Below are 115,343 nucleotides of genomic sequence, written 5' to 3'. Positions count from 1 at the left end.
GGACCGCTGAGGATATCAAAATCGCCATCGGTACGGTTCATCCGTCGGGGGCGGTAGCCGAGCTGGACATTCGCGGAAGGGACATGGTATCCGGGCTTCCCCTTACGGTTACGATTACCTCGAAGGAGGTTCAGGAAGCGCTGTCGGATCCTGTCGCTTCGATCGTCACTGCGGCAAAATCGGTATTGGAGCGGACACCGCCGGAGCTGTCAGCGGATATTATCGACCGGGGCGTTATTTTGACCGGAGGAGGCGCTCTCCTGAATGGATTGGACGAGCTGCTGTCCGAGGAGCTGCGGGTGCCGGTGCTTATCGCGGAGGACCCGATGCATTGCGTCGTTAAAGGCACGGGCATGATGCTTGATAATTTGGATAAAGTCATTAAGAAAAAGTTCTGATCAGCCGATATATAAATGAGAAGCGTCCTTTCGGATTTTGTACAGAAGATTCGTATATAGGATTCGATATCTAAAGTTATTCAAGTTTGGAGGTTGTCCCGATGCTAAGAGGACTCTACACCGCAGCTTCCGGTATGATTACGGAGCAAAGACGCCATGATACGGTAACGCAGAACATAGCAAATATCAATACGCCGGGTTACAAGCAGGTGAATAGCGTGTCGCGGGCATTTCCCGAAATGCTTGTATCACTAGTTGGCGACAGCACAGCAGGTACACGGCGGATCGGAAAACTGAATACCGGTGTTTTTGTGGAGGAGAGCCTGCCGTCTTATGCGCAGGGAGACTTGATGGAGACGGGAAAGAATTCGGACTTCGCCCTCGTTTCCAATATCGAGGTGGAGGATCCTGCAACGGGGCAGCCGATTGCTTTTGATGGCTATGGAAAACATGTGACCGAGGATGGCGAGGTCATTTACCGGCCTGCGGCATTTTTTTCCGTCATGGACACAAATGGCAATGTTCGTTATACTCGTGACGGAAGTTTTTATGTGAATCCCGAAGGCGAGCTGCGGACCATGCAAGGCTATCAGGTGCTTGATTCGGAGGGGAATGCAATCATTCTTGGCCCGGATCAGCCGATAGATTCCCTAGCCGTGGATCCGCAGGGCAATCTGCAGAGCAATGGCGAGGAGATCGATATCCAGTTGGGCATATCGGTTGTTACGCGGCCTCAGGCGCTCATTCGTGAGGGAAATGGCGTGTATCTCGTCCAGGATGAGGAAGCGGCGGGGATTCGGGCTCTTCAGGAGAACGAGCAGGTTCAGGTGCAGCAAGGCTACATAGAGGGCTCCAACGTGAGCATTGCCCAGTCGATGGTGGACTTGATGGCTGCGCAGCGTGCTTATGAATCCAATCAGAAAATGATTCAGTTCTACGATAGAAGTTTGGATAAAGCGGTTAATGAAATCGGCCGTGTATAAATAGGAGGGCCACATGAATAACTCTATGATCAGTGCCATGGTATCCATGAACGGCATCCAGCAGCGACTGGATTTGCTCGCTGATAATATGGCTAATGTCAATACCGTTGGATATAAGAGGAAAGAAGCGGCGTTCCAGGATACGCTGAACAGCGTCATGCAGCAGTCTTCCGATTTTCAACTGGCCGGCCGCGCTACCCCTCTTGGCATAGGGATGGGATTCGGCTCCCGCATGTCGGAGCTGGCTGTCAATTTTAAGCAGGGAACGATGAAGGAAACCGGCAATATGACCGATCTTGCCATTGAAGGCAATGCTATGTTCCAGGTGTTGACGCAAGATGGGGAAGTCGGCTATACGAGAGCGGGGAATTTTAACATCCAGATTAACCCTGAAGATCCACAGACGGGATATCTCGTGACGAATCTCGGACACCCGCTGCTCGATATTGATGGTGAACTGATTGAAGTACCTGCCGGCTCGAAGCTGCATATAGACGGGGCAGGCAACATCATAGCCATGGATGGAGAGGTAGAAGCTGAGGTCGGCCGCATTGGGCTGGTGACTCCGCTTCGTTCCGATGCGCTGATCCAGAGGGACAGCAATTTATTTGTACTGCCTCCAGGCGAGCGGGAAGGCGTTATTATGGCTACCTCGGATCTCGCTGAAGAGGAACAGGCTACGATTCGGCAGGGCGTCCTTGAGAACTCCAATGTCGATTTAGCAAACGAAATGGCTGAAATGCTGAAAGTGCAACGGGCTTATCAGCTTGCTGCACGCGCGCTAACTTCCAGTGATACGATGATGAACTTAGCCAACAATTTGCGCGGATAGGTGGAGAAATTCATGACGCAAGACAAGAAACCGGTTAAGAAACGCTCCGGCTGGATCGTACTCCTGCGGATCGTTCTCATCCTGCTGTTCCTTGGCCTGGCCTTGTTTGGAGGAGCAGTCGTAGGTTATGTCGTACTCGGAAAGCAGGATATCAGCGGTGTCCTGGAATGGAGTACGTGGAGACATGTGTTTGATTTAGTTTTTGCTCCGTAACAGGTGCTGAGCCTTGAACAAAATGCAAAAAATGACGAAATACTCCCGGAAATCGGGAGTTTTCTTTTTTAAAGCGGAAAATGTATAATGATGGGGGTGCTGTATCCAGAGGAAAAATTCAAAAGGGCTTGATCGCATCGGCGGCATTACGCCTTCCGCTGCGGATCAGCCCCTTATCTTAACCCTCGCTTCTGCAGAGGCGAAGGATAATTACAGTTTGGCCGTTCCCAGCCGTTTTTATACGGAAGGGTGAGTGAAAAATAGAATAGTGAAAGGAGCAGTACATATGTTAGACTCAAAGCAAATTCAGGAAATCATTCCGCATCGTCCGCCATTCCTGTTGGTGGACCGCATTATCGAAATGGAGGACGGCAAGCGGGCCGTCGGCATCAAGAACGTGACGGTGAATGAGCCGTTCTTCGCGGGGCATTTCCCGGAATACCCGGTAATGCCAGGAGTGCTTATTACGGAAGCACTTGCGCAGGTTGGAGCAGCAGCTATCCTTAACGTGGAGAGCAATCGGGGGAAAATCGGCTTTCTTGCCGGCCTGGATGGGTTCCGTTTTCGCGGACAGGTTGTCCCGGGCGATACCTTGCGGCTTGAGGTAGAGATCACTCGGCTTAAAGGCTCCATCGGTAAGGGCCGGGCCGTCGCTTCTGTAGAAGGCAAGGTCGTGGCCGAAGGCGAAATCATGTTTGCGCTGTCCTGATGGGCTTGGTTTAATTCCCACCAACAAGTGGTTTTATACACCTATAGAGATAAAGATTAAGGAGGAGCGTGTAACCATGGCTGAATTGAGTCATACCATCGAAGAGAAAGTGAATAGCTGGCTTCAGGATCCATCGATTGACGAAGCTACGAAAGAGGAATTGAAAGCATTAGCCGACCAACCTGCGGAGCTCGAGGATCGTTTCTACCGGGATCTGGAGTTCGGGACGGGCGGGCTGCGCGGCGTCATCGGAGCAGGAAGCAATCGGATGAACCGCTATACCGTTGGACGCGCGACGCAAGGCTTGGCCCAATATTTACTGAAAGCGCATGGCAATCGGGAAGGACGTCCGTCGGTCGTCATTGCGCACGACAGCCGTCATTTTTCTTCAGAGTTTGCGCTGGAAGCTGCATTGGTGCTGGCCGGGAACGGGATTGAAGCCAAGCTCTTCCCGTCGCTTCGCCCGACGCCCCAGCTATCCTTTACGGTTCGCCACCTCGGGGCGACTGGAGGCATTGTCATTACGGCAAGCCATAATCCGCCGGAGTACAACGGCTATAAAGTATACAATTCCAACGGCGGTCAGCTTGTTCCGCATGAAGCGGAGCAGGTCATAGCTAATATTAAGGAGCTTACTTCCTTCGAGCAGGTACGGCGTTTGACAAGGGAGGAGGCTGAAGCCCAGGGCTTGCTCGTTTGGCTCGGCGAGGCGGAGGACGAGGCGTTCTTCGATGCGGTCGCCGGAGCCAGCTTGAACCCTGATCTGCTGGCTGCCGGGGCTGGCAAAGATGTCGTCGTTGTATTCACCCCGCTTCATGGAACAGGAAATATACCTGTGCGCCGTGTACTGGATAAGCTCGGTTTCACGCAGGTTCATATCGTTAAGGAGCAGGAACTGCCGGACGCGGAATTCTCTACGGTGAAATCGCCGAATCCGGAGGAGCGTGAAGCCTTTGAGCTGGCCATTGAGCTCGGCGAGGAGGTAGGGGCGGATATTCTGATCGGTACAGATCCAGATGCGGACCGGATGGGTGCAGTTGTTAAAAACGCCGCCGGCAAGTATGAGGTTCTGACAGGCAATCAATCGGGGGCAATCCTCGTTCATTATATCCTTAGCCAAATGAAGGATGCCGGTAAGCTGCCGAGCAATGGCGCGGTCGTCAAGACGATCGTTACCAGCGAATTCGGCGCTGAAATTGCCCGCCATTACGGGGCAGAGGTGTTCAATACACTGACTGGATTCAAATACATCGGTGAGAAGATGGATCAATTTGAAGAGTCCGGGAATTACACATATTTGTTTGGCTATGAGGAAAGCTACGGGTACCTGGCTGGAAATTATGCCCGCGATAAGGATGCCATCGTCGCTTCGACACTGATCTGCGAAGCTGCGGCCTATTACAAGCAGCAAGGCAAATCGCTTGTCGATGTTCTAGAGGAGTTATATGCGAAATTTGGCTATTATCGCGAATCATTGGTATCGCGGACGCTGAAGGGCAAGGATGGACTGGAGCAAATCGTTGCATTGATGGAGAAGTTCCGGAACGAGCCGCCGCAAAGCGTGGGAGATATCCCGGTAACCAAGATAGAGGACTTTTCTGTTGGCCTTTACGGGCTGCCGAAGGAGAATGTCTTGAAGTTCACTCTTGAGGATGGCTCCTGGTTCTGCCTTCGTCCTTCCGGCACGGAACCGAAAATTAAGTTCTACTTCGCCGTGCGGGGGACTTCGGGCGCGGATTCGGCAGCTCGGCTGGAGCGTTTGCAGGAGGAAGTGCTTAAGCGCGTGGATGCCTAGGCTTCAAGAATGACCGTTGCATCGGGCTACACTGCGCTTAGACCTGCACGGAACTTCGGCTGCGCTTAGCCAGAAACAAAATGGTTTGAGATAAATCGCGATTAGTTCGCGAGACGGATTTGATTTTGCCCGGGCCCGGGTAGGCTTCAGCTAGGATGAATGAACCCGGGAACCGGGCGGGATTCATATTGAGGAGGTACCTTTGTGATCCAAGGTTGGCCGCGGTGGAACAACGCTTCCCGCAAATGGTTATGGATATTAGTCGTAATTGGAATCGTCGCATCTTTGCCTGTTATTTACCAGCGCGTTCAGACGGAAGCGTCGGCGAAAAAGGTAGAGTTTGTATTTAATTATCGGGGATTGCTGGAGGTAGCATCCTATCAGGCAGATCCTGCCGCTTTCATGAATGAACAGCTTGATCGGTTAAAGAATGCGGGCGTCGGCTCGATGGCCATGTTCGAGACGACTCTGGATGAGCTGTCCAAAGCCCGCCGGATCATGCTGTTCACAGCTGCGGATGTAGCTAAAATGAATCAAGATGTGCTTGGCGATAAGGACAATAATACGTATATCGCGTTTACAAGCGAGGAGAATGAGCGGGTGCTCAAGCCGCTCATTGAGCAGGGGCTAGGGAATCTGGACATTACAGTTTCCCCGTGGCAGTACGGAGATCACGGCGGACTTATAATTGCAGCGGGTCCGGAGGATGCCGTATTGAAGCCGCTTCTCGAGACTGACCCGATCGCGTTCGCGATGCTGCGGGAAAAAGGGTTCAGCATTGTGCCCCGGCTTAGCGACAATGTGCCGTTTAATGAAGAAGATGTAGACAAGCTGCTTTCTTTTTACAAGGATAATGGAGTAACACGCATCATGCTCGACGGTGAAGGCGTCAAGGGATACCGCGAGGATGAGGAGAAGAACAGCGTGGAGACGATGGCGGAGCTGCTGAATAAGCATGGTCTGGGCATCGTCGTCATCGAGAACATGAAGGTGCAGCCTAAAGGCTTCCACAAAATTGCTTATTTGACGGATTATAATGCTGTTCGCTTGTTCTCGTTGTCCGATACCGACGTGAACTTGGATAAAATGGTCGTTGCCGACAAGATCGCGTTAGCGACTAAGGATCGCAATATTCGCATGGTTTATTTCAATGCTGCGCCAAGCAAGGACCTTCAGAAGGGCGCGGTTACGAATCCGCTCGATAATATCGTGCATACGCTCCTTGAACCGGGGAATGCCGTCGACCGGGTGAAGGGCAACGGCTTTGAACTAGGACAGGCGGAAGCTTTTCAGGTTGTTGACGCTTCTTGGCAGAAATATTTGAAAGCCATCGTTGTTGTTGGCGGCGTTGCGTTTGTGGCGCTCCTGGTGTCCATATTCGCTCCAGCGCTGACGCTGGGCTCCTTCCTGCTCGGATTAATCGGATCGGCAGGATTGTACGTCTTGAAGCCGACCTTGCTGGAGCAGGCTCTGGCTCTGTTCGTGGCCATTAGCGCGCCTACGATTGCAATGATTCTGGCGATCCGCAAGGTGAGGGATCTAAGTCAGGCGATACCGGACATGTCCGCAGGCCGCAGGCTGACTCACTCGCTAGTGCTGTATTTCAAAACAGCTGTACTGTCATTATTGGCTGTGCCATTTGTAATTGCCCTGCTTAACAATATTACGTATAGTTTGGTGCTTAGCCAGTTCCGCGGGGTTAGTCTGCTGCATTTGGCTCCGATATTTTTGGTTGCTGTTTATATTATGCTGTATAAGGGTACTAACTTGGTGCAGGAATTGCGGGCCTGGATGCGCATGCCGATTACTCTCGTAATGGTCGTGGGAGCTGTCGTGCTTGGCGCTGCCGCATTCTATTATCTATCCCGTACGGGTAACGCTGGAACTCCGCTTCCGGGAGAGGCGGCATTTCGGTCGATCCTCGAGAATACATTTGGCGTAAGGCCTCGTAATAAAGAGTTTTTGCTGGCCCACCCATTGTTCATTGTAGGTATTTTTGCAGCATTCCGTTATCGCTGGGCTTTGTATACGATGATTATTGCGGTCATTGGCCAGCTATCGATGGTGGATACTTTTGCTCATATTCATACGCCGGCCGTGCTCTCGCTCATTCGCGGCTTGCTGGGACTAGGGCTTGGCTTGATCTTCGGACTGTTGGCTGCGCTCGTATGGTATATTCTTGAAAGGTGCTGGGAGAAATGGTCGCCACGTCTTCTAAAACCATAGTTATTTCAGGTTATTACGGGTTTCGCAATATCGGGGATGAAGCGGTGCTGCAATCGATTTTGGATGCTCTTCAGGAAGAAGGCGAGGCGGCCGGAGTCAAGGTCGAGCCTGTCGTCCTGTCGATCGATCCGGAATGGACGTCCCAGACTTACGGAGTCAAGGCTGTACACCGGATGAAATTCGGTGAAGTAAGGAACGCTATCAAGAACAGCAGCGGCCTTATTAGCGGCGGGGGCAGCCTGCTGCAGGATGCGACGGGGTTGAAGTCGATTCCATATTACTTGGGCATCATCAAGCTGGCGCAGTGGCTGCGGAAGCCGACCTTCATTTACGCCCAGGGGATCGGCCCGGTGAACCGGGGCATGTACCGTCCTTTGATTGCATCGGTATTTCGCCGCTGCGAGTACATCTCCGTTCGCGATGCTGAATCCTCAGCATTGCTGCGGGATATCGGCGTTCCCAAGAGTATGATCGAGGTCGTTCCGGATCCGGTCATGGGATTGTCTCTGCCTGCTGCAGATTCGGAAGCTGGCGTCCTCGAGCCAGCTGCATCGTTGATAGACTCTGAAGCATTAAGCGCTAATGGGAGACCGGGACGCGGAGATGGGGAAGCAGCTTCAGGCAAGCGCCAGCTTCCCGTCGTGGGCGTCTCCGTCCGCTTCTGGAATCCGCAGCGGACGGAGCTGATGAAGCTTGCTGAAGGCCTCAATGCGCTGATGAGCAGAATGCCCTTGCACATCCGGTTCCTGCCGTTCCATTACCCGGGCGATGAGGAAGCATCCCGCTTTGTGATGAACATGTTAAGTCCTGCCGAGGGGCATGGTAGCGAAATCAGCATCGCGCCGCAGAGTGAGACTCCGCTTGAAATGCTGGAGGAAGTCAGCCGATGCAGCTTGCTGATCGGCATGCGTCTTCACAGCCTGATTTATGCGGCTTCCCAAAATGTGCCGATGCTCGGTATCTCGTATGATCCGAAAATCGATCACTTTCTTGCCCGGCTTGGCAGCGTGCCTGCTGGAACGAGCTATGACCTGGATCACCGCATTGTAGCTGCTCAGAGCGAGCGCCTATTGCTCGACCAGGAAGGCTGGCGTACGTCGCATGCCGGGCAGCTGGAGCAATTACGGCGGGAGGCGCAGCTTCCGGCAAAACGAATCGTGGAATATTTACGAAAGTAAGGGAGAGCTTTGGCGTGGATGGCGATAACAACATCGTAACGATTTTTGGGATTCCTTTTTCCAAATGGGGGATGCAGGAGACGGTTCAATATTTAACCGGCGTGATTTCCGAACGCAAACCGCATCAAGTGATTACGGCGAATCCGATCATGGTGATGGCTGCTTTGGAGAATCCCTCCTATAAGAAGATGATGCAGCAGGCCGAGCTGATCGTGCCGGATGGATCGGGCGTCGTATGGGCCTCGCAGGTTGGCGGGGATCCCTTAGCGGAACGGGTGGCCGGCTATGACCTCCTGCATGAGCTGATGAAGGAAGGGGAGCGTCATCGGTGGAAGGTCTATTTGCTTGGAGCAAGCCGGGAGGTTGTGGAGGAAACGGCGCATCGGCTCAAAGCGCAATATCCGGGGACGGAGATTGCAGGCTACCGGGATGGGTACTTTGGCCCGGAGCAGGACGATGAGGTTGTAGAGGAAATACGCAGAATAAGCCCGGATCTCCTGTTCGTTGCCCGCGGTGCGGACACTCAGGAGCCATGGATCGCCAAATATAAGCATCGGCTTGCCGTTCCCGTCATGATGGGGGTGGGCGGCAGCTTCGATGTCATATCCGGCCGGACAAAACGGGCCCCGAAGGTGTTCCAGAAGCTTCGGCTTGAATGGTTATACCGCCTGATAAAGGAACCAACCCGGTTCCGTAGAATGCTTGCGCTGCCGAAATTCGTAGTTCGCGTGCTACGCGAGAGAGGAAACCTTACAAAATCACGTTAAAAAAGTGACTTTTGGAGGATATAGGCGCAATATTGCTCATTTGCGGACTTGGTGATTTACTTTTAAACAGAGTATAATTCATTCCGGGCAGAACAATTGGGGGTTGAATTTTACATGTGGCTTATATATATCATCGGGTTTGCCGCGTCGCTTGGCCTTGCGCTGGGTTTGACGCCGCTCGTAAAGAAGTTTGCTTTTAAAGTCGGCGCGGTCGACGTGCCTAATGCACGGAAGGTGCATACGAGAATCATGCCCAGATTGGGCGGGCTGGGAATATATCTAGCATTTATCGTTGCTTTTTTTATCGTCCTGCCGTTCATTCCGGAAACCTTCTCCGTGCGTGAAGCGAACTTCATTAAAGCATTTCTCGTCGGCGGCACGATGATTCTGCTGCTTGGAGCGCTGGATGATCGTTTCGATCTGTCGGCCAAGCTGAAGTTTCTTGTGCAAATTGCTACAGCGTGCGTCGTCGTATTCGGTTTCGATATTAAACTGGAATTTGCGAACATTCCTTTTCATTCGTATTCGTCGGTAGAGAGCTGGATTGCGATTCCGTTCACGATTCTCTGGATCGTTGGCGTAACCAATGCCATTAATTTGATCGACGGCTTGGACGGACTGGCAGCAGGGGTTTCGGCCATTGCTATTGGTACGATTGCGGTCATGGCCTTCCTTATGGGCAATACCGTCGTCGCTTTGCTGTGCTTGCTGCTGCTTGGCAGCATTATCGGCTTTCTCTATTTCAACTTTCATCCGGCCAAAATATTCATGGGCGATTCTGGCGCGCTCTTCCTAGGCTTCAGCCTGGCGCTGCTGTCGCTCCTCGGCTTCAAGCAGATTGCAATCGTATCCTTCTTGACACCGCTTATTTTGATTGGTGTGCCATTGTCAGATACGCTGTTTGCTATCGTGCGCCGCTGGGTACAGAAGAAGCCGATATTCTCGCCGGACAAAGGCCATTTGCATCATTGCCTTCGCGAGCTTGGGTTTTCCCATCGCCAGACGGTGCTCATTATTTACGGCATCGCTGCATTCTTCGGCGTGCTGGCCGTCATTCAATCGTCGGCTGCCATGTATAATGCGAACTGGGTGACCTTCGTGGTCATCTGCATCATGGTGTTCTTCCTGCAAATCGGCGCTGAGGTCATCGGGCTGATCGGCAAGACCAAACGCCCGCTGCTCGACTTCTTTGCCCGCCTTCGGATGAAGGCGAATGCTGAGCGCGGTTCGAAGTGATCTTTGGATAGAATAGTTATGATTAGGACAGTATGAAGAGTCGATCGCAATTATAAATTTTGACGTTCTATTGGACAACCCCTGCTGCGTCATAAACGCAGTAGGGGTTGTCTTGTTTTGTCTTGTCTTGTTTTGTTTTTGTGTGAGTGGATTGCTCAGCATGCGCGGATGGGGTTGGCTGCACATACTAGTTGTATTTATGGTATCTAATGGCGGTGTATCGTTAAATGTGTATAACTAGTTGGAATTCTTGTATTTATATTGAGGGTCAAAGGATAAGGAGAACTCAAATCAGTGCTTTAAATTCAAGAATTACATCTAATTACTGAATTTCCATCAAGGGACAAAGGTAGTTGTATGAAATCCATCTAAATCCAACGTATAGAGCTGCCGACCATGGAGCAGGAGGCGGACTAATCGCCGTGACGCCAAACAAAATAATGACAGTTAACAAAACAAACACCTAAGTTCCGCCTAGATCATTGTTAGTAACCTGATTCTCCTTCTGCTGCAAGGGGAGCTTTTTATAGGAGTCTTTTTATGCTTGCTATATAAAAGTTATTTGGAACTTAAAAGTACCGTGCCAAAACAACAATTCAAGCAGGTGTGTGTAGTGGTGGTATAGAAGGATGTTAAATACAATTTGGTTATATTTCTAAATATTTAAGCGTCTTGCACCGATAATTAAAATATGTGATGAATAGGGGCAAATACAGCACCATTTACAATGCAAATAAAAACAAAGGAGAGATTAGTGCATGCAGCGCTTTAAGAAGCCATTCGTGTGGCTGGCCTTGATATCCTTAATCATTGGGCTTGTTCCAATAGGTCTGCCACAGACTGTTGAGGCGGCAACACCGCCAACATACTTTATTCCTGATGACTTGAAATTGCAAAGTACGAATTCATTAGATTTGAACAGTACTGACCCGGCCCTTGGATTGAGCAGGGAAAGTGTCCGGGTATCGGCTACCCAAAATTTTGAGGTAGAGGGTACTTTTACCCAAGTCAGCACCGATCTCGAAGCGACGGTTCAGCAATTGAACTCGACGTCCTCTGGCGCGTGGGTGCCGGATAGCACGCGGATTATCACGGATAAAATAACGGATAACGGAAATAACCGCTTCTCCGTTAACCTGCGTTTATTCCCTGGCTACAACAAGGTCACATTTTCGGGAACTCAAGGAAATAATAAACGTTCGGATACGTTCTATATTTTGTATGATCGGGTTCCTACACTGGTAAGCGCCAATGTAATGTATCCCGGCGGAGGTTCGGAGCCGGTCAGCTTGAATGAAGATGCAAGAGCTGTCGTATCGAGCAGCCGGATCATGGTAAGAGGTACCTACGAGAATGCTACGAAAATTACACTTGACATCGGCGACGGAAGCCGCGTCGATCAAGCGACGCTGATCGATAGCCAGAAGGTGTTCTTCTCCGGCTATATAGATCTTAAACCAGGCTTGAATACGTTAACGATTTCTGTTGAGAATGAGACTAGTAAAGTTACGGTGACCCGAGAGCTGTATTTCTTTGACGAGAATCAGCCTTTCGTAGAGCTCGGTTTGCGGCACTCGGCTTATACCGATCCAATTGACCTGTTGAGCCAAACGGCTGCTACCGTTGCCCAGCAACCGGGTAGCGCAGGTCTAACCGGCCAAGTACTGCTTCCTTATAAGTCTGTTCCGTTTAACGGAAACAATGAGCTGGTTGTGGAAGTAAACGGGACTGCCCCGGTTTCGTTGACGGCGACGGCTTCGGAGGATTTGATCATTCCAGGCCCGGATGGGCAAACGCCAACTTATCGCTTGGTCACATTTACAACGAACGGCGAATTTACTTTTGATGGAACGGGCCCTCAAAATATTGAGGTAGCAATTACCTATGGGCCTTCCCCAACAGACAGGTACGAAGCGAGTAAGCGGGCTTCGTTTAAATATCTGCCAGGGCAGACGATGATTAAAAATATGTATCTCTTAGAAGGCTATGACGGCAATACCGCCAACTTCGGCATGGCTACTAAGAAGCCATTAAACAATTCTCAGGTAAGTTCTTCTGAGTTCTACATCCTGGTAGAAAGCGATGCGCCGATTGGAAGCACGCCGGCATTGAAGGGAACTTATCTTCCGTTAAGCACGCGCGATGTCTCCTTGACTTATGCGGCTCAACCTGCCGGTTTGACAAATCAGGCTGTTTATAAGGTATCAGGCTTCTCTAGCGGTACACAGCAGGTGCGTTTTTATTTTGATGGTTCTGTAGATGCTTATTACAATGCATTTATTTCCTATGTTTCGAGAAGCAGAATTTACGTTACAGATTTGCTTGACGGCCAGACGATTCAGCTGGATTCAAGCTCATCGACAGGCCGAGTGGTATCGCTAAACGGTCAGTATATCGGCTTTGGCAATGATGGAACGTCTACGCATAATTTCTACAACCAAGTCTTTGTGAACGGCGTGGAACAGCTGCCGGGCAACCAAGGGAACTGGCTGGATACAACTTCGGGTGCATTTAAGCTCAATTTTAACGTGGATAATAACGGGCCGCTCTATTACGGTCAGAACACTATTGTGTTAAAAGGTAAAACGACGGGGGCAAACCCTACAGGAACTACTCCAACGGAAATTACCGAGACGATCCGCTTCTTTATTATCGATACGAACGTCTCTACGATAGAGAAGTTTATCCCGGTGGCCGCTCCGGTGGTCAGCTCGGATCGTCCTGTATTTTATGAGAATTTTGGCAGCAACAATTTAAGCAAAATTTTTGAGCAGGCTACAGACTTTACGCCAACGGATGAAGGGTTTGCCACAGGAAGAACGAGCTATGATCTGGTTCTTCACGGAGGCGGTGCCGAGAGGGTAGAGCTTTTCAGCGGATCCACGCTTATTTTTAGCACGGATATCGATATAAACCAAGCGAGCAATCATAAGGTTGGCGCTACCTACGGCACGAACGGCTTAATTTATGATTTCTCTGGTGATCAGAACAACTTTATTCTACGGCTCCGGGACATCAAGTTTGACAAGGATATTTCAGCGGTTCACATTTATAACCTGGATTTGATCAATAGAACAGGATCTCGTACGTCGCAAAAACTCGAAGTAAAACGCGAGGTATCTGCCTTCCGGATTTTGGCGCCGCAGCCGACTGTCGGTGAGGATATTATCGTAAACCGCAACTTTGTTCGCTTCGATATCGAAGCAGAGGGCGCAACAACTGTGAAAATTGGCAAAGAAGAGGCGGTTAAACGTACTGATTTGCCGAGTGATGCAACAAGCCGCTTTGTCCTGGATTATGTTGGACTGAAGAAGGATGCATGGACCACGATCAAAATTGAGGTCGATCGCAACGGCGTTAAGTCTACCACGGACGTTAGAGTCTACTATGCCAGCACCGTAACGGTAGATTCGCAATTCATGGCGGAGAAAGTAAGCAATAAATACAGTGTCTTTAATAAAAAACTGGAGCTGTCTTTCCCTAAGGGGACGGTGCTGCAAAATGCTGTGGTTCCGAAGAACACAGTCGCAAAGTTCTATCCGGACAATAAGCTGTTGTTCGGAATTGCCGATCCGACGGATGGGGTTGTCGAGAGAAGAAACGATTACGGCAACATTATTTTCGACCCGCTCAGCGGAGAGGACAGCGGCTACCGCAAAATCGGCAAGCCTGATTATGAAGTAAGCTTGTTTAATATGAATGCCAATACGTTCAATTTTATCAGAGTGTCTGATATTTACTGGATCAGCGGCGGAATCGGCGAGCTGGGCAATTCTCCTTCCATGAACGGATTGCCTCCATACTCTTCATGGTACTCGTATCCATCCACGGATAGCCATGAACCGATCAGCTTCATGGGGATAGACGCCACTCGCAGATTGAAGCCGTCTCAGCGCGGTGAATTGACCCTAGCGTTTGATCCTAACGTAGTTGATGCTGCCGGTACTGCTATTACTGTGTTCCGCTTGACGGATAGCGGGGTTTGGGAGAATATCGGCGGCGAAGTGGATACGAAGAAGGGAACAATTACCGTTCCGTTCGATCAATTCGGCTACTATAAAGTTATGAAGCTAAGAAGCAGCTATAAAGATATTACTAATCATGGCTGGGCTCGCGAAGTATTGAATGCTCTGTACTCCAAAGGAATTATGATGAACAACGGACTGCGTTCCGACTCCTTTGGTACCGACGATACAGTTAAACGCGGCGAATTCGCTACGCTGTTAGTCAAGGGATTGAATTTGCCCCTGAACTATGACGATAACCAAACGTTCTTCGATGTTGTGCCGGCCGCTAAGACAAATACCTGGTCTTACGCATATATTGAGACGGCAGCAAGAGCGGGTATTATCTCTGGCCTTGGCGAGGGGTATTTCGGAGTAGATGAAGACCTGACCAGAGAGCAGGCTGCAATTATGATTGCCAGAGCGCTGAGACTGAAGCTGGATGCAAATGATGCCAAGCTGCAGTCGTCCCTGGCCAAAACGTTCCTGGATTCCTCCAGAATAGATGTATACGCACGTCCAGCGGTGCAGGCGGTCTATAAAGCGAAGATTATGACAGGGACGCCGGTGACGGTTCCTGGGCAGAAGAAGAGCTCGCTCAATTTCAATCCTAAGAGCTCGATGACTCGGGCGGAAGCTGGAAAAATTACAGTAGAGCTTCTTAAGAAGAGCACGAAAATTTTCCCTAAAAATTTAAGCTAATTTCCCAAGAGCCTTCCTGTGTTGAGCGGGAGGGCTCTCTTTTTTCCAATTACAACATTTTGTAATTTGTTGGGGATTACGTTACAATAGCAAATGAAGTAGTAGACATTTTAGCAAAAGGGTGAATATGGACAGATGAAACCGATCCTATCGAAGGCTCAGCTAGGCTATATGAAAGCAAAGACAAAATTCGAGGATAAATCGAAAGTTTTGGAGAAAAAAATCGAAGAAACGGCCAAAGTCCAAGAGGTAACTCAGGAAGTCATGGAGTCTCTAGTAGTAGAAACTGGATTCCACGAGGCATTCAACGCGCTCCGCAATGCGGAGAATGAGCTGATCGATTGGTCACATATGACGATGAAGCACGAGAAGACCTATAAGGACAACAAGAAGGCAATTGAAGATATGTACGCTAAGCTGAATACAGATCCTCAAATGCGCGCGCGGATTATCCAATTGGCCATGAGGGTCAGATAATTACCTTGATAATGGAATAATCTTTCTGAATTTAATTGAATAAGGCGTCCAATTGGACGTCTTATTTGCGCTGGATGGACATAAGATAATGATATTGAGGATTGGCAAATGTTGCTTAATGACTGGGATAAACAGGTATGTTATACTAATTTCCGTCAGGCGGTAAGGGAAGAAATAAGTTGTAAATGAGGGCAAGTTTAGAAAAGTAACAAAGTTGCAAATTTTTTTTGAAAAGGGCGCAACTTTTTGAATCCTGCTGCGTTTAAGATGTAGAGCATTACAATGACAACCAATTTAATACGACTAATTTAGACATCCAACATGTGCCTTATGGGGAAACTTGTCTATCTATTAGAAAAATTAGCTTTACGGTTGTTGGTATACATTGTATAATGTCTAGGTAGGATTAGGTAACTAGTCTAGTTCTACGTTCTATTTGCTTGCTTCGTTTACAAGTTTCTGCGGCCAACCGCAGACCTAAATTATAGGAACTCGCTCAAGACTCTGGAAAGGAGGTGCAATGGCTAATGAGTAACACGAGCTATTCATTTAAAGAAAACTCTCATATGAAGGATATTCAAGGAGGAGAAAAAAAGGTTATGAAGAAAATTTTATCCGTAGCTTTGTCTACAGCAATGGCATTCTCCATGTTTGCTTCCGTAGCATTCAGTGCCGATGCAAAGCTTACTCCACAACAACAATTTGATGCATTGAAAGCAGCTGGTATCGTAGCTGGATACCCAGATGGAACAGCAGGTCTTGACAAAACAATCACTCGCGCTGAATTGGCAACAATCATCGTTAAAGCGATCGATTTGGATCCTATTCCTGGCGTAGCTACTTACAAAGACAAGAACTACAGTGTTAACCACTGGGCAGCTAAGTACATCGAAGCAGCTACTGAAGCTGGCATCCTGACTGGTAAAGACGCTGTTAAACAACTGTTTGGACCAAACGACAACCTGACAGTTCAAGAATTGGCAGTAGTTTTGGTTAAAGCGTTGAAACTTGAAGTTCCAGCTGAAACTAACAACACTGCAACTGAGTGGGCTAAAGGCTACGTTCAAGCTGCAATTGACAAAGGCTTGATCGAATCTGGTATCAACTACCAAGCAAACGCAACTCGCTCTCAAGTAGTTGTAGCAGCTCATGCAATCTACGAAGCTAACCAAGTTCCTACAGTTGCTTCCTACACTGTATCTGAAGCTGGTAAAGTTGTTGAGTTCAAACTCTCCAACGACGAAGTTGTGAAAGTAACTTTGGAAGAAGCTCTTGCGCCTAACAAAGAAACTGAAGTGAAATTCACTCACAACGGTCATGAGTACACTCACAAAGTAACTTATGTTACTACTGTGGCTCAAACAGTTCGTTCTGTATCTGCTGCTGACCTGAAACAAGTAGTTGTTGAGTTTGACGGTACTGTAGATACAGTTTCTGCTGAAGATCCTCACAGCTATTCTATTTCTGGAAAAACTTTCGACCAAGCTACATTGTCTGAAGATAAATCTTCAGTAACATTGCGCTTGGATGAGGATAGTGTTCTTACGAACCAAAAAGAAGTAGAAATTGCTATTAATAACGTTAAAAATGAAGATGGAACAAAAACATTCACTCAAAAAGTGAAATTCACTCCAGTTGATGTAACTACTCCTACTGTTAAAGAAGTTACAGCATTGGGAACTAAAGCAATTAAAGTTAAATTCAGTGAGCCAGTAAGTAGAGGAGAAGCTACTAAATCTACGAACTACAGAATTAATGGTAACGTAATTGGTGCTTCTGTAGATTACAGCTACCCTGACACAGTTATTCTTAAAACTGAACTGACTGAAGGCGACCACAAACTGTCTGTTAGCAATGTGGCTGACTTTTCTGGCTTGAAAGTTGTACCTGTAGAGAATGAGTTTACAGCTACAGTAGATACAGCAGCACCTGAAATTGTCTCCATTAAAACAAATGACTTGAAAAAAGTAACAGTTGAGTTCAATGAACCAATTAAACGTGTTGATAGTGCTTATGCTAACGTTAGTGGAACCACTCCAGATACAATTAAAATCGAGGACACTAAAGTTATCCTTACTTTCAGCCAATCCAAGCCGTTGAACTATGGAGAAAACACAATTTACTTGAAAGGTGTTCGCGACTACAGCGATAATACCGCAGATCGTGAAGGAAAAGTTACTCCAACCCTGGATACGACTCGCCCTGTGGTAGTTAACACTGAATTCAAAACTGACAAAGACGGTAACTTCAAAGTTGAACTTAGATTCAATAAAGAATTGAAAACTGAAACAGTTAGAGACCGTTCCAACTATGTTCTGAAGGATGCAGACGGTAAAATTGCTGATAAAGATGGCACTGATTCAAAAGGTAACCCGCTTGCAACTCCAGAGTATGATAAAAATACTGTAACTGTTAACCTTGGTAAAGACCTTGGTAACGCTAGTTACACTTTGACTGTATCTAATTTGGAAGATACTGCTTATGTTGCTAATAAACTTCTTCCTCATACTGTCAATTTGAATGCTGGTCAAGTTCAACGTGGTGAAATTAACCGTGTATGGCTTGATGAGATTTCTGGAACTAAGTATGTTTACATTGAGTTTAATAAAGCTGTAAAAGCTAGCGGAGATAACAACGTTAGAGATGCAGCTAAATATTCTTATGCAGCTAGTGATGCAGCAGGTGTTATTAAAAAACAGTTGACTGAAAATAATGATGACGTTCAACTTGTAACATCAGATACAATCCGCATTGAAACTAAAGAAATTGTTCCTAAAACCGGATTTATCTTTGCAAGCTACATCGCTGCTGAAGATGGAACTTATTTCACACAAAATAGCAGCTACGAGTTGAAAAAACAAGTATCTGAAAATGTTATCAAATTGAAGGAAGCTAAGCTTACTAGCAAAGAAGAGTTGAAGCTTGAGTTTGATGGAAAAATTTCCAGCGTTGACATCAACGATTTCACAGTAAGAAGTATTTATGGTGGCGTTGCAATTAGCCCAACTGGTTATACTTCAAATAGTGATGGATCTGTAATTACATTAAAATTTACTGACGTAAAGGTTCCAGTAGATCCAGAAACACAAGGGCTGTATGTGGAAACAAGATCAGATGCACGTTCCCAAGACTCTATTGGTAACAAATTGGTTATCAAAGCTCCAGAGCGTGATGAGCAAGGAAATCTGAAACCAAATCAAACTAGTCTGATCAAGGACGATGTTGCACCAGCTCTTGCAAAAGACAATGACTTCAAAATCGTTCGAGATTCTGTTACTAATGCTACTTACGTAGCGTTCAACATGACTGAAGCAGTAGATGTTAACCTCGCTGTTCTTAAGGCAGAAGATTTGTTTGTTGTTAAGGTTAACAACAATGAAATCGATGTACTAGACGCTTACTATGATGCTGTTGCTAAACAATTGAAAGTACAAATTAATGAACCAGCAACAATCGGTCTTGATGACAGAATCTTTGTTAAGTACAACGCTGATTTCGTAGGTGCTATCAAAGATAAAGCTGGTAAAAATCTTGGATCTTTTGAAGCAACATTGCTTTACAGAGATGCTAAATAATCTCCCATATGTTAAAAAAGATGAGCCCTCGGGCTCATCTTTTTTTTAATGTACAATTTTTCTTGAACTTTTTTTAGTTTAATGCGTATATACTATATACGACTTTTTTTAAATTAGGAGGTTTAATCTTGAATAGGACGAAGATGGTTGTAGCTTCATTAGCTGTAGCTGCCTTAATGGCACAGAGTGCTACTGGAGTTGTAGACGCAGCAGCAAAGTCGCAAACAACGAATACAGCAGCACCAACGCAAGCAGTTAAGACCCTAGGCAATTTAAGTGGAGTTAAGATCTCAGGCAAGAGTACGGTGAAGCTAAGTAATGTCAATATTCTATCGCAAGATGATGGGAATATATTGACATATACCCTGACGTATCACAACAATGATAGCAAGACATTATCTTTAATTGATTACTGGACAAAAGTAAAAACGAAATCAGGGACAGTGTATAGCGTAAGCGTGGTAGGAGCGGATAAAGAGAAGAAGAAGGTTGTTCCGGGTTCTTCAGTTAACGTTACTTATACCACAAAGATAGCTAAGCATTTGAAGTATAGCGACCTGAATTTTCAAATCGTGAAGTGGAACTTTAGCGTTTCTGGCTATGAGCAAGTGTTAGGAAGTATAAATATTCCCTCTACATATGCTGTAGCTACACCTGTGAATACTACAAGGAAGTTAAATTTAAATGAGTTTTCTGCAAACGCCAAGGTTATGTCTGTTAACGTTTTGGGGTCAGGTGATTCTAACTATGTAAACATTGCTCTCTATTTGCAAAACACAGGCTCCAGCTCCATAGAAAATCCGAATCTTAAATATGTCGTTCAAACGCCGAGCGGGACGGCATTTGCCGTAACACCGGATGCTGCTAGTTCGAATATTAAGATTTTGCCTCAAGAGAACAAGACATTAAACTTGATTGCGAAGATTCCTAAACACGTCAATTTGAATAACTTGCAGCTGCTGCTTGTTCAAAATGACGAGACTTCGAAAAGAGATATACCTGTAGCTTCTATGGGCTTGGGTACTAAACAAGGACAATCTTCTAAAACAGCTGCTAATAAAGAGCGTCTGCTTAAAATTGACAGTACGAATATTACGACAAAGGTAGTAAGTATTGCTAGAAACCAAAGCTTTGGTAAGAGTGACCTTTCGATTCAATTCTCCCTTCTCAATAAGGGGGATAAGGCGGTTACCATACCTAATTATTCCTTCGAGGTTCAAGTTGGATCGAAGTCATATCCACTTGCCTCTAGTGGTTTGGAAGGTATAACTTTAGAACCGAATGAGGAACAAATCATTTCAGTCGACGGGACGATACCGCTTATCGCTAATGTTGATGAGATCGATTTAGTTATGAAAACACCAACCGGCGGGGCGCAGGGTTCACCCGAAGAACCAACTCCAGCACAAGGAAAAAGTTATCCTGTAGCTATTTACAAATTGCCAGAATATACGGAAATGCAGTATGCACAAGGTCAAGAACGCATGATTAAAAATAATGACGGTGTATTTGGTGTTACGCTAGATGCGATTCAAAAGCTTCCATGGAATGATGGCAACTTGCTGGCTACAAAAATTACAATTGTGAACAAAGGGACTAAAGCAGCTAAGCTTCCAGAGTTTGCTGGAGCCTACAAAATGGATTTAACGGCTTTAAGCAGCACAGTCCATTTGGTAAATACGAATACTACTCAAATTCTTGGACCAGGTGAGAAAACAAGCGTATATGTAGTTGCTAATATCCCATCAAGCTTGAAGTTCTCTCAATTACAGGTACAATTACTGCAGAAGACGGGCGCAGATAAAACGAGCAACTGGATTATGTTCTCAAACTACGGCAACACTAGTGGCCTAAAACAGATTGCTGAAGGCTCATACTTCAACCTGGACACGGCTGGCAAGAAATCCGATCTTAAGACTCGAAAGACGTATTTGTATAAGGGCAGCACAAGCGATATCATATATACAGAGCTCATTATGAGAAACCTGGAAAACAAACAAACGAATTTATCGCAGTTGGCGGGTTATTTCCTGACAGATGATGGACAATATTATAAAGCGGATGTAAATCAAGTCAAACATGCGGTAGGACCAGAATCGTCGAGTTTGGTATCCCTCTCCGCGAAGGTGCCTAAAGGAACAACCGTATCCAACTGGAACCTGGTTGTAGGTGAAAGTATCACGGAGGATAAACTTACTGATGCAGAGGGTAAGCCAACAGGATTTGTTAATGCTTCGTCCATGGAGTTGAACCTCGATAGCAGAAGCATTCAAAGCTCGCTTAAGAATGTGGAATTGTTCCCGTACACATTAACAGTTAAAGAGATTGAAGGGCGTACGAACTCTTCCGGCTTAGAAGTGAAGTTGAAGTATGACTTAAAGCGTGATTTGACATATGATATGGGTGAATTCCAGCATAAGTTCATTCTTGAGGTAACTGATTCCAGCGGAGCAAGATTTGAGAAGGAAATTGAACTGGAAAAAGACTTTGTTGTCGGTGGTAATCAGACCTTCTCATATGTTATAAGTGATCCTATCTTTGCAACATCTAGATCCGGCGGATTCCAATTCTCCATCTATGATTCCTATCAAGGGGAGAAGACAAAAATCGCTACGCAGGCTGCATACTTTGTTAATAATGATTTATATTAATATTTTCAGCAAAAATCCCTCTTGAAGGGATTTTTGCTTGTTTCCATCCTATAAACCTACTATCATGAAAGAGATTGATAGATGAGGAAGAATTCATAATCATGTTTCTTAATAGGAGGTTCATCATGAAAATTACGTGGAAAATTGCAGCGGCAGCTGTGCTGATTGGTGGAGGATTATGGGCTGGTTCATTGTTGAATGAGAAGGTAGAAGGAGCCGGAGTGACGAATCAACCGGGAACCGCTGATGATCCTGTTGTGACTAAGAGCTATGTCGATCAACAAATTCAGCAGGCTCTAAAAGGAGGAGGCAGCACTCCATCTTCCCAGGGAAGCGCTGGTTCAAGCTCAGATGCGCAAGCTGGGGGCAACACTGTGGCAGCACCTGCAGACGAGGTTAAAATTGTCGAAGTGAAGCCAGGCCAGAAGCTGATTGCTGCAGCAGGCGCAGAGTTCATTGTACGCGCTGGAAAAGCCGTCATTTATAGCGAAGATCAAAATGGTGTGGCCGATCTGACCGATGGAAAAGATATATCCAACGGCGGCGTTGCCTCCAATAATCATTTATTATCTTTCCCAAGGGCCGGGCGAGGTATTCAAGTCCAAGACGGGCAAACGCATCCATTGACCGTTATGGTCCGTGGAGGCTATTCCATAAAGTAAAAATGGCAGTGGCGAAGCTATCCATGGAAGAAGGATGCCATCGTTAACAAACATTGAGACGGCTATCCGTTCTGGCTTGAAGCATACTATTCCTGAAGCATGAGATTTTATCAGGAGGTGCCTGAAGATGGCCAGAAGCAATCGAAAAATTATTCCGGAAAGCCACCAAGTGCTGCGCCAGTGGAAATATGAAATTGCTGCTGAATTTGGGCTGCCGGTTAGCAGCTCTGGGGGAGCGCTTGGTTCAGCTGATACAGAATTTGCAGGAGAGCTTGGTACTAGTGGTACAACCGCTGGATACTCGAGCTACTGGGGGCATTTGACTTCCCGTGAAAACGGCTCTGTAGGCGGGGAAATTACTAAAAGACTTATCGCTCATGCTCAGCGAAATTTAGTCGAATAATTTTTTGCAAAAATTCCGATTTTATTTTGACATGACCTGGCAAATGCGTTAATATGACTTTTAAGGATTGTCAAATCAACCTTTTCCGCTCTGGAAAAGGTTCATTTTTTGCTATTGGCTTAATTTTGGGAATCCTCACAATGTGGCAGGGTAGCCCATTCAAACTATGAAGCGCATTGTATAATATTTAAGTATTGGATACTTAGGCAAATGCCATACTATCCACATGGGGAGGTTGATTGAAATGTCCATCAAAGGACGCCATTTGTTTACTTCTGAATCCGTTACTGAGGGTCACCCCGATAAGATTTGCGACCAGATCTCCGATGCGGTGCTTGACGCTTTTCTTAAAGAAGACCCTTATGCACGCGTAGCATGTGAAGTGTCTGTAGCTACCGGTCTTGTACTTGTTATTGGCGAAATTAGTACCAAATCGGAATATGTGGATATTCCTGCGCTTGTACGGAAGACGATTAGAGAAATTGGTTATACCCGTGCTAAATACGGTTTTGATTCCAATACATGCGCTGTTTTGACATCGCTGAACGAGCAGTCTGCCGATATCGCTCAAGGCGTAAACGCGGCCCTCGAGAACCGGGATCCGGCTCAAATGGACAAGGAGACTGAAAATATCGGGGCGGGCGATCAAGGGTTGATGTTCGGATTTGCAACGAATGAGACTCCTGAGTTCATGCCGCTGCCGATTGCGTTGTCCCATCGCATTGCTCGCCGCTTGGCTGAAGTACGTAAGGACGGTACGCTGAGCTATCTGCGTCCTGACGGCAAAACCCAAGTAACCATTGAGTATGAAGACGGCAAAGCGCTTCGGGTAGATACTATCGTTGTATCGACACAGCATGCTGAGGAAATCACGTTGGAGCAAATCCAGAAGGATATTAAAGAACATGTTATCCTACCTGTCGTTCCGACGGAGCTGCTCGATGAGCAAACGAAATATTTCATCAACCCTACAGGCCGTTTCGTTATTGGCGGACCACAAGGGGACGCAGGACTTACCGGACGCAAAATTATCGTGGATACTTATGGCGGTTATGCCCGTCATGGCGGCGGTGCCTTCTCAGGCAAGGATCCAACAAAAGTGGATCGTTCCGCAGCTTATGCAGCCCGCTATGTGGCGAAGAACCTGGTTGCTGCAGGTCTGGCCGACAAGCTGGAAATTCAGCTTGCTTACGCGATTGGTGTAGCGACTCCTGTCTCCATTAACGTGGATACGTATGGAACGGGTAAAATTCCGGAAGAGAAAATCGTTGAGCTCATCCGCGAGAATTTTGACCTTCGTCCGGCAGGCATCATTCGCATGCTGGATCTGCGCCGTCCGATTTACCGTCAGACAGCGGCTTACGGACATTTTGGCCGTACAGATCTTGACCTGCCATGGGAGCGTCTGGACAAAGTAGAGGTGCTCAGATCCCAAGCAGGCATCTAATACGCGATAATTCAACTTGTTAGACCGTAATACGGATATCCAGGATTGCAGTTATGCAAAAATGGGTATCCGTTTTTATTTAGAATAAAGAATTTGCCCTCCTGTTCTAAACTTGGGGAGTTCATTTGCCGTTATTATACATAGGTGTGTATTTGTCAGCCGCATAAACGGTGATATATACAGAATGATGAATCGGACGGAAAGGGGAACAGTGAAATGCAAAGGAAAGTGTCAATCCTGATTACCGCAGTGTTGTTGCTCAATATGTTATTGGGAGCAACTGTCGGTGCGGTAGCTGACCAGAGTCAACCAGTTAATGCATCTTCTAGTCTTACGGCTCTAAACTCACTAAATGCAGGAAGCATGCTGCTGAGCCAAACTTTGTTGGCTGCGGCAAGCAGTGCTCCATCTGCTTATAGCCCAACGGGTACGGGGGTGCCGGTAAATACGAAATTGGAAGTAAAATTCGGCACCAACAAGGTTCGGACGGACGGCCCGAAAACTTATACAATTTCAAGAGATGTTTCTGGATATACAGAAAAAATGGACGTTACCGTTACCCAGGCGGCTTATACGAATTCCATGATTTTAACTCCGCCTGCGAACTTGCAATACGGCAGCAAGTACACCGTGATAATTCCTGCGGGGACCTTTATTGTGGGTGAGAATCGTGGTGTGAAATCATCAGCAATCAGCTGGTCATTTACGACCGCAAATGCTTCGACCGGGACGCTGAGCGCGACCTCCTTCAGCCCGGCAAACGGAAGCAGCAGCGTCAGTACAAATGTTAAACCGGTTATTACGTTCAATCGCAACGTTAACTTGAACCGGAGCGTGTCTAACGGAGGAATTACGCTTAAGAAGTCCTCTAATCACGCTTCTATTGCGATGACGGCAACGGCTAGCGGAAACCAAGTAACGATTTCTCCAACCAGCTTGTTGGAGTCAGGCGCGAGTTACTATATTGAAATTCCAAGCAACAGCATTTATGATGCCCAGAACTCTTCTATATATTATGCAGGCCTATCAGGCACGAACAGCTGGACGTTCCAGACTGGATCGGTAGATAAGACGCCTCCGGTTCTACAGAGTGCTACCATGCAATCGAACACAACGATTAGACTATTGTACAATGAAAGACTGGATACTTCTTATAGTTTGTACACCTCTAGCTTTAAGGTGACCGTCAATGGTGAAGAACGTCGTATAAGCAGTGCGTATACCTCAGGTGATAGCGTATATGTATATTTAGAAACAGGGGTAGCGGTAGGGCAAAACGTTCGCATAAGCTATACAGGTGGGAGCGCCCGACCTATCCAAGATTTGGCCGGCAACGCGGCTGCAGCTTTTTCTGGCAAGGAAGTTACGAATGGGATCGACTCTGTGCTGCCGAAGCCGCAGGAGGGCTATATTTCTGGCAGTACATTGACGCTCCGTTTCAGTGAGAGCCTGAAGGATGTATCGACCTATGCCTATCAGCAATTTACGGTAACTGCAGATGGGCAAACTAAAGGAATTAATAGAATCAGCAAGAGCGGGTCGTTGATTTATCTATATTTGAATAGCGCTGTATCGAATGGCGACGTTGTCAAAGTATCTTATACACCGGGATCTTACCCGCTGCAGGATTATCGCGGCCAGAACATCGCCCCATTCAGCGATTATTTCGTTCGTAACTATAACGATACCAAGGCACCGGAGTTCACCAAAATCGAGGGTTCCGGCACAAAAATTATAATTACCTATAACGAGGCCCTGAGAAGTACAAGTATTCCGATGAAAAGCCAGTATTCTGTCCTGGTCAATAATTCGCCTGTATATGTAACGGGGATTGAAGTTATAACCAACCAGGTCATACTGACACTTGCCTCCTCATTCTCGAAGGATCAGAACGTAACCCTATCCTATGTCTCTGCTGCAGGGGGGATTGCGGATTTGAACGGTAATCTTGCAGGTTATATTAATCTGGAGCCCGTGAATTACAACATGGTGGCGGAGGGCATCCGATCCGCGGTCATTCGGGGCGATACGATTACCATCACTTATAATGTTCCACTAAGAGCGGGTAGCTCTGTATCGGCCAATCAATTTAGCGTGAATGTGGATCAATCGAATCGGACGGTACAATCTGCAAGCATCAGCGGCGATACGATTACCCTAAAGCTAGGCACGTCGGTATACGCCGGTCAGGTGGTCGATCTTTCTTACATGCCGGGATCTTCGCCGCTGTATGACAGCAGTGGAAAAGCCCTGCAAGCCTACAGCCGCATCTCCGTACAGAATCTTACCGGAGGAAGCTCAGGCGTTGGCACAGGCAATAGCAGCTTGCCTTCATTTCTGACGGTGTTTCCTGTGTCCGATTTTGATTTGAGCGGGTATTTGCTAAGCCTGAATACGGCGCAAGTTCATGAGAGCGTATCTTTAAGCAAGCAGCAGAGCATTAGAAGATATGTGATAGATGATGCGAAGCTGCAGGAGGCTTTCCAGTTTCTTATTAATAGCAATGCTACAAACCGGAAGCTGGTGTTCGAGGTTCCAAATACGGAAAAAGCCGCAGAGGTCTCTTGGCCGTTAGGCGCAATCGTCAATATGTATGGCCTTGGCAAAACAGGCTCCGTAGCCGTACGTCACCAGAATGTTATGTATGAGCTTCCGATCGAGAAGATTCCGTATCCGGAAATCTCCCGTTCCTTGCTCGCAAATAATTTAAATTCTGCGTATATTACGATTCAAATCGAACCGATGGACAGAGTGCAGCTGCCGGCTCAGAATTATAGCAATGGGGTCACGGTGACGCCGAATGGAGATCCGGTACAGATCAGCGTATCGGTCTATAACGGGGCTTCTGCTCAAAATCCGCTGGATGTCAGTCATTCAGGCCGAGTGCATTTTCGGGTAGTAAATCAAGGTTCGGCGAATCCTATTGCGGAGACCCAGATTTCTCTAATTAAATATAATTTAGTGGCACGTACCTCCTCCTTTGTGCCGGCAAAGGTAATGAACAGCGGGAATTATATTATTTTCAATGGAAAAACAGAGGGGAATATCATCATTGGCCCGGCGCTAGGATATAGTTACTTCAGCGATACGAGAAACCACTGGGCTAGTACGCATATCAATAAGCTGGCCGGTAAGCTGATTATCGACGGCCGCCAAGGCAGCCAATTCGAGCCGAATAGCAACATTACCCGGGCTGAATTTGCTGTGTTTATCGCCAAAGGGCTAGGGCTTGAAGGAGACGAGGCCGGCGCCCGCCGCTTCCCGGATGTTCCGTCGGGCATTACGGGAGCCTACATCGGGGCGGCTGCCAAAGCAGGCATTATCGCAGGCAATATGGACGGCACGTTCAAACCGAACAGCCACATTACCCGGGAGCAAATGGCTCTGATGATGGTCCGTGCGATGGCTTATGCGGGACAAGACATTTCTTTGGACGGATTATCTTCGGAGCAAATGCTGAGCCGTTTCAAGGATCATGGGAAGATCCAATCCAAGGAAACCGTCGCCAAGGCAGTGAAGGAAGGGATTATTCTCGGGGTCAGCAACGATACGTTCCAGCCTCAAGGCAACGCGACTCGCGCCCAGGCAGCCGCGATGCTGAAACGGGTTTTGGAGAAGCTAAATTATATATAGGACTGGATAAGACTAGATAGGACTAAGTTTAGCTATCAGTATACTTACCAACCTGATGCGAACTGTATGGGGCTGTCTCTGAAGTCATCATAGATGACTGAGAGGCGCCTCTTTTTTTAGAAAGTTATCCGGCTGCCGGAATCCGTTTCTGCGGATCAATTATTGCGCAATCAACTTCCCCCTTGCCTCATCCCGTTCTTTAGCTCATCTTATATAAGCTGTCGAACTCGAACTGGAACATAAGCTATCGAACTCGAGCACTAAATGGATTTCATGTATCTAATTATGCTCTAAACGAATGATTCAATGGAGCAGATGGATTTCATGTATCTAAAATCAAGAAATCAGCCTATGGTTGCGCTCTCCCTTTTTATAACGACATGAAATCCATTTAAATCTACTTTTCTTGCTTTGTCGCAGAAACTAACTACTATAAATCCATTTAAAACGAGAAACTCACGATTCATGCTCGGCGTAAAATGGAGATGGAGAGCGTAATTACTCACATTAAGGGCAATACGAGGCAGAGAGCGTGCTTGCTCACATCAAGGGCAATACAAGGCAGAGAGCGTAACTGCTCACATCAGGGGTAATTCCGAGGCAGAGCGCGATTGGTCACGCCAGAGGTAACCCGAGGCAGGGGGCGTGTTTGGTCACATCAAGGGCAACCGGAGCAGAGTGTGTTTGGCCAGCATCAAAGGCAACTGATCGTTTTGCAGGTTTCCCTGCGAGGCTTGGACAAGGTTCACGGCAGTTTGGGCTTGTGGCCTCAGCTCACAACCAACTGAAAGTGCAGGCATCCGCCTCGCTGCTATCATACAAAAGCAGTGGCCACAAAAAAAGGTTGGAGTGGAAACTTTACGTTTCCCCTCCAACCTTTTTATTTTAGGAGCTTATTGTACTCCCTCCATTTTTGCGTGCAAACCCGATTTCTGTGGCAATAGCGGTCTATTCAATTACTTCATTAAAGCCCGCAGCTCCGCACATGCTTCCCTTAATGGTTCTGCTTGCTCTAAATATAGAACTAATGCTTCTAGAACCACATTGCTTTGGGGCGACTCAAAGGATTCTTCCCGTATTTTCTTCAATGCCTCGCCATAGCTCGCTTTCTCAGTGACAGTGAGCAACTGGTCGGTTCTTATAAGGCGTTCCAGCTCTTCGAACACCCCATGCAGCCGGCGGGCTTCCCAAATGGCATGCTTAACTTGGCAATTCCCCTCTAAGGAATGAGCGCTGAACAGAGAAATGTTCTGCATTTCAGGGGTGTTGAATCCTTTTACCAAAATATGAATTACCTGTCCGACATAGACAGCAAGGCTGCGGCATTGCTGATCGGGGATATCGGGGCCTATGAACCGGAAATATTCCAGTAAAATGCTGCCGGCTATAAAAATGATGTCCATCGCGTGGTTCCCAATTTCTTCCCCATACCGTTCCGTGATGCTATCCTCTAACCAAAGGTAGAACTTCTCCTCTAAATCCGTCCAGGCCTGTCTAATTTTCTCATCGCCTGAATTTTTCAGCGAAGTCAGCATGTTGAACATTAGCGTATGAAAGTTATGATTTAGGACAACTTTTAAGTAGGTCGCTATAAGTTCAACGATGAGTTCGCTGGGGGAAAGCTCTAAGTTACGATACAGTTTATTAACCTCTCTATCCAACGCTTCGCTTAAATTTGAAAGGCTTTCTAACAGCAAAGTCTCCTTACTGTCAAAATACTTATATAAAGAAGGCTTGGTCATCCCGCTTTCTTTGGCGATTTCATCCACTGTCGTCAGCGCAACGCCTTTCTCGCCAAAAAGCCGCAGAGCATTTTGTATAATGATTTCCCTTTTATCCTTATTCATTTAAGAATTCCTTTCAATATAGTAAGTAGCGAACAATCAATGACCTCACCTGAAGGTGGGAAGGCGTGGCCGTTGATTACATAGAGACGGTATCTGTAGAAATGGATGGATCTGGAGTGTGTCTGCGTTTGTGCCGGTTTTCCTTCCAATTCGCAACGACCATATAAATGGAAGGCACCACGACTAGCGTTAGAACCGTCGAGAACATTAATCCAAAAATAATCGTGTAAGCCATAGGCCTGAACAATATGCTTCCCGCAACAGCCAGTGGCAGCATTCCGATCATGGCCGTAAATGAAGTGAGAACGATTGGACGGAAACGGGCGCTTGCAGCTGAAGTGACCGCTTCATACAAACCGACTCCTTCTCTGCGCGCATCCTCGATGAATTCCAGGAAGACAATACCATTACGTACGACAATGCCCGCTAGGGATATGATGCCCATAATACTCATAAAACCAATGGAAGAACCAGAAACAAAAATACCGATGATTCCGCCAGCGGCAGCCAGATATACTGTGGTCATAATGATAACTGGTGCCGACAGGGAATAGAACTGAACCGTGATCATAATAAATATCAAGAAAATGACGACGACGAACAGCATGGCCAAATCCCCGAATATATCCGCCTGGTCCGAAGTTTCGCCGCCAAGCTCAATCGAATATCCTTCTGGAATAACCATGTTATCCAGAATAGTGCGTACCTCGGCATTCAGCTCGGATGCGGTCTTCCCTACTGCGCTTGCTTCTACCGTGATCATACGCTCAAGATTATGATGCTGAATTTTTTGCGTTGTAAAAGACGCTTTCATTTCAGCCAGCTGCGCTAAAGGAACCTGTATCCCTTGTTTATTGGTAATAAAAATTTGCTGGAATAATTCATTGGGACTTGCTCCTTGATTAGATACTTGAAAATTGATATCAACGATTCTCTTGCCTGTGTCAAAGTCGCCGATATCCAGTCCGTCGCCCATCAGGCGCAGTGTTTGGGTCAGTGTGCTGTAATCGATCATATATTCGTCCATGGCCTGGTTGTTGATCTCAAACTCGAGCGTATAGCTCTGATTCCCAAAATTGTCCTTAATCCCGGTCGCGCCTTCCAGCTTGGAGATTTTCTCTTTTAGCTGCTGTGACAGCTTTTGCAGCATATTCAAGTCTTCACCAGCAATCCGGACGGATACTGCGGAACCAACCGGAATTCCAAGCCGGGGAACATGGGTAGATATCGTTGCGCCCGGGAATTGCTGCTTCAGCTGTGACTCCCAAGCGGAGACGGTCTTGTCTAAATGGAAGAGATCGGGCTTGCCGATGACTGAAATCTGCCCTACAGAGGTTGAAGGTGCCAGGGCATTTGTAATGTCGGAATATAATTGCGGCGCTCGGCCCCCAACCCCTACGCTTACAAATTCGGTCTCAGGCTGCTTCTCAATCCATTTGGTTATATTGTTCACCATGCGGTGGGTCTCCTGGAAAGACGTGCCTACGGGCATTTCAACATTGATGCTGACATGCGGATCTTCAGATTCCGGGAACAGATCAATAGGTGTAATCAAAGCTAAACTGAACGAGGCTGTTCCGATCAGGAGGCCCATGCTTGCATATAATTTTGGTTTTTGAAGTACTTTCGGAATAAGAGTGCCGGAATACCACTTGGTTAAGATCTGAATTTGTTTGCCGAGCAGGCCCGCAGGCTTCGACTCCTCGAAAGGAGGAGGGCTCTGATCGCTGCTGGCTTCTTCGTCAACTGAGTGGCTCTTGACAATCGCTTTTTGTCTGCGCCGATTCTCATGCCACTGCCGGAAGATCGGTATGATGGTCAGCGACATAATCATGGAAGCGAACATGGAGCAGGAAATAACAATCGGGAGCGGCTTAATAAAGGAACCGATATCCCCAGTTAAAAATAATAAAGGTGCAAATGCAAAAATAGTCGATAAGGTTGCCGTCAGAATAGATATGGCAACTTCCTTCGCTCCCTTGATTGAGGCGACTTCTGGACTTTCGCCCAGTACGCTTAACCTGCGTTCGATGTTATCGTTGACAACGACGGCATCGTCCACCAGTATTCCCAGCACGATAATCAAGCCTACAATGGATATTTCATTGATAGTGATTCCCGTGAAAGGCATTGCGATCATGCCAATGGCAATGGAAATCGGTATGGCAGCTGCTACGATGAGCGAAGTCATCAGATTAAGCCCTAATGTACAGACCAAAATTACAGCGGCGATGGCGATCAGCATCTCCTTAAGCAGTTCGCTGAACATATTGCTGACAACTTCCTTCTGACCAAAGGCATAAGCAAATTGTACGTTGCTTGGTAATCTTTCTTTAAGCTCATCCAGTCTGTCAGAGACCAGCTTATCCATCTTCGGAACATCTGAGCCGGTCTGTGCGGACACATTGATTGAGATGGCCGGCTTCCCGTTATAGTAAGCAAGATAGGTTGGCTTCTTATCCGCCAGCTGAACCTGGCCGATATCTTTTAAGTACACCGGAAACCCGCTTTGAGTCTTGCTGACAAGTACTTCATTCAGTTCTTCCGCCTCTTTGATTTCGGGCACAACAAGCTCATAGCTGCGGGAATCATAATCCACCGAGCCAAGAGGGGTACGATTGTTCATATTCGTTACTGCCTGCACAACCTGCTCCCAAACAATACCGTACTGCTCCAGCTTTTGCAGGTCGACCTTAATGCTCACTTCTTTGTCAGGGATCCCCTCGATCTTTACGTCCGCAACACCGCTCACCTGGCGTATCTTATCCCGCCATTCGATCATGAGGTCACTGAGGGCATACAGTGTGTCTGGGTTGTCGGCATAGATGACATAGGATCCTATGAAGGAGGAGAACAGGTCGTCGTTAACAATAGGCTTTAGAGCGCCATCCGGCAAATCGGCAGTCGCGTCCTCAACCTTTTTACGCAATTGATCCCAAGTAGAAGCAGCATCCGCGTCAGGGTAAGCATATACAATGATGGAGGAAACGCCGCTAGAGCTGGTCGATTCAATGGTTTCAATGGTTTCAACCTGCTTGATGGTCTGTTCCAGCACCTTGGTGACGGATTGCTCTACCCGCTCTGGTGTGGCTCCCGGGAAAATAGTTGTGACTATCGCTTGCTTCAATACGACGTCAGGCATATCCTGCCGGGGAAGAGTGGTCGCGCTAAAAATACCGAATAGAATAAATATTACAAAGAGTAATATTGTGATTTTTCTTTTCTTTATGGAGTATTCGATCATTCTGCATTATCCTCCACGATCGTGATCGTGTCTCCGTCAAACAGGCTCTCTGCTCCAACGCTGATAACAACGTCGCCTTCATGAAGGCCTGAGGTGATACTCAAGCGATTATCCTCGCTCATATGAGCCCCCAATTCTACCACTGTTTTGACGGCTTTACCGTTAACGTGCTTGAAGACATAGGGCTCCTGTCCATTGCTAATCACCGCTCCGGCTGGAACAAAGATCCCCTCTTGTCCGATGAATGATCGGCTTGCACGAACCACTTGCCCTGGAATCCAATCATGTTTAGGATTGGGGACGTTCACTTCTACGGTTAAGGTTCCCGTTCCTTGATTGGTTGCGGGGGAGATTCTTACGACAGTGCCTTGCCGTTTGCTGCCGTTCTGTTCTAGTGTGATGGCTTGGCCAGGCTGCCAGTCGGCTGCCTGGTCGTTTGGAACAGCTATCGGTACCTTCAGTGTATCGACAGTACCGATAACAAAGGCTTCCGCTCCAGCGGGTGCCATTTGGCCGACAACCGCATTTTTACTCAAAATGACGCCCTCTATAGGCGCCGTCAGTTTGGTTTTGCTTACCGATAATTCGACTTGCTTAAGCTGCACTACTGCCTGATCGTATGCAGCCTGTGCTTGCGCCTGAGCGCCCTTGGCTTGAGATACAGCTGCCTCGGCTGCGCTTTTGCCCGCTTTGGCCTGTTCAACTCCGGCTTGTGCCGACTTGCGCTGCTCCGCGGTAGCACCCTCGGTTATCTCGGATAGCGATTGCTTGGCGTTTTCCAGCGAGGTTTCCGCCTCTTTAAGCTGCAGTTGAAATTTTTCATAGTCATCCAGCGATATCAGGCCTGCGGAATAAAGATTCGAATAACGCTCTTCATCTGCCAGGAATTTGTCATAGGCGCTTTGGGCCATAGCAACCGCATTCTGCGTCTGAGCAAGCTTCTGGGCCGATGCACCTTTCTCTACTGCAGTAAAGTTTGCCTCGGCCGTATCCAGCTGTGCTTTGGCCGCCTTGGCTTGCGCTTCTGCCGCTTCAACGCCCGCTTTGGCTGCGCTGAGCTGGCCCTCAGCTTGAGCTACGCCGTTCTGCGCTTGCTTCAGCTGCAATTGTGCATTTTCATCATCAACGACAGCCAAAACATCCCCTGCTTTTACCTGATCCCCTGCTTCTACGAGCGTCTGCTTAATCTCTCCCGAGGTTTGAAAAGAGATGCGTGCTTCCACTTCAGGCTTCAGCGTCCCCGAGAAACTATATTCAGCATTTAATGGTTCTTTCTTGATCGTGATTACCTGTACGGCGATAGCATCTTCTTCAGATGCAGTCTGGTTACTAGCAGAGCCGCATGCAGCCGTTGTCATCATCACGGTAATGGCTAAAAATAGAGCCGGCCAGCGTCCTTTCATTCAGTTCCTCTCCTCCTGAAATTTATCATCTAGTAAAAATTTTAACTTTAAAGTAACCCAGTCGTGATGCGCTTGTCAAGCGACGGACAGAAAGTTGAATTCTAGATTTCAGGATGATATTATGGGGTCGATGTGACTAGTCTGATTTTGGGAGAGAGAGGTAAAGTTTGTATGAAAAGATGCCTATCGGCAATGATATCGTCACTGCTATGTTTGGGCCTTTTATCAGCAGGGCCGGCAGCAGCCTATGCAAAGGCGGATGATGATAATACGATACGTACCGGGAAAGAAGCTACAGTTCATAAGGTGTTAAAGGATTCTTTTATTGATTCGGGTTCCCTAGTACCAATAAAACGCCTAGACCTTGATACAGTGCTAAAATTATCGCTGGATCATTCACTGAACTACAGGTTGTTAACTTATAAATTAACGGCTTTAAAATTAAATGAAGGAAGCCTCAAGGAACAGAAAAGAGAGCTTGATAATGCCAGCGGCGGGGCGGGAAGCTCATATACCTTGCCGGGATCTATAGAGGAAATGCAGGAGAAGTATGGCGAGATCCCGGAAGAAATGCTGCCATTCCTGTATCCTACGCTGGAAACGAACATGGTTGTTAATCAGTTATTGAACGGTGTCGGAAATATCTCCGATGCCATGAACAAGCAATTGCAGGGGCAGCGCGACCAGCTAGTACTTGCCCTGAAGCAGGTTGAGCTGGAGCAGTCCAATACCGTTCTTGATTTGGAGGAAGCCCGTATAGGGATAAAATTGCAAATGACTTCACAGTTTGCAGAACTGCTCTCGTTAGATAATCAGTTGAATATGGCCCAGGAGTATCTGGCAATTCTCAAGGCAGATGTACGGCGTGCCGAGCTGCTGCAGGAAGCGGGAATGACTTCGGCAGCAAAGGTAACCGAGGCTCAAAGGGAAGTACAGAAGCAGGAGCAGCAGATAGACGGGCTAAAAAACAAGTATGAATTGGCGTTAGTTCAACTTTGCTTTGATCTCGGCATTGCTTACAGCCCGAATATTGAACTGGTGGACATCCCGGATTTTAACCCGCAGCCAATCAGCCCTTTGGAGCGGGAACGCATATTGGCAAAATCATTCGAAATGAAACGGCAGTGGAATTCGATCATTCTGGCGAAGCAGCAAGAGACTCACACCCGTTCTTCAAGCGAGGATCAGAGGGATTTGCTAGAGATGAATGTGCGTATTGCAGAGCAGCAGGCAGAGAAGGCGCGAATCGATCTCAACAAAAAAGTGGATGAATTGTACAGTAATGCGGAAATGGCTTATAAAGCTTACCAAAATGCTGCGGATGATTATGATAACGCTAAACAGGATCATATCCACATGACGAAACGTTACGATAACGGATTAATGTCTCGCCATGATTATGAAAAGTCAGCATTCGTTTTGACACAGCAGGAGACCATGAAGGAACTGGCTCGTATTCAGCTTTATGTTGTCCAGCGTTCCGTTGATGCGCTTGAAGAGGGTTTTATTATGTAGGGATTAGCCTATGGACTAACTAGGCATGAACCCGCCACTTTATGATTATGATAAATTGTATGGCGTAATGTCCTGCCATTTTAAAGATGGCAGGACGTTTTTGTGAGTTCATAGTTTGATTACCTTGTGCGTTGCAGTGTGACGTACCTTGTGAGTTCATAGTTTGATTACCTTGTGCGTTGCAGTGTGACGTACCTTGTGAGTTCATAGTTTGATTACCTTGTGCGTTGCAGTGTGACGTACCTTGTGAGTTCATAGTTTGATTACCTTGTGCGTTGCAGTGTGACGTACCTTGTGAGTTCATAGTTTGATTACCTTGTGCGTTGCAGTATGACGTACCTTATGAGTTCATAGTTCGATTACCTTGTGCGTTGCAGTGTGACGTACCTTATGAGTTCATAGTTTGATTACCTTGTGCGTTGCAGTGTGACGTACCTTATGAGTTCATAGTTTGATTACCTTGTGCGTTGCAGTATGACCTAGTTTGTGAGTTCGCAGTTTGACGTATCTGTGTGTTCATAGTCTCACCTACCTTTGTGTTGACCTACCTTGTATGTTCATAGTCTGATCTATCGTCAAGTAATTTGCATAAGTAGGGAAATATGACCAACGGGGCAGTAGATGCGCCTGAAAGAAGGACTCGCGCAATAACTGGATTTGCTGTATATAAAAGCAGTACTTTATTTCTGAGTGGGTAATTAGCTGGAATTCTTGTAGTTAATATGAGTTGGAAAGGGAAGTAAGTTCAAAAAGCAATGCGGCAAATACACGAAATCCAGCTATTTTATATAGTCAGAGATTAAAACTAAAAATAGATACGAGAAATCCATCTAAAAGTAATCCATCTAAAAGTAATCCATCTAAAAGTAATCCATCTAAAAGTAACCCATCTAAAAGTAACCCATCTAAAAGTAACCTGTAGCTTTTCTTATTGTGGAAGTAGCCAAATTGGATTTAATTGATGCTTTTAATTAGGGTAGAAAGGGCATAAGGGTTAGTTGATTATATCCCAAGCGTTTCTCATGAGTTCATACCGATGTACGCGCAGTCCTGCGCCAGAGTAAATGGGCCGAAGCCAGCCTTTTTGAGTAAGTGAATGTAAAATCCGAATGGCCGTGCGATGATCAATACAAAGATGAGTTGCTACCTGTTTGGGGCGAATGGGCTGCATAGAACTCAGGCATAGGCGAATAACCGCTGCTTCTTCTAGAGCGCCTGGCTTAAGGGGATGGTGTTGTGTCAGGTAGCGGTTGAAAAGCAGCTGTAGCAAATTGCGGCATATTTCGGGCCTATTGGCAACGTCATCATAGGCTAGTGATATTACCCGGTAGCCAAGTGCTTGCAAGTAAAGCTCCCGATTCAATTCATTGCTGTATTTTGTCCGATCCATCTCGGCGACATGCGGGCCATAGCCTTTAATTTCAATGATGAATTTTAAATGCCCCGGTAAGAAGGCGAAATCGCCGAAATAGGAGCGCCCGCGCCAGTCAGGGACTTCGTACTCGGGATGAAGATGATCGAGGTTTCTGTACAGCGGCCACCAGACATTTTTCAGAAAGAGTGTCTCTCCGTGACCATGCCCCCTCGCAAGACGTGCTTTGCGTTCCCCCTTGCGACGTAGAATGTGACTGTCAATAAATTGCTTATGAGCTTTTTCGAATTCCATACTAGCCTACCTCCTATAAGTTAATGACGGCAAACTAAAGACGCAAAAAACGCCCTACCCATTAAAAGATGGTTAGGACGTTCTTCGTCATGTATGGCACCATTATACGAAAATATATCACATTTAGCTAGCGGCATAAGTAGGGATTAAATTATCTTTTGAAGCAGAGAGGGGGTTTAATTAATGAGGGGGAGTGTGGCATGACGGAATAACGGTATAATGCAAATGGATTTCTTGCAATTAATTCAACTAGATTTCATGGCAGGTTAAATTTAGTTGGATTTGGAGTATTTAAAACGGCTTAAAAATGTAAAAGTCACTGTCCTAATTAATTTAAATACTATGAATCCAATTAATTTCTCTTAATAGAGCCTCTTCTTTAAAATAGATACAGTAGATCTACTTATCATCAAACTATGATAAATTTCAGCTCATTCACAGTTAATTTACTATGATGATGGTATGCCGTTCTACTCACTCCATTCACTTCATTGACACCAATCACTCCACTCACTTCATTCACTTCATTCACTGCACTCACTGCACTCACTGCACTCACTGCACTCACTGTACTCACTGCACTCATTGCACTCACTCACTTCATTCACTGTACTCACTGCACTTACTACATTCACTTAATTCACTGCACTTACTCGACTCACTCGACTCACTCGACTCATCCGATCACTTACCTGTTCGATCTTTATCCAATTTACTCCACACAAGTCTGCTATATTCCTTTTCATTCATTTCACTATATCTACTCACTCAAATCCACTCTGGTCCATTCAATCCGTGCACCCTCCACCTTCCGCGATAAATCTATTAATTCCTATTCGACATCGTCATCCCTGTTGTACACCTACGATCGTAGGTATGGTGAAAATCTTAACGAGACGACAGATTCCCACCCTCCATGATTGTGTCAGATCTCGTTCAATTTCATCAATTTTGTTACTTTTGCGTAACTTTTCCGTCTAAAAGTAGTCTATTATTTATGTACTAGATTCCTCTGGTGGAAGATTGGGGATCGATTCGGCATAAAGCATACAGATGGGAGAGTTATAAATCACAATGGTAGTACGCAAAGACACGAAGTTGGTACGGATGGCGGCCAAAAACGGGAAGAAGCTCATTCTTGTTACGTTGGCCGGCTTGATATGGATTCAGCCTGTTTGGAATACGGGAGCTAGTTGGTTTGGTCCTGCTTCAACGGCTTATGCGGCTTCGGATCAGGCCGTCAAATTAAGTGAAGATATCATTACGTCTGGCGCTAAGCTATTAAAATATCAATATACTACAACGAGATCAGGCAAATCGGTGAAGGTCCTTGCCGATGTTATTCAAGTAGATTTAACCAATCCTTATGTCCATCTTGATGTCATGACAGGAAAAGGGGGGCAGGTGACGACCAGGCAATCCGTTCAAGGGATGGCTAGAGAGACTGGAGCGGTAGCGGGTGTTAACGGCGACTTCTTCTCTACGACAGGGCAAGGCGTTGCACTTGGCGGAGCAGTATCTCAAGGGACGCTCATCACGAGTCCCTCGCAGTTGACGGGGATGTATGCTTTTGCCGTACGAAATGATGGAACGCCGCTGATCGACCGTTTCGAGTTCCAGGGAAGCATCATCACTGAGAACGGCCTGACCTTCCCGTTGTCGGGGATCAATCAGGAATCGTATATTACGGAGCCTGACAAGGCTTTTAGCCACGCTAACAAGATGTATATATACACAGACGCCTGGAAGTCCGAGGACCGTCCTAAAGACAGTTCTACGACGCCTACGGAGGTGCTCATCCAAGGCGGCGTAGTGCAGCAAATATCGATTAAAGCGGCTATACCAGGGACGGTACCTTCCGACGGGTACATATTGCGGGCTCACGGGACGGCGTCCGATTTTGTGGCAGCTAACCTGTACGTGGGGCAGCGGGTGGATACAAGCTACAGACTTCGTTCCCTTTCCAGCGGCCAAGAGGTTAACCCTGCAGATTTGAAAATGATGATCGGCGGGCATACGCTGCTTGTGGATGAGGGTAAGCCATCCTCCTTTACGCGCTCGATTACGAGCATCAGCGGCAGCAGCGCGGTGGCCCGGACAGCGGTCGGTTATTCCCGGGACGGGAAATACGCCTACCTGATCGCTGCAGAGAAGAACGGCAGCAGCTCAGGCATGACCTTGGCGGAACTGCAGAAGTTCATGGCGTCGATCGGCGTGTGGAAGGGCCTTAATCTGGATGGCGGAGGATCGACGACGATGGTTGATCGTCCACTGGCCGAAAATGAGGCTAACCTGACCTTCACGACGTCTAATGGAGACGGCTCGCAGCGGGCGGTGGCCAATGGGTTGGGGGTATATACCACAGCTCCTCAAGGATCGCTGATGGGACTTAAGGTAAGCGGAGCAACCACACTTCTGATCGGACAGACGGCGGCTTATTCGCTTAAAGGGTATGACACCTACTATAATCCAGTGGATGCCTCGGGAATCCAGGCGTCCTGGAAGGCGGACAACGGCAATGTAAGCTGGACGGGAGAAGGATTTAAAGGTGTGAAGCCTGGCACATCGCAAATTACGGCAGTCAGCGGGGACGCGAAGGCTAGCATGAAGGTGACCGTCCTGGGCGGCAGCGATTTGGACAGTCTTTCTTCAACGACGACCTATGCTCCGCTTGAAGCAGGCACTAGCGTGTCTGTGCCAATGACGGCCAAGCTGAAGGATGGCCGCACCGTAGAGGTGCCTGCTGAATCCCTTACTTGGGAATTCAAGGGGATGAAGGCCGCGGTATCCGGCGGCGTATTAACGGTACAATCCGTCAATAACGGCGCCAAAGTGGCGTATGCAACGGCGAAGTATGATGGTTTCATCTCTACGCCAATCGTTCTGTCGACCTCGGCAGAGCAAATTTGGGAGAATTTCGAAGGCACATCGTATCCAATTACCTTCAAGGGGCTTCCTGCGGAAACGGCCGGAACGGCTGCGATCGTCCAGGGAGAGGGAGAGCGCCAGAATTCCAAGGTGCTTAAGCTGGATTATGATTTGTCGGGCGGCGCGGGGAATAAATTCGCCTATGCGGAATTCAACGGAACGGCCGGCAGAAGCATTCCTGACGGCTCGACAGCGATGTCAGTAGATGTACTTGGGGATTCCAGCCTCAATTGGCTGCGGGCTGAATTCGCGAATCCGGACGGCAAGGCTGTATACGTAGATCTGGCTAAGCCGCTTAATTTCTCGGGCTGGAAGACATTGACGGTTGATCTGACTGCGGCTGGGCTGAAGCCTTCCGCGAAGCTGAAACGCCTGTACCTCGTCAACCTAGAGGAGGGGCAGGATGAGCGTGCCTTAACGGGAAGCGTATCTTTCGACAATATTAAATTTACATCGCCTGTTATGGACGGAGATATCGGGCTGCCAAGCGCAAAAGTAGTGATGACGGTCGGCCAGAAATCTCTGACTGTGGACGGCAAGAAACAGAGCATCGACGTCGCACCCCTGCTGCAGAACGATACGACATACGTACCCATCAGATATGTCCTGGACCACTTTGGCGGACAGTCGGAATGGAACGGCACAGCCAAGAAAATCACGGTAATGTCGGGCAGCAATGTTCTGGAGCTGACGGTGGGCAAGAAGGAATTTACGATGAACGGCAAGAAGAAACAGTCTGCTGTTTCGCCGATCATTGTCGAAGGGAGGACTTTAGTCCCATTAAGACTGGTGTCGGAGGCACTTGGTATTGATGTAAAATGGGAAAAGAAAACCAAATCCATTACCCTTGAATCATGATATGATTAAATATGGCAGATATGGATACAAGGAAATGGAGAAGGTGTAATTGGACTTTCAAGCCGATGCTATAGATCGCGTGATTAAGAACGCTATAAGCGTTATGGAGAACAGCAAACTGCAAATGCTGGAAATATTGGATTCGGCACGAAATGAGCTGAAAACGCTGAATAACGAGCTTCAGCAGGTCATGAAGGAGACCGCGGAGACCGTGGAGAAGGTCGACCAGCTTGAAGTGAATTACCGGCGTTCGCGCATCCGGCTGACGGAAGTCAGCCGGGATTTTGTGCGATATAAAGAAGAGGATATCAAGCAGGCCTACGAGAGAGCGACACAGCTGCAGCTCGACCTGCTTATTTATCGTGAGAAGGAAATGTACCTGAAGGCCAGACGCGACGAGCTTCAGAAGAGGGCCCGCAATGTGGACAAGTCCGTGGAACGGGCCGAGACGATCGGCACGCAGATGGGAGTTGTGTTAGAATACTTGTCAGGGGAGCTGGGACAAGTTACGCGGATTCTGGAATCCGCCAAGAACCGTCAGATCATCGGCTTGAAAATAATTCTAGCCCAGGAAGAGGAGCGCAAGCGCATCTCCCGGGAGATTCACGATGGACCTGCACAATTGCTCGCGAATCTAGTACTTAGGACGGAAATTGTAGAAAGAATGCTAGCTAGGCAGGAATTTAAGATGGTCCAGGACGAAATAATAGACTTGAAGGCACAAGTGCGCTCCAGCTTGGAAGAGATGCGAAAAGTCATCTTTAATCTTAGACCGATGGCTTTGGATGATTTGGGGCTCATTCCTACACTGCGCAAGTATGTGCATGACTATGAAGAAAAGACCAAAATCCGGACGACCTTTGAGACAAGAGGCAAGGAATACCGTCTGAGCTCCGCCATGGAAGCGGCGGTATTCAGATTGGTCCAGGAAGCGCTCACCAATGCGGCAAAGCATGCCTTTCCAACGTATGTCGTCGTAGAGATTACGTATCAAGCCCAAATGGTTAAAATCATGGTGCAGGATAACGGACTGGGATTCAAGGTGGATCAGCTGGAGCTAAAGAACAAGGAGCATACCCATTTTGGATTGATTGGCATGCGGGAAAGAGTAGAATTGCTGGAAGGAAGAATGGAAATAGAATCAACGGCGAATTTGGGCACCAAAATCGTCATCCATATCCCGACAAACGCAGAGAAGAGGAAGGAGTTACAGGATGGATAATCTTATTTCTAATACTAGACAAACAATCAAAGTTCTCTTAGCTGATGATCATCAACTTTTTCGCGAAGGGCTAAAACGGATTTTAAACATGGAGGAAGACATTGAAGTTGTCGGCGAATGCGGCGACGGCTCTCAGGTGTTGGAATGCTGCCAGCAGTTTTCTCCTGAAATCGTCCTGATGGACATTAATATGCCGCAATTGAACGGAGTGGATGCGACAGCGGAGCTGCGCGATGCTCTTCCTGAGGTAAAGGTAATCATTCTCTCCATTCATGACGACGAGAGTTATGTATTTGAAACGCTTCGCAAAGGAGCCACTGGTTATTTGCTTAAAGATATGGAGGCGGAATCGCTTGTTAATGCGATTCGCACCGTAGCCGAGGGCAACGCTTTTATTCACCCGAAGGTGACGGGCAAGCTGATTCAGCAGCTGCGGCGGATGGAGTACTTAAGCGAGACAGGGGCTATTGCGGAAGACAGCGCCATTCGCGAGGCTGGGGTTAAATTTGTAGCCGGCGACGATAACCCGCTGACGAGACGCGAGGCAGAGGTGCTTCGTCTGATGGCGGAAGGCCGCAGCAATAAAATGATCGGCGAGCACTTGTTCATTAGCGAGAAGACAGTTAAGAACCATGTCAGCAGCATTTTGCAAAAAATGGATGTGGATGATCGGACCCAGGCGGTAATCAATGCCATCAAATTTGGATGGGTAACCTTATAGCACGAAGAAACTTGCTACAGCCGGGAATGGGCTCCAGCAGGGATCTTTGACGCCTGTATGTTTCCAATATTTTCTTGAAATTGAAATGTGAGGTCGCAATCATTGTTTTGTGACAAGGATAAGAAGCAGCAGTTTGGCTTGTACATACAGCTAGGCAGCATAATTCTATTGCGACGAAGGAAAGACGCTCTGTCCTGTCTGGGACAGAAGATGTAAGCCCAGTAACCGACCTGCTTCCGGCGGCATATATTGTCGCATAAGGAGGTTGAGTCGCATGTTTCCTTACATGGCCTGGATCTGGATATTGTTTAGTTATGGCATTGCCGGGACGCTGGTGCATCTTTTCTACAGCAGGCATTTAAAGAATCCATCGATCCCCCGAAAGCAGGTTCACTATATTCTGGTGGCCTATAATCATGAGAACCAAATCGAGTGGTATTTGCGGGCGCTTATGTGGTATAGCTGCTTAAGCGCGCAATCACTAAGGATTACGATACTGGACGAGGGTTCACAGGATGACACGCTGGCCATTATCGAGCGGATGAAGTACGCCAACAGGCTGAATCTGACCGTGATCGGCCGGACCGGAATTCAGGATGAGCATGACATGATCCGCCGCAGTGTCCCTGACGAAGGGGAACAATTGAAATTCATCGATCTTCGGGTGCCGCATGAGGCGGCTAAGATACCGTATGTTCAGGCATAGCTCGAGTCAATTGAATATATTGATGAAACGTAAGATGTGAAGCACACTCTTCGGCATGGCCAAGGGTGTGCTTTTTTATGTTGCTTGGGACGGGAAGTAGTGAGTGATCGAGGATCGAGAGTGGAGAGGGATTGGGTGGAAAGGAAGTGAAGAGGAGGTTAAAAGAACGCGAAAAGAACGTATCGAGGGAAAACAATAAGCCAAACCTCTGCATCCCATACTTAGAACTTTATTTCACTCCCTCGGGGTTGGGAAATGATTCGATAGCTGGATATGTTGCATTTAAAAGCTGCGGTCAGCTGTCAAACAAGCAATTAGCTGGATTTCATGTATTTAAAATGAGTTTCAATGGGAGCCAAATCCAAAAAACAAGCTATTAAGATATGAAATACAGTTAATAGACCCAATTCCTGGCAAGGAGCAAAAGCAGATGCAAGAAATGTATTTAAATTTGGATTTGTAGTCGTGGGTTCAGATGATTATAGAATGGATGGAGGGGATCCGGATGAAAATTTGTTTGTACGCGGTTAGAAACAGGGAAGGATGGCAGGCTGGAGTCAGTCTTGATTTTGCCGTTGATTTGTCATGGTGGACGGAGATGGGACAAAAGGCAGTCGGGGTGACGAGAATTTCGACGAATAGCTGTGATGATTGGCTGCTTAGGGAGGAGGCTGAGCTGTATGAGTGTGCTAGGGCAAGGGCGCTGACAAGGCAGGAGATTGCAGCACGGGAGGCTGAGGTACTTCTGCTTCTAGCTGATAAACTGCCCCTTGGTTTGGCTATCAGCTTCCGTGATGGATTTGTCCATCGGGCCGACATGGATGAGTGGGGAGCAAAGGAGTGGGGGAGGTACATGAAGGATGAGCTGGGACGGCGATTAAAGGCTGAAAAGGACCGGGACAGGCATTTTATCGAAGGATTGCGTCCTGTGCGGCTGATATGGACCAGGGAGAAGGGAATGACACCGGAGGGGTTGGAGGTAAAGGAGGAGCTCGCAGTGAGAGGCCTTCAGGGGAGGGAGTTGGAAGCAGAGCGGGATGCAGAGCAGGATGCAGGAAGGTCTGGACTTGGGTGGCAAAAGCTGGACCTGGCCAGGGAACTGGCAGATACGGGGGAAAAATACAGACAGCTGCTGAGTAAGCAGATATGGGATATGGCGGCCATTGGCCAAGGTGCGTCGCGGCTGGGGGACGCACTGGCGGGCCGGTCGCTGCTGGCAGCGGAGCTCCAGCAGCTCCTGTCTCTTATACACAGCTAGATGTGTATAAGAGACAGCTGCAGAGAAGAACGGCAGCAGCTCAGGCATGACCTTGGCGGAACTGCAGAAGTTCATGGCGTCGATCGGCGTGTGGAAGGGCCCTTGGACATGCGACGTCATGGTGAAGACGATTGTGCTGCGGCTGAACCGTATCGTATCGAGGATGAGGAAGGTCATCAACGGCAACTCCCATTTGCGAATCAGCGATACCAAGCCGGATGAGCTGGGACAGCTCGCGCAGGATTTCAACGGACTTATCGAGACGAATAATCACGTGATCGAACGCATCGTCATGAAGGAGCGGTTAAGAAAGGAAGCTCAGGTCAAGGCGCTGCACATGATCAATTTGCAGGCTATGATCGAGGCAATGTACAGCGCTCGACCATTACCGCTTTGCTTCAGGGCGGAGCCTGCAAGCTTAAGAGTGCTGCATCTAACGGTACTGCACCTAACGGCACTACATCTAACGGTGCTACATCTAACGGTGCTACACCTAACGGCACTACACCTAACGGCACTACACCTAACGGCACTACACCTAACGGCACTACACCTAACGGCACTACACCTAACGGCACTACACCTAACGGTGCAACGTCTAACAGCGCTACACCTAACGGTGGGACTCCTAACGGTGCAACGCTCAATAGTGCAACGCCTAACAGTGCCATGTCTAGCAATGCCAACTCTAACAATGCCGCGCCTAAGAATGCCGTGCCGCCGCCAATCCCGCGCTTTCTGCTCTGGGCCGTGACCGGAGCGGGAAAGACGGAGATGATCTTTCCTTTGATTCAGTATGCGCTTGATCGCGGAGGCACGGTGCTGGTAGCTACACCGAGAAGGGATGTTGTGCTGGAGCTTGCGCCCCGGATTGCAGCAGCGTTTCCAAGCGAGCCAGCAGCAGTTCTTTATGGAGGCAGTACTCAGCGGTGGGAGCAAGCGCGTCTTTTTTTGGCAACGACGCATCAACTGCTGCGCTTCCACCAAGCATTCGATCTGGTCATTATCGATGAGCTGGACGCTTTTCCATACCATAATGATCCTATGCTGGCTTTTGCAGCGGAGGCTTCGTGTAAGCCAAATGGGTATTTCATCTATTTGTCGGCTACGCCTCCGCTTTCCTTACAACGCGAGATCCGCCGGGGAAAGCTGCGCCATGCTAAAGTTCCTGCGCGTTTTCACGGATACCCGCTGCCCGTGCCGCGGCGTGCTGCTATGGGGTCAGTAGAGCATGCGCTACAGCGTCAACGGCTCTCTGCTTCGCTGCTTACCCCCTTGAATGAGTCGATTCAGCGCGGAGCACAAATCTTTATGTTTGTATCCCGAATTTGGCATATTAAGCCTTTTGTGACCCTGCTGAGAGGTAAATTTCCGGCACTGTCCATCGAAGGCACATCCTCCCAGGATGAGGAACGCTCCAATAAAGTACTTGCCTTCCGTTCGGGGGAAATCCGCATACTTGTAACGACGACCATTCTCGAACGAGGCGTGACTGTGCCGAAAAGCGATGTATACATTTTGGATGCCGATAGCGAGCTGTTTGACGAGGCTTCCCTCGTTCAAATGGCCGGCAGGGCTGGGCGCTCCAAGGACGACCCTAATGGGATCGTCGTCTTTGCTTCTCCCGAATGGACCTCTGCGCAGCGTGCAGCCGTAAAGCAGATCAAGTCAATGAACAAGATTGCCATCAAAAGTGGTTTTTTGCGGACAGCAAATCCTAAGAAGGGAGAATGAAAAACTGAGGGAGCGAAGAGTTTTTATAGGAGTGACTCAGTATCACAAATGGTTACAAGAGCTAAAGAGTGAGATAGCTAGAGAGCTGGAGCTTACAACAGAAGTACTTTTATGTTTGCGTCCGACTTGACGCCGTGGACCTGGCGCAGCCTGGCTGAACAGGAGTAATTGTTATGTTTATCGGCATATGGAACAGCTCAACACGAGCAGTAGCCTTATATTTAAGGCAGCTAGCTACATAAGTAAGCGCAACATGTGTAGCAGTAGAGCTAGCATGCATGGGTGCCCTAAGCATATTAAGCAGTAGAGCATGAGTGCCCTAAGCATATTAAGCAGTAGAGCATGAGTGCCCTAAGCATATCAAGAGCATGAGTGACCTAAGTATATGAAACAGCAGCTACATAAGTAGCCCAGCATGTAATGGAGCGGGTGCATGAGTAGCTCAACATATAAAACAGCAGCTACATAAGTAACCCAGCCATGTAAGCAGCGGGTACATAAGTAGCCCAACATAATGAAGCAGCAGGTACATGAGCGGCCTAAGCCTACTAAGCAGTGGGGGAGGTACATAAGTCCTTACATATGCAGTCGGGTATATAGTTGCCTTATATGTAAGCAACAGGTAAAAACGACCTCAATATGTGTGGATCGGCCCCGAATTATGGCAGCTAAAGGATGCATGCAGTCAACGTATGAAGCCGTTCATTTAACTTTTTAATTTTTTCGTTAACCTATTTACGGTGCGTAGTAATCAACGATCCGGGGGCTGCTTCGCGCGTGTTTTCTAGGCTATCTAATCGCTTGCAGACGCTTCTAATTAGCTGCGGTATGCATTATTGGCCCATAGATGGCCGCGGTCTAGCATACGCCGCGATTTAAGCTGTGCAGGTAATCCAACGTGAATAAGAGTAAAAGGAGGATCAGCCGTGATAGTAAGATGTAACGCTGAGCGTGATAACGAGTTAGAATGGAGCCTGCACAGAAATTGTGCAGACGCTTTGCCCCTGCTTTCCGGCCGCCTTAATCAGTTCTTGTCAGGGATGCTGCGGCCAATCCATCAATTGCTGGCTCGGACAGGAGACTCTTGTTTGGCTTGCGGCAAAAGGATCTCTGTGGAGGTTCCCGGCTATCCTGAGTTATGCCTGACATGCTATGCGAGCATTCCCTGGATCATCGATCCGCGGTGCCCTGTCTGCGGCCGACATGTCGGCTGCCCGGATTGCAGCCGGGGCGGAGACATACAGCGTCCTTTGGTTATGAACCGCAGCAGCGTGGCCTATAATGCCGCTATGCGCCAATGGCTCGCTCTGTATAAATACCGGGGTCATGAAGCTTATAGCGCAGTACTGGCGAGAATGATGGGCCGAGCTCTGGAGCAAATGAAGAAAGAGCTTGGGTTGCGGGGGGCATTTTTCGATGCGGTGACTTTCGTTCCGCTGAGTGAAGAAAGATGGGGAGAACGCGGATTTAATCAAGCAGAAGAACTGGCTAGAGGAGCAGCTTTAGCTGGGGGAAATAGGGGGAGAAGCTTGCCGTTGTTGCATCTTTTAGCCCGTGTTCGGCATACCGGCAAGCAAAGCTTCAAGAGCAGAAATGAAAGGCTCAAAAGCATGCAAGGCGTATTTCAGGCCTTACCCCATGCAGCTGAGCAGCTGGGAAGGATAATTTTAAGGCCCGGGAGAGTGCGGATTGACCAGGAAAAGGGGATCCGTTTGCTGCTGGTGGACGATGTGTATACAACGGGAAGTACAATGAATGCTTGCGCAGCTGTACTGCAGCACAGCTGTGCCGAGCTGGGATATTGCGGGGAAATATACGGGCTAACTTGGGCAAGGTCCTAAAGTATAGCAAAATATCAGTACTTTTGTACGAAATTATGGACGAACGCCCCTAAAATAAGGTAATCTATCATAAATGGCTTTATGAATGGAGTAGTAGGGGGAATAGTTATGAATTTAGGCAATTGTCCGCGCTGCGGCAAACTGTTCGCCAATAATTTCAGAGACATCTGTCCTTCCTGTATTAAAGAAATTGAGCAAGAGTATGAGAAATGTCTGAAATTTTTGCGCGAAGAAAAAATGGCTACCATTCAAGAAGTTTCGGAAGCGACAGGCGTCTCGATTAAGCAGATAACGAAGTTTATTAAAGAGGGACGCATTACCGTAGCTGACAATCCCAATATGATGTACCCTTGCGAAGTATGCGGAGTTCTTATTCGCCAGAATAACATGTGCGATTCGTGTCGCACTCGATTAACGCGGGATTTTGCTGGTGCGGCGAGAGAGGGATTAGGAAATGAGCAAGATGGAACTGCCGATCGGAAAGGCAGTGGCGCATACGGCGCTGTCGACAAATTCCGCAACTAATCGTGCGTAAAGAACCGAAATAATGCTACAATAATATAAATAAACCTATAGTTCGCTATTAACAATGATTCAACCAACGCCGATAAACTTATTAAAGATTATCGGTTTTTTTGATTAGAAAGAAAGGTGGGGCCCATGAAGATCAACGAAACAGGACGGGTCGGAGCAATTAATAACTATAATCGTCATATTGATTCGCAGCGTCAAGAAACATACAGCAAAGCACGACGCAAGGATGAGGTGACCATCTCAACGGAGGCGATGGAGCTGCTGCAGGCACAGGAGAAGGCACAGGATCCGCGGCGCTTGGAACGGATAGAAGAGCTTAAAGCCCAGGTATCCTCTGGCACGTATCATGTCGATGCTGGCAAGCTGGCGGAGAAGCTCGTTCCGTATTTTAAGTCGATGACTGAGAAGTAGGGGGCGGCTATGTCAGTTCAAGATTTGATTGATGCATTGGAACAGATGGATCAGCGTTATGAAGCATTGCTTGAAGTGATGCTGGAGAAGAAGCAAGCTATTATAAGCAATGAGTACGAAGGATTAGTTCGTACAATTTCTAAGGAATCCAAAATGCTTAAAGGCATTGAGGAGCAGGAGAAGCAAATCCTGGCATCCGCGCAAGCTTTTTTGCAATCTAAGGGAATTAAATCCCGATTGGAATTAACCATTACGGAATTGCTGCGTTTAGTATTTGATCCAGAGGAGAAACGGGCTCTTTCCGAAATTCAAAACAAGCTGAGTGATCGCTTAAGCAAGCTCAAGCAAATTAATACGTTAAATCAAAGCTTGATCGACCAGTCGCTTTCTTTTATCGACTTTTCTCTAAACTTGATGGTGGGCGGCATGGACGAAGAGGCCACTTATGCCCCTCCCCAGCAGCAGGAAAGAAGAACCTCGGCGAGAAGCAGCTTTGATACGAGAGCTTAAGCTTTGACGATATAAGTGCTAGTTCAAAATAAATGATCAGCATCGGAGCGTATGCTTTTGATGTCGTTTATTATATATGTTTTAGCTTTGAATGAAACAGGGCCTTAGAAGCACAGTTACACGCTTTCAGGGAAAACGATTGCGGCAGAAGCAAGCGTTGGAGAAGCTATGTAAGCACCCGGAATGTTTTGGATGAGCATGCTTCGAAAGCCAAGACTGGCCCGGATAAATATATAAATCGATGTTGAGCGGGCTTTTTGAACAACATCTATAAAGGAGAATGATGATGACCTCCACATTTCATGGATTAGAGACGAGTAAGCGGGCGTTATTCGTTAATACAACTTCAATGCAGACGCTGGGACATAACATCGCTAATGCGGGTACAGAGGGTTATACGCGCCAGCGTGTAAATACAACGGAAGCGCGGCCAATCTGGGCTATGGGGATGACGAGAAGTCAGCAGCCAGGGATGCTTGGGACGGGTGTTGAGTATGGAAGTATCACTCGAATTCGAGATAGCTTCCTGGATACGCAATTCCGGCGTGAGAACCAGTACCTTGGCTCCTGGGAAGTGCTGAATTCAACGATGGTTTCAATTCAAAGCATTTTGAACGAGCCCTCGGGAAGCGGTCTTAGCAAGGTCATGGATGACTTTTGGAACGCTTGGGAGACGCTTAACCGCGATCCCTCTCTCCTAAGTGCCCGGGTAGCCGTTGCTGGAGCAGCGAGCAACCTGACGGATACGCTGCAGCATATAAGCAGTGCTTTGAATAATTTAACTAGTGATCTAACGGCAAACATCGACAAGAAGGTCATGGAAGCTAACAATATTCTCGACAATATTGCCCGACTGAATGTCCTTATTCGAGACAATGAAAGCTTTGGGGACAATGCCAACGATTACCGCGATCAGAGGGATTTGCTGATAGACCAATTATCTACGATCGTTGATGTTCAATTTGTGGAGAACGAAAACGGTATGGTTAGCCTGACTTCAGCAGGAGTAAACGTGCTGGATGGGGAGAACGTCACTTACTTAACGGCAGCCAATGCAGCGACAGCCACGGCAGGGCAGCTCAATGGCTATACGAGATCGCTGGAAGAGACAACTACTATTCGCAATCAATTGAACGCATTGGTGAGCACGCTCGTTACAGGGGATGTTAAGGTTACTCTTAGTAATGGATATATTGCTTCCCAGGATATGGTGGCTCTTAATGACGTCACTCTGGAAGGCGGTACGGTTATTCCGGCAGGCCAAAATATTCCAGCTGGCTCCACGATCACCTCATCTGTGGATGTAATGGTCAAAGGCTTCAATGGTCTGCATCAACTGGGTTACTCCCTAACCGACCCACCGGCTTCAGGCATTCCATTCTTTGTCTCGACCGGGGGAGGATTTACGATTGATGACATTCGGGTGAACCCGGCCATTATTAGTAATACCAATAATATCGCAGCATCCTCTAAATACGAGAATGTAAACGGAGTTAACAAGGTCATTCGGGGGAATAGCGATATTGCCAACGCTCTAGCATCAATGCGTGACGCCTTGTTTACCTTCCCGGCGAATCTAACATCCCTCTCCACAGGCTCTACGGACGACTACTTCCGAGCGCTGATTGGCGATTTGGGAATCCGGGCAAGCAATACGCTCCGGAATTATGAGAATCAGTACAGCATGACGGATAACCTGCAAATGCAGCGCCAATCGGTCAGCGGCGTCTCTCTAGACGAAGAATTCGCGGATATGATCCGCTTTCAGCAAGCCTACAATGCAGCGGCACGTAATATGACAGCGGTAGATGAAATGCTTGACCGTATTATTAACCAAATGGGTCACGTTGGAAGGTAATGATAAGGAGTAGGAGGCTAAATCAGTATGCGTGTAACAGGTTCAATGCAAAACATCCAGTTGCTGCGTAATTTGCGCAATATTAACTTTGCTATGACGCAAGGACAGCAGGAGCTGGCGACAGGCCAGCGGATCAGCAAGCCGAGTGACGATCCTGTAGGCGTCGGCTACCAAATGCGCTATGACACAGACCTCGCTAGAAGCGAAGAGTTTCTGATGAATGCTCAGACAGGAACCGAGATTTTGAAGACGATGGATTCCTTAATGCAGCAGGCCTCAGACGTGTTGAAACGGGTGAGAACACTGGCTCTGCAGGGAGCCAATGGGACGCTGGATTCTCAGCAAAGACAAACAATTTCTGCTGAAGTTAAACAATTGAAAGAGCAAATGGTGACGATCGGAAACAGCACCTATAACGGCCGGTACCTTTTTAATGGCCAAAAAACCGATCAGGCGCCTTACACCGTGAATGGAGCCGCAGGCGAAAACACTGACCCGGGATTGTATTACTTGAATGTTAGCCCGGCTGTTAAGGTTCCGGTAAGCATTACGGGCGAGATTGTTTTTGGTGAAGCTAATTCGCCCAATAATGTCTTTGGCGTATTGGACGAACTTATATCCGCATTGGACTCGAACAATGTAGAGGGTATTTCAGCAAGTGTAGACAAGATTGACGCGGCTACAGACCATATGGCTATCAGTTGGGCTGAGATTGGGGCGCGCATGAATAGATTTGATTTAATGGACAATCGAATCCAAGGGGAGCAGGTAAGTATAAAGGAACAGCGCTCTAACGTTGCTGACGTAGATTTTTCCGAGGCGATTATGAATTTGAAAATGAAGGAAAACGTGCTGCAGGCTGCACTCTCCACGGGAGCTAGAATTATGCAGACATCTTTGTTGGATTTTATAAGGTAGTCTATATCTGAAATAGGGAGGGGACGGTATGTACGGAATTCAGCCGCCGGTTCTTTCCGGAGATTGGGGGCAGTATAGGCCAGCGGAGCTTACCGTGCGATTAACCCCTCCGGAAATGATTACGGACTGGTCGAGTGTTTTCGATGATTTGGAGCTTAAGCGCCCACATTCCTTGATGAGAGAAATTGAAGGCAAAATTCAAGGGGAATTATTGCAGAATATCGCAACCAAAGCCCAAGAAGGGGATCGGGTAGCTAATATATCTGCGGGAGAGAAGAATGTTTTTGGAAAAATAGCTCATCAGAGGTATATGCAAAATGGGCAGAAGGAAGTCACTATAGCAGCGCTCCCCACGCAGGGAGTTTACATAGATTTTCGTATTTATCCACCAGAGATTAACGTTGAAGCGAGAGGAGCTCTTCCGAGATGAACCAACATGCGGATCAAACAAATGCCATCATCATTGACAGCGAGACATATGGGCGCATAGTTATTGAATCCGATCATATTTATCGCTTTGGAGCTGGTATTGTAGGAGTTCCGTCAATCTACGAATATGGTCTGATACCGATTGAGAATTCTCCTTTCTATATTCTTCACGCTTTAGGGGAGCAAATCAGCTTCATTGTAATTTCCGCTCATCAGGCGGTGGATAACTATAACTTTACAATATCCGACGAGGTGGCGGAGATTCTTGCGGTAGAACAAGCAGATGAGGTTGCTGTTATGCTCATCGTGAACATCCAGCAGGAGCAGCTGTATTTAAATTTAAAGGCACCTATTCTGTTGGCGCCTGGCTCTCGGCAAGGATGTCAATATATTATTCATGACCAGGAACTGCCAATACGACATCTCCTTCAACGGAAGGAGGATTGAGCCATGCTCGTTCTCAAACGTAAGCTGGGGGAATCCGTGATGATCGGAGACCAAATACAGGTTCAAATTCTAGGCATTGAAGGTGATCAAATCAAGCTTGGATTTGTAGCACCCAAAGAAGTTCAAATACTACGTCAAGAGCTTTATATCGGAATTGCTTCCGAGAATAATGCAGCAAGAGAACAATCAAATGTCATTCAACCGGAGCAAATCTTGAACCTGCTTAAGAACTTTAAAATGTAATGCCATATTACAATTTAGGTGGGGTTGGAATGAATATTAATCAGGTCCATGGCAAGGAGTTGCCTATTAGCAGCATAAGAGGAGCCGTCTCAAGGGATGGTGGAAGTGATCCGGTTAAAGCAAATTTAGCGGCACGGAAGTTTGATTATAATTCCTTGACAGAAGAAGAGAAGTTAAGTCTTGAAGAAGAAGTTAAGAAGCTCAATCATTCCATAGCTTCTTCCGGCAAGCATTTGCAGTTTAAATACAACGAAGATGCTGCGCAGTTGTATGTTGAAATTATTGATCTGGAGACTAAGGAAGTGCTTTCTAGCCTGCCGCCAGAGTTTTTGATCGATTTATCTTTAAAAATGAAGGAACTAGTAGGAATGTTCTTCGATGAAAAAATATAGGGAAGGTGTGATTCAGAAATGGGAATTAGTTTAACGGGGTTAGCCTCTGGCTTGGATACTGCGTCAATTATTAATAATTTGATGAAGTTGGAACGTATTCCATATGACAAATTGGAGATGAAGAAGACAAAGGTAACGGATAACAAGAATATTTTTAATAATATTAATTTGAAGCTGAAAGCGTTGCGTGACGCAGCGACCAATTTATCCGATGTAGAAGCGTTCCGGACTAACAGTGCGGTTAGCTCTGATTCAGCCAAGCTCTCTGCTACTGCAGGGAGCAGCGCGCTAAATGGAAGCTATTCTGTAGAAGTTGTACAATTAGCAAAACGCCAGGTGAACGCGACTGCAGCAATCCAAATGAAACAAGCTGACGGGGAAGACAGATTGTTCAGCAATTCAGATTTGCTGGCGGCTAAGAGTATCAAGGTGAACGGTGTGAGCCTTAATCTGGATGGGCTGGATCTGGAAGGGAAAAGCTTCGAGAATGCGCTTGTAGAAATTTCAAAGCAGATCAACAAGCAGTTTGGAGATGAGGTACAGGCTTCGCTCGTTCAAACGGCAGAAGGCCAGAAAAGCCTGGTTGTAACGGCGAAGGAAACCGGTAAGACAGTTGATCTGGAAGGTGCCGGGATTTTTGAGCTTCAATCTAAAGTGACTGCTCAGGTGGCCAAAATCAAGGTCAACGGCATTGATGTCGAGAGCTCCAGCAATACAGTAACCGATGCTATTCCCGGAGTTACGTTAAATTTATTGGCTGAGGAATCCACGGTTAATGTTGAAGTGAAGCAGGATGTTGACAAAATCGCGGAAAAGGTCGAGAAGTTTGTTAGTGCCTTTAATGATGTTGTTAAATTGATTCGCGAGAATACGAAGATGATTACGAATGAGAAGAACCCTGATGGATCGTATAAAAATTTCAAAACAAATCTTCAGGGGGATTCCATGTTAAAGAGCCTCCAAAGCGAATTGTATAATATCATCAATGCTGTGGAGGGGGCCACTGGGAATGACAGGCTGTTTCTGATTGGTCTGGAAGTTGATAAAGGGGCTACTACTGCGGCGATGATGACGGGAGAGCTTGATTTCGATAAGGAATTATTTAAGGAGAAACTGCTTGCTGATCCTGCCATCGTCGAAGAACTGATTAATGGGGATCAAGGGCTGGGAACGCTCGCTAAAGATCGTCTGTATGACTGGACAAGAACCAATGGACTGCTTGCCTCCCGAATGGAGGGGTACGATAGCGAAATCAAGTATATCACCGAACAGATGGATAGTATGGAGCAACGATTGATTCTGAAGGAAGAAGCCATGAAGAAGAAGTATGTACAAATGGAAGTGGCTCTATCCAAATTGCAGTCCCAGCAAAGCTGGATGGCCGGACAGCTTAATGCACTCACAGCTTCAAATAAATCATAGATATACTTAGGAGATGAAAGTTATGGCCCTGCAAAATAGGTCTGCCTATCAAAGCTACCAGCGAAACAAGTATGAGACGGCCTCGCCTCATCGTCTTACGTTGATGCTGTATAATGGCGCCGTACAATTTGCTTCCCGTGCTGAACAAGCCATGCAGGAGGGCAATGTGAAGGATGCGAATACATTCATTCAGAGGACGCAGGACATTGTTTATGAATTGATTTCTTCATTAAATGAACAGGAAGGTGGCGAGCTGGCTCGTAACCTTAAAAATATTTATTTGTATATTGTGGAGCGGCTGGTTCAGGCGAATCTTAAAAAGGAGCAAGGCTATGTCACTGAGGTCATCGTCCTGCTCAAAGAACTTCAATCTGCCTGGGAGCAGATCGGGAAGGAAGTTAGTCTTGGACAAGCTTGATCTTATTATGGCCAATCGTCGCCAGACACTATATGATCAGCTCCTTCAGTGCGCCAAAGCACAGCTTCACTTATTCACGGAAGAGCCTGTGAACGAAGCAGCAGAGCTGGAGACTTTTGTGCAGTTGTCTCAGCAATGGGAGCAGATTTGCGCTGAAATTGAGGACCTGGATAAGAAGACAGGAACCATGCTGCCTCCATCGTCTTCTCTTGTGGAGCTTATGGAGAAAATTGCTGAGACGCTGCAGCAAATTGAACAGCGGCTGCATGCTTCCATGAATGAAACTGGAAGCGAGCTGAAGGCCGTGAATAATCAAAGACTGGTTATGAATGCTTACTATGGCATGAATCAGAAAGGCCAGAGCTCTCTTTACTTTGATGAAAAAAAATAATTATTTTTGATTTTAGGTATAAAGTTATATGAAAGCTCTGCCGATATATTATTTAGGCCACAAGGATGTAGCCTAGTATAAACCAATCATGGAGGATGATTAGAATGGGAATGTTTATTAACACAAACGTTGGCGCGTTGAACGCTAACCGCAACCTGAACTTCAACAACACTCAAATGGGCAAGACGATGGAGAAATTGTCTTCCGGTTACCGGATTAACCGTGCTGCTGACGATGCGGCTGGTTTGGCAATCTCTGAAAAAATGCGTTTCCAAATCAACGGCTTGTCTCAAGCTCAACGCAACGCTCAAGACGGTATTTCCTTGATTCAAACAGCTGAGGGTGCTTTGACAGAAGTACACTCCATGCTGCAACGTTTGAACACGCTGGCTAACCAAGCGGCGAACGGTACTTATGATGAAACTGACCGTGCTAAGATCCAATTGGAAGTTAATGAGCTGGTTGGAGAAATCAGCAACATTGCTTCGACTGTTAATTTTAACGGCATTCAACTTCTTAATAGTGATGCTGAAGTGAAATTCCAAATTGGTTCTGATGCAAATACTACGATTTCTATTCAATTATCGGATCTTTCTCCTGAAAAATTAGGCACATCACTTACAAATGGCTTAAAAGATCTTTCAGTAGAAGGCGCTAATGCAGATAACGCTAACTTGGCTATTGCAGCAATTAAATCTGCAATTAGTGCTGTTTCCACGCAACGCGCTACATTCGGTGCTGTTCAAAACCGTTTGGAACACACTGTTAACAACTTGGGCGTAATGGTAGAAAACCTGTCTGCTTCCGAGTCCCGTATTCGTGACGCTGATATGGCTACTGAAATGACTGCATTCACTAAGAATCAAATCTTGGTACAAGCAGGTACAGCAATGTTGGCTCAAGCTAACTCTGCTCCACAATCCGTTCTTAAATTGCTCGGATAATAATTAATCATCAAGAGGCCTCCAATTTTTGGAGGCCTCTTTCCTTTGTTGATCTATACATTAAAGGTGAGTTTTGTCCGATATAACTATTATATCTACACATAAGGACGTGAAGTTTATGAAAGTATCCATCAACCAACAACAATTGCAAGAAATTAATTCATCGATTGAGGAACTAGATCAGTGGTGGAAGCAAACTACAAGTGAAATTTATCAAAACCAAAGATTTATTCACTCTGTCGAAATAGATGGAAAGGTCTATTATGATGGGTATGAATTATATTTATTCCAAAATGTAAATCGAATTAAAGAACTAGATATTCGGACGATATCATCAATAGAGAGTATTAAGGAGAACGAGCAGTCTTTAGATGAATACCTGAATAGATTTATTCCAGAGGCTTTAAATCTTGCTAATCAACTTTTTGGTAATTTGACCAGCGAACAGTATAGTTTGTTGGTTCAACTTATTGAGGGTTTGGACTGGATTTTAAAAGCGCTGCAATTTAACCGCTTATTATTCGGCAACGTCACTAACCTACCTCAATATTTGGCCATAGTTGAGCCTCTAGAGTTATTTGTGAAAGAGATATTTGAAAAGGTTAATCAAGAAGATTATGTAGGGGTAGGAGATTTAGTACAATATGAAATTGTTCCATTGTTGCATCAATTTCAAAACCGAAATAAAAAGAGTGAATTGTTATGAGTATGCTTGAGAGAAACCTCGCTTTACTTCAAAGTAGATATCCTGAACTTGTTCGTCTGATTGATGATTATAGTGAGGATGGGCCAACTAAAGTAACATACACTAAAAACAATGAGCCGAATATAGTACTGATGTTAGGTGAGGAACAAATTTTTCTTCATAGTAGGTATAATGCCGTTTCGGAAGCTCAGAAATGGTTAGCTAGTATAGAAGATCAATTAACTAGAACAGAACAAGTGTTACTGTTTGGTACGGGGATGGGATATTTTCTAGAAGCTGTACTCCGACATCCAAAGGTAAAGGGAGTTATCTTAGTAGAGCCAGATGTCACTGTTTTTAATACGATGGTTCGATTCCGAGATGTTAGAAATATACTATCGGATAGTCGAATACAAATGCTTGCTGTTGGAAGTCATGAATCTGTATTTGCCGAGCTAGCAAATTATATCTCAACAAGAATGCTGGGTACCCTATCTTTTTTGGTTCCTCCGGTCTACCATAGATACCTTAAAGAGTCCCTGAATCAACTAAAAGGAATAATTGCAAGTGCTGTTAATAACGAAGCCTCCAATCTTCAAACCTATAATAAATTTCAAAAAACATGGTTAGAAAATATCTTGTCTAACTTACCCTATACGATTAATAACCCATCCATAAACGTTCTTTCTGGACTACTGCAAGGAAAAAAGGTGATTATAGTTGGATCTGGCCCATCTTTACAAAAGGATATACATTATTTAAAAAAGCTGAAAGATAAATGTTTTATTATTGCAGCTGGTTCAAGCATACAGTCTCTACAGTATTATGAAATAACACCTGATTTAGCGATTACCATGGATGGTGGGGAAGTAAATTCCCGAGTTTATGAGAATATTGATACAACGTTAGCTCCGTTACTATTTATTACACAATCACATTATAGAATACCAGAAATTTACCGTGGTCAATTAATGTATGCATTGTTTGAGGAAGACCCAGTCAGTGAATATTTATATAGAGATCGTTCGGTAGCGGTATTCCGTCCTACAGCATCTGTTACTGGTACTGCGCTTCAAGTCGCGGCTTATTTAGGGGCCAATGAAATTTATTTAATGGGGCAGGATCTTTCATATCCGGGGGGGCAGTTTTATAGTCCTGGAGTTGAGCACTTAACAGAAAGAGTTAAACAAAATGCTTTAAAAGATGCCGACGAATTGGTTGATAACGTAGATGGCGGAAAAAATGCTACAACAAAAATTATGACAATAACACGGCAAAATATAGAAATGAATATTAAGGTATTATCTACACAAGGAATTAAGGTTATTAACACATCTAAGGGTGGAGCTGTCTTAGAAGGAACTGAATGGGTGTCTATGGATGAACTGTATCCTCAACTTCAATGGCTATCAGATGAAAAATTTGAGTTTAGTAGTAAAATTATATCTCTTTCTCCATCTGAAAGGTTAGATAGGTTTAATATTACAATTAGTAAATTACAGTATATTTTAAAACAGATCGACGATATGAGTAAGAAGCTTAACCAACTTTATAGCTGTTTGAAAAAACTGAAAAAAAATATCTCTATAAGAAATGTTAAAAAGTTAAAACAAAGCTTAACAGAAATTAATGACCATTGGCAGTGGATTACTAGCCAAGATTGTTTTAATACGTTTTACTCTTTCGGATTGGCTCAACAGGTTAAAAAATATATGAAGTACGTTCCATTAATTGTAGAGGCAAAAGATCCTTTTCAAAAAGCAGAATTAATCGAGGAGCATCTTGGGGAACTTGTTCATCAACTGAAAACTTTTGAACCTGAGCTAAGAGAAATTATTATCGGAGCAATTGATAGACTAAATATGTTTCGGTCTGAAGTAGGAGGCGCTTCTAGTGAGCATCAGCATGTATAAAGGCAAGAAAATATTGATCACAGGGGGCACCGGTACTATAGGGAAGCAATTAACTAGACGTTTACTAAAAGAAGAACCAAGTGTCATTAGAATTTTTAGCAGGGATGAATTTAAACAGTTTGAGATGGCTCAGGAATATCAAAAATATACTTCTCAACTTCGTTTTTTAATTGGTGACGTCCGCGATCAGCAGCGTTTAATCCGAGCAATGGAAGAGATCGATTATGTCTTCCATTGTGCTGCTATGAAGCATGTTCCCGCATGCGAGTATAATCCTTTTGAGGCAGTTCAAACTAATGTCATTGGTACCCAAAATGTGATTCAAGCTGCTATAGAAAATAAAGTGAAAAAAGTGCTGTTTACTAGTACAGATAAAGCAATTTCTCCGACTAATACTTACGGCGCTACTAAGTTAACTGCAGAACGCTTGATATCAGCAGCTGAGTTCCAAAAAGGCGCGAAATCAACTGTATTCTCTTCAGTACGCTTTGGTAATGTTATGGGATCCAGAGGATCCGTAATTCCATTATTTAAAAAACAAATATTAGAACAACGAAAAATTACAATTACAGATCCGAACATGCTGCGTTATATGATGACCCCGGGTCAAGCCATTGAATTAATTCTTAAAGCTAATAAATTGGCAAAGGGTGGAGAAGTATTTGTTCTTAAGATGCCGCTGATCCGAATGGGTGATCTAGCTGAAGTAGTTATTGAAGAAATTAAAGCACAATATGGTATAACTGAAAAAATATCGATTGAAGAAATTGGTTTGCGCCCTGGTGAAAAAAGGTTTGAGGAACTTATGACGGATGACGAAGTTAGTATAGCATATGAGACGGAGGAAATGTTTGTAATTACTCCTCAGTTTGGTAAGAAGGATGAAAATCAAGTATTTATTTATAAACAGATTTCTACAAAACCTAGCCCTTTTGAGGGTAAAGTTATTTTGAAAAAAGATATAGTGAAATGGGTAAAACAAAACATCTTCTAAACGAGTATAATTAAAGGTTGGGTGGGAGTTATGAAGGAGAATATTATTTTATTTGGTGCATCAACTTTAGGATCTATAGCACTTAATGCGTTGAAGGTAAAGTATAATATTTTGGCCTTTTCTGACAATGATTCATTAAAATGGGGAACTTTATTTGAAGGTCACAAAGTAATCCCCCCATCCCAAATTAAGGGGATGGAAGATGCTATGGTTGTTATTGCGAGTCAATTTTACGATGAAATATCAGTGCAATTAGAAAATATGGGGATTAGACAGTTCTGTACATTCGATTATCAACTCTTGAATTATGATAGAAAGACTAGTTCTACCAAAAAACTGAAGGTTCCAATTTTAGATTTAGGAAAATTTTTATCTACTTTAGAAAAACCTTTGACTTTGGATCATATGTCAATGCGTAGAGGTGGAGGGACTTCCAGTGTATTAGACTACCTTTTTTTAAAGGCATTAGTAATTAAGTTCAATTTCTCAACTTACCTGGAAATAGGTTCTTGGGCTGGTGAAAGTATAGCTTCAATCGCGGAAGTCGCTCAGAGGTGTTATAGTGTTACGTTGCCTGTTGAGATGTTAAAAAAAGAATTTGAAACTGAGTGGGGTAAGAATAATTTCGGAAGTTTCTTTTCCCATAGCAAGAGCAATATTTATCATTTTTACGAAAATTCAAGAACGTTTGACTTTAGTAAAATTAATGATAGATTTGACTTGGTTTTTATAGACGGTGATCATTCTTATCACGGAATTAAATCCGATACCGAACGTATTTTTGAGATCATAGATCCTCAACATACTATTGTCGTCTGGCATGACTTTAAAATTAAATATAACGTCGAAATATCATCAACAGTGAATGCTGTCTATGATGCTTTACCTGAGGAATTTCATAAAAACCTTTATGCAGTTGACACTAATATGTGTGGTGTATATTTACCTGAAAAATATTTATCATACTTTGATTTTGCTAATAAAAAAGATGAGGTTTATTCATACAAAGTAACATTTCTCCCTATATGCAATAATTTAAAAGAGGAACCCAAAGGGGACATTGAGTTAAAAGAAATGAACTTTACCTATATTCAGGATATTATAGATGATTTGGAGTCTGAAAACGAAATTGAGGCATTTCGGTCTAATAAAAAAATATGGTATATGATAACTCCGCCTCCGAAATTGTCCAATGTTGGGGACCATGCCCAAGTGGTGGCTATAAAGCAGTGGTTTGATAAGTATTATAAACAATACAAAATAATTGAAGTAGACAAAGATGAAGTTAGAAAACATATTTCTTTAATTAAAGATTGTATCGGAAAAGAGGATTTAATATTTTTACATAGTGGAGGGAACTTAGGAGATCGAGGCAAATGGTCTGAGGGAGTCCGAAGACTAATTATTGATTCTTTTCCAGATAACCCAATTATAAGTCTTCCTCAAACAATCTTCTTTAGTGATACAGAATATGGGAGGAATGAAAAAAGGACTAGTATGGAAATATACAGAAGACACCCTAATTTGACTATTATTGGAAGGGATTTTGAGAGTGGAAGGCTAGCCAAAGAGATGTTTCCTTTAGCGAACACATTTACTATTCCTGATTTTGTATTATCTATAGACAACATTCAATTAAAAATGAAGCAAAATAATGAAATTGAGAGGGTATTACTGTGCTTAAGGGAGGACGATGAATCTTTATTGAATTATCAACAGAAATTAGAAATTTCAAAAGCTATTCAGTATGAAACGAGATATTATGATACCACCTTGGATACATGGATTGATAAAGAAAAAAGAGAAAGTATTTTGATTAATACACTTCATTATTTTAATGAACATGATGTTATTGTGACTGATCGCTTCCATGGATTAATATTTGCTGTCATATGTAAAATTCCATGTGTGGTTTTAAGAACAGTCGATCATAAATTAACCTCTGCCTTTGAATGGTTTAAAGATGTGAACTTTGTTGAGTTTTGCGAAAAAATAGAAGAAATTCCCCAAAAAATAGAATCAGTTTATAGTGTGAAAGAGAAAAAGTCTCCTAATTGGAACAAATTATACTTTAATGATCTCCCTGTTAGATTGAAAGGAGGATGGAATTGAAAAACGAAGTAAGTACATTATTTGAAACAGTTGTAGACGGGGGATATTGTATTGGTTGTGGAGTATGTACAGCTATTAAGAATTCTCCATTGAAAATGAAATTAAATGAATACGGAGTATACGTTCCATATATTATAGACGAATCTAATAAAGAGAATTTTAATATACCAGTAACGGAAGTATGTCCATTTTCAAATAACAAAGAAGATGAAAATACCTTAGCTCAAAAAAAGTATGGGGAATATTGCAAATATAGTGATGAGATCGGTTATTATCAAGGGACATATGCAGGTTATGTTGCTGAAGGTAATTATCGTACAATGGGAAGTTCTGGAGGACTAGGAACTTGGGTTTTAGAACAGTTATTTTCAAAAGGAATGGTTGATTATGTGATCCATGTAAGAGCCAATAGTACAGAAGAAAAAGAGTCTAAAAATGTTATGTTTGAATACAAAGTGGCATCAAGTAAAGAAGACATTCGAAACGGGTCAAAGTCTAGATACTATCCAATTGAAATGTCAGGTGTATTGGATTTTATTCGTAAAAACTCGGGGACTTATGCCATAGTTGGAGTTCCCTGTTTTATTAAAGCAATTCGATTACTATCTTTACAGGATGATTTATATAAAAATAGAGTCCGATACTGTGTAGGGCTTGTTTGTGGACACTTAAAATCAACAAGATTTGCTGATATGTTTGCATGGCAATTTGGAATTGAACCAGGGAAGCTAGATTATATAAACTTCAGAAAGGAAATATCCGGGAATCCGGCCAATCAATATGGAGTTGAAGTAAGAGGTCTAGCTCCAGATGGTAAAGTGGTTCATGGAATCAAACCTGTAAGAGAGTTATATGGTTTCCTTTGGGGGAAAGGTTTTCTAAAAAATGAAGCATGTGAGTTTTGTGATGACGTTTTTAGTGAAACTGCAGATTTAACAATTGGAGATGCTTGGTTACCGCAATATTTAAATGATAGTTATGGAACAAACATTGTAATTGTAAGGGATAATGAACTAAGTGAGATTATTAAAGAGGGAATGGAATCAGGACAGTTGCATTTAGATGAAATTCCTTATACAGAGGTAGTACGGTCGCAAGAGTCTGGATTGCGTCATAGGAGAGAGGGACTTGCTTATAGATTATATTTAAAAGATAGGGCAGGAAAATGGAGGCCTAATAAAAGAGTATTTCCAAAAAAAAATATTTCTTCAAAGTATAAATTAATCTATAAAGTTAGAATGAAGTTTGTTCAAGTTAGTCATTCAGCATTCAAAATTGCTGTTGAAAAAAAAGACTTCGAAATTTTTAAGTCATTGATGGAACCGCATAATCAATTTTTTAATTATTTATATAGTAATGAATACACCGAACGTAAGAAGAGAAGGATTTATCTAAAAGAAAATAATTAATGCTACTTTTTTCTAAAGTCTATAACTCTGTTGATAATATTGAATTATTTGTTTTGTTTATCTCGACTTTATTTAGTTGAGATAGAAAGGTAAGCCACATAAGATATCTTAATAACGACTCCTAGAGGTGTGCTATGAGAATTGCTTATATGGTTCCCACTTTTCCATCCCTTTCAGAGACATTTATCCTTAATCAAATTACGGGTCTCCTAGATTTAGGATACGAAGTAGATATCTTCACGCTTCAAAAAATTAACCCGGAAAAAATTCATGAAGATATTATAAAATATGATCTCTTGAAAAAAGTACTAACTATCCATGATCTTATGTCAAAATCGTATCCTAGACAAAAAGAATATGATATAATCCATTGTCACTTTGGCCCTATAGGAAAAATAGCAATAATGATGAAATTAAATGGAATGATTAAGGGCAAGATTATTGTATCTTTTCATGGATATGATGTATCGAAGTTTGTTAGTGAACATGGTGATAATGTTTATCAGGATATATTTACTTATGCTAGCTTATGTATGCCTATAAGTGAATTTTGGAAGAAAAAGCTAATCGAGCTAGGTTGTCCGGAAGAAAAAATTTTAGTCCATCATATGGGAGTAGATTTGAAAAAGTACTCTACTAATGAAATTACCCAAAGGCACAGGGAAAGAGTCAATATTCTTACTGTATCTAGATTGGTTGAAAAGAAGGGCGTTCAATACGGGGTAGAAGCAGTAACTAAATTAATTAAATCCGGGAAAAAAGTAAGCTATTCTATAGTAGGTAATGGGCCCTTATTCGATACTATTGATAAAAAAATTAAACAAGATGATACTGATAAATATATAAAGTTAGTAGGGTGGAAGACACAGGAGGAAATAAAACGGTTACTTTTAGAGACTGACATATTATTAGCCCCAAGTATAACTGGTTCTGACGGTGACATGGAAGGAATACCGGTTGTAATTATGGAAGCCATGGCAATGGGAATACCTGTTGTATCAACACTTCATAGTGGAATACCAGAAATAGTAGAACATGGGATTACTGGTTATTTGGTAGAAGAGAAGAATGTAGACGCATTATACCAAAAACTTAATAATCTGGTGGAGGATCCTTATACAAGGATAAGACTTGGCATTGCTAGCAAAAAAAAAATAGAGCAAAAATTTAATTTAGATGACTTAAATCTTCAATTAGTTAATATAATAAAGAACCTTCCTCTTGAAGTTGATGAGAATGCAATTAAAGAAAAAAAGGATGAAATCATTCAATATAAAGATGGGAAATTATTTTTTTATGATTTTAATAGTCTTAGGGGGATTTATTCAAAGAATAATCATAGAAGAATTTTCGTTTTCGGGGCTTCATTATTTGGTGAAATGGTGATTAGTGAACTGCACAGATTAAATATTCAAGTTTATGGTATTGTTGACAATAACTCCGATTTATGGGGAGAAAAGAAAGGCGGTGTTAAGGTTTTTTCTCCTACTCAGCTGACGTGTGATGATTTTGTAATTGTGGCTTCAGGGTGGTACAAAGAAATTGCTCTTCAATTAGAGAGGTATGGACTTAAAAGGAACAAGGATTTCATAATACTTTTTAGATGAAATTACCTTAGTAGAAAAGTAGAATATACGGGGTGTTTTTTTGAAGTTAATAAATATATTACATCAGAAACGATGGGACCACAAGTTAGCATTGTATCAACAATTTTTTGATCATGTTGAGTACAGTCGTAAATCTAGTAATCAGCCTCAAATTTCAATTGTTGTAATCTCCTGGAGACTTCATCAAGATACATTAAAGAGCTTTCGTATACTTCAGCAACAACGAAATTCAGTAAACTTTGAATTGATTTTTGTGGATAACGGGGGTCAGGATAAGGAATTTGAAGCCTTAAAGCCCTTCGTAGATATTTTTATCCGATTAAATCAGAATACAGGTGCATATTTAGCTCGAAATGTAGGTGCTGTTTTTGCTACTGCGCCTATTTTATTATTCTTAGAGGATGATGGGATACCGGATTTTGATTTTGTCAATTCCCATATTGCTTTATTTGAAAATTACGATGTTGTTTCTATCAGAGGAGTCTATTTATGCAAAACAGATAATCCACTTAATGAACGTCAAAATGTTTATTATTGGGGGCAAAAATCGTTTCCGGCCTTTGTAAGTTTGGAAGGGAATGCATCTTACCAAGCAAGCCTTTTTTTTGAAGTTGGCGGATGGGATGATCAGATTCGTTACGGGCACGGAGGATTAGAATTGGCTTTGAGGCTGCTAGAAAAGGATCCAGATAAAAGAAAACACATGTATTCACCGATACCGGTAATTTATCATGATCTTGTTAAAGATGAACAACAATTTTTCAGTAAACGCCAAAAACATATTGAAGCATTCAAGTATTTGCTTGAGAAGCACCCAACAGTAAATGAGCATATTGAAGAGTGGCAGGAAATGTTTCTTGATGAGGATCAACTATATATAAAAGGAGGTTCGGATCAGTCGACTTTACTATGTGATTTGAAAAAACGAGTTTTTGAAAGAAATAAGCAACAAATAAATAGAATGAACCAATTGTTTGTCCCCTCTTATGACCCCGAAAGGATTCGGGATACTTTCGAGGGTATTATGGGGAGTAGAAGATGCTTGATTTTTGGCGCAGGATCTTTAGGTGCGAATATGTTGAATATTTTGAAAAAAAATGATATAGAGCCAGCATTTTTTCTGGATAATGATACTCAAAAATGGGGAGGGTTTCTGCAAGGTTTAGAAATAAAGGGACCAAACGATATAGCAGAAGGTGATTTCATAGTAATTGCATCCATTTATTCATATGAAATTTCAGAACAATTGCAGGAAAAAGGGTTAGTAAAGAATTGGGACTTTATTATCATGAAATAACCAGGTGATATGGTAATGCCAAGGGTATCTGTTATTATGCCAGCATACAATTGTGAGGGGTATATTGAGGCAGCTATTGAGAGCGTATTGAATCAAACGTTTCAGGATTTTGAATTTGTTATAGTAGATGATTGCAGTAATGATACAACTCCAGAAATAATCCAAGCATATTCAGAGAGATGCTCTGATAGAATTTTATTTATTAGACATAAGACTAATCTTGGAGCTGCTGCTGCAAGGAATACAGCAATCCAAAATAGTAGCTCTAATATACTTATGTTGGCAGACGCTGATGATATTCAATATCGAAATAGATTGGAAACTTTATATAGAGAATTCCTAAAGAACGATGTTGACATGATTTTTAATGACTGCGAAATGATTGACCATAGTGGAAGATCTTTATCCCGAAATAAAGGTTATCCTAGTGAATTAACGAATGAGAATATTGTTCTTCACTTGTTAAAAAGGAATCATTTGTGGATAGGCTTATCTATGCTACGTAAAAATGAAGATTTAATCTTCGATACTTCGTTACCCAATGCAGAGGACTTTGAATTATTTTTAAGACTCTGTTTGAAAGGTTATAAATTTAAAATAGTAAATCAATCATTAACGAGCTACCGAGTTCACGAGAATAACATCTCCGGCAATGGATATATATCTAATCAATCTGTAAAAACAATTCTTAGTCGACTTGATCTTCAAAAATTGTATATTGAATTAGCTCAAAGGCATGGAGAATTTGAAGCAAGTGTTGCTATAGCTGCAGCTTATGCATGGATAGATGAACCCGAAGGAGTTATAAAGCTTCTGGAAGGAAAACCATTTTCCTTAGAAGGTTATTTTGCATTAGCTATGAGTTACTTCAAACTCGGTCAGCATTCAGAGAGCCTGAGAGTTTTTCGCCTTTTATCGAATCATACCTCAAATCCAGCTGTGTTAAATAACCTTAGCGTAATAAGTTTTATGATGGATTCAAATAACGAGAAGGCTAGGGAATTGTTAAATGAAGCGTTAAGTGTTCAACCTGAGTACCAAGATGCTGCGAGGAATTTAGAATATTTAGAGCGTGGAGAAATTGATAAATTAAAGCTTACCGAAAGGCCGTTACGAGAACAAGTTGTGCACAGTAAGCATTATAAACTCGATTAACTAGCAAAATTGTAGAAATTAGCCTTGTACATTATGTTTTTGCTTATGAGAGGGCGGACGGACATGAAAATTACTGTTATTGGTACTGGCTATGTAGGGCTTGTTTCAGGTGCATGTTATGCGGAGCTTGGTAATGAAGTTGTATGTATCGATAAGGATGCTTATAAAATCAAAGTCTTGGAGAATGGGGGTCTCCCCATATATGAACCTGGGCTTCAGGAATTAGTTGATCGAAACGTCCAGGAAGGCCGACTTTATTTTACAACAGATTTGAAGCGAGGAATTAAGGATTCAGATATTATCTTTATCGCGGTAGGTACACCACCATTACCAAATGGGGAAGCTGATTTACGTTATATTGAATTCGCTGCTCGAGAAGTAGCCGACTTAATTGAGAATTATACAGTGATCGCTATAAAAAGCACGGTACCAGTAGGAACTAATGATAGAATAAAACAAGTAATAAAAGAAATAACTGTGGTTGAATTCGATATTGTCTCTGTTCCTGAGTTTCTAAGAGAGGGTTCTGCAGTGAATGATACTTTCCATCCAGACCGAATCATTATTGGGGGGGAAAGTCAGAAAGCAATTGATAGAATGGTTGAACTCCATAAGCCGTTAAATGCACCGTTTGTAATTACAGAATTACGTAGTGCAGAGATGATTAAATACGCTTCCAATGCATTTTTAGCAACCAAAATTTCGTTTATTAATGAAATAGCTAATATATGTGAAAGATTAGGGGCAGATATTAGAGAGGTCTCTAGGGGAATGGGGCTGGATAAACGAATTGGGAAAGATTTTTTAAATGCTGGCATTGGTTATGGAGGATCATGTTTCCCAAAAGATACTAAGGCACTTATACAGATAGCGGGTAATGCCGATTATGATTTTAAATTGTTAAAGTCAGTTGTTGAGGTTAATCAAATGCAGCGTATGGGTGTAATTAGAAAGCTAAAGTCCGCTCTAGGAGAATTAAAAGGTAAAACGATTGCCATTTGGGGACTGGCCTTTAAGCCGGGCACGGATGATGTTAGAGAATCTCCAGCCCTCGAAATTACTAAATATTTATTAAAATCTGGTTGTATGCTGCGATTATATGATCCTATAGCGATGGGGAATTTTAGATCCTGTATAGATAATACCAACATTTTTTGGGCACCGAATGAATGGGATGCCGCTGCTGGTGCTGATGCAGTTTGTTTATTGACAGAATGGGACGTATTCAAAAACATTGAACTAAAGATGTTAGCGACATATATGAAACAACCGATTCTCATTGACGGAAGAAATGTTTTTGATATACAGCAAATTAAATATGCTGGCATTACATACTATCCGGTTGGATTATCACCAGTAAATGAGATGGCATTTGAGTTGGAGAAACGCAATGGTACAAATTAAACTTGTATAGTAATTAGAGATGGTGGCTCTATGGAAAAAGGAATTGTCATATTTGGTACAGGCAGTTACGCTAATAGTAAATTTAGCAGCCTAAGACAAGCCAATATAATGTATTGTGTTGATAATGATAGTAGCAAGTGGGGAGGAGAATTTAATGGTTATCCAATTAAATCTCCACAAGAGTTATGTTTAGACCCTGAAAAACCACTTGTTTTGGTTTGCAGCACATATTACCCTGCTATCAGCCGGCAGTTAGAGGGATTTGGATTTATAGAAAATGTCGATTTTATCCATGTGAGTGATTATTTAAAAAACGAAGAACATTTTTATAAAGATGATAGGAAAAAAGTTTTACTATATGGAAACTGCCAACTTCCTTTTCTTGCTAAGTATCTAGAAAGCTATGAATTATTTAATCAAACCTATGTAATATATGATAAAGCTTTTATTAATGACTTTTCACCAGATTATTGGAATGAAAAGTTGTTGTCAGAGATTGATTTATTTATATATCAACGGGTAAGTTCCTCGTACTTAGGTGAGCAGATGTCTACAGAATATATTTTAAAGCGTCTCTCTCCAAAATGTGAAACCGTGAGCATTCCTAACAGTTACTTTCAGGGTTATTTTCCCCAGCATATTTCTAAAAGATCACCCTACGGACGATTTCCATATGGGGATCGAAATATTGTAGGGGCTATTAATCATTCTGAATTTAGCGAAAATGAAATTCAGGAGTTAGTTAGAATGCTAGCTAATGATGATTATTATTCTAGTGAGGAATTAGAAAAGAATACAGAAAGTTCTCTAGAAGAACTGGCTCGAAGAGAAGCGGGCTTGGATGTTATTATTTCAGATTTTGTTAAAGAAAATTATAAGGATCGGTACTTATTTTATACAGTGAATCATCCTACTTTTTGGGTTATAAGAGAAGTTGCCATAAGAATATTAAAATTATTAGATTTCAATCATACTCACATGAATTCTTTGGTCATAGATTCGCTCAATGATCTTGTTGTTCCTATATATCCTAGTGTAATTAAGCATCTGGGGCTTAATTTTATTGATCCGTCTCACAAGTATCCTTTTCATTTTTCAACGAATGGATTGAGCTATACATTTGAGGAGTATATGTTTGAATACGCTCGTTCCTATTTGCAATGGGGACTCAATAAATAATTTAGACACTTGGCAGGAGAAAAAATGAAAAAAAGAGATCGCGGAAACATCATAGCAATCATCCAAGCCCGTATGGGGTCAACACGCTTGCCTGGCAAGGTAATGAAGAGGCTTGGAGATCGAACCGTATTAGGTCATGTCATCACTAGATGTAAGGCAATACCGTCTATTGACCAAATCATTGTCGCAACGACTGTCCAAGAAGAAGATGTAACAATTTGCGAAGAGGCCTTGAGATATGAAGTAACTATTTATCGAGGCAGTAAGGATCATGTTCTGTGCCGCTATTATGAGGCAGCTAAACAAGCTAATGCTGATATTGTTGTACGTATTACATCAGACTGTCCGTTATTGGATCCTCTAATTTCCGATAAGGTTATACAATGTTTCCTGAGTGGCGACTACGATTATGTGAGTAGTGGTTTAAGCAATACTTTTCCTCGAGGGTTGGATACAGAAGTGTTTAGCTTTAAGGCTTTAGAACAAACCTATGAACAAGCAACGAAAGATTATGAGTTTGAGCATGTTACACCTTATATTTATCAGCATCAGGAGCAATTTAAGGTTTATGCTTTTGCGAATGATGCGGACCAATCGGGATATAGATTGACGTTGGATACGGATGAAGATTGGGAGCTAATCTCTAAGATATATGATGAATTATATAAGGGAGATATTTTTTATTGGGAAGATATCCATAGGCTTCTCGAAAGGGAGCCGGAATTAACGGAAATTAATTCAACTGTCCGTCAGAAGAGGTTGGGGGAATAACCATATTATGGAGATAATTGTCGTGTATCAAATTAGTTCAGTATAGGGGCCAAAAAACACATGAGCTATATACATTTGAAACAGCAATGCTATATCCAAGGAACATACAAAGTTACCTCTATTCGTGAAGAGGATATGTTTGTAATCAAGCAATGGCGTAATGAACAAATGGACGTATTGCGACAGAATCAAGTATTAACGGATAAGGATCAGTTAAGGTACTTTTCTAATGTAGTGTTGCCGTCCTATAGTGATCCAGCTACTCGTATTATATTGTTTAGTTTTTTCTTAAATGAAGAGCTTATCGGATATGGCGGGCTAACGAACTTGGATTGGATCAATAAAAGGGCGGAAATTTCATATTTGGTTAAGACGGATCGAAGTAAAGAAGCTAATGCTGGACAATATACAGCCGATTTCTCTGCTTTTTTGAAATTGATGAAAAGAATAGCGTTTAATGATTTGGAACTGAATCGGCTGTATACGGAAACATTCGATATACGGCCGTTACATATACAAGTGCTGCAGGACAACGGTTTTCTTTATGAAGGGCGAATGAAGGAACATGTGTTTATAAATGGACGATTTGTCGATTCTTTATTACATGGATGCATAAAGGAGTATTATGAACATGCTGAAGGGTAAGCGGGTTTTTGTTAGCGGGGGAGCGGGGGTAATAGGCACTGAGCTAGTAAGTAAGCTTATTGACGCGGGAGCTACAGTGTTTGTAGGTGATCTAAAGCCAAGACCTGAGCATTGGCCCAAGTCTGTTCGTTATCGTCAAGGCGATTTAAATGAAATTACGAAAGACGAGCTGCTGGAGTTCTCCCCAGAATATTTTTTCCACCTTGCAGCTACGTTTGAACGTTCCGAGGAAAGCTATGAGTTCTGGGATGAAAATGAGCGTCACAATGTGAACTTAAGCCATCACCTTATGGATTGTCTTAAAGATTGTACTTCTTTGGAGAGAGTAGTATTTGCGTCAAGTTATTTAATTTATAATCCGGAATTATATCAATTTGAGCAGGCGGCAGCTTCTGCAACAAGTTTAATAGAACATGCTCCTATTTACCCGCGTAATTTATGCGGGGCGGCGAAGTTGATGCATGAAATTGAACTTCGTTTCTTACAACAGCATTCAACTGCCCATTATACTGCGGTTTCAGCTAGAATTTATAGAGTATACGGTAAAAATTCAAGAGACATTATCTCAAGGTGGATTCAGGCTTTACTCAACAATGAAACGATCCAAGTGTACCGTAAAGAGGGAATGTTCGATTATATATACGCTAATGATGTGGCGGAAGGATTGTTAAGGCTGGCAATTAGTGAAGCCACCGGTGTAGTTAATCTCGGAAATGGAAATGCCCGGAAGGTAGAGGAAGTACTGAATGTGTTAAAGCTCCACTTTCCTAGCATGAAAATGATCGAAGGCGTTAGTGATATTCCTTACGAAGCTTCTCAAGCGGACATGACTTATTATGAAGTACTAACCGGTTGGAGACCAGAGAGGCAGATTGAAGATACAATACCAGAGTTGATTACCCATTATAGAAGCAAACAGGGAACTAGCTTACAGCAAGCTGGTATAGGGGCGGTTATGGTATCGAGTGTATCCAGAAAAGTTCCATTACTAAAATGCATAGCTAAGGGGATACAAAAACTCGGTCAGCCCATTCAAATTGTAGGCGCAGATAGCAATGCTAATGCACTCGGTCGATATTTTACCGACTCCTTCTGGCAGATGCCGCGACTTGACCAAATGAGCTTTGAAGAATTGTTGGCCGCATGTGTTGAACAAAATATAAAATATATTATTCCTACAAGGGATGGCGAACTTACTTTCTTCTCGGAGTATAAACAACAACTGTATCGCAAAGGTATTCATGTAATGGTATCGGATCCAGAAGCTGTTGAGACTTGCCTGGATAAACTGAAATTTTATCGCCGCGGGCTTGAGCTTGGATTTTCGGTCATTCCTACTGAAGAACAGATGGATCATTTAAAAGCTTCTTCCTTAGTAGTTAAAGAACGGTACGGGGCTGGTTCGGAGTCAATTGGCTTGAATTTAAGTCAAGAAGAGGCATTGATCCATGCACTGACATTGAAGGAACCAGTCTATCAGCCATATATTCCAGGAGAAGAAGTGAGTGTCGATGTTTATGTTCAAAAGAATGGCAGGTGTAAAGCGGCTGTTGTCCGAAAGCGAGAGCTTGTAGTGAATGGTGAATCTCAAATTACTACGACATTCCGTGAAGAAGCTCTGGAACTTCAATGCGCTGAGTTTGCTGAGAAATTAGGATTGTATGGTCATGCAGTTTTTCAAGTAATGATTGATCAAGTTGGAGGATACCACTTTATTGAATGTAATTCCCGCTTCGGCGGTGCCTCCAGGTTGAGTATTGAAGCAGGATTGGATAGTTTTTATTGGTTTCTTCTTGAGGCAGCAGGCAGTGATTTGGAGGAATATCCCTTCGTTCGATCCGCCAAGGAGAAGCGCCTAGTACGATACGCAGAGGATCTTATTCAATGAAAATAGTCGTATTCGATCTAGATGATACACTTTATGAGGAAATAACTTATGTACACAGTGGTTTTTATGCTGTGGCAATGTATTTGTTAGAGCGATTTGATCTTCCGACCGACGAGAGTATGAAAATAATGCTAAGTGTACTTAAGTCTAAGGGGCGAGGACAAATTTTTGACAGTTTATTGAGTCATTATGGGAAATATTCAAAGGCCAATGTCAAAGAATGTCTAAGTGTATACCGGAGCCATGATCCGCAGATTCATCTCTATGAAGATTCAGTTAAGTGCTTGGAACAATTTCAGAAAATGGGGACTCCCTTATATATTGTTACTGACGGGAACAAGTGGGTTCAGTACCGCAAGCTACAAGCACTTGGTTTGTATGATCATCCTGCTATTCGGAAATGTTACATTTCTCGTAGGTTTGGCATTAAGAATGAAAAGCCTTCCCCTTATTGCTTCATGCAGATTTGTGCCAAGGAGAATGTTAAACCGTCAGATGTTGTCTATATAGGGGACAATCCACATAAGGATTTTGTCGGTATAAAGCCCTTAGGGTTTAAAACCGTTAGAATACTTAGGGGCGGATTTGCAGACATTCAAAAATCGGCGGAGTTTGAAGCGGATATCACAATAAAAACCTTAGATGAACTATGGAAGAAGGAGATTACTCATGCAATTCCAAATCGGCAACCGTTGGGTTGGCAAAAGTCATAAGCCATTTATAATCGCCGAGATGTCGGGGAATCACAATCATTCCCTTGACCGGGCTTTGGCGATTGTTGAAGCTGCCGCCAAGGCGGGGGCTGACGCGTTAAAGCTTCAGACCTATACGGCGGATACGATGACGCTGGATATCCATGATGGAGATTTCTTTATTGAGGACCCGAACAGCTTATGGAAAGGCAGCTCTTTATATCGTTTATACCAAGAAGCATATACGCCGTGGGAATGGCATAAGCCTATTTTCGAGAAGTGTAAGGAATTAGGGATTTTGGCGTTCAGCACACCATTTGACGAGACGGCTGTCGATTTTCTGGAGTCGCTTAATGTACCTGCCTACAAAATTGCCTCTTTCGAAAATACCGATATCCAGCTGATCCGCAAGGTTGCCTCTACCGGCAAACCAATCATTATTTCTACAGGAATGGCCACGATCGCTGAATTGGATGAGACGGTACGGGCTGCGAGAGAGGCGGGTGCAAAGGATATCGTGCTGCTTAAGTGTACAAGCACTTATCCGGCATCGCCTGAGAATACCAATATTGTTACGATCCCTCATATGGAGCAGTTGTTTAACTGCCAAGTAGGGATTTCCGACCATACGATGGGAGTCGGCGTGTCCGTGGCAAGTGTTGCTTTAGGAGCCACCGTGATCGAGAAGCACTTTACTCTGAGACGGGCAGACGGCGGAGTGGATGCGGCATTTTCCCTCGAGCCTGAAGAAATGGCGGCACTGGTAACCGAGGCGGAGCGGGCATGGCAGTCTTTAGGCGAGGTAACCTATGGAGCTGCTACAGAAGGTGAAATTCAGTCGCTGAAGCATCGCCGCTCTCTATACATTTCCCAGGATATGAAGCAGGGGGATATTTTCACCAGGGAAAATGTGAAGGCGATACGCCCAGGGAGCGGACTGCCGACGAAGTATTTGGATCAATTGTTAGGCAGAAGAATTAGCCGGGATGCTTCCAAAGGAACGCCAATTACCTGGGAACTGATCTAAGGCTTTTCAAAGACTATCTCTTAAATAAGCTCGATTACTTTCAATTTTAGAAGCAGGAGGAGTCTGTTTATGAATATCCTACTCACCGGCGGGGCCGGTTTTATCGGCCGTTGGGTGGCCAAAAGGCTGCTGGATGAAGGCCACAATGTTTGGATTCTTGACGATTTGTCGAACGGACGGGAAGAGAATATTAGCGAATTTTGCGATCATCCCGGTTTTAAGCAGTTCATTAAAGGAACGATTCTGGATGAAGAACTGTTAGGGGAATTATTCGACAATCATCAATTCAGCATTTGTTATCATCTTGGCGCCTCTATTAATGTTCAGGATTCTATTGATGATCCTCGAACTACATTTAATAATGATACAATTGGTACTTTTTATATTTTGGAGCAGTGCCGCAAGCATCGGACCAAGGTAGTGTTTATGAGTACTTGCATGGTCTATGACCGCTGCAATGATGAGAAGGGCATTAACGAATTGCATCCGACCAAGCCGGCGTCTCCGTATGCCGGAGCCAAAGTGGCGGCCGAGAATATGGTTCTTTCTTATTATTATGCTTATGGTTTGCCAACCGTCGTGATTCGGCCGTTCAACACTTATGGACCTTTTCAAAAGACAGGTGGCGAAGGCGGAGTTGTAGCTATCTTTATTAAGAACGATCTTGAGGGCAAGGCGCTTAATATTTATGGTGATGGCTCCCAGACTCGTGATTTGCTTTATGTCGAAGATTGCGCTCGTTTCGTAGTTTTGGCTGGCTTTTCTGACACAGTTAATGGAGAAATCGTGAATGCAGGGCTTGGTAGAGATATTACCATTAATGATCTGGCATTGCTGATCTCGGGGGATTCGTCCAGGATAAAGCATGTAGAGCATATCCATCCTCAGAGCGAAATTCAGAAATTGCTCTGTAATTATAGTAAAGCCAATAGACTATTACAATGGAAGCCAGAAGTTAATCTGGAGGATGGTATTCATCGGACAAGAGAATGGATTCGTAACGGCGGCTTAGTTTAATGGGAACTAATAAGGAGGAGCCAGGGATGTCTGAAGAATATCGTAAATTACCTCCTGTCCGGAGTTCTCTCTTGCCTTATGGGCAGCAATGGCTGGAGGAAGATGATATTGCAGCAGTTGTAAACGTGCTGCGAGGGGACTTTATTACCCAGGGACCGACTATAGAAGCCTTTGAATCTAAAGTAGCAAACTATGTCGGTGCTAAGTATGCAGTAGCTTTCGCAAATGGTACGTCAGCATTGCATGGGGCGTGCTTTGCTGCAGGCATTGGCGAAGGCGATGAAGTCATTACTACGCCAATAACTTTTTTAGCAAGTAGTAATTGCGTTTTGTATCAGGGCGGGACACCTGTATTCGCGGATATCGACATAGAAACCTATAATGTCGACCCGTTGGAGATTGAGTCGAAAATCACCGAAAAAACTAAAGCGATTATTGCAGTGGATTTTAGTGGACAACCCGTTGAAGTTGATCGGATTTCGATGCTGGCCCGTGATCATAATTTAGTATTTATACAAGATGCCGCGCATTCATTGGGAGCCGTCTATGCTGGTCAAAAGGTTGGTTCCTTGGCAGATATGACGATGTTTAGCTTCCACCCTGTTAAGCATGTGACTACAGGAGAAGGTGGAATTATTACTACGGACAGTGAAGAATATTATAACAAGCTCCTGCTATTCCGTAATCATGGTATGACTAGAGATCCAGAAGCTTTAATTCGTAACGAAGGTCCGTGGTATTATGAAATGCAGGAGCTTGGCTATAATTACAGAATGACTGATATTCAAGCGGCTCTTGGGTTAAGCCAGATGAGTAAAATAGACCGATTTATCCAGAGAAGAAAAGAGATTGCATCAATTTATAATGAGCAGCTGTCTGATTTGCCAGGAATCATACTGCCAAAGCAATTGGGACAAGCACAATCAAGTTGGCATCTATATGTAACCAGATGGGATCCTGATCAATTTAGAGGAAGCCGGAAGGATTGGTTTGAGGCCCTCAGAGCCGAAGGCATAGGTGTTCAGGTACATTATATTCCAGTCTATTTCCAGCCTTACTATCAGAAGCTTGGTTATGAACGCGGATTATGCCCTAATGCTGAAGTTTTTTATTCTTCTGCTATTACATTACCTTTATTTCCGAAAATGACGAACTCGGATGTTTCGGATGTGGTCAAAGCGGTTAATAAAATACAAGCGCATTTCTGCCTCCGCTAGCTAAATGGGTCAATTCGCTTTTACGACAATATTTTACAATAAATTAACAGTAAAACCTTTTCTTTTCCAATTGACACAATTTAAGCTGGAGTGGTATAGTCAGAAATGTGAGCTTGGTTCACACTCTTATTTGACAATGAAGGGAATGTTAGTGAATGCAAGGTAAAGTGAAATGGTTTAACGCAGAGAAGGGTTATGGCTTTATCGAGACTGAAGAAGGCGCAGACGTGTTCGTACACTTCTCCGCAATCCAAGCTGAAGGCTTCAAGACGCTGGAAGAAGGACAATCCGTTGAGTTCGAGATCGTTGAAGGCGCTCGCGGACCGCAAGCGGCTAACGTAATCAAATTATAATCATCCGGCAGAGCCGACCTACATATAACGGTACGATGGTTAACAATTGAAGATTCGCTAGCATGGACCCGGGATCCCCCGGGTCTTTCATTTTATTTCGCAAGCGTTTGCAGATTGTAAATGAAACTGTAGCAATTAACAGCAGTTATAACGAGAAAAAAGGCTGCATACGCTTGATATGTAGTGCACCAATTTGTCACACATAATACAAGGCCAAGCCTGGCGCGAGCGTAAAAGGGCTTGGTCTTTTTTTAGGCGTTAATCCTGCGTTAACACTTTTTACATTGCCTTAACACCATGGTATAATATAGGTGCAAAGCAAAGGAGGAGTGCCCTATGAATTTTAGTATTCGTGGACAGCAAATTGAAGTGACTGATGCACTGCGAGATTACGTAGACAAGAAGCTCAGTCGACTTGACAAGTACTTTGAAGCACCCCCTACCTCAGAAGGCTACGTCACTTTAAGTGTCGTACGCGGTTTGCATACGGTCGAGGTTACGATTCCCCTCACCGGCGTCGTGCTTCGCGCTGAGGATCGCAGTGATGACATGTACGCATCGATCGATGCCGTCGTGGACAAGCTCGAACGCCAAATACGCAAGCATAAGACGAAGATCAATCGCAAGTTCCGCCAGGAGGGCAGCCTGAAGAGCCTGTTCGTTGAGAATGGCGGTTCGGTAGCCGTGGAGGAAGCGGATAGCGATGATCTGGAAGTCGTCCGCACGAAGCGGTTTACAATGAAACCAATGGACGTGGAAGAAGCCATACTGCAAATGAATATGGTCGGCCATAATTTCTTTGTATTCTCCAACATTGATACTAAAGAGCTGAACGTCGTCTATAGACGAAATGATGGGAAATATGGTTTGATCGAGCAGGGCTAGCAGAACGTATCCAACCACGACGATTGTATGAATGGCATGGTAATTCTTGCAATTGAACTTAAGGAAACGAGCCTTATCCGCCCGCGGATAGGGCTCTTTTTAGATGGCGGGACGTATGCGGCTTCGGGGCTCGAACCCTGATATCACAAGAAAAATTACCGCTGACGCGGTCTGCATACTATGAAAATACGTGGGCCGATGTTTCTCTTATCTATAAAATAAAAGGGCCGGAATCCCGCCGGAAACGTGATGGCGTGTGTTGCGGCCCACCTTGCAAACTGTTACAATTTAGGTAAATCATTTGTTTTGCCGTGAAAGGGGTAAACTATGCTAGGAATAGTAAAGAAGATATTTGGCGACACGAATGAACGTGATGTCAAACGTCTTATGAAGACGGTGGACTTAATCAATAAATTAGAACCGCAATTCGAGGCGCTGTCGGACGAGCAGCTGCGAGGCAAAACGGCCGAGTTCCGTGAACGGATCGAGAAGGGCGAAACGCTGGATGAGCTGCTTCCTGAAGCGTTCGCAACGGTGAGGGAGGCATCGCGCAGAACGCTGGGCATGCGCCATTTTGACGTACAGCTGATCGGGGGGATGGCCCTCCATGAAGGCCGTATTGCCGAAATGAAGACCGGTGAAGGGAAGACATTGGTAGGAACCTTGCCGGTTTATTTGAATGCGCTCCTCGGCAAAGGCGTGCACGTGGTCACGGTCAACGATTATCTGGCTCAGCGCGACAGTGAGCAGATGGGACAGATTTATAATTTCCTCGGCATGACTGTCGGGGTGAACCTTAGCGGCATGGAGCATGCCGATAAGCAAGAGGCTTATGCCTGCGACATTACTTACGGAACGAACAATGAGTTCGGCTTCGACTACTTGCGTGACAACATGGTCCTGTATAAAGAGCAGATGGTTCAGCGTCCGCTTTATTTCTGCATCATCGACGAGGTGGACTCGATTCTGATTGACGAGGCCCGTACGCCGCTGATTATTTCTGGACAAGCCCAGAAATCGACGGAGCTGTATTACGCTGCGGACCGTTTTGTGAAGAAGCTTGTACCGGAAGAGGACTTTACCGTGGACATTAAAGTCAAGGCCGTGTCTTTGACGGAGAAGGGGGTCGCCAAAGCCGAGAAGGCTTTTGGCATCGACAACCTCTATGACCATGCTCATGTTACATTGAACCACCATATCGTTCAAGCGCTGAAGGCTAATGTTATTATGCGCCGCGACGTAGACTATGTCGTAACTGAGGACGAGGTTGTCATCGTCGACGAGTTTACAGGCCGCTTGATGGCTGGGCGCCGATACAGCGAAGGCTTGCATCAGGCGATCGAAGCCAAGGAAGGCATCGAGGTTCAGAACGAGAGCATGACGCTGGCGACGATTACGTTCCAGAACTATTTCCGCATGTATCGCAAATTGGCAGGAATGACCGGTACGGCCAAGACCGAGGAAGAAGAGTTCAAGAAAATCTACGGTCTCGAGGTGCTGCAGGTGCCTACGAACCGTCCGAATATTCGTGTCGATATGCCGGATGTCGTATATAAGAGTGAGGAAGGCAAATTCCGGGCTGTTGTAGAGGAAATCGTGAAGCGGCATAAAGAAAATCAACCGATCCTGGTAGGTACTGTGTCGATTGAGAACTCTGAGCTGCTGTCTGAAATGCTCAAGCGTAAAGGTATAAAGCACAAGGTGCTTAACGCGAAATATCACTCGGAAGAAGCTGAAATTATTTCACGTGCAGGCGAGCCTGGTTCGGTGACGATCGCCACGAACATGGCGGGCCGCGGTACGGATATCCTGCTTGGCGAAGGAGTATCGGAAATCGGCGGATTGCATATTATCGGTACCGAGCGCCATGAATCGCGCCGGATCGATAACCAGCTCCGCGGACGTGCAGGCCGCCAGGGCGACCCGGGCTCCACGCAGTTCTACTTGTCGCTCGGCGACGAGCTGATGAAGCGCTTTGGCGCGGATAACGTGCTGAATATGATGGAGCGCCTCGGGTTCGAAGAGGATCAGCCGATCGAGAGCAAAATGATCACACGTGCCGTCGAGTCCGCCCAGAAGCGTGTCGAGGGCAATAACTTCGACGTGCGCAAAATCGTCCTGCAGTATGACGACGTCATGAACCAACAGCGCGAAATCATTTATAAACAGCGTCGTGAGCTTCTAGAATCCGATAATATCAAGCAAATCATCGTTGATATGATCAAAGCCGTCATCGAGCGTGTAGTTGAAGTGCATACGGCCGATGAAATTCCAGAGAACTGGGATCTTCAGGACGTTGCCGATTACATGAACGCCAAAATGCTGGATGAGGGCGCGATTACCAAAGATGAGCTATGGGGTAAAGAGCCGAATGAGATGGTTGAGCATATCTTCTCCAAAGTGATGGCCAAATACGACCAACGCGAGGAAGCGCTCGGGCCGGAAATGGTTCGTGAATTCGAGAAGGTTATCGCATTGCGTGCCGTAGACAGCAAGTGGATGGATCACATCGACGCCATGGATCAACTGCGCCAAGGCATCCATCTTCGCGCATACGGCGGTACCGATCCGCTTCGCGAATATCAATTCGAAGGCTTCGAAATGTTCAATCAGATGGTCGCAAGCATCCAGGAAGAGGTTGCGACATATATTATGAAGGCGCATGTCGAGAGCAACCAGGAGCGCCAGGCTGTCGTGGACGAGAGCAAAATCTCCACCAGCGGCGAGCCGGCAGAGAAACGCCCGGTACAGCGCGGCGAGCAAATCGGACGCAACGATCCATGCCCATGCGGCAGCGGCAAGAAATATAAACACTGTCATGGACAGAACGCATAAGTTGCAGTGTTCGATCACAGGTCGAGCATCCTCAAGTACAAATGGGAAGGTGAATGAACAACGATGATCGATCCGAGCATCAAGCAGGATATGCGTGAAATCGCAAAGAAACTATCCAACCTTAGGGGGTCTCTTTGACTTAGACCTCAAGCATGAAATGATCGCAAATTACGAGGACAAGATGGCAGCCCCGGATTTCTGGGATGACAACGACAGGGCTCAGGGCTTAATTGCCGAGCTGAATGCCATCAAGTCCTCGGTAGACCAATATGAAGCGCTGCAGCAGGAGTATGACGACACAGCATTAATGGCCGAGCTTGCCGAGGAAGAGGGCGATGAGGCGCTCGCGGCTGATATCGGCAGCTCCGTTGAAGCCCTGTTGAAGAAGCTGGAGGATTTCGAGCTTCAGCTTCTGCTCAGCTCACCGTACGATAAGATGAATGCCATTCTTGAGCTGCATCCCGGGGCGGGCGGCACCGAGTCGCAGGATTGGGGCCAAATGCTGCTGCGGATGTATACCCGCTGGGCGGAGAAGCGCGGCTTCAAGGTCGAGACGCTGGACTATCTGCCGGGCGATGAGGCGGGAATCAAGAGCGTGACCTTGTTGATCAAAGGATACAACGCCTACGGCTATCTGAAGGCAGAGAAGGGGGTACACCGTCTGGTGCGGATTTCTCCATTCGATTCCTCGGGTAGAAGGCATACCTCCTTCGTATCCTGCGACGTCGTACCGGAGATTACGGAGGACGTGGATATCGAAATCCGGTCGGAGGATCTGAAGATCGATACGTACCGGGCAAGCGGTGCTGGCGGACAGCATATCAATACAACGGATTCCGCCGTACGGATTACTCACCTGCCTACTGGCATCGTCGTAACGTGTCAGAACGAACGTTCCCAGATCAAGAACAGGGAGCGGGCCATGACGATGCTCCGTTCCAAATTGGTTGAGCGCAAGCTGGAGGAGCAGCAGAAGGAGCTGGACGAAATCCGCGGCGAACAGTCGGACATTGCCTGGGGCAGCCAAATCCGCTCCTATGTATTCCATCCTTACAGTATGGTGAAGGATCACCGTACTTCGGTAGAGACCGGAAACGTGGGGGCCGTCATGGACGGGGAGCTTGATCCGTTTATCGATGGGTACCTGCGCAGCCAGATCAAGACGGAGCCTAGAAATTGATTTATCAAATGAGAAATGAATTCCTACACTAACTTTATGTGTAGGATTTTTTTTCGGAGCTAAGTAAGGAGGATTTACCATGCCATCCAAGCCACGCAAACGCAGGCCAGGGGATTATATCCCGCCAAATGGACCGCTTCGGCATGTGCTCGATACGTTCATGATCCTGATCGGGGCCTTTATCACCGCCATGGCCTTTAACTTGTTTCTAGTGCCGAACCACATTGCCTCTGGCGGTGTTTCCGGGCTCTCGATCATCGCCAAGTCGCTTTTCCATATTGAACCAGCCTTTACGCAGTGGGCGCTGAACATCCCGTTGTTCGCAGCCGGGTACCTTTTACTGGGGCGCTCCTATGCGCTCCGTTCGCTTCTGGGCACGGTAGTCCTTCCTCTGCTTGTGTTCTTGACCAAGGATTGGATTGCGCCTACGACTGATCCGCTGCTGGCCTCATTGTACGGGGGGATCGGAGTCGGCCTGGGCTTGGGCCTGGTCTTTCGGGGGCGCGGCTCTACCGGGGGACTGGCGACTTTGGCGCAAATCATTCAGAAGTACAGCGGCCTCAGCCTGTCTCTCTGCGTGGTGCTGATGGACGGATTGGTCATTGTTCTGGCCGGCCTCGTGTTGTCGCCGGAGCGGGCGCTGTACGCATTGATCGGCCTCTACATTACCGGCAAGTTCATCGATGTAGTGGAGCTCGGCTTCAACTATACGAAGGTGGCCTACATTATCGCTGGCAAGACCGAGGAGGTCGCCGATGCCATATTGCATCACCTGGACCGCGGACTGACGAAACTGTCTGCCCAGGGCGGCTACACCGGGGATAATCGGACCGTGCTGATGGTTGTGGTTGGGCAGAGCGAAGTGACCAGCCTCAAGACGCTCGTGCAGACGATCGATCCAACGGCATTTGTCATTATCACGAATGCACATGAAGTGCTGGGCGAAGGCTTTTCGCTGGGACGAGGCAATAAACAAAATACATGAGATTGGATAGAATCCGGGCGATGGCGTTATGGTGGTGTGCTCGGATTCTTTTTTATTGTTGGGAAGTTAGGTGAGGTGCTGCGCTTTTGGTTCGTCGATTGCCAGGGGCCTGGCTCGTCGGTAATACGGGGCTGGTTCGTCAAGGGCAATACTTATTGTAGGGGAGATCAAATAGTGACATGGAATAGTCAACTCCGATAACGGACTGCCACAACTGGATAAGACACTAAAAAGCCTTGTAAGCTCAATAAGACCCCATAATAGGCAGAGAATTCGCTGGTCCTGTTATGGCTCGATAAGATCTGATAAAGGGCGAAAGATTCATTATTTTGTTAAGGCTTGATTAGACCCGGTAAAAGGTGAAGAATTCATTATTCCTGTTAATGCCCAATAAGCTGTTCTTATGGCGGGTTGATCGATCTGGCGAGCTCGATTGCAAATGATAGCTGGATCTCAAATGAGATAGCTCGATTCCAAATAATAACTGGATTTCATATGATAGTTCGGCGCCAAATGTTAAATGGATTTCATGCATTTAAATGAGTGGTTAACTATAGAAATGCATAAATAAATGGATTCCCTGTAGTTGGAGAAAGGACTTTTACAGTAGAAAAGCGAAAAGGGGTGATTTAAATATACGGAATACAGTTAATTCGCGAGAGCCGCCCCATGAACCGAAAGTAGAAGCATATAATCCAGCTAATCTGGATCCAACTAATCTGGCACAGCACATCTGACGTGCTGAGAAAATGGCTCTCCAGGCCCACATAATTGCTAATTACGCTTCATCCGCATCCCGGTAGCAATTTTGCCCGCGGCAACCCGATGATAATTTTGCTGAAATAAATAATTATGCAAGCTAGTTGTATTTATATTAGCATAATCGTATAATAATACATATTTTAACGTGTCAGAAAAAATAAGCTTGGTGTCTCCGCTTCCTTAAACTGCAACGCTAACGCAACAGCTATAGCAACTACTATCGTAACTACTATCGTAACTGCACCGCAACAGCTATCACAACTGCTAATGCAACTATCGCAACTGCATCGCAACAGCTATAGCAACTACTATTGCAACAGCACCGCAACTGCTATCGCTACTGCCATGGCAAATGCTTCCGTTATATTGAAACTGCTATCGCAACTGCGTCTGTCATCTTCAGAAACACGTCGATAGACGTTTTTCTTCTATATAAATCGCAAGCGAGCGGGCAGGGAACGGCCAAAGACACACCGAAAATGTGGGAAGAGGAAAGAGAGGTTATGACTGTGACTGGGAACATAAGCGGAAATGTAAATGCAAACGGAAATGTAAATGCAAACGGAAATGCGAGTGAAAATGTTAACGGGCATGCGAACAAAGTAAAAGTGGCTATCGTCGGTTCCACGGGGTATGGGGGTGTGGAGCTGATTCGTTTTTTATGGGGACATCCGCTGGTAGAGATCACCTCCGTCATTTCGGCTTCAAGCGCCGGGGTGCCGATTACGGATGGATTTCCTCATTTATCGGAGATTTTGGTTCATGATTTGGATGGAGTCGATCCGGCCGAAATTGCGAAGAAGGCGGATGTGGTATTTACGGCTACGCCTTCTGGAGTGAGCAGCAAGCTTGTACCGCAGCTGCTGGATGCGGGGCTCAAGGTCATCGATCTCTCGGGAGACTTCCGCATCAAGGACGGCTCGGTCTATGAGACCTGGTACAAACACGATGCCCCAGATGCGAGCCTGCTGGAGCAGGCCGTTTACGGCTTGTGCGAAATCTACGGCGATGATGTTGGCGGCTCGGCGTTTATTTCGAATCCCGGGTGCTACCCGACAGCGACGCTGCTGGGGTTGATACCAGCGTTAAGCGCCGGCTGGATCGATCCGGCCACGATTATAATCGATGCAAAGTCCGGCGTTTCCGGCGCCGGCCGGGGCACAAGCCTGATGACGCATTATGCGGAGATAAATGAGAATTTTAAGGCATACAAGGTCAACAAACACCAGCATATTCCGGAAATCGAGCAATGCTTGGCCCAAATCGCAGGGGAGCCGGTGACCGTCACATTTACGACGCATTTGGTGCCGATGACGCGGGGGATCATGTGCTCGATGTACGCTCAGCTTAGAGGAACTTACACCGATGAGGATTTAACCGAGCTGTATCGCCAGTATTATGAAGGAAGACCGTTCGTGCGCATTCGGGAAGCGGGCAAATGGCCGGCGACGAAGGAAGTATTCGGCTCGAACTTTTGCGATATCGGCTTTGCCGCTGATCCGCGCACAGGAAGGTTAACGATCATATCGGTCATCGATAACGTCGTCAAGGGTGCAGCAGGCCAGGCCATTCAGAATTTGAACTTAATGATGGGTTGGGATGAAACGACGGGACTGAAGCTCAGTCCAGTTTATCCGTAATCGCGAGGGGAGAACGCCATGGGAGAGGTTAGCAAGTTTACGGTAGTTACAGAGGGAACAGTTACAACGCCGCAGGGGTTTCGGGCCGGCGGACTGCATTGCGGTTTGAAAAAAACTTCGCGCAACGATATCGGCGCAATCGTATGCGAGGTGCCTGCCGTAGCGGCGGCCGTGTATACATTGAATGTATTTCAGGCTGCGCCGCTTAAGGTAACGCGCGACAGCCTTGCTTCGAGCAGCCAGCGGCTGCGGGCGATCGTCGTGAACAGCGGCAATGCCAACGCCTGCACGGGCAAGCAGGGCGAGGAGGATGCTTACGCGATGCGCGCGGCGGCGGCCGAAGCCTTCGGGCTGCGTCCGGAGGAGGTCGCCGTGGCATCGACGGGCGTCATCGGCGAACTGCTGCCGATGGAGCGGGTTAACGCCGGGATTCACGGACTGCCGGCGGTGGTTTCGGCGGGAGCCGAAGGGGCGGAGGAGTTCTGCCAAGCGATCCTGACCACCGACCTCGTGAAGAAGGAGGTCTGCGTGAAGCTGAACGTAGATGGACGGGAGATCAGCATCGCCGGAGCAGCTAAAGGCTCGGGCATGATCCATCCAAACATGGCGACCATGCTTGGCTTTGTTACGACCGACGCGGCCATCGAGGCCGAAGCGCTGCAGGGGCTGCTCCGCCAGGTGACCGATGCCACCTTCAATATGATTACGGTGGACGGCGACACGAGCACGAACGATATGCTGCTCGCCATGTCCAGCGGGCTGGCCGGAAATGAGCCCCTGACGCCGGAGCACCCGGCTTGGGAGAGCTTTGCGGCCGGCTTCGGCTACGTATGCGAGGTGCTCGCGAAGGCGATTGCCCGCGATGGCGAGGGCGCGTCACGGCTCGTCGAAGTGAACGTGGAGGGCGCGGTCAGCGATTTGTCGGCCCGGGCCATCGCCAAGACGGTTATCGGCTCCAGCCTGGTGAAATCGGCTGTATTCGGGGCTGATGCGAACTGGGGCCGCATCATTGCGGCGGTAGGGCGCGCCGGGGAGCCGGTGAACCCGGACACGGTGGACATTTCACTCGGCAGCATTCAAGTGCTGACAGGTTCACGGCCGGTTCCTTTCGATGAGGAGGAGGCGCTCGCCTATTTGCAGGGGGATACGGTGGTTATCCATGTCCACCTCCATAACGGAGAAGGCCGGGCAACGGCCTGGGGCTGTGATTTGACTTACGACTATGTACGAATAAATGCGGCTTACCGTACCTAAGAACCGGGAGCCTGCGATGAAATGATAAATTCATGAGATTCGAAAGAGGGGTTTTGGAGCGATGAGAACAGCGCTGGATAACAGTAAGTCGGCTGACAGCCAGTTTGCGGCGAGCCGAACGTTTGTGATGAAGTGCGGAGGCAGTACGCTCGCAGAGCTTCCGGATTCCTTTTTTGAGGATCTGGTGAAGCTGCAGCAGAGCGGAGTACAGCCGGTGATTGTCCACGGGGGCGGCCCGGCGATTTCCGACAATTTGAATAAGCTGGGCATTGAAACGAAGTTCGTCAACGGGCTTCGCTATACCTCGGAGGAAGTGCTGGACGTCGTGGAAATGGTGCTGGCAGGAAGCATCAATAAAGGCATCGTACGCCGCATTGGGCAATCCGGGGGCAGGGCGCTGGGCCTGTCCGGCATAGACGGCCAGTTGATTACCGCACAGCCTGTAGCTGCAAGCAGCGAGGTGGGACTTGTCGGCGACGTTACCAAAGTTGATGCCGCTCTGATCAAAGGCATATTGAAGCTCGGATTCATGCCGATCATCGCGCCGCTTGGCGTAGATGCGGACGGCCAGCGCTATAATATCAACGCGGATACGGCGGCCGGGGCGGTAGCGTCCGAGCTTGGGGTAGAGCGCATGATCGTCGTGACGGATGTGCCGGGAATTCTGAAAACCGTCAACGGGGAGAAAAGAGTGCTGCCGACCGTGACGGTACAGGAGATCGAGGACATGATTCAGACCGGCGAAATTTACGGCGGCATGATTCCCAAGGTGCGGGCAGCCATTGCCTGCATCCACGGCAAAGTGCAGGAGGTCGTCATTGTGGACGGCAGTGAGCCGGGAATCCTGAGCCGCGTTCTGTCCGGCGAGGAAATCGGGACAAAAATTGTGCGGATGCAGTAGCCTGCTATTTTAGACTGCGTTATAGTTAATAGAGTGAAATCAAGAGATGTTTATCCAATAGATAGGAGTTGACAAGCGATGGCACAAAGTGATCTTAAAGAAGCACAGGCATCTAAGGCTGCGGACACGACAGCGGAAAAAAGCGCGTTATTTCCCAGCTATGCCCGCTATCCGATCAGTCTGGTCAAAGGGCATGGCAGCTGGCTGTGGGATGACCAGGGGAATCGTTATCTCGATTTTATGAGCGGACTTGCGGTCACGAATTTGGGGCATGCTCCCGAGAAAGTGAAGGCTAAGGTCAAAGCGCAGCTGGATGAGCTGTGGCACGTATCAAATCTGTTCCATATTCCGCAGCAGGAGAAGGCTGCGCAGCTGCTGACAGAGGTCACTTGTGCCGATGCCGTGTTTTTCTGCAACAGCGGGGCCGAGGCGAACGAAGCGGCTATCAAGCTGGCGCGCCGCTATCATCAGAAGATCAAAGGGACTGACCGTTATGAGGTTATTACATTCCAGCAGTCTTTTCACGGCCGGACATTGGCGACGCTGACGGCAACAGGACAGCAGAAGGTGAAGGAAGGCTTCCTCCCGCTGCCGGAAGGCTTCAAGACGGTGCCGCTGCATGATATGGGCGCGCTGAAAGAGGCCATTGGGCCGAATACGGCAGCGGTCATGCTGGAGATGATTCAGGCCGAGGGCGGCGTATATCCGGTAGATCCGGATTTCGTCCAAGAGCTGGCCGCGCTTTGTAAGAAAGAGGGGCTTCTGCTGATCGTAGACGAAGTGCAGACGGGCATGGGCCGCACGGGCAAATGGTTCGCGCACGAGCACTACGGCATTGAGCCGGACATCTTTACCTCTGCGAAGGGAATTGCGAGCGGGTTGCCCGTCGGGGCAATGCTCGCCAAGGAATACCTCCGCGAAGCGTTCTCGCCGGGCAGTCATGCGTCGACGTTCGGCGGCAACCCGGTAGCAGCGGCTGCGGTCATCGCGACGATCGAGACGATGCTTGAGGACAGCATTCCGCAGCGTGCAGAGGAGATGGGCAAGTATTTGCTGGAGCAGCTTCAGGATGCTTTTAAGGATGAACCGTTCGTGAAGGCGATCCGCGGTAAAGGCCTGCTGATCGGTATTGAATGCGCCGAACCGGTAGCGCACCTGGTCACCGAGGGCCAGAAGAAGAGATTGCTGTTCGTGACCGCAGGGCCGAATGTGATTCGCCTGCTGCCGAACCTGAACGTGAGCCGGGAGGAGATCGACCAGGCTGTCGATACGCTGTCTGCGATCATTTCCGCCCATACATCCAAGGAGGAAGCGTAATATGAGTTTATCAGAAGGAACGAAGCAGAATACATTTGATTTGCGCGGCCGTGATTTTATCGAGCTTACCGACTATACGACGGAAGAAATTCAATATTTGCTCGACCTGGCGATCGAAATCAAGGGAAAACAGAAGAGGGGCGAGGTCTACCATCCGCTGAAGGGGAAAACCGTCGGGCTGATTTTTGAGAAGTCCTCCACGCGGACGCGGGTATCCTTCGAGGTCGGCACCTATCAGCTGGGCGGGCACGCCTTGTTCCTGAGCAAGAATGATATCCAGCTTGGCCGCGGTGAGACGATCGCCGATACGGCTGCGGTGATGTCGAGATATCTGGACGGTATCATGATCCGCACGTTCGGCCACGAGAATGTCATCGAATTGGCTCGCTATTCGACTGTGCCGGTCATCAACGGACTCAGCGATCTGGCGCATCCTTGCCAGGTGCTGGCGGACCTGCAGACCATTTATGAGCACAAGGGAGCCCTGAAGGGCCTTAAGCTGGCTTACATCGGGGACGGTAACAATATGGCTCATTCCCTGATGCTCGGCTGCGCGAAGCTTGGGGTTCATGTCTCCGTGGCAAGCCCTGAAGGCTACGAGCCAAGTGCGCAAATTACGGAGGAAGCGCGGCAAATCGCAGGGGCTACCGGAGCAACCGTGGAGGTTGTTCGTGATCCTAAAGCTGCCGCAGCGCAGGCGGATGTTATTTACACGGACGTCTGGGCGAGCATGGGCTTCGAGGAGGAGCAGAAGGCGCGTGAGGCAGCCTTTGCCGCATACCAGGTCAATGAAGAGCTGGTGCAGCATGCCAAGCCGGATTACTTGTTCATGCACTGCTTGCCGGCCCATCGCGGCGAGGAAGTGAGCGAAGGGGTCATCGACGGCAAGAACTCGATTATTTTTGACCAGGCGGAGAATCGTCTCCATGCTCAGAAAGCGCTGATGGCGGCGCTGATCGGATCATAATTATAGATCGGGCATTTTACACCGTATTACAGTACCTCGTCAGGGTTACCAAAGAAACAGGAGGATCAATCAATTATGGCAAAGAATAAAATTGTGCTCGCCTACTCAGGCGGCTTGGATACATCAATCATTCTAAAATGGCTTAAGGAAACATACGATGCCGAAATCATCGCCTTCACGGCGGACATCGGCCAGAAGGAGGAGCTGGACGGACTGGAAGCCAAAGCGCTGGCTACCGGAGCTTCCAAAGTGTATATCGACGATCTTCGCGAGGAATTCGCCAAAGATTTCATTTACCCGATGTTCCAGGCCGGGGCTATGTACGAAGGGCAGTATCTGCTCGGTACGAGCATCGCCCGCCCGCTGATTGCCAAGCGCATGGTTGAAATCGCCCGGGCGGAAGGCGCTATGGCTATCGCACACGGCGCTACGGGCAAAGGGAATGACCAGGTAAGATTCGAGCTGGCTGCAGCGGGTCTCGCTCCGGAAATCCAGGTGATCGCCCCATGGCGCCTGAACGAGTTCCGCGACCGCTTCCCGGGCCGCGCCGAAATGATCGCATACGCCGAGGAGAACGGAATTCCGGTCACTGCGTCCGCCGAGAAATCCTATTCGATGGACCGCAACCTGCTGCATATCAGCTATGAGAGCGGTGTGCTGGAGGATCCTTGGTACGATGCCAGCGCTGAGGCGAGCAAGGACATGTACCTGCTCAGCGTATCTCCTGAGGATGCGCCGGATCAGCCGGAATATTTGGAGCTGGAGTTCGAGCAGGGCAATTGCGTCGGGCTGAATGGACAGCGCCTTGACCCGTTAGGCGTCATGGAGAAGCTGAATGAGCTTGGCGGCAAGCATGGCATCGGCCGGGTGGACATGGTCGAGAACCGCTTCGTCGGCATGAAGAGCCGCGGCGTGTATGAGACGCCGGGAGGCACGATCCTCTTCGCGGCCCACCGCAAAATGGAATCCCTCACCATGGATCGTGAAGTGATGAATCTCCGCGACAGTCTGATTACCCGTTACAGCACGCTTGTGTACAACGGCTTCTGGTTCGCGCCGGAGCGTCTTGCCCTTCAAGCGCTCGTAACAGAGAGCCAGAAGAACGTTACCGGAACGGTACGCGTGAAGCTGTACAAAGGCAACGTAATCGCAGCCGGCGTCAAAAGCCCGGTCAGTCTCTACAATCCGGACATCGCCACCATGGAGGCCGATCCGACCGAGGCTTATGATCAAGGGGATGCGACCGGTTTTATCCGCTTGAACGCACTGCGCCTCAAAGTGAGCTCTGGTGTTGAGCAAAGCGGCAAGTAAAAAGATTTATCCCGGACTTACAATGGGCTCTAATTGAATTCTGTCTGCGGCCGTTTTTCACATGTTGAACATCAATATGGAAAACGGCCTGCGTCTTTGAATATGATTAGGGATTGCCCGTAAGAGCATTGAAATAGATAAGGAGTGAAACAGGTGAGCAAGCTGTGGGGAGGCCGCTTTACGAAGCAGACCAACAAATTAGTTGAAGAATATACCGCATCTATCGGATTCGACAAGGCGCTGGCCGAGGAGGATGTGCAGGGAAGCCTGGCGCATGTGACGATGCTGGCCAAGTGCGGGATCGTTCCTGAGGAGGATGCGGCAAGGATTAAGGAAGGATTGCAAGCCGTACTTGAAAAAATCCGCAACGGTGAGCTGGAATATTCCGTCGCGGACGAGGATATTCACATGAACATCGAGAAGAACCTGATCGAGGAAATCGGACCGGTCGGCGGCAAGCTGCATACGGGCCGCAGCCGCAACGATCAGGTGGCGACGGATATGCACCTGTATTTGCGCAAGCGGGTCGTCGAGTTCGTAGGATTGCTGCACGACCTGCAGGAGGCCCTGATCGGGCAAGCGAAGGCCAATCTGGATACGATCGTTCCAGGCTATACCCATTTACAGCGGGCTCAGCCGATTCTGTTCGCTCACCATCTGCTCGCTTACGTCTCGATGTTCCAGCGCGATATCGAGCGTCTGCAGGACAGCTACAAGCGGATTAACGTCCTGCCGCTCGGCGCGGGAGCCTTGGCCGGAACGACCTTTCCGATCGATCGCCATTTCGTGGCTGAGCAGCTGAACTTCGGCGGCGTTTACGAGAACAGTCTGGATGCGGTCAGCGACCGTGATTTTATCCTTGAGTTCCTGGCAGATGCCTCGATCCTGATGATGCACCTGTCCCGTTTGAGCGAGGAGCTGGTCATGTGGAGCAGCACCGAATTCCGCTTTGTCGAGCTGGACGATGCCTTCTGTACAGGCAGCAGCATTATGCCGCAGAAGAAGAATCCGGACGTGCCCGAGCTTGTCCGCGGCAAGACCGGCCGCGTCTACGGCAATTTGATGGGCCTGCTGACCGTCCTGAAATCCCTGCCGCTGGCTTACAATAAGGACATGCAGGAGGATAAGGAAGGCATGTTCGATACGGTGGCCACGCTGCAGGGGGCGCTGCAATTGTTTGCCCCGATGATTGCTACGATGAAGGTGAATAAGGAGCAGATGCGCGAGGCTGCGAACAAGGATTTCTCCAACGCGACCGATATCGCTGACTTCCTGGCGAACAAGGGCTTGCCGTTCCGTCAGGCGCATGAAGTCATCGGCAAGACGGTGCTGTACTGTATCCAGCACAATAAATACTTGCTGGATCTCTCCCTGGAGGAATTCAAGCAGTTCTCTCCGCTGTTCGATGAGAGCATCTACGAGGTGCTGCAGCCGGAAACGGTCGTGAACGCCCGCAACGTCTATGGCGGTACAGCGACCAGCCAAGTGAAGGCGGCAATCGGCCGGGCCGAAGAGAAATTGCAGGCTACCGGACAATGGGTTCAGGAATTTTTGAATAAAAGCAAATAAAAAATATGCTTTGTAAGATCAGATCTAAGAGCAGGCTTTGTCCACGGGACAAGGCCTGCTCTTTTCACTTGCCCATCAAGCAGAGTAGAAATCCCTCTAAGTTTTATGCTATCAAACCTTCCCTACCCTGCTGCGGAAAAGATGATCTGTATTTTTTTCGCCTTCAATAGTTCATGGGATTTTCCTGAGTTTTTGAAGAAAAATAAATGAAAATACGGCAAATATATTTTCTTTTCTGAATATTTTCATAAAAGGTATAAAAAAATTATCGTTTTTTTGTCGAAAATAAATATATAGAGTCATTGACTAATAAAATTTTGCAAAAATCCTAGTTGTTTCGATCTAGTTGGAGACGAGAAAGCCTGCGTCCAACCAATGCTTAAGACAGAAAAAATTTGGATGGGAATAAAACAATGCCGCAGCATCAGAGAATTAAATGTTTTAAGGGGGACGATTACAAGTCGTATTAAGGCGGGTGAGCTGGATGGCTTAGGCAGAAAAACGACAACCGTTGAATTCACAACAGCTTAGCAGTACATACACAAGATCTTGGGGGAGAGAAGAAAATGGGAAAAGTATGGTCGGGCTTGCGCCAAATGCTCGAGTTTAGGTCACTTCGTAATCGGTTATTGCTGGTGTTTACTATCATGTTGGTCGTACCCAATCTAGTCATCGTGTTTTCTGGTATAACGAGCGCGAGGCATGAACTGGTATCGAAGATTGAGAATTCTGCCAAAACCAGCGTCGAGCTGATGAATGAATCTCTTGATTTGGCTATAGGCGCGCAGGTCCGGAATATAGAGCAGCTGGCTATGCAGATCAATTCACAGCAAATTGACGCCAAATCTCCTGAGGTGCAGGCTTTGATGGAGCTGTTCATGGAGAAGCATCCTGAGCTTGAACTGCTTACTGTTGGAAACAATAACAAAGCCTTTATGAAGGCACCTGATCCAGGGCCGCATGAATATGATCCGACCGTCCGGGACTGGTATATAGCCGCGCTTGCGGACCCGACGAATACAGTTATTATTGATCCCTTCAAATCAGCGACCTCGGGAAATCATAATTTGTTCATCAGCCGGGCTCTTTCGGATGGTCAAGGAGCTATAACGGTATCTTATAATATGGCAGTAATCAATGAGTTCACTGAACATGTTGAGATCGGCAGTGAAGGGTTCGTCTTCCTGCTGGATCGCAGCGGCAATTATACTTATCATCCGGATTATGAGGCCGGGGAAAAAGCTGAGGGGGAATATATTCCGCAAATTCTGGCAATGGAGTCGGGCTTTATCGACTTTGAGAATGAGCTGACCGGATATCCTCAACGGGGCTATGTTGTAACCAATAAGCTTACGGGACTAAAGGTTGTCGGAGTGCTTCAAATGAATGAATTCGATAAAGCAACCGCCCCTATCTTTTGGACGTCCCTTATTGTGCTTGGCGTGGCTCTTATTGTCTCCGGAATCGTGCTATTCCTGATCATTCGCAGTGTGACGCGTCCGATCGAGCAGCTGAACCGTTCGGCCAAGCGGGTAGGAGAAGGTTATCTGAATGAGAAGGTTCATATTCAACGAAGAGATGAAGTCGGACAATTGGCCGAAAACTATATTGAGATGGTCGCCTCGATCCGCGGGATGGTAATAGACGTTTCCGAGGTCTCCAGCCAGCTTGCTGCTTCCAGTGAAGAACTGACGGCAGGTACGGAACAGAATGCGAAAACGGTGGAGCATGTCGTTAATCTGGTACAGGAATCCTCCGAGGGGGCGGAGCAGCAGGCTGAGGTCTCGATGGAAAGCGCCAAGACGATGGAGGAAATGTCCCAGGGCATTTATAAAATCGCCGAAGCTTCGGGGGCTATCGTCGAATCATCCTCTAAAACGGTGGAGGATGTCCGTTATGGCAGCGAAAAGGTAGACCAAGTCGGGCTGCAGATGGAGGAAATCCGCCGGTCGACAGGGCAATCGGCCGAGCTGATGCATAAGATGAACGAGCTTAGCGCTCGCATTGCCGGAATGAGTACCGCGATTTCGGATATCGCCGTTCAGACGAATTTGCTGGCGTTGAATGCAGCTATTGAAGCGGCGCGTGCCGGCGAGGAAGGAAGAGGCTTCTCCGTCGTGGCCGGAGAAGTGCGGAAGCTGGCCGAGCAGTCCAGAATGACGGCGGAGCAAATCGGTGAGGAAATCGTGCAAATGACCAGCTTGACGGAGCAGGTCTATGCAGTCATGAATGAAGAGGTCGCAGCCAACGTGGAGCGGGGGATCACTGTAACTGCGGAAGCTCAGAATGCATTCCAGCAAATCCAGGATTCGACACGGCATATTACGGAGCAAATTCACGACGTATCTGCGATTACACAGCAAATGTCGGCGAGTGCGGAGGAAATCGCCAATTCTGTAAAGCATATCTCGCAAACCTCGCAGCAGAGCCTGGACTCCTTCCAAAGTGTTACGGCTGCGACGCAGGAACAACTGGCCTCCATGGAGGAAATATCGTCTGCCGCCGACGGCCTGGCTCGTATGGCTGCGGATATGCAGAGCAAGATCGAGCATTTCAAAGTTTAATTTGGCTGGGCTTGGCAGGACATTGTAGGACATTGTAGGACTTTGCAGAGCTTGGTAGAGTTTGGTGGAGTTTGGTGGAGCTTAGCGAGGTTTGGCGGAGCTTTGTAGGGTTTGGTAGGGATTGGTAGAGTGATAGGGATTGGCGGAAATGGCAGGGAACGGCAGGGGTTGGTGAGGTTTGGCAGGGGCATACGCAAAAAACTGGATTTGTTGTAATTAAAATCTTCACTCTACCGCTGTATGTACAGTTAGTTGGATTTCTTGTAGTTAAAGTTAGGTATACGGGGGAGAAGGTCAAAAAGCGATGCTTTAGATACACGAATTACAGCTATTTGGCGTCACTGTTCTGATGGAACTAAAATAGTCACAAAAAATCCAGTTAAACCGGACCTGGCGCGTAAATAGGCATTGCACATTATGCCCCTGCTCCCTGTGCATACTTCTCTATGCGTAGAGCACTCAGAGCGAACTGTCTATGTGCATGATCTCTGTGTACAACTCTCTCAGCGGAACCCATGTGAATTTTACAAATGTGCTTATGTGAGAAGTCCGAACTATCCCAATGTACAGGAGCCCTAATGTGTTAATGTGCAGAGTACGAACTATCCCAATGTACAGGAGCCCTAATGTGTTAATGTGCAGAGTACGAACTATCCCAATGTACAGGGCATCAAACGTATATCCGCCCATGTGCCGATTTTAGAGCTGTTACAATTCAGATTCGCCCTATCTAAAGAACCGTCCGGAGATAATTCAAATTGCCGGATGGTTTTTCTAATTCACTGCATTTCGAATATTCTGAAAATATTGAATGATTTTGAGCAATTGTCTCCTGTAGCTCTCAGGGGCTCTCCATCTATACTAAAAGTACAGAAAAGGAGAGTGAACACATGGAACGAACGACACCTTTAGCTACCGGGACGCCTGTGCGTAAAAAATCATTTCTCAAGCGTTGGGACTCTCCCATTGCAGGTTATTTATTCATTTCCCCGTGGCTCATCGGCTTCCTGGCGTTAACGGCCTACCCGATGCTGTTGTCCTTATATTATTCCTTCACCAACTATACTTTAATGAAGCCGATCGAATGGATCGGCATGGAGAACTACAACCGTATTTTCACAGCGGATGAGAAATTCGTCCAATCGATCAAAATCACGTTCTATTACGTGCTGGCCTCGGTGCCGCTCAAGCTCATTGCAGCGCTGCTGGTGGCCATGCTGCTGAATAAGGCGGTTCGCGGGATCTCGATTTACCGGACGGCTATTTATTTCCCGTCCCTCATCGGAGCGAGCATCGCGGTTTCCCTGCTCTGGAAAAATATCTTCGGCGTGGACGGCTTCTTTAATAAAATCCTCGGCGTCTTCGGCATACCGGGCACGGGGTGGGTGACGAACCCGGATACGGCGCTATGGTCGCTGATCGTATTGTCCGTCTGGCAATTCGGATCCTCGATGGTTATTTTCCTCGCCGGCTTGAAGCAGATCCCGAATGATCTTTACGAGGCTTCGGCTGTGGATGGCGCGGGCAAGGTAAGGCAATTTTTCAAAATTACGCTGCCGATGCTGTCGCCAACGCTGTATTTTAACCTCATTATGGGGGTTATCAACTCCTTCCAGGTGTTTACGCCTGCTTACGTAATCACCGCCGGAGGGCCGATGAACTCCACTTATGTGTATGCGCTTTACTTGTATGAACGGGCGTTCAGCCGTTATCAGCTCGGATATTCCTCCTCCTTGGCCTGGATTATGCTGTTGATGATCGTTGCTGCTGCCGTCGCCATTAACCTTACGTCAAAATACTGGGTATTCTACGAATCCGAGAGCCAAGGAGGGAAAAAGAGAAGATGACCAAGTCAAAATGGAAAAGCTTGATCCGCCATGCGATGCTTATTGTATTCAGCTTGATTATGGTCTATCCGGTCATTTGGTGGATCGGCGCTTCTTTGAAAAGCAACCAGGAGCTGAGCTCGCCATCGCTTTTCCCGACCGTGCCCCAGTGGTCTAACTATGTAAAAGGCTGGCATTCGGTTCCGGGATTCACGTTTACCGATTTCTATGTGAATACCTTCTATCTGATTATCGCAGTTATCATTGTGACGGTGATTTCCAGTACGCTTGTTGCCTTCGGTTTCGCAAGGCTGGACTTCCCGCTGCGGGGCTTCTGGTTCTCCCTGCTCATGCTAACGCTGATGCTGCCGGGACAGGTGCTCATCATTCCACAGTATGCGATGTTCCATCAGTTCGGCTGGGTCAATACGTATTTGCCGTTTATCGTGCCCCACGCCCTCGCGGGGGGAGCGGGAGGAACCTTCTTCGTATTCCTGCTCATTCAATTCATTCGCGGTATTCCGCGGGAGCTGGATGAATCTGCAAAAATCGACGGCTGCAGCTGGTTTGGTATTTATTGGAGAATCATCATGCCTTTGATGAAGCCGTCGATCGTGACCGTGATCATTTTCTGCTTCCTGTGGAACTGGGACGATTTCCTCGGACATCTCCTATACATTAACTCTGTCGATAAATACACAGTAGGACTGGCTCTGCGGATGATCAATGACGCCCAGGGCGGCGCCGAATGGGGACAACTGCTGGCGATGTCGCTCGTATCCATTCTGCCGGCAACTCTGCTGTTTACCTTCGCTCAGAAGTATTTTGTCGAGGGTGTAGCCACTACGGGAATTAAAGGCTAGCCAGCAAGTAACCAAATAGTTTAAAATGAGAAAACATTGAGGCTTGTACAGCTTCAATGTTTTTCTTGATTATAATTGCGGTTGCTTTTCTGGACTCTTAGGGAAAAGGGGACGTCCTCATGACCAATCCATTCAAAAAATACCGTATCGATCTTCTGTTCATCGTTTGTTTTGCCGGCTTGATCACCATTGTACTGGCCAGCACGGTGTGGATTAGCTATGCAATCTCCTCCCGCGAATTGGCCGAGAATACGTCTTATTACCAGAAAAGGCTGCTGGAGGAGCTGAATAATGAAATTACGGGCAGGCTTACATCCATCGAGCAGGTCTCACTGACCACCTCCAGGGACAGCGATTTGCTTACGTTCCTGTCAGGCAAGGACGATGAGTTCGACCGTTACCGCAGGTCGATGGGCATTCAGCAGGCTCTCGCTCACCTTACTTATTCGATTCCGCAAATACAGGCGATCGACTTGTATCTGGAGCAGCCGCAATGGGGCGACCACCAGAGCTATATCCAGTTTCATCAATTGGATGAAGCGGAGAAGCAGGCTTGGTATCAGACTCTGGAGAAGAACGACTTCGCCTGGTCGGAGGAGCATCAAATTTCAACTTTTAAAGGAGAGGCGTCCGTATTGAGCTTCTCCCGGAAAATTTATTACAATACCCGGTTTATGGGCATTCTTGTCATCCATGTGAAGGCTGATTGGATCCGGAGCATGCTTGAGGGATATTCTCAGGATTCGAACCGCATCTTATTGGATAGCAACGGCAGGGAGCTGCTCAGTGTCGGGAAGCCGATGAAGGAAGCGGGACTGCTGGAGTCCGATCCGCGGTTTACTGGCGAATCCGGGGTCTTTCGCTTGCATACACAGCCGCACGGCGTCGAGAATCTGATCGTGTATTCCAAAGTAGCAGATTCTGACTGGATGCTCGTCGAGATTACTCCATGGAAGCAGATTACGGCGGGCAGCGTGAAGCTGGCCGGGGCGATCATTTCGATCGGCATCGGTGCCTTGGTGCTGGCCTTCCTGCTAACGCTCTGGTTAAGCCGGCAGTTCATGAAGCCGATTGCCCAGCTGGTGAAGGCGATGAAGACTTATGTCGTCGGGGGAGAGCAGCCAGAGCTGACGAGCGACTACACGAATGAATTCGGCGTTCTGTTTGCAGGCTATCGCCGGCTGAATGAACGGATTGAGGCGCTTTATCTATCGCTTGCCGAGCGCTACGAGCAGCAGCGCAAGGCCGAAATTGAAGCGCTGCAGGCCAATATTAACCCGCATTTCCTCTATAATACGCTGGATCAGCTCAATTGGATGGCGATCGCGGAAGGCCAGGACAAGATGAGCCGTATCCTGGAGCTGATGGGCCGCATGTTCCGCATCGGCTTGTCCCATGGAGAAAGCTTTATTACGATCGGCGAGGAGCTGACGCATGTGGGCTGTTATTTGGAAATTCAGCAGCTGAGATGGGAGGACGGGCTCGAGTACGAGGTGCAGGCGTCCCCGGAGGTGCAGAAGCTGTACATTCCGAAGATGACGCTTCAGCCCTTTGTTGAAAATTCAATCATCCATGGTTTCAATTCAAGGCAAAGCGGCAGTATCGCTATTCAAGTGGCCGAGGAGGGCGAATGCGTACGCATCATCATCGAGGATGACGGCATCGGCTTGTCTCATAATCATGACAAGGGGAATAACCGGCGCAAGGGCGGCTACGGTATACGGAACGTAAGGGAAAGATTTTCGGCGTATTTCGGCAAGGGTTTCGACATCGCGCTTGCGGACGGCGGGCAGGGAGGAACGGTGGTGTCTTTGACCTTCCCGCGGCTTGAGGAGGCTCCAGGGAAAAAATAAAAGATAATCGGACGATTTTATAATAAATTGTGCATCTCTCTTATACTCCAAACTATATGGAGTTGATAGGATAAATATTGACTACAATATATTTTTCTTAGGGGGTAAGTCAACATGATGAAATGGAAGCGATTCCAGATAGTCGCAGTATTGCTGGTATGCTCCTTGCTGCTGGCGGCATGTGGCGGCGGAAAAGGAGATAATGCAGGAGCTGCAGGCGATACTCCGGCTGCATCCAATTCAGCTTCAGACAAAGTAAAATTGCGGATTATGTGGTGGGGATCCCAGCCGCGTCACGAAGCGACGCTGAAGGCGCTTGAGCTGTACACGGAGAAGAACCCTCATGTAACCTTCGAGCCTGAATACTCAGGAATGGACGGCTATCTTGATAAACTGTCCACGCAGGCAGCGGCTCATAACGAACCGGATATTATCCAAATGGATCCAGGCTGGATTTCAGACTGGACATCCCGCAACCAGCTGGAAGCGCTGGATTCCATGGTTAACCTGGAGGACTTGACGCCAAGCCTTCTGCCAATCGGCCAGAAAGACGGCAAGCAATATGGCGTACCGCTGGGTTCGGTTGCGTTCGGTATGATCTACGACAAGGCAGCATTGGAAAAAATGGGCGTAACACCGCCTCAGAACGGCTGGACATGGGACGACTTCTTCGCGCTTGCGGAAGAAGTGAAGCCTAAATTGGCAAAAGGCCAATACTTCACCTTGGATTATGCCGGCAACTACTTCATGTTCAGTGCCTATCACTATGCTAAAGGCAAAGGCACTCTGATTACCGATGATGGCAAATTCAACATCGATGAAGAGACGTTCCTGGAATGGACCAAAAAGTTCGAGCAGCTGCGCAACGAGGGCTTGGTACCTCCAGCCGATTTGAACGCGTCCGATAAGGAAATGGATCCGACAGCTGACCTGTTGGTTAACGGCAAAGTATTGTTCCGTTACTCCTTCTCCAACAACTACACGACTTGGGACAGCATGAAGGAAGGGGCATTTGATCTCGTAACGATGCCGCGCGCCGAGGAAGCGGGAGGCTGGCTGAAGCCATCCATGTTCCTCAGCTTGTCTCCGAACTCGAAGCATAAGGAGGAAGCGGCGAAATTCATCGACTGGTTCATTAACGATCCAGAGGCAGGAACTGTTCTAGGAACGGCTCGCGGTGTACCTGCCAACACGAAAATCGCAGAAAGCTTGATTCCGAACCTGCCTGAGGGCGAGAAAGTAGGCATGAAGCTGATCGACGCAACGACTCCGGACGGACAGACCTTTACGACGGGGCCGGAAGGCTGGGTAAACTTCATCGATAAAGACTTCCCGCTTGTGCGCGATGAGCTGAGCTTCGGCAGAACAACGCCGGAGAAAGCCTACGAGTCCTTGAAGAAGGCAGCGCAAGAATACGAACAATAAGATGAACAACCTCTATTTTTAATTTGAACAACCTCTAAACTATAACGTCATGCCTGAGGGGCTTAACAGCTCATCAGGCATGGCGTATTATCATCATTGCAGGCATTTTATTCAATAAATAAAATGCGCGAGCATCATGTGCAGGAGAAGGGGGCTCTAGAGGATGTGGAAGATTGGAATTATCGATGACGACCGCGGGGTGCTGCAGGGAATCAGGAGAGCGATCCCCTGGGACGAGCTTAATGCAGAATGGGCGGGCGAGGCGCTGAACGGTGAAGAAGGACTGGAAATGATACAATCTGCTTCGCCCGATATCGTGATTACGGATTTATATATGCCCGTGATGAACGGGCTCGATATGATCGAGCAGCTGCGGCAAAGCGGATATGCAGGCAAAATCATCATTCTCAGCGGATATTCGGATTTTGAATATGCCCGTCAAGCTCTTCGGCTGAATGTAAGCGACTATTTGTCCAAGCCGGTCAGCGTTCCTACTCTAAAGTCCGTGCTGGGCCAGGCCATCGACGATTTGGAGAAGCAGGAAGAGAAGCGCATGAAGCAGGATGAGCTGATTCAGAAGCTGCGCTTGTATGAGCCTTTCGTTGAGAAGGAATGGGTCAAGTCGGCTGCGGCGGGCACCCTGCAGAGCTCCCGTCTGCAGACGGAGATTCCAACGCCATATCGTTACTGGTCTGATTGTGATCATACCGTCATAGGCATCGAATTGGTTCGCGATCAGCGGGCAGCCAAGCTGAGCCTTCCAGACTGGAGCCTCCTTCGTTTTGCAGTCAGCAATATCGTTAGCGAGGTAACCCAGGAGGCCTTCGCCTCCTTTGATTATACCGATTTGCATACCAATCGCTCCGTGCTTATCGTCCACAGCGACCGTACAGAGAAGGACGACCGGCTGCGCGAACGGCTGGAGCAGCTAGGCGTCCGCCTGATCGATTGCGTTCAGAGCTATTTGAAGCTGAAGCTCCGCATCGGGATCGGGGAGCGGAAGAAGAGCATTGGTGAGATCGGCAGCTCGACGGAGGAAGCCTTCCGCGTCATTGATTTGAATCCCCAGCCGGCAGTTCCCGGGTACGATCTGTACGTCTATACACGGGAGCTTCGCAGCGGAGGAGCTGGAATGCCAATCCGGCCCGTTAAGCTGTATTTGGAGCTGGCCGGGGCGATCCGAACGTCGCAGGAGAATCAGGCGCGCAAAATTATTATGGATTACATGACGCGCCTAGAGCAGGAGGAAGGCATCACGAAGTCGTATGTCGGCATGCTGGCAGGCGAGCTGTGGGGAATTATCGCCTTTGCTTTTTATGAGATGGGGACGGTGCTGGACGATATTTTTTCGAACGATTCCATCACCCGCGAAATCACCGAACTAAAGCGTCCTTCCGAGCTGGCCGAATGGCTTGGGGCCAAGATCGGAATCGTGTTCAGCAGCCGCGAGTGGGGCGGCAACGGCAAGCATCGGCAGGCCGTCGATTTCATGATGGAATACATCCACGAGCATTATGCCGAGGATATTACATTGGCCGGACTGGCGGATAAGGTGTACATTTCGCGGAACTACCTGTCGATGATCTTCAAGAACATTACGGGCGAGACGTTCAACAATTATTTGACAAGGGTCCGGATTGAGAAGGCCAGGGAGCTCCTGATGGAGAAGAAAGCATTAGTCTACGAAGTGGCTGAAATGGTCGGGTATAAGAACGTACCGTATTTCAGCACCGTGTTCAAGAAGATCACGGGAATGAACCCGACGGAAATTGTGAAATGAAGAAGAGGTGGCAGAATGAACAGCAAATATGATTTGGCATGGCTGCGATATGACGAAGCTTCAGCAGGGCGTTCCGCAGCGATAAAGCCGTTTGAAGGGTATTTGAGCAGTATCGTGGCGGAAGAAGCGGCTTCACCTGTTTCCCGCACGGCGATTCAGGAGCTGACGGAAGGTATCGCCAAGCTGACGGGCAAGCAGCCTTCCGTGCTTCGGGATGCAGCTGCAGACCGCTTCCTGGCCGTAGGGACAATCGGCAGCGGCGGCAATTTGCCTCTGTTGAAGGATTCGATCGAGACGGCGGAGACAGCTCGCCTCGGGGAAGAAGGATATATCATCCGCAAGGCAGTCCGGGAAGGCAAGGAGGGCATTATCATTGCCGGCGGAACGGATAAGGGCCTGCTATATGGCGTCTTTCATTTCCTGCGCCTGCTGCAGACGGCGGGTCAATCTCCCGATGAACTGAATTTGATCGAAGCGCCGAAGTACCAGCTGCGGATGGTCAACCAGTGGGATAATATGGACGGAAGCATTGAGCGCGGTTATGCGGGCCAATCGATTTTTTACCAAGACAGCATCATCGTCTCCGATTTGACTCGCGTGCGGGAATATGCCCGAATGCTGGCCTCCGTTGGCATTAACGGTATCGCCATCAATAACGTGAACGTGCACGAGGTAGAAACGAAGCTGATTACGCCTGAGCTTTTGCCGGACGTTGCCCGGGTTGCTGACGTATTCCGCGAATACGGCATTCGCCTCTATCTCAGCGTGAACTTTGCAGCACCAATTGAGCTGGGCGCTACGTCCACGGCTGACCCGCTGGAGCCGGCGGTACAGGAATGGTGGAAGCAGCGGGCGGCGGACATTTATCGTTATATTGCTGATTTTGGGGGCTTCCTGGTCAAGGCAGATTCCGAGAACCGTCCAGGGCCGTTCACTTACGGACGGGATCACGCAGACGGCGCTAATATGCTGGCCGAGGCGCTGGAGCCTTTTGGCGGACTCGTGCTGTGGAGATGCTTCGTCTACGATTGCCACCAGGACTGGCGGGATCGCAAGACCGACCGGGCCCGCGCGGCCTACGATCATTTCAAGCCGCTGGACGGCAGATTCAAGGATAACGTCATCCTGCAAATCAAGAATGGCCCGATGGATTTCCAGGTCAGAGAGCCGGTATCGCCGTTGTTCGGCGCCATGAAGCAGACGAATCAGATGCTGGAGTTTCAAATTACGCAGGAGTATACGGGTCAGCAAAGGCATGTATGCTACTTGATCCCGCAGTGGAAAGAGGTGCTGGAGTTCGACACCCTCTGTCAGGGCGAAGGCAGCAAGGTGAAGGATATTGTCGCTGGACAGGTTCATCCGTACAAATATAGCGGGATTACGGCAGTGTCCAGCATTGGCAACGATTATAACTGGACAGGGCATTATCTTGCCCAATCCAATCTGTATGGATATGGGCGGCTGCTGTGGAATCCGGAGCTGAGCGCGGAGGAGATCGCCAAGGAATGGACGAGCATGACCTTTGGCTTGGATCCGGATGTCACGGACACCATCCTCGGCATTCTCATGGAATCCTGGCCGACCTATGAGAGCTATACGTCCCCGCTTGGCGTAGGCTGGATGGTCGTGCCGCATTACCACTACGGCCCTGATGTGGACGGCTATGAGTACTCCAAATGGGGAACATACCACTTCGCTGACCGCGACGGCATCGGCGTGGACAGAACCCAGGCGACGGGCACGGGATATACCGCCCAATATGTTGGCGCTAATGCAGCGTTGTATGACAGCCTGGAGTCTTGCCCGGATGAGCTGCTGCTATTCTTCCATCATGTTCCTTACATGCATGTTCTGAAATCCGGCAAGACGGTGATTCAGCATATTTACGACACTCATTTTGCAGGAGTGGAGCAGGTTGAACAGTGGCTCGTCCGCTGGGCTGCCCTGGAGTCGAAGCTTGACCGGCAGCGTTATGAGCATGTCAAAGAGCGTCTGCTGGAGCAGCTGGAGAGCGCCAAGCATTGGCGCGATGTCATCAATACGTATTTCTACCGCAAATCAGGCATCAAGGATCAGCATAACCGGGTGATTTACTAGAGTTCTTATAAAACAATAAGATCATTTATGCCTAACAGAGACCCTGGACTTCAACTTCGGTTGGAATCCGGGGTTCTTTGCGTTTTTTATTGTACGGTTGTCGCCTCTTTTCGTATGATCGATGTAATAAAAGAGAGGTGGATGAATTTGGAGGAACGGTTAGCAAAGGTTATAAGAATAAATGGGGTGGGCCAGGTGCCGGGCGGCCATTATGGAAAAATCAATACGGACGGAGCCGCGACGATCCAAGGGAAGTGAAGTGTGCTTCTCTCACGGCAAACGGGTCATTGAAGCTGACGGATTCGACATATGCGGAGCAATTTCGCCTGAACGGAACGGGCCGGGGTTCGGGTACGATTGCCGGAGAGCAGCTGCGTTTGGACGGAACGATGAAGCTGGATGGCGATGTGAGCTTTGGCCGTATCCACATCAACGGGATGCTGCAGGCCAGCGGCGGAGCGGTTGGCGAACAAGCGGACATCGACGGCGGGATGAAGCTGGACGGCTCGGCAAAATACGAAACATTACAGGTTCATGGCCTTCTCCAGGTTGGCGGGAAGCTGAGCGCAAGAGAGATGGATATCGTGATGGCCGGAGCGTGCCGTGCCAGTGAAATTAGCGGCGAACGCATCCGCGTCCGCAAGAAGCTGGGGGCTGGCCGTCTGATTGGCTTGCTGTCGTCCACATTAGCTCCTCGCCTGACAGCCGAGCTGATTGAGGGGGATGACATTATGCTGGAGGCAACCAAAGCGGGGGTCGTTAGGGGAAATACAATCCGGATCGGACCGGGCTGTGAAATAGACCGTGTGGAGTACAGGGTGCATTACGAAGCTGATCCCGGCTCAACTGTAGGCAGTGCAGGACAGGTGCAGTGAGGCAGGCCTGTCCGCTGAAGCTTATCATCGCCCCAACGGAGATGGCCCAACTGGAGATAGGCTAACCGGAAATGGGGCAACCGAAGGTCATGCTGTTTCGCTCTTGGCATTATTTGGGCTCAATATAGCCTTTGCGCCCTGCGGCGTATCCGAAGAGAATCGTCACTAGGGACAGCCCAGTGATCGTTGCCAGCGGAACCGACCAGTTGCCGCTCTTATCGTGGATGAAGCCGAACAGGGTAGGGCCTACGGCAGCCAGTAAATAGCCGATGGACTGCGCCATGCCGGACAGCTCGGCAGCCTGATCCGCCGTTCGCGACCGCAGGGCGAAGAACAGGATGACGAGGCTGAAGGTCGTTCCGCAGCCGAGTCCGATCGCCGCGATAAACAGCGGGGCCAGGGCAGCGGAGCCGAGCCATATCCCTCCGAACCCGAGCAGGAACAGGGAGGAGGAGCCGGCGGCCAGACCCTTCTGGCTTTGCGATCTTGAGGCGATAAGCGGCATCAGGAAAGAGCCGGCCATGCTGGCGATTTGCATCAGGGAGAGCATCCAGCCGGCGGTGGCGGGGCTCATTCCCCGTTCATGGAGAATTTCCGGTAGCCACGAGATTCCGATATAGAACATGATCGACTGGAAGCCCATAAAAATCGTGACCTGCCAGGCGATGGCTGATTTCCAGACGGCTCCCGTTTTGTGATAGGAACTCGCGCCTCGCGCCCTGCCTGGATCCCCGCTGCGGCGCAGCTGGGGAATCCAGGCCAGCGCGGTCACGGCCGAGAGAATGACCCAATAGATAAGAGCGCTTCTCCAGCCGGCGTTACGCGATAGAGGAACGCTGATCCCCGAAGCGATGGCGGCCCAGCCGTTCATGGATGAGGTGTACAGGCTGGTCATAAGGCCGACGCGATGGGGGAAGTCGCGCTTGATCAATCCGGGCAGGAGCACGTTACAGACGGCAATTGCGCTGCCGATCAGGGCAGTTCCGAGGAATAGTGCCGGGATATTAGGCATGGACCGGAGCAGGATTCCAGCAGTCATGATGATCATGCAGCAGAACATCGTCCGTTCCATCCCGAACCGCCACCCCAGCTTGGGAGCAGCAAGCGCAAAGATGGCAAAAGCGATCAGCGGCAGTGTAGTGAGCATTCCTGATGCAGTATGGGATAGCCCTGTGCTGCCCTGAATTTCGCCGATAAGCGAGCCGACGCCAGTCAGGGGGGAGCGCAGCGTGGCCGCCGTAAGCAGGATGGCCGTGATCAGCAGCGCTGCGGCGCCAAGCCGGCTCGAAACGGGACGGCTGTTCTGGCCCTGCTCCAGGTTATCAATTGAAGAGCGGGAATTGGCACCTTGGCCGGGACGGCCTTTCGGACTGCTTTGACCCGTTTTGTAATCGGTACCTGGGTCGGAGGAAGAGGAATGTACGTCAGCTTCTATTTCGGATGGGACAGATGAATCGTAATTTGTTTTATTCATGGCTGTAGATATTCCTCCTGGTTATTATGCCGTGCTTACTAAAGTGGCTTAACTTTAACATATGAAAACTTTTTCAAGCAATAGTCAAGTTCCGGCAGTAGAATAAGCAAGCTGACTTGCGCGCAGCTTGCTTTTGCTGCGTATTACACGGGATCGGCAGGTGTTGAACCCTGCTCGCATACGGGTAATGGCTCCTAATGAAGTTTTCATGCATAAAGCACCCTTTTCATGCACAAAGCTCCCCAATATGATGTAAACAAATCTGTTGTATGGAATTCGGCGGGCGTCCAATCGATATCCTTAGCGTTTAGAAGCTTGGCCCTTCAACGCCGTCCTCTAATATGACCTTCGGAACCGCCTCGCCAGGGTTCGGCGCTGGGTGCGAAGGCGAATTTCCACCTTGGCCGGGCTTGTTATTCCCCTCATTTTTAGTTTCCTCCCCGCTATTTTTCTCACTATATATCGCTATGACGGTAGGCTGAGGCGGGTATGTATCACGGGACAGTCTGGTTCTGCTTACGGTCTTGCCGGAGACTTTCTTGATTCTATAGGATTCAACGACATAACCGGGCTTGCCCTGGGTAATCGTTTCTTGTGCACCGGGCGTCAGGGAGGGATTGGCGACGTATTTTGTCGGGATGGGAATCCATTCGGTTGTAAACGATTCGACATCATAGGTGATGTCGTCTGGGGCCGAGCCGAAGAGCTTTACGGTCAATTGGTCCTGCCTGATCTCGGATTGGATGAGCAGGTGGCGGCCGGTCGTGTTCTTGAAGCGAAAATTAATGTAGCCTCTAGCAAATGTGGCATCCAGCCCTTTAGGGACGTAGCTGACGGGCAGCGTGTGATTGCGCCTCTCTACGATATCAAGTCCCGCCCGAATGGCGGCATTGTACAGGGTGCTGGATACTTGGCAGATGCCGCCGCCAATGCCTGGCACGAGCCTGCCGCCGAAAATGACCGGCGCTTCTCGGAAGCCATACTTGTCCTCCGCGGCTTTAACTACCTGCTCATAGTCAAAAATCCCTTCCGGCGGCAGCACCATCCCTTGAATCGTACGAGCTACAGCATCGATATTATGGCGTCGGCCTTCCCCGCTTCCCTGCAGTTCTGTCGTGAACTGCGTAATTTTTCGCTCAATGCCCTGCTTCTGCAGGCTTTCCAGGGTGACCCTCGGCTCTAGGGTATACAGGGGGACTTCGAGAACAGGCACTCCGGGCTCGGCTTGATCAGCTCTGTGACCGGATTCATCTTTATGCTGCGGAAGCCTGGGGCTGCGCTGCTGAATAAGGGCTCTGAAGCTGATCCAATCGATCCGGGTAACGGCCTGGCCTGGCAGATATGTAATCTCGTCCTTGGCGGAGATAAGGCGTACGGCATTGACTGGCCTGCCGAAGCGGGCTTCCTCCCAATGTGGAGTGAATAACTGGCGTAATATTTTCTCATTCAGAATGATGTCCAGCTCCCAGAACTTGGGGAAATGCCATCGGGTCTGTGCCCGTTCCCACAGGGTTCCTTCCTGCAAGCGGGTGAGAGCGCCGTAGAAATGGGAGGCATCGTATCGTATGCCGAGCTCCTTCCAGGTCGAAGCAACCTCGGTTCGCCGCACTTTAACGACAATTTTTTCCTGCTCCATGCTCTGGATCATTTCCTCGACCAAAGCCGTCGCTTCGCCCTGGCTCATATGGCCGATATCCATTCCGTTGATGGTAACCCCGGGAGGTACCGTATCCCGGCTGGCATACAGGAAAAGGGTTCCGAAGAAAATGGATCCAAGCAGCAGCGTGCAAGCGAGTACAATGGTTACGAGGTGTAATATCTTCATACGGTTCTCCTTTCGAATCGTGAAATGGCGGCGTACAAACATATATATGATGAAATTCTGGAAACTTTCGGAGCTTCAGGGTACTCAAGTGGTAACATATTTGTTACAATAAAAAACGGGCTGATGAAATAACTCAGCTTTTAAAGGAATTGGCTGGAAAGTGTCGAAATGAATTACAGGAAGATATAGATCAGGAATCAAGGTTTAGGACGTGATGAGTTGATAGAAATGCAGGATGTTTGGAAGACCTATCCCAATGGGACTCACGCCCTTCGCGGCGTCTCGGTTCAGATAGACCGCAATGAATTCGTATATGTCGTCGGCCCTTCTGGCGCGGGGAAATCGACGTTCATGAAGCTTATATATCGCGAGGAAGTACCTACGAAAGGACAAATTTCAGTTAACGGCTTCAATATCGGGCGGCTGAAGCAGCGGAAGATCCCCTACGTTCGCCGCAATATCGGCGTCGTGTTCCAGGATTTCCGGCTCCTGCCCAAGCTGACGGCCTTTGAGAATGTGGCCTTTGCGCTGGAAGTGATAGAAGCGCCGAAGAAGGTGATCAAGAAGCGCGTCATGGAGGTGCTGGACCTCGTCGGGCTGAAGAACAAAGCCAATCGCGACCCTTCCCAATTGTCGGGGGGAGAGCAGCAGCGGGTGGCCATCGCCAGGGCGATCGTCAACAATCCATCAGTCATCATAGCCGACGAGCCTACCGGAAATCTCGACCCGGAGACTTCCTGGGAGATCATGCAGCTGCTGGATGAGATTAACTTCAGGGGAACGACAATCGTGATGGCTACGCATAACAAGGAGATTGTGAACAACATGCGCAAGCGTGTTATCGCCATTGAACAGGGCCATATTGTTCGGGACGAGCAGAGAGGGGAATATGGCTATGAATTTTAGTACCCTCCTGCGTCATTTTCGCGAAGGTGCGAAGAATGTGTTCCGCAACGGCTGGATGTCTGTGGCTTCTGTTACATCTATTATTGTGTCGCTATTCGTTCTAGGCGTGTTTATCCTGCTGGTGCTTAACGTCAATTCGTTCGCGGATGACGCGGACAGCATGGTGCAGATCAAGACGTATCTCAACTCCAACGTCGACGACAGCATGCGGCAGAAGCTGCATAATGATATCGCGGCGATGGAGGAGGTGAGCAAGGTTACCTTCATATCCAAAGCGGAGGGGCTCAAGGATTTCCGCGAGCAGCTTGGAGAGGAAGGCAAGGATTTGCTCGAAGGCTATGACGAAACAACGAATCCGATTCCGGATACGCTCCAGGTGGAGGTCGTTGAACCGACTACGGTTCCGTACGTCGCTACCAAGATCGAGCAGCTCAACACGAAATATCCGGATGAACCGATATATAAAGTAAGATACGGGCAAGGGACAACGGAGAAGCTGTTCAAAATTACCCGCGCCGTCCGCAATATCGGCTTTGCCTTTGTTGCAGGCCTTGGCCTGGTGGCCATGTTCCTAATATCCAATACGATTCGCGTAACGATTTTGGCTCGCCGCCGAGAAATCGGCATCATGAAGCTGGTAGGCGCGACGAATATGTTCATTCGCTGGCCGTTCTTCGTAGAAGGCGCGCTGATCGGGCTGATCGGTTCGGCCATTACGGTGGGCGTTCTATTCTTCGGTTATAACCAGCTTACAAATTCCGTTAAAGAGGACATTACACTGGCTTTCCAGCTCGTGCCGCTCGACGAGGTCGGATTCCAGCTCGCGGTGCTATTAATCGGACTGGGTCTGCTGATCGGTATATGGGGAAGTACAGTTTCCATACGTAAATTTCTTAAGGTGTAACTAATTATAAGTAAGAACTAATGAAGAAGGACGGGGAAGCGAAGTTGAAAAAGTGGATTTCCGTTGCAGTCGTAATCACTTTAGCCGCCATGATCTTCCAACCGGATAATGGGTACGCCAAGAGTAAGACTATAAGTCAAATCGATAAAGAGCTGAAGCAGCTGCAGGAGCAGGCCAAGCAAGCGAAGCAGCAGCAGGAGAAGGCTGCCAGACAGAAGCAGGAAGCTCAGCATTACGTGAACAAGAATACGAATTACCTCAAGGAGGTTCTCAGACAGATGGACGTCGTGAGCGCGGAGCTCGCGAAAATTTCCATGCAGATTCATGATACAGAGGAGAGTCTTCGAAATACTGCAGTGAAGCTGAGCGAGACGGAGGCGCGGATTGAGGAGCGCTCCAGTCTGCTTGACTCCCGCGTACGATTGATGTATACCGACGGGGCCGTCTCGTACCTCGATGTACTGCTGTCCTCGACCAGCTTCACGGATTTTCTGGAGCGTGCGGATTCGCTGCAGGCGATCGCGAACCAGGATCAGCTGCTGCTGAAGGAGCATAAGCAGGACAAGCTCTTGATTGAAGAGCAGAAGGCGCAGCTGGAGCAGGACTACGCCAAGGTCAAGCAGCTCTATGCGGATGCCGAGGCTCGCAAGAGCGAGCTGGAGCAGAAGGAGATCGAGAAGCAGCAGCTGATTGCCAAATATCATGCCGAGATTGAGGAATCCGACGATATTAGTGAAGAGCAGGAGAATCTTCTCATAGAGCTGGCCACAAAGCGGGCGGCTCTAGAGAAAGAGAAGAACAAGCTGAAGGCAGCGCAGGTGTATACTTACAAGAAGAGTTCTAAAGGATCTGGCGGATTTAAAGGCAATGGCGGCTCGATGGCGCTGCCCGTCAGCGGGGCACGCCTATCCTCCAACTACGGAACCCGGGTTCACCCGATTACGGGAAAGACGAAGAAGCATACAGGAATGGACCTTGCGGCTCCGCAGGGAACGGATATCAAAGCGGCCGAAGGCGGCGTGGTCATCGTTGCCGAGTGGTGGAGCGGCTACGGCAACACGGTCATCATCGACCATGGGAATAACGTCTGGACGCTGTACGGGCATATTCGCAACGGCGGAATCAAAGTCGAGAAGGGCGAGCAAGTGAAGCGCGGACAGAAGATCGCCGAGGTGGGCAGCACAGGCAACTCGACGGGTCCGCATCTGCATTTCGAAGTGCGGATTAACGGCAGCCCTGTAGATCCGTCCCCTTATTTGTAGCAGTTACGTTGGACTTTTTGATTTAGCACTTATACAATAGAATTATGCGACAATGAAACGGATACCGTCCATGCAGGATGAATATCCGTTTTTCCTTCTTTTCATCGTTGCATTATATTCCGTACAAGCTGAACATATACTATGATGGTTATAACAGGTGGGCTTCGAGTCGGCCGGATAAAACAGAGGCGGTGAATTTCTTCATGTTCAAAGGACGCACAGTTACTCTACTCGTTTTGGTTGCTATGGTAGTCAGCAGTTTGCTCACCGTGACTTTTACGGGACAATGGAGCTTGGCTGGCTCGGGACAGCTGTCGAGCGGCTTATTCGCGGATATCGGCGGACAGTCGAAGAGCGATATTAAGAAGATCGAGACTGCGCTTGATCTGGTAGCCAAGAACTACGTGGAAAAGGTGGATCGCGGCAAGCTCGTGGACGGCGCCATCAATGGAATGATGAATGCGCTGGAGGATCCATTCTCTTCATATATGGCTGGTGCAACGGCCCAGCAATTTTCGGAGCAGATTGAAGGCTCCTTTACGGGAATCGGTGCCGAGGTATCGATGGAGAACGGCAATGTAGTCGTGGTTTCGCCGATTAAGGGCTCCCCGGCGGAGAAGGCCGGCATCAAGCCGAAGGATATTTTATTGTCTGTGAACGGGGAATCTTTTGAAGGGCTGACCTTGAATGAGGCTGTATCCAAAATCCGCGGCCCCAAAGGAACAGAAGCCAAAATTAAAGTGAAGCGCGCCGGAGCCTCGGAAGCTATGGAGTTTACGATCGTTCGTGATGATATAGCCCTTGAGACGGTATATGCGCGGATGGAGAACGACAAGGTCGGCGTGGTCGAAATTACGGAATTCTCGATGAATACGGCGAACCGCTTCAAGAAAGAGCTTGAGGCGCTGGAGAATCAGGGAATGAAGGGCCTGGTCATCGACGTGCGGAATAATCCGGGGGGCGTGCT

General features: G+C 47.1%; 85 protein-coding genes and 2 pseudogenes (2 of these 87 cut by a window edge). 81 read left to right on the top strand and 6 right to left on the bottom strand.

All coding sequences use genetic code 11. The features are described 5' to 3' along the window. From mreB to BN2762_RS05780, 18 genes are all read left to right on the top strand, one after another. Positions 1-398: the end of a rod shape-determining protein gene (mreB, locus tag BN2762_RS05865; RefSeq protein ID WP_083484785.1), read on the top strand. It extends 601 nt beyond the left edge of the window; 398 of the gene's 999 nt are visible here — the last part of the coding sequence; its start codon lies off the left edge, out of view; the stop codon is at positions 396-398. A gap of 101 nt (positions 399-499) precedes the next feature. Then, on the top strand, positions 500-1,381 hold the full coding sequence (locus BN2762_RS05860) for a flagellar hook-basal body protein (protein WP_055106093.1): 882 nt from the start codon (positions 500-502) through the stop codon (positions 1,379-1,381). A gap of 13 nt (positions 1,382-1,394) precedes the next feature. Next, the gene (locus BN2762_RS05855) at positions 1,395-2,213 is read left to right on the top strand and encodes a flagellar hook-basal body protein (RefSeq protein ID WP_055106092.1); all 819 of its coding nucleotides are present in this window, start codon (positions 1,395-1,397) and stop codon (positions 2,211-2,213) included. Positions 2,214-2,225: 12 nt separating this feature from the next. Next, entirely contained in the window at positions 2,226-2,426 is a 201-nt protein-coding gene (locus tag BN2762_RS05850; protein ID WP_055106091.1) for a DNA-directed RNA polymerase subunit beta, read from the top strand. A gap of 286 nt (positions 2,427-2,712) precedes the next feature. Further along, complete coding sequence (gene fabZ / locus BN2762_RS05845) at positions 2,713-3,135, top strand: 3-hydroxyacyl-ACP dehydratase FabZ (RefSeq protein WP_055106090.1); 423 nt, start codon at positions 2,713-2,715, stop codon at positions 3,133-3,135. A gap of 76 nt (positions 3,136-3,211) precedes the next feature. Further along, the gene (locus BN2762_RS05840) at positions 3,212-4,930 is read left to right on the top strand and encodes a phospho-sugar mutase (RefSeq protein WP_055106089.1); all 1,719 of its coding nucleotides are present in this window, start codon (positions 3,212-3,214) and stop codon (positions 4,928-4,930) included. Between the two features lie 204 nt (positions 4,931-5,134). After that, complete coding sequence (locus BN2762_RS05835) at positions 5,135-7,156, top strand: DUF5693 family protein (RefSeq protein ID WP_055106088.1); 2,022 nt, start codon at positions 5,135-5,137, stop codon at positions 7,154-7,156. Continuing rightward, positions 7,129-8,334, top strand: a complete 1,206-nt coding sequence (gene csaB, locus BN2762_RS05830) for a polysaccharide pyruvyl transferase CsaB (RefSeq protein ID WP_055106087.1) — start codon at positions 7,129-7,131, stop codon at positions 8,332-8,334. The genes BN2762_RS05835 and csaB overlap by 28 nt, the downstream gene beginning before the upstream one ends. Before the next feature lie 71 nt (positions 8,335-8,405). Beyond that, positions 8,406-9,101, top strand: coding sequence for a WecB/TagA/CpsF family glycosyltransferase (locus BN2762_RS05825; protein ID WP_083484805.1), 696 nt, complete (start codon positions 8,406-8,408; stop codon positions 9,099-9,101). 114 nt (positions 9,102-9,215) lie between these two features. Beyond that, a complete protein-coding gene (locus tag BN2762_RS05820) occupies positions 9,216-10,337 on the top strand; it encodes a glycosyltransferase family 4 protein (protein WP_055106085.1) in 1,122 nt (373 codons plus the stop codon). Between the two features lie 758 nt (positions 10,338-11,095). Continuing rightward, positions 11,096-15,043, top strand: a complete 3,948-nt coding sequence (locus BN2762_RS05815) for an S-layer homology domain-containing protein (RefSeq protein WP_055106084.1) — start codon at positions 11,096-11,098, stop codon at positions 15,041-15,043. 135 nt (positions 15,044-15,178) lie between these two features. Then, positions 15,179-15,520, top strand: coding sequence for a hypothetical protein (locus BN2762_RS05810; protein WP_055106083.1), 342 nt, complete (start codon positions 15,179-15,181; stop codon positions 15,518-15,520). A 527-nt stretch (positions 15,521-16,047) separates the two neighbouring features. Continuing rightward, on the top strand, positions 16,048-19,095 hold the full coding sequence (locus BN2762_RS05805) for an S-layer homology domain-containing protein (protein WP_055106082.1): 3,048 nt from the start codon (positions 16,048-16,050) through the stop codon (positions 19,093-19,095). Positions 19,096-19,223: 128 nt separating this feature from the next. Beyond that, positions 19,224-21,746, top strand: a complete 2,523-nt coding sequence (locus BN2762_RS05800) for a hypothetical protein (protein WP_055106081.1) — start codon at positions 19,224-19,226, stop codon at positions 21,744-21,746. Positions 21,747-21,871: 125 nt separating this feature from the next. Then, positions 21,872-22,408 (top strand): hypothetical protein, encoded by a 537-nt coding sequence (locus BN2762_RS05795; RefSeq protein ID WP_055106080.1) that lies wholly within the window; start codon positions 21,872-21,874, stop codon positions 22,406-22,408. A 127-nt stretch (positions 22,409-22,535) separates the two neighbouring features. Beyond that, a complete protein-coding gene (locus BN2762_RS05790; RefSeq protein WP_055106079.1) occupies positions 22,536-22,811 on the top strand; it encodes an alpha/beta-type small acid-soluble spore protein in 276 nt (91 codons plus the stop codon). Positions 22,812-23,055: 244 nt separating this feature from the next. Then, positions 23,056-24,258 carry a methionine adenosyltransferase gene (metK, locus tag BN2762_RS05785; protein ID WP_055106078.1) on the top strand — a complete coding sequence of 401 codons (1,203 nt, stop codon included), beginning with the start codon at positions 23,056-23,058 and terminating at the stop codon, positions 24,256-24,258. Positions 24,259-24,474: 216 nt separating this feature from the next. Next, positions 24,475-27,891, top strand: coding sequence for a SwmB domain-containing protein (locus tag BN2762_RS05780; RefSeq protein WP_083484784.1), 3,417 nt, complete (start codon positions 24,475-24,477; stop codon positions 27,889-27,891). A 956-nt stretch (positions 27,892-28,847) separates the two neighbouring features. Here BN2762_RS05780 and BN2762_RS05775 read toward each other — a convergent pair. The 3 genes from BN2762_RS05775 to BN2762_RS05765 form a co-directional block, all read right to left on the bottom strand. Further along, a complete protein-coding gene (locus BN2762_RS05775) occupies positions 28,848-29,738 on the bottom strand; it encodes a TetR/AcrR family transcriptional regulator (RefSeq protein WP_055106076.1) in 891 nt (296 codons plus the stop codon). A gap of 76 nt (positions 29,739-29,814) precedes the next feature. Then, a complete protein-coding gene (locus BN2762_RS05770) occupies positions 29,815-32,982 on the bottom strand; it encodes an efflux RND transporter permease subunit (protein ID WP_055106075.1) in 3,168 nt (1,055 codons plus the stop codon). After that, positions 32,979-34,385 carry an efflux RND transporter periplasmic adaptor subunit gene (locus BN2762_RS05765; protein ID WP_055106074.1) on the bottom strand — a complete coding sequence of 469 codons (1,407 nt, stop codon included), beginning with the start codon at positions 34,383-34,385 and terminating at the stop codon, positions 32,979-32,981. The genes BN2762_RS05770 and BN2762_RS05765 overlap by 4 nt, the downstream gene beginning before the upstream one ends. A 372-nt stretch (positions 34,386-34,757) precedes the next feature. Here BN2762_RS05765 and BN2762_RS05760 point away from each other — a divergent pair, with 372 nt between their 5' ends. Beyond that, a complete protein-coding gene (locus BN2762_RS05760) occupies positions 34,758-35,900 on the top strand; it encodes a TolC family protein (protein WP_222861033.1) in 1,143 nt (380 codons plus the stop codon). Between the two features lie 994 nt (positions 35,901-36,894). On the opposite strand, the gene BN2762_RS05755 is transcribed toward BN2762_RS05760, so the two are convergent. Further along, entirely contained in the window at positions 36,895-37,566 is a 672-nt protein-coding gene (locus tag BN2762_RS05755) for a PDDEXK family nuclease (protein WP_055106072.1), read from the bottom strand. 1,074 nt (positions 37,567-38,640) lie between these two features. Here BN2762_RS05755 and BN2762_RS05750 point away from each other — a divergent pair. The 58 genes and pseudogenes from BN2762_RS05750 to BN2762_RS05465 all read left to right on the top strand — a co-directional run bounded on the left by BN2762_RS05750 (position 38,641) and on the right by BN2762_RS05465 (position 108,005). Beyond that, positions 38,641-41,352 carry a stalk domain-containing protein gene (locus BN2762_RS05750; RefSeq protein ID WP_055106071.1) on the top strand — a complete coding sequence of 904 codons (2,712 nt, stop codon included), beginning with the start codon at positions 38,641-38,643 and terminating at the stop codon, positions 41,350-41,352. Positions 41,353-41,401: 49 nt separating this feature from the next. Further along, on the top strand, positions 41,402-42,574 hold the full coding sequence (locus BN2762_RS05745) for a sensor histidine kinase (RefSeq protein WP_055106070.1): 1,173 nt from the start codon (positions 41,402-41,404) through the stop codon (positions 42,572-42,574). Beyond that, positions 42,567-43,295 carry a response regulator gene (locus BN2762_RS05740; protein WP_055106069.1) on the top strand — a complete coding sequence of 243 codons (729 nt, stop codon included), beginning with the start codon at positions 42,567-42,569 and terminating at the stop codon, positions 43,293-43,295. The genes BN2762_RS05745 and BN2762_RS05740 overlap by 8 nt, the downstream gene beginning before the upstream one ends. 274 nt (positions 43,296-43,569) lie before the next feature. Beyond that, a complete protein-coding gene (locus tag BN2762_RS05735; protein WP_055106068.1) occupies positions 43,570-44,001 on the top strand; it encodes a glycosyltransferase family 2 protein in 432 nt (143 codons plus the stop codon). A gap of 505 nt (positions 44,002-44,506) precedes the next feature. After that, positions 44,507-45,259, top strand: a complete 753-nt coding sequence (locus tag BN2762_RS26800; RefSeq protein ID WP_055106067.1) for a hypothetical protein — start codon at positions 44,507-44,509, stop codon at positions 45,257-45,259. Between the two features lie 46 nt (positions 45,260-45,305). After that, a pseudogene (locus BN2762_RS27525) lies at positions 45,306-45,461 on the top strand (hypothetical protein); the annotation flags it as partial. A 428-nt stretch (positions 45,462-45,889) separates the two neighbouring features. Next, positions 45,890-46,993: pseudogene (locus tag BN2762_RS05720) on the top strand (helicase-related protein); the annotation flags it as partial. A gap of 926 nt (positions 46,994-47,919) precedes the next feature. Beyond that, a complete protein-coding gene (locus BN2762_RS05715) occupies positions 47,920-48,834 on the top strand; it encodes a ComF family protein (protein WP_230202435.1) in 915 nt (304 codons plus the stop codon). A gap of 108 nt (positions 48,835-48,942) precedes the next feature. Then, complete coding sequence (locus BN2762_RS05710) at positions 48,943-49,359, top strand: TIGR03826 family flagellar region protein (RefSeq protein WP_055106064.1); 417 nt, start codon at positions 48,943-48,945, stop codon at positions 49,357-49,359. A gap of 135 nt (positions 49,360-49,494) precedes the next feature. Then, a complete protein-coding gene (flgM, locus tag BN2762_RS05705; protein ID WP_055106063.1) occupies positions 49,495-49,779 on the top strand; it encodes a flagellar biosynthesis anti-sigma factor FlgM in 285 nt (94 codons plus the stop codon). A 9-nt stretch (positions 49,780-49,788) separates the two neighbouring features. After that, on the top strand, positions 49,789-50,289 hold the full coding sequence (locus BN2762_RS05700) for a flagellar protein FlgN (protein WP_055106062.1): 501 nt from the start codon (positions 49,789-49,791) through the stop codon (positions 50,287-50,289). Positions 50,290-50,569: 280 nt separating this feature from the next. Continuing rightward, positions 50,570-52,147, top strand: coding sequence for a flagellar hook-associated protein FlgK (flgK, locus tag BN2762_RS05695; RefSeq protein ID WP_230202434.1), 1,578 nt, complete (start codon positions 50,570-50,572; stop codon positions 52,145-52,147). Positions 52,148-52,174: 27 nt separating this feature from the next. Further along, positions 52,175-53,065: a flagellar hook-associated protein FlgL gene (gene flgL / locus BN2762_RS05690; RefSeq protein ID WP_055106060.1), complete on the top strand. Its 891-nt coding sequence runs from the start codon at positions 52,175-52,177 to the stop codon at positions 53,063-53,065. A gap of 28 nt (positions 53,066-53,093) precedes the next feature. Beyond that, complete coding sequence (locus BN2762_RS05685) at positions 53,094-53,495, top strand: DUF6470 family protein (protein ID WP_055106059.1); 402 nt, start codon at positions 53,094-53,096, stop codon at positions 53,493-53,495. Then, a complete protein-coding gene (fliW, locus tag BN2762_RS05680) occupies positions 53,492-53,941 on the top strand; it encodes a flagellar assembly protein FliW (protein ID WP_055106058.1) in 450 nt (149 codons plus the stop codon). The genes BN2762_RS05685 and fliW overlap by 4 nt, the downstream gene beginning before the upstream one ends. A gap of 3 nt (positions 53,942-53,944) precedes the next feature. Next, positions 53,945-54,184 (top strand): carbon storage regulator CsrA, encoded by a 240-nt coding sequence (gene csrA / locus BN2762_RS05675; protein WP_055106057.1) that lies wholly within the window; start codon positions 53,945-53,947, stop codon positions 54,182-54,184. Positions 54,185-54,213: 29 nt separating this feature from the next. Then, the gene (locus tag BN2762_RS05670) at positions 54,214-54,576 is read left to right on the top strand and encodes a flagellar protein FlaG (RefSeq protein ID WP_148499884.1); all 363 of its coding nucleotides are present in this window, start codon (positions 54,214-54,216) and stop codon (positions 54,574-54,576) included. 18 nt (positions 54,577-54,594) lie between these two features. Beyond that, positions 54,595-55,998 carry a flagellar filament capping protein FliD gene (fliD, locus tag BN2762_RS05665; protein ID WP_055106055.1) on the top strand — a complete coding sequence of 468 codons (1,404 nt, stop codon included), beginning with the start codon at positions 54,595-54,597 and terminating at the stop codon, positions 55,996-55,998. A gap of 22 nt (positions 55,999-56,020) precedes the next feature. Continuing rightward, positions 56,021-56,416 carry a flagellar export chaperone FliS gene (gene fliS, locus BN2762_RS05660; RefSeq protein ID WP_055106054.1) on the top strand — a complete coding sequence of 132 codons (396 nt, stop codon included), beginning with the start codon at positions 56,021-56,023 and terminating at the stop codon, positions 56,414-56,416. Between the two features lie 7 nt (positions 56,417-56,423). Continuing rightward, on the top strand, positions 56,424-56,807 hold the full coding sequence (locus BN2762_RS05655; protein WP_222861030.1) for a flagellar protein FliT: 384 nt from the start codon (positions 56,424-56,426) through the stop codon (positions 56,805-56,807). A 104-nt stretch (positions 56,808-56,911) separates the two neighbouring features. Next, entirely contained in the window at positions 56,912-57,751 is an 840-nt protein-coding gene (locus BN2762_RS05650) for a flagellin N-terminal helical domain-containing protein (protein ID WP_055106052.1), read from the top strand. Between the two features lie 118 nt (positions 57,752-57,869). Beyond that, entirely contained in the window at positions 57,870-58,457 is a 588-nt protein-coding gene (locus BN2762_RS05645) for a hypothetical protein (protein ID WP_055106051.1), read from the top strand. Then, positions 58,454-60,349 carry a motility associated factor glycosyltransferase family protein gene (locus tag BN2762_RS05640; protein ID WP_055106050.1) on the top strand — a complete coding sequence of 632 codons (1,896 nt, stop codon included), beginning with the start codon at positions 58,454-58,456 and terminating at the stop codon, positions 60,347-60,349. Before BN2762_RS05645 ends, BN2762_RS05640 begins: the two co-directional genes overlap by 4 nt. Beyond that, positions 60,342-61,343: a UDP-N-acetylglucosamine 4,6-dehydratase family protein gene (locus tag BN2762_RS05635; protein ID WP_187386488.1), complete on the top strand. Its 1,002-nt coding sequence runs from the start codon at positions 60,342-60,344 to the stop codon at positions 61,341-61,343. The genes BN2762_RS05640 and BN2762_RS05635 overlap by 8 nt, the downstream gene beginning before the upstream one ends. A gap of 30 nt (positions 61,344-61,373) precedes the next feature. Beyond that, positions 61,374-63,455: a polysaccharide pyruvyl transferase family protein gene (locus BN2762_RS26455; RefSeq protein WP_055106049.1), complete on the top strand. Its 2,082-nt coding sequence runs from the start codon at positions 61,374-61,376 to the stop codon at positions 63,453-63,455. Beyond that, on the top strand, positions 63,452-64,864 hold the full coding sequence (locus tag BN2762_RS05625; RefSeq protein ID WP_222861029.1) for a Coenzyme F420 hydrogenase/dehydrogenase, beta subunit C-terminal domain: 1,413 nt from the start codon (positions 63,452-63,454) through the stop codon (positions 64,862-64,864). The genes BN2762_RS26455 and BN2762_RS05625 overlap by 4 nt, the downstream gene beginning before the upstream one ends. Positions 64,865-64,998: 134 nt before the next feature. After that, entirely contained in the window at positions 64,999-66,471 is a 1,473-nt protein-coding gene (locus BN2762_RS05620; RefSeq protein ID WP_055106047.1) for a glycosyltransferase, read from the top strand. Between the two features lie 91 nt (positions 66,472-66,562). Then, positions 66,563-67,768 carry a glycosyltransferase gene (locus tag BN2762_RS05615; protein ID WP_222861028.1) on the top strand — a complete coding sequence of 402 codons (1,206 nt, stop codon included), beginning with the start codon at positions 66,563-66,565 and terminating at the stop codon, positions 67,766-67,768. A gap of 15 nt (positions 67,769-67,783) precedes the next feature. Beyond that, positions 67,784-68,923 carry a glycosyltransferase gene (locus tag BN2762_RS05610; protein ID WP_055106045.1) on the top strand — a complete coding sequence of 380 codons (1,140 nt, stop codon included), beginning with the start codon at positions 67,784-67,786 and terminating at the stop codon, positions 68,921-68,923. Between the two features lie 63 nt (positions 68,924-68,986). Beyond that, positions 68,987-70,327, top strand: coding sequence for a UDP-glucose dehydrogenase family protein (locus tag BN2762_RS05605; RefSeq protein ID WP_055106044.1), 1,341 nt, complete (start codon positions 68,987-68,989; stop codon positions 70,325-70,327). A 30-nt stretch (positions 70,328-70,357) separates the two neighbouring features. Then, entirely contained in the window at positions 70,358-71,506 is a 1,149-nt protein-coding gene (locus tag BN2762_RS05600) for a WcbI family polysaccharide biosynthesis putative acetyltransferase (protein ID WP_055106043.1), read from the top strand. Positions 71,507-71,530: 24 nt separating this feature from the next. Further along, positions 71,531-72,277, top strand: a complete 747-nt coding sequence (locus BN2762_RS05595; RefSeq protein ID WP_055106042.1) for a cytidylyltransferase domain-containing protein — start codon at positions 71,531-71,533, stop codon at positions 72,275-72,277. Positions 72,278-72,337: 60 nt separating this feature from the next. After that, positions 72,338-72,922 (top strand): GNAT family N-acetyltransferase, encoded by a 585-nt coding sequence (locus tag BN2762_RS05590; protein ID WP_055106041.1) that lies wholly within the window; start codon positions 72,338-72,340, stop codon positions 72,920-72,922. Continuing rightward, complete coding sequence (locus BN2762_RS25820; protein WP_074048574.1) at positions 72,909-74,810, top strand: NAD-dependent epimerase/dehydratase family protein; 1,902 nt, start codon at positions 72,909-72,911, stop codon at positions 74,808-74,810. Before BN2762_RS05590 ends, BN2762_RS25820 begins: the two co-directional genes overlap by 14 nt. Further along, complete coding sequence (locus BN2762_RS05580; protein ID WP_055106040.1) at positions 74,807-75,523, top strand: HAD family hydrolase; 717 nt, start codon at positions 74,807-74,809, stop codon at positions 75,521-75,523. Before BN2762_RS25820 ends, BN2762_RS05580 begins: the two co-directional genes overlap by 4 nt. Beyond that, the gene (gene pseI, locus BN2762_RS05575; protein WP_055106039.1) at positions 75,480-76,529 is read left to right on the top strand and encodes a pseudaminic acid synthase; all 1,050 of its coding nucleotides are present in this window, start codon (positions 75,480-75,482) and stop codon (positions 76,527-76,529) included. The genes BN2762_RS05580 and pseI overlap by 44 nt, the downstream gene beginning before the upstream one ends. Before the next feature lie 69 nt (positions 76,530-76,598). Continuing rightward, positions 76,599-77,546 carry a dTDP-glucose 4,6-dehydratase gene (locus BN2762_RS05570; RefSeq protein ID WP_055106038.1) on the top strand — a complete coding sequence of 316 codons (948 nt, stop codon included), beginning with the start codon at positions 76,599-76,601 and terminating at the stop codon, positions 77,544-77,546. A gap of 26 nt (positions 77,547-77,572) precedes the next feature. Continuing rightward, entirely contained in the window at positions 77,573-78,763 is a 1,191-nt protein-coding gene (pseC, locus tag BN2762_RS05565; protein WP_055106037.1) for a UDP-4-amino-4,6-dideoxy-N-acetyl-beta-L-altrosamine transaminase, read from the top strand. Positions 78,764-78,918: 155 nt separating this feature from the next. Continuing rightward, entirely contained in the window at positions 78,919-79,116 is a 198-nt protein-coding gene (locus BN2762_RS05560; RefSeq protein WP_055106036.1) for a cold shock domain-containing protein, read from the top strand. 336 nt (positions 79,117-79,452) lie between these two features. Next, the gene (hpf, locus tag BN2762_RS05555) at positions 79,453-80,001 is read left to right on the top strand and encodes a ribosome hibernation-promoting factor, HPF/YfiA family (protein WP_055106035.1); all 549 of its coding nucleotides are present in this window, start codon (positions 79,453-79,455) and stop codon (positions 79,999-80,001) included. Between the two features lie 327 nt (positions 80,002-80,328). Next, positions 80,329-82,836 carry a preprotein translocase subunit SecA gene (gene secA, locus BN2762_RS05550; RefSeq protein WP_055106034.1) on the top strand — a complete coding sequence of 836 codons (2,508 nt, stop codon included), beginning with the start codon at positions 80,329-80,331 and terminating at the stop codon, positions 82,834-82,836. 63 nt (positions 82,837-82,899) lie between these two features. Continuing rightward, a protein-coding gene (gene prfB / locus BN2762_RS05545) for a peptide chain release factor 2 (protein ID WP_148499882.1) occupies positions 82,900-84,016 on the top strand; the annotation gives its coding sequence in 2 pieces (ribosomal slippage) (positions 82,900-82,971 and positions 82,973-84,016; 1,116 coding nt in all). Between the two features lie 79 nt (positions 84,017-84,095). Then, a complete protein-coding gene (locus tag BN2762_RS05540; protein WP_055106032.1) occupies positions 84,096-85,001 on the top strand; it encodes a YitT family protein in 906 nt (301 codons plus the stop codon). Positions 85,002-86,371: 1,370 nt separating this feature from the next. Further along, positions 86,372-87,403 (top strand): N-acetyl-gamma-glutamyl-phosphate reductase, encoded by a 1,032-nt coding sequence (gene argC / locus BN2762_RS05535; RefSeq protein WP_055106458.1) that lies wholly within the window; start codon positions 86,372-86,374, stop codon positions 87,401-87,403. 18 nt (positions 87,404-87,421) lie between these two features. Continuing rightward, complete coding sequence (gene argJ, locus BN2762_RS05530; protein WP_055106031.1) at positions 87,422-88,657, top strand: bifunctional glutamate N-acetyltransferase/amino-acid acetyltransferase ArgJ; 1,236 nt, start codon at positions 87,422-87,424, stop codon at positions 88,655-88,657. Positions 88,658-88,718: 61 nt separating this feature from the next. Further along, positions 88,719-89,558 carry an acetylglutamate kinase gene (gene argB, locus BN2762_RS05525; protein WP_055106030.1) on the top strand — a complete coding sequence of 280 codons (840 nt, stop codon included), beginning with the start codon at positions 88,719-88,721 and terminating at the stop codon, positions 89,556-89,558. 78 nt (positions 89,559-89,636) lie between these two features. Further along, positions 89,637-90,875 carry an acetylornithine transaminase gene (locus tag BN2762_RS05520; protein ID WP_055106029.1) on the top strand — a complete coding sequence of 413 codons (1,239 nt, stop codon included), beginning with the start codon at positions 89,637-89,639 and terminating at the stop codon, positions 90,873-90,875. Between the two features lies 1 nt (position 90,876). Continuing rightward, positions 90,877-91,842: an ornithine carbamoyltransferase gene (gene argF, locus BN2762_RS05515; RefSeq protein WP_055106028.1), complete on the top strand. Its 966-nt coding sequence runs from the start codon at positions 90,877-90,879 to the stop codon at positions 91,840-91,842. A gap of 75 nt (positions 91,843-91,917) precedes the next feature. Continuing rightward, positions 91,918-93,153 (top strand): argininosuccinate synthase, encoded by a 1,236-nt coding sequence (locus BN2762_RS05510; protein ID WP_055106027.1) that lies wholly within the window; start codon positions 91,918-91,920, stop codon positions 93,151-93,153. Positions 93,154-93,306: 153 nt separating this feature from the next. After that, entirely contained in the window at positions 93,307-94,722 is a 1,416-nt protein-coding gene (argH, locus tag BN2762_RS05505) for an argininosuccinate lyase (protein ID WP_055106026.1), read from the top strand. A gap of 566 nt (positions 94,723-95,288) precedes the next feature. Continuing rightward, on the top strand, positions 95,289-97,286 hold the full coding sequence (locus BN2762_RS05500) for a methyl-accepting chemotaxis protein (protein WP_055106025.1): 1,998 nt from the start codon (positions 95,289-95,291) through the stop codon (positions 97,284-97,286). 890 nt (positions 97,287-98,176) lie between these two features. Continuing rightward, positions 98,177-99,133: a carbohydrate ABC transporter permease gene (locus BN2762_RS05495; protein ID WP_055106024.1), complete on the top strand. Its 957-nt coding sequence runs from the start codon at positions 98,177-98,179 to the stop codon at positions 99,131-99,133. Continuing rightward, positions 99,130-99,975 (top strand): carbohydrate ABC transporter permease, encoded by an 846-nt coding sequence (locus tag BN2762_RS05490; RefSeq protein WP_055106023.1) that lies wholly within the window; start codon positions 99,130-99,132, stop codon positions 99,973-99,975. The genes BN2762_RS05495 and BN2762_RS05490 overlap by 4 nt, the downstream gene beginning before the upstream one ends. A 119-nt stretch (positions 99,976-100,094) precedes the next feature. After that, a complete protein-coding gene (locus BN2762_RS05485) occupies positions 100,095-101,828 on the top strand; it encodes a cache domain-containing sensor histidine kinase (protein ID WP_055106022.1) in 1,734 nt (577 codons plus the stop codon). A 114-nt stretch (positions 101,829-101,942) separates the two neighbouring features. Beyond that, positions 101,943-103,253, top strand: a complete 1,311-nt coding sequence (locus tag BN2762_RS05480; RefSeq protein ID WP_055106021.1) for an ABC transporter substrate-binding protein — start codon at positions 101,943-101,945, stop codon at positions 103,251-103,253. A 163-nt stretch (positions 103,254-103,416) separates the two neighbouring features. Next, positions 103,417-105,033, top strand: a complete 1,617-nt coding sequence (locus BN2762_RS05475) for a response regulator transcription factor (RefSeq protein WP_055106020.1) — start codon at positions 103,417-103,419, stop codon at positions 105,031-105,033. 15 nt (positions 105,034-105,048) lie between these two features. Beyond that, positions 105,049-107,130 carry an alpha-glucuronidase family glycosyl hydrolase gene (locus BN2762_RS05470; protein ID WP_055106019.1) on the top strand — a complete coding sequence of 694 codons (2,082 nt, stop codon included), beginning with the start codon at positions 105,049-105,051 and terminating at the stop codon, positions 107,128-107,130. A gap of 254 nt (positions 107,131-107,384) precedes the next feature. Further along, on the top strand, positions 107,385-108,005 hold the full coding sequence (locus BN2762_RS05465; protein WP_222861027.1) for a hypothetical protein: 621 nt from the start codon (positions 107,385-107,387) through the stop codon (positions 108,003-108,005). A 109-nt stretch (positions 108,006-108,114) separates the two neighbouring features. On the opposite strand, the gene BN2762_RS05460 is transcribed toward BN2762_RS05465, so the two are convergent. Beyond that, positions 108,115-109,479, bottom strand: coding sequence for a CynX/NimT family MFS transporter (locus BN2762_RS05460; protein WP_083484777.1), 1,365 nt, complete (start codon positions 109,477-109,479; stop codon positions 108,115-108,117). 307 nt (positions 109,480-109,786) lie between these two features. Then, positions 109,787-111,304, bottom strand: coding sequence for a VanW family protein (locus BN2762_RS05455; RefSeq protein WP_055106017.1), 1,518 nt, complete (start codon positions 111,302-111,304; stop codon positions 109,787-109,789). Between the two features lie 219 nt (positions 111,305-111,523). Between BN2762_RS05455 and ftsE the strand changes: the two genes are divergently transcribed. From ftsE to BN2762_RS05435, 4 genes are all read left to right on the top strand, one after another. Then, positions 111,524-112,210 (top strand): cell division ATP-binding protein FtsE, encoded by a 687-nt coding sequence (gene ftsE / locus BN2762_RS05450; protein ID WP_055106016.1) that lies wholly within the window; start codon positions 111,524-111,526, stop codon positions 112,208-112,210. Next, complete coding sequence (ftsX, locus tag BN2762_RS05445; RefSeq protein ID WP_055106015.1) at positions 112,200-113,114, top strand: permease-like cell division protein FtsX; 915 nt, start codon at positions 112,200-112,202, stop codon at positions 113,112-113,114. Before ftsE ends, ftsX begins: the two co-directional genes overlap by 11 nt. Positions 113,115-113,158: 44 nt before the next feature. Next, positions 113,159-114,376: a murein hydrolase activator EnvC family protein gene (locus tag BN2762_RS05440; protein WP_055106456.1), complete on the top strand. Its 1,218-nt coding sequence runs from the start codon at positions 113,159-113,161 to the stop codon at positions 114,374-114,376. Positions 114,377-114,579: 203 nt separating this feature from the next. After that, on the top strand, positions 114,580-115,343 hold the 5' portion of the coding sequence (locus BN2762_RS05435) for a S41 family peptidase (protein WP_055106455.1). Its footprint extends 700 nt past the window's final position; only the first 764 of its 1,464 coding nucleotides appear in the window; the start codon lies at positions 114,580-114,582; its stop codon lies beyond the right edge, outside the window.

This window comes from Paenibacillus ihumii (genome assembly GCF_001403875.1).
Taxonomy (GTDB): domain Bacteria; phylum Bacillota; class Bacilli; order Paenibacillales; family Paenibacillaceae; genus Fontibacillus; species Fontibacillus ihumii.
This window is presented reverse-complemented; position numbering and strand designations above follow the sequence as displayed.

Bases quoted from the DNA above. Each gene is read 5' to 3' on its own strand.
- BN2762_RS05700 (WP_055106062.1), top strand. From the start codon at position 49,789: ATGTCAGTTCAAGATTTGATTGATGCATTGGAACAGATGGATCAGCGT.
- BN2762_RS05770 (WP_055106075.1), bottom strand. From the start codon at position 32,982: ATGATCGAATACTCCATAAAGAAAAGAAAAATCACAATATTACTCTTT.
- BN2762_RS05740 (WP_055106069.1), top strand. From the start codon at position 42,567: ATGGATAATCTTATTTCTAATACTAGACAAACAATCAAAGTTCTCTTA.
- BN2762_RS05485 (WP_055106022.1), top strand. From the start codon at position 100,095: ATGACCAATCCATTCAAAAAATACCGTATCGATCTTCTGTTCATCGTT.
- metK (WP_055106078.1), top strand. From the start codon at position 23,056: ATGTCCATCAAAGGACGCCATTTGTTTACTTCTGAATCCGTTACTGAG.
- BN2762_RS05495 (WP_055106024.1), top strand. From the start codon at position 98,177: ATGGAACGAACGACACCTTTAGCTACCGGGACGCCTGTGCGTAAAAAA.
- BN2762_RS05790 (WP_055106079.1), top strand. From the start codon at position 22,536: ATGGCCAGAAGCAATCGAAAAATTATTCCGGAAAGCCACCAAGTGCTG.
- BN2762_RS05805 (WP_055106082.1), top strand. From the start codon at position 16,048: ATGAGTAACACGAGCTATTCATTTAAAGAAAACTCTCATATGAAGGAT.
- BN2762_RS05590 (WP_055106041.1), top strand. From the start codon at position 72,338: ATGAGCTATATACATTTGAAACAGCAATGCTATATCCAAGGAACATAC.
- BN2762_RS05595 (WP_055106042.1), top strand. From the start codon at position 71,531: ATGAAAAAAAGAGATCGCGGAAACATCATAGCAATCATCCAAGCCCGT.
- BN2762_RS05455 (WP_055106017.1), bottom strand. From the start codon at position 111,304: ATGAAGATATTACACCTCGTAACCATTGTACTCGCTTGCACGCTGCTG.
- BN2762_RS05460 (WP_083484777.1), bottom strand. From the start codon at position 109,479: ATGAATAAAACAAATTACGATTCATCTGTCCCATCCGAAATAGAAGCT.
- BN2762_RS25820 (WP_074048574.1), top strand. From the start codon at position 72,909: ATGCTGAAGGGTAAGCGGGTTTTTGTTAGCGGGGGAGCGGGGGTAATA.
- ftsX (WP_055106015.1), top strand. From the start codon at position 112,200: ATGAATTTTAGTACCCTCCTGCGTCATTTTCGCGAAGGTGCGAAGAAT.
- argF (WP_055106028.1), top strand. From the start codon at position 90,877: ATGAGTTTATCAGAAGGAACGAAGCAGAATACATTTGATTTGCGCGGC.
- BN2762_RS05655 (WP_222861030.1), top strand. From the start codon at position 56,424: ATGGCCAATCGTCGCCAGACACTATATGATCAGCTCCTTCAGTGCGCC.
- BN2762_RS05520 (WP_055106029.1), top strand. From the start codon at position 89,637: ATGGCACAAAGTGATCTTAAAGAAGCACAGGCATCTAAGGCTGCGGAC.
- csrA (WP_055106057.1), top strand. From the start codon at position 53,945: ATGCTCGTTCTCAAACGTAAGCTGGGGGAATCCGTGATGATCGGAGAC.
- BN2762_RS05605 (WP_055106044.1), top strand. From the start codon at position 68,987: ATGAAAATTACTGTTATTGGTACTGGCTATGTAGGGCTTGTTTCAGGT.
- fliS (WP_055106054.1), top strand. From the start codon at position 56,021: ATGGCCCTGCAAAATAGGTCTGCCTATCAAAGCTACCAGCGAAACAAG.
- pseI (WP_055106039.1), top strand. From the start codon at position 75,480: ATGCAATTCCAAATCGGCAACCGTTGGGTTGGCAAAAGTCATAAGCCA.
- BN2762_RS05490 (WP_055106023.1), top strand. From the start codon at position 99,130: ATGACCAAGTCAAAATGGAAAAGCTTGATCCGCCATGCGATGCTTATT.
- BN2762_RS05670 (WP_148499884.1), top strand. From the start codon at position 54,214: ATGAATATTAATCAGGTCCATGGCAAGGAGTTGCCTATTAGCAGCATA.
- BN2762_RS05640 (WP_055106050.1), top strand. From the start codon at position 58,454: ATGAGTATGCTTGAGAGAAACCTCGCTTTACTTCAAAGTAGATATCCT.
- secA (WP_055106034.1), top strand. From the start codon at position 80,329: ATGCTAGGAATAGTAAAGAAGATATTTGGCGACACGAATGAACGTGAT.
- BN2762_RS05735 (WP_055106068.1), top strand. From the start codon at position 43,570: ATGTTTCCTTACATGGCCTGGATCTGGATATTGTTTAGTTATGGCATT.
- argB (WP_055106030.1), top strand. From the start codon at position 88,719: ATGAGAACAGCGCTGGATAACAGTAAGTCGGCTGACAGCCAGTTTGCG.
- BN2762_RS05710 (WP_055106064.1), top strand. From the start codon at position 48,943: ATGAATTTAGGCAATTGTCCGCGCTGCGGCAAACTGTTCGCCAATAAT.
- BN2762_RS05620 (WP_055106047.1), top strand. From the start codon at position 64,999: ATGAGAATTGCTTATATGGTTCCCACTTTTCCATCCCTTTCAGAGACA.
- BN2762_RS05780 (WP_083484784.1), top strand. From the start codon at position 24,475: ATGCAAAGGAAAGTGTCAATCCTGATTACCGCAGTGTTGTTGCTCAAT.
- argJ (WP_055106031.1), top strand. From the start codon at position 87,422: ATGGGAGAGGTTAGCAAGTTTACGGTAGTTACAGAGGGAACAGTTACA.
- BN2762_RS05685 (WP_055106059.1), top strand. From the start codon at position 53,094: ATGTACGGAATTCAGCCGCCGGTTCTTTCCGGAGATTGGGGGCAGTAT.
- BN2762_RS05540 (WP_055106032.1), top strand. From the start codon at position 84,096: ATGCCATCCAAGCCACGCAAACGCAGGCCAGGGGATTATATCCCGCCA.
- BN2762_RS05580 (WP_055106040.1), top strand. From the start codon at position 74,807: ATGAAAATAGTCGTATTCGATCTAGATGATACACTTTATGAGGAAATA.
- BN2762_RS05840 (WP_055106089.1), top strand. From the start codon at position 3,212: ATGGCTGAATTGAGTCATACCATCGAAGAGAAAGTGAATAGCTGGCTT.
- BN2762_RS05510 (WP_055106027.1), top strand. From the start codon at position 91,918: ATGGCAAAGAATAAAATTGTGCTCGCCTACTCAGGCGGCTTGGATACA.
- fabZ (WP_055106090.1), top strand. From the start codon at position 2,713: ATGTTAGACTCAAAGCAAATTCAGGAAATCATTCCGCATCGTCCGCCA.
- BN2762_RS05825 (WP_083484805.1), top strand. From the start codon at position 8,406: ATGCAGGAGACGGTTCAATATTTAACCGGCGTGATTTCCGAACGCAAA.
- BN2762_RS05600 (WP_055106043.1), top strand. From the start codon at position 70,358: ATGGAAAAAGGAATTGTCATATTTGGTACAGGCAGTTACGCTAATAGT.
- BN2762_RS05860 (WP_055106093.1), top strand. From the start codon at position 500: ATGCTAAGAGGACTCTACACCGCAGCTTCCGGTATGATTACGGAGCAA.
- pseC (WP_055106037.1), top strand. From the start codon at position 77,573: ATGTCTGAAGAATATCGTAAATTACCTCCTGTCCGGAGTTCTCTCTTG.
- BN2762_RS26800 (WP_055106067.1), top strand. From the start codon at position 44,507: ATGAAAATTTGTTTGTACGCGGTTAGAAACAGGGAAGGATGGCAGGCT.
- flgL (WP_055106060.1), top strand. From the start codon at position 52,175: ATGCGTGTAACAGGTTCAATGCAAAACATCCAGTTGCTGCGTAATTTG.
- fliW (WP_055106058.1), top strand. From the start codon at position 53,492: ATGAACCAACATGCGGATCAAACAAATGCCATCATCATTGACAGCGAG.
- flgM (WP_055106063.1), top strand. From the start codon at position 49,495: ATGAAGATCAACGAAACAGGACGGGTCGGAGCAATTAATAACTATAAT.
- BN2762_RS05855 (WP_055106092.1), top strand. From the start codon at position 1,395: ATGAATAACTCTATGATCAGTGCCATGGTATCCATGAACGGCATCCAG.
- BN2762_RS26455 (WP_055106049.1), top strand. From the start codon at position 61,374: ATGAAGGAGAATATTATTTTATTTGGTGCATCAACTTTAGGATCTATA.
- flgK (WP_230202434.1), top strand. From the start codon at position 50,570: ATGATGATGACCTCCACATTTCATGGATTAGAGACGAGTAAGCGGGCG.
- BN2762_RS05480 (WP_055106021.1), top strand. From the start codon at position 101,943: ATGATGAAATGGAAGCGATTCCAGATAGTCGCAGTATTGCTGGTATGC.
- BN2762_RS05610 (WP_055106045.1), top strand. From the start codon at position 67,784: ATGCCAAGGGTATCTGTTATTATGCCAGCATACAATTGTGAGGGGTAT.
- fliD (WP_055106055.1), top strand. From the start codon at position 54,595: ATGGGAATTAGTTTAACGGGGTTAGCCTCTGGCTTGGATACTGCGTCA.
- BN2762_RS05850 (WP_055106091.1), top strand. From the start codon at position 2,226: ATGACGCAAGACAAGAAACCGGTTAAGAAACGCTCCGGCTGGATCGTA.
- BN2762_RS05470 (WP_055106019.1), top strand. From the start codon at position 105,049: ATGAACAGCAAATATGATTTGGCATGGCTGCGATATGACGAAGCTTCA.
- BN2762_RS05810 (WP_055106083.1), top strand. From the start codon at position 15,179: ATGAAACCGATCCTATCGAAGGCTCAGCTAGGCTATATGAAAGCAAAG.
- csaB (WP_055106087.1), top strand. From the start codon at position 7,129: ATGGTCGCCACGTCTTCTAAAACCATAGTTATTTCAGGTTATTACGGG.
- BN2762_RS05815 (WP_055106084.1), top strand. From the start codon at position 11,096: ATGCAGCGCTTTAAGAAGCCATTCGTGTGGCTGGCCTTGATATCCTTA.
- BN2762_RS05645 (WP_055106051.1), top strand. From the start codon at position 57,870: ATGAAAGTATCCATCAACCAACAACAATTGCAAGAAATTAATTCATCG.
- BN2762_RS05750 (WP_055106071.1), top strand. From the start codon at position 38,641: ATGGTAGTACGCAAAGACACGAAGTTGGTACGGATGGCGGCCAAAAAC.
- BN2762_RS05560 (WP_055106036.1), top strand. From the start codon at position 78,919: ATGCAAGGTAAAGTGAAATGGTTTAACGCAGAGAAGGGTTATGGCTTT.
- BN2762_RS05820 (WP_055106085.1), top strand. From the start codon at position 9,216: ATGTGGCTTATATATATCATCGGGTTTGCCGCGTCGCTTGGCCTTGCG.
- BN2762_RS05635 (WP_187386488.1), top strand. From the start codon at position 60,342: ATGTATAAAGGCAAGAAAATATTGATCACAGGGGGCACCGGTACTATA.
- BN2762_RS05765 (WP_055106074.1), bottom strand. From the start codon at position 34,385: ATGAAAGGACGCTGGCCGGCTCTATTTTTAGCCATTACCGTGATGATG.
- BN2762_RS05775 (WP_055106076.1), bottom strand. From the start codon at position 29,738: ATGAATAAGGATAAAAGGGAAATCATTATACAAAATGCTCTGCGGCTT.
- BN2762_RS05570 (WP_055106038.1), top strand. From the start codon at position 76,599: ATGAATATCCTACTCACCGGCGGGGCCGGTTTTATCGGCCGTTGGGTG.
- BN2762_RS05795 (WP_055106080.1), top strand. From the start codon at position 21,872: ATGAAAATTACGTGGAAAATTGCAGCGGCAGCTGTGCTGATTGGTGGA.
- BN2762_RS05475 (WP_055106020.1), top strand. From the start codon at position 103,417: ATGTGGAAGATTGGAATTATCGATGACGACCGCGGGGTGCTGCAGGGA.
- hpf (WP_055106035.1), top strand. From the start codon at position 79,453: ATGAATTTTAGTATTCGTGGACAGCAAATTGAAGTGACTGATGCACTG.
- BN2762_RS05755 (WP_055106072.1), bottom strand. From the start codon at position 37,566: ATGGAATTCGAAAAAGCTCATAAGCAATTTATTGACAGTCACATTCTA.
- BN2762_RS05500 (WP_055106025.1), top strand. From the start codon at position 95,289: ATGGGAAAAGTATGGTCGGGCTTGCGCCAAATGCTCGAGTTTAGGTCA.
- BN2762_RS05650 (WP_055106052.1), top strand. From the start codon at position 56,912: ATGGGAATGTTTATTAACACAAACGTTGGCGCGTTGAACGCTAACCGC.